Origin of the sequence: Streptomyces sp. NBC_00873, from assembly GCF_045207415.1 — a bacterium.
GTDB lineage: Bacteria > Actinomycetota > Actinomycetes > Streptomycetales > Streptomycetaceae > Streptomyces.
The window spans coordinates 6,358,026-6,472,413 of the sequence record NZ_CP108803.1 but is presented as its reverse complement, the minus strand read 5'-3'; the positions used below and the strand labels follow the sequence as shown (position 1 = coordinate 6,472,413).

General features: G+C 70.5%; 103 protein-coding genes, 1 tRNA gene, 4 pseudogenes and 1 riboswitch (1 of these 109 running past the window's edge). Of the genes and pseudogenes, 64 read left to right on the top strand and 44 right to left on the bottom strand.

All coding sequences use genetic code 11. The features are described from left to right. The 4 genes in view from OH809_RS29860 to OH809_RS29845 are tightly spaced (each overlapping or abutting the next) and all read left to right on the top strand, a layout consistent with a single transcriptional unit that may run on beyond the window. A protein-coding gene (locus OH809_RS29860; RefSeq protein WP_406515885.1) for an ABC transporter ATP-binding protein crosses the window boundary here: on the top strand, positions 1–222 show its end. It extends 531 nt beyond the left edge of the window; the window shows 222 of its 753 coding nt (coding positions 532–753); its start codon lies off the left edge, out of view; its stop codon occupies positions 220–222. After that, positions 222–1,109 carry a branched-chain amino acid ABC transporter permease gene (locus OH809_RS29855; RefSeq protein WP_406515884.1) on the top strand — a complete coding sequence of 296 codons (888 nt, stop codon included), beginning with the start codon at positions 222–224 and terminating at the stop codon, positions 1,107–1,109. Before OH809_RS29860 ends, OH809_RS29855 begins: the two co-directional genes overlap by 1 nt. Next, positions 1,106–2,251: a branched-chain amino acid ABC transporter permease gene (locus OH809_RS29850; RefSeq protein WP_406419022.1), complete on the top strand. Its 1,146-nt coding sequence runs from the start codon at positions 1,106–1,108 to the stop codon at positions 2,249–2,251. Before OH809_RS29855 ends, OH809_RS29850 begins: the two co-directional genes overlap by 4 nt. Beyond that, positions 2,248–3,153 carry an alpha/beta hydrolase gene (locus OH809_RS29845; protein ID WP_406515883.1) on the top strand — a complete coding sequence of 302 codons (906 nt, stop codon included), beginning with the start codon at positions 2,248–2,250 and terminating at the stop codon, positions 3,151–3,153. The genes OH809_RS29850 and OH809_RS29845 overlap by 4 nt, the downstream gene beginning before the upstream one ends. Before the next feature lie 30 nt (positions 3,154–3,183). Here the strand turns inward: OH809_RS29845 and OH809_RS29840 are convergent, their stop codons facing one another. The 5 genes from OH809_RS29840 to OH809_RS29820 form a co-directional block, all read right to left on the bottom strand. Then, positions 3,184–5,169 (bottom strand): helix-turn-helix domain-containing protein, encoded by a 1,986-nt coding sequence (locus OH809_RS29840; protein WP_406515882.1) that lies wholly within the window; start codon positions 5,167–5,169, stop codon positions 3,184–3,186. A gap of 42 nt (positions 5,170–5,211) precedes the next feature. Then, positions 5,212–6,018, bottom strand: a complete 807-nt coding sequence (locus OH809_RS29835; protein WP_406515881.1) for a 3-hydroxybutyrate dehydrogenase — start codon at positions 6,016–6,018, stop codon at positions 5,212–5,214. 231 nt (positions 6,019–6,249) lie between these two features. After that, complete coding sequence (locus OH809_RS29830; protein ID WP_406419029.1) at positions 6,250–7,005, bottom strand: copper homeostasis protein CutC; 756 nt, start codon at positions 7,003–7,005, stop codon at positions 6,250–6,252. Further along, positions 7,002–8,525 (bottom strand): M81 family metallopeptidase, encoded by a 1,524-nt coding sequence (locus OH809_RS29825; protein ID WP_406515880.1) that lies wholly within the window; start codon positions 8,523–8,525, stop codon positions 7,002–7,004. Before OH809_RS29825 ends, OH809_RS29830 begins: the two co-directional genes overlap by 4 nt. Before the next feature lie 22 nt (positions 8,526–8,547). After that, positions 8,548–9,768: an ROK family protein gene (locus tag OH809_RS29820; protein ID WP_406419033.1), complete on the bottom strand. Its 1,221-nt coding sequence runs from the start codon at positions 9,766–9,768 to the stop codon at positions 8,548–8,550. A 282-nt stretch (positions 9,769–10,050) separates the two neighbouring features. On the opposite strand from OH809_RS29820, the gene OH809_RS29815 reads away from it, so the two are divergent. From OH809_RS29815 to OH809_RS29790, 6 genes and pseudogenes are all read left to right on the top strand, one after another. Beyond that, entirely contained in the window at positions 10,051–11,871 is a 1,821-nt protein-coding gene (locus OH809_RS29815) for a peptide ABC transporter substrate-binding protein (protein WP_406419034.1), read from the top strand. Between the two features lie 50 nt (positions 11,872–11,921). Next, positions 11,922–12,881, top strand: coding sequence for an ABC transporter permease (locus tag OH809_RS29810; RefSeq protein ID WP_406419036.1), 960 nt, complete (start codon positions 11,922–11,924; stop codon positions 12,879–12,881). After that, complete coding sequence (locus OH809_RS29805; protein WP_406419038.1) at positions 12,878–13,777, top strand: ABC transporter permease; 900 nt, start codon at positions 12,878–12,880, stop codon at positions 13,775–13,777. Before OH809_RS29810 ends, OH809_RS29805 begins: the two co-directional genes overlap by 4 nt. Then, positions 13,774–15,483 (top strand): dipeptide ABC transporter ATP-binding protein, encoded by a 1,710-nt coding sequence (locus OH809_RS29800; protein ID WP_406419040.1) that lies wholly within the window; start codon positions 13,774–13,776, stop codon positions 15,481–15,483. Before OH809_RS29805 ends, OH809_RS29800 begins: the two co-directional genes overlap by 4 nt. After that, on the top strand, positions 15,480–16,415 hold the full coding sequence (locus tag OH809_RS29795) for an ROK family protein (protein ID WP_406419041.1): 936 nt from the start codon (positions 15,480–15,482) through the stop codon (positions 16,413–16,415). Before OH809_RS29800 ends, OH809_RS29795 begins: the two co-directional genes overlap by 4 nt. Before the next feature lie 71 nt (positions 16,416–16,486). Next, positions 16,487–16,705 (top strand): annotated as a pseudogene (locus OH809_RS29790) (PHB depolymerase family esterase); the annotation flags it as partial. A 20-nt stretch (positions 16,706–16,725) separates the two neighbouring features. Here the strand turns inward: OH809_RS29790 and OH809_RS29785 are convergent. Both OH809_RS29785 and OH809_RS29780 read right to left on the bottom strand, forming a co-directional pair. After that, positions 16,726–16,959 carry a ferredoxin gene (locus tag OH809_RS29785; protein ID WP_406419043.1) on the bottom strand — a complete coding sequence of 78 codons (234 nt, stop codon included), beginning with the start codon at positions 16,957–16,959 and terminating at the stop codon, positions 16,726–16,728. Then, positions 16,959–18,440, bottom strand: coding sequence for an aldehyde dehydrogenase (locus tag OH809_RS29780; RefSeq protein ID WP_406419045.1), 1,482 nt, complete (start codon positions 18,438–18,440; stop codon positions 16,959–16,961). The genes OH809_RS29785 and OH809_RS29780 overlap by 1 nt, the downstream gene beginning before the upstream one ends. 346 nt (positions 18,441–18,786) lie before the next feature. On the opposite strand from OH809_RS29780, the gene OH809_RS29775 reads away from it, so the two are divergent. The 6 genes from OH809_RS29775 (at position 18,787) to OH809_RS29750 (ending at position 25,793) form a co-directional block, all read left to right on the top strand. Further along, on the top strand, positions 18,787–19,824 hold the full coding sequence (locus OH809_RS29775; protein ID WP_406419046.1) for an MBL fold metallo-hydrolase: 1,038 nt from the start codon (positions 18,787–18,789) through the stop codon (positions 19,822–19,824). Between the two features lie 31 nt (positions 19,825–19,855). Next, positions 19,856–19,990, top strand: a riboswitch (cobalamin riboswitch). A gap of 107 nt (positions 19,991–20,097) precedes the next feature. Continuing rightward, complete coding sequence (locus OH809_RS29770; protein ID WP_406515879.1) at positions 20,098–21,366, top strand: prenyltransferase/squalene oxidase repeat-containing protein; 1,269 nt, start codon at positions 20,098–20,100, stop codon at positions 21,364–21,366. Positions 21,367–21,407: 41 nt separating this feature from the next. Continuing rightward, a complete protein-coding gene (locus OH809_RS29765) occupies positions 21,408–22,049 on the top strand; it encodes an SCO2322 family protein (RefSeq protein WP_406515878.1) in 642 nt (213 codons plus the stop codon). Then, positions 22,046–23,215: an energy-coupling factor transporter transmembrane component T gene (locus tag OH809_RS29760; RefSeq protein ID WP_406515877.1), complete on the top strand. Its 1,170-nt coding sequence runs from the start codon at positions 22,046–22,048 to the stop codon at positions 23,213–23,215. The genes OH809_RS29765 and OH809_RS29760 overlap by 4 nt, the downstream gene beginning before the upstream one ends. Further along, complete coding sequence (locus OH809_RS29755; protein ID WP_406515876.1) at positions 23,215–24,924, top strand: ABC transporter ATP-binding protein; 1,710 nt, start codon at positions 23,215–23,217, stop codon at positions 24,922–24,924. The genes OH809_RS29760 and OH809_RS29755 overlap by 1 nt, the downstream gene beginning before the upstream one ends. Beyond that, entirely contained in the window at positions 24,921–25,793 is an 873-nt protein-coding gene (locus OH809_RS29750; RefSeq protein WP_406419056.1) for an ECF transporter S component, read from the top strand. Before OH809_RS29755 ends, OH809_RS29750 begins: the two co-directional genes overlap by 4 nt. A 353-nt stretch (positions 25,794–26,146) precedes the next feature. On the opposite strand, the gene OH809_RS29745 is transcribed toward OH809_RS29750, so the two are convergent. Continuing rightward, positions 26,147–27,325 (bottom strand): steroid 3-ketoacyl-CoA thiolase, encoded by a 1,179-nt coding sequence (locus OH809_RS29745; protein WP_406419058.1) that lies wholly within the window; start codon positions 27,323–27,325, stop codon positions 26,147–26,149. Between the two features lie 293 nt (positions 27,326–27,618). Here OH809_RS29745 and OH809_RS29740 point away from each other — a divergent pair, with 293 nt between their 5' ends. Further along, complete coding sequence (locus OH809_RS29740; RefSeq protein ID WP_406419060.1) at positions 27,619–28,869, top strand: cytochrome P450; 1,251 nt, start codon at positions 27,619–27,621, stop codon at positions 28,867–28,869. Between the two features lie 125 nt (positions 28,870–28,994). Continuing rightward, complete coding sequence (locus tag OH809_RS29735) at positions 28,995–29,963, top strand: AEC family transporter (RefSeq protein WP_406419062.1); 969 nt, start codon at positions 28,995–28,997, stop codon at positions 29,961–29,963. A 130-nt stretch (positions 29,964–30,093) separates the two neighbouring features. On the opposite strand, the gene OH809_RS29730 is transcribed toward OH809_RS29735, so the two are convergent. Continuing rightward, positions 30,094–32,697 (bottom strand): alpha-N-acetylglucosaminidase TIM-barrel domain-containing protein, encoded by a 2,604-nt coding sequence (locus OH809_RS29730; protein ID WP_406515875.1) that lies wholly within the window; start codon positions 32,695–32,697, stop codon positions 30,094–30,096. A gap of 331 nt (positions 32,698–33,028) precedes the next feature. Here OH809_RS29730 and OH809_RS29725 point away from each other — a divergent pair, with 331 nt between their 5' ends. Then, a complete protein-coding gene (locus OH809_RS29725) occupies positions 33,029–34,276 on the top strand; it encodes an ROK family transcriptional regulator (protein WP_406419066.1) in 1,248 nt (415 codons plus the stop codon). A gap of 68 nt (positions 34,277–34,344) precedes the next feature. Here the strand turns inward: OH809_RS29725 and OH809_RS29720 are convergent, their stop codons facing one another. Then, positions 34,345–36,315 (bottom strand): bifunctional glycosyltransferase 87/phosphatase PAP2 family protein, encoded by a 1,971-nt coding sequence (locus OH809_RS29720; protein WP_406516295.1) that lies wholly within the window; start codon positions 36,313–36,315, stop codon positions 34,345–34,347. A 447-nt stretch (positions 36,316–36,762) separates the two neighbouring features. Between OH809_RS29720 and OH809_RS29715 the strand changes: the two genes are divergently transcribed. Next, positions 36,763–37,239 carry a GNAT family N-acetyltransferase gene (locus OH809_RS29715; RefSeq protein WP_406515874.1) on the top strand — a complete coding sequence of 159 codons (477 nt, stop codon included), beginning with the start codon at positions 36,763–36,765 and terminating at the stop codon, positions 37,237–37,239. A 67-nt stretch (positions 37,240–37,306) separates the two neighbouring features. Here OH809_RS29715 and OH809_RS29710 read toward each other — a convergent pair whose 3' ends face one another. After that, positions 37,307–39,349 (bottom strand): MFS transporter, encoded by a 2,043-nt coding sequence (locus OH809_RS29710; RefSeq protein ID WP_406515873.1) that lies wholly within the window; start codon positions 39,347–39,349, stop codon positions 37,307–37,309. Positions 39,350–39,466: 117 nt separating this feature from the next. Between OH809_RS29710 and OH809_RS29705 the strand changes: the two genes are divergently transcribed. Both OH809_RS29705 and OH809_RS29700 read left to right on the top strand, forming a co-directional pair. Then, on the top strand, positions 39,467–40,495 hold the full coding sequence (locus tag OH809_RS29705) for a peptidoglycan-binding protein (RefSeq protein WP_406515872.1): 1,029 nt from the start codon (positions 39,467–39,469) through the stop codon (positions 40,493–40,495). A gap of 186 nt (positions 40,496–40,681) precedes the next feature. Continuing rightward, positions 40,682–41,344, top strand: a complete 663-nt coding sequence (locus tag OH809_RS29700; protein WP_406419074.1) for an HAD-IA family hydrolase — start codon at positions 40,682–40,684, stop codon at positions 41,342–41,344. Between the two features lie 221 nt (positions 41,345–41,565). On the opposite strand, the gene OH809_RS29695 is transcribed toward OH809_RS29700, so the two are convergent. After that, a complete protein-coding gene (locus OH809_RS29695; RefSeq protein ID WP_406419076.1) occupies positions 41,566–42,300 on the bottom strand; it encodes an ABC transporter permease in 735 nt (244 codons plus the stop codon). 302 nt (positions 42,301–42,602) lie between these two features. Here OH809_RS29695 and OH809_RS29690 point away from each other — a divergent pair, with 302 nt between their 5' ends. The 3 genes from OH809_RS29690 to OH809_RS29680 all read left to right on the top strand — a co-directional run bounded on the left by OH809_RS29690 (position 42,603) and on the right by OH809_RS29680 (position 45,896). After that, entirely contained in the window at positions 42,603–43,247 is a 645-nt protein-coding gene (locus OH809_RS29690; RefSeq protein ID WP_406419077.1) for an HNH endonuclease family protein, read from the top strand. Positions 43,248–43,355: 108 nt separating this feature from the next. Further along, on the top strand, positions 43,356–45,044 hold the full coding sequence (locus OH809_RS29685) for an alkaline phosphatase D family protein (protein WP_406419078.1): 1,689 nt from the start codon (positions 43,356–43,358) through the stop codon (positions 45,042–45,044). Positions 45,045–45,218: 174 nt separating this feature from the next. Continuing rightward, positions 45,219–45,896: a DedA family protein gene (locus OH809_RS29680; protein WP_406515871.1), complete on the top strand. Its 678-nt coding sequence runs from the start codon at positions 45,219–45,221 to the stop codon at positions 45,894–45,896. On the opposite strand, the gene OH809_RS29675 is transcribed toward OH809_RS29680, so the two are convergent. From OH809_RS29675 to OH809_RS29660, 4 genes are all read right to left on the bottom strand, one after another. After that, complete coding sequence (locus tag OH809_RS29675) at positions 45,883–46,110, bottom strand: DUF2277 domain-containing protein (RefSeq protein ID WP_266986097.1); 228 nt, start codon at positions 46,108–46,110, stop codon at positions 45,883–45,885. The two genes, OH809_RS29680 and OH809_RS29675, sit on opposite strands and share 14 nt — an antisense overlap. 47 nt (positions 46,111–46,157) lie before the next feature. Further along, positions 46,158–47,510: a DUF1254 domain-containing protein gene (locus tag OH809_RS29670; protein WP_406515870.1), complete on the bottom strand. Its 1,353-nt coding sequence runs from the start codon at positions 47,508–47,510 to the stop codon at positions 46,158–46,160. A gap of 439 nt (positions 47,511–47,949) precedes the next feature. Further along, positions 47,950–48,351 (bottom strand): PIN domain-containing protein, encoded by a 402-nt coding sequence (locus OH809_RS29665; RefSeq protein ID WP_406515869.1) that lies wholly within the window; start codon positions 48,349–48,351, stop codon positions 47,950–47,952. A 294-nt stretch (positions 48,352–48,645) separates the two neighbouring features. Then, entirely contained in the window at positions 48,646–48,786 is a 141-nt protein-coding gene (locus OH809_RS29660; RefSeq protein ID WP_406419085.1) for a hypothetical protein, read from the bottom strand. Positions 48,787–48,810: 24 nt separating this feature from the next. Here OH809_RS29660 and OH809_RS29655 point away from each other — a divergent pair, with 24 nt between their 5' ends. The 3 genes and pseudogenes from OH809_RS29655 (at position 48,811) to OH809_RS29645 (ending at position 50,229) form a co-directional block, all read left to right on the top strand. Then, positions 48,811–49,356 (top strand): MOSC domain-containing protein, encoded by a 546-nt coding sequence (locus tag OH809_RS29655; RefSeq protein ID WP_406515868.1) that lies wholly within the window; start codon positions 48,811–48,813, stop codon positions 49,354–49,356. Positions 49,357–49,590: 234 nt separating this feature from the next. Further along, positions 49,591–49,734, top strand: a pseudogene (locus tag OH809_RS29650) (IS701 family transposase); the annotation flags it as partial. A 201-nt stretch (positions 49,735–49,935) separates the two neighbouring features. Further along, positions 49,936–50,229, top strand: coding sequence for a GYD domain-containing protein (locus tag OH809_RS29645; RefSeq protein WP_366134162.1), 294 nt, complete (start codon positions 49,936–49,938; stop codon positions 50,227–50,229). A 168-nt stretch (positions 50,230–50,397) separates the two neighbouring features. Here OH809_RS29645 and OH809_RS29640 read toward each other — a convergent pair whose 3' ends face one another. The 3 genes from OH809_RS29640 to OH809_RS29630 all read right to left on the bottom strand — a co-directional run bounded on the left by OH809_RS29640 (position 50,398) and on the right by OH809_RS29630 (position 52,537). Next, on the bottom strand, positions 50,398–50,868 hold the full coding sequence (locus tag OH809_RS29640) for a hypothetical protein (protein ID WP_406419089.1): 471 nt from the start codon (positions 50,866–50,868) through the stop codon (positions 50,398–50,400). A 482-nt stretch (positions 50,869–51,350) separates the two neighbouring features. Further along, positions 51,351–52,115, bottom strand: coding sequence for a GNAT family N-acetyltransferase (locus OH809_RS29635; RefSeq protein WP_406419090.1), 765 nt, complete (start codon positions 52,113–52,115; stop codon positions 51,351–51,353). Positions 52,116–52,153: 38 nt separating this feature from the next. Continuing rightward, positions 52,154–52,537, bottom strand: coding sequence for an NUDIX domain-containing protein (locus tag OH809_RS29630; RefSeq protein ID WP_406419092.1), 384 nt, complete (start codon positions 52,535–52,537; stop codon positions 52,154–52,156). 53 nt (positions 52,538–52,590) lie between these two features. Between OH809_RS29630 and OH809_RS29625 the strand changes: the two genes are divergently transcribed. Continuing rightward, on the top strand, positions 52,591–52,800 hold the full coding sequence (locus tag OH809_RS29625; RefSeq protein ID WP_406419094.1) for a hypothetical protein: 210 nt from the start codon (positions 52,591–52,593) through the stop codon (positions 52,798–52,800). 411 nt (positions 52,801–53,211) lie between these two features. Here OH809_RS29625 and OH809_RS29620 read toward each other — a convergent pair whose 3' ends face one another. Continuing rightward, the gene (locus OH809_RS29620) at positions 53,212–53,661 is read right to left on the bottom strand and encodes a DUF3592 domain-containing protein (protein ID WP_406419096.1); all 450 of its coding nucleotides are present in this window, start codon (positions 53,659–53,661) and stop codon (positions 53,212–53,214) included. 460 nt (positions 53,662–54,121) lie between these two features. On the opposite strand from OH809_RS29620, the gene OH809_RS29615 reads away from it, so the two are divergent. The 5 genes and pseudogenes from OH809_RS29615 (at position 54,122) to OH809_RS29595 (ending at position 57,857) form a co-directional block, all read left to right on the top strand. Then, the gene (locus OH809_RS29615) at positions 54,122–54,472 is read left to right on the top strand and encodes an ankyrin repeat domain-containing protein (protein ID WP_406419098.1); all 351 of its coding nucleotides are present in this window, start codon (positions 54,122–54,124) and stop codon (positions 54,470–54,472) included. A 695-nt stretch (positions 54,473–55,167) separates the two neighbouring features. Next, positions 55,168–55,290: pseudogene (locus OH809_RS29610) on the top strand (polyphosphate kinase 2); the annotation flags it as partial. Positions 55,291–55,795: 505 nt separating this feature from the next. Then, on the top strand, positions 55,796–56,560 hold the full coding sequence (gene snpA, locus OH809_RS29605; protein WP_406419100.1) for a snapalysin: 765 nt from the start codon (positions 55,796–55,798) through the stop codon (positions 56,558–56,560). A 294-nt stretch (positions 56,561–56,854) separates the two neighbouring features. Then, positions 56,855–57,355: a tyrosine-type recombinase/integrase gene (locus OH809_RS29600; RefSeq protein WP_406419102.1), complete on the top strand. Its 501-nt coding sequence runs from the start codon at positions 56,855–56,857 to the stop codon at positions 57,353–57,355. Next, positions 57,345–57,857, top strand: coding sequence for a tyrosine-type recombinase/integrase (locus OH809_RS29595; RefSeq protein WP_406419104.1), 513 nt, complete (start codon positions 57,345–57,347; stop codon positions 57,855–57,857). The genes OH809_RS29600 and OH809_RS29595 overlap by 11 nt, the downstream gene beginning before the upstream one ends. Before the next feature lie 100 nt (positions 57,858–57,957). Here the strand turns inward: OH809_RS29595 and OH809_RS29590 are convergent. Then, a tRNA-Val gene (locus OH809_RS29590) sits at positions 57,958–58,032 on the bottom strand. Positions 58,033–58,216: 184 nt separating this feature from the next. On the opposite strand from OH809_RS29590, the gene OH809_RS29585 reads away from it, so the two are divergent. The 4 genes from OH809_RS29585 to OH809_RS29570 all read left to right on the top strand — a co-directional run bounded on the left by OH809_RS29585 (position 58,217) and on the right by OH809_RS29570 (position 61,437). Then, positions 58,217–59,017, top strand: a complete 801-nt coding sequence (locus OH809_RS29585) for a hypothetical protein (protein ID WP_406424910.1) — start codon at positions 58,217–58,219, stop codon at positions 59,015–59,017. Positions 59,018–59,088: 71 nt separating this feature from the next. After that, entirely contained in the window at positions 59,089–60,456 is a 1,368-nt protein-coding gene (locus OH809_RS29580) for a hypothetical protein (protein WP_406419106.1), read from the top strand. Positions 60,457–60,518: 62 nt separating this feature from the next. Then, a complete protein-coding gene (locus OH809_RS29575) occupies positions 60,519–61,115 on the top strand; it encodes a DUF4383 domain-containing protein (RefSeq protein WP_406419108.1) in 597 nt (198 codons plus the stop codon). 97 nt (positions 61,116–61,212) lie between these two features. Next, a complete protein-coding gene (locus tag OH809_RS29570; RefSeq protein WP_327246529.1) occupies positions 61,213–61,437 on the top strand; it encodes a zinc ribbon domain-containing protein in 225 nt (74 codons plus the stop codon). 33 nt (positions 61,438–61,470) lie between these two features. On the opposite strand, the gene OH809_RS29565 is transcribed toward OH809_RS29570, so the two are convergent. From OH809_RS29565 to OH809_RS29550, 4 genes are all read right to left on the bottom strand, one after another. Next, positions 61,471–62,130, bottom strand: coding sequence for an O-methyltransferase (locus OH809_RS29565; RefSeq protein WP_406419111.1), 660 nt, complete (start codon positions 62,128–62,130; stop codon positions 61,471–61,473). 170 nt (positions 62,131–62,300) lie between these two features. After that, positions 62,301–63,155 carry an HAD family hydrolase gene (locus OH809_RS29560; RefSeq protein ID WP_406419113.1) on the bottom strand — a complete coding sequence of 285 codons (855 nt, stop codon included), beginning with the start codon at positions 63,153–63,155 and terminating at the stop codon, positions 62,301–62,303. Then, entirely contained in the window at positions 63,152–65,647 is a 2,496-nt protein-coding gene (locus OH809_RS29555; RefSeq protein ID WP_406515867.1) for a phosphoribosyltransferase, read from the bottom strand. Before OH809_RS29555 ends, OH809_RS29560 begins: the two co-directional genes overlap by 4 nt. A 10-nt stretch (positions 65,648–65,657) precedes the next feature. After that, positions 65,658–66,821, bottom strand: coding sequence for an HpcH/HpaI aldolase/citrate lyase family protein (locus OH809_RS29550; RefSeq protein ID WP_406419117.1), 1,164 nt, complete (start codon positions 66,819–66,821; stop codon positions 65,658–65,660). 219 nt (positions 66,822–67,040) lie between these two features. Here OH809_RS29550 and OH809_RS29545 point away from each other — a divergent pair, with 219 nt between their 5' ends. Then, on the top strand, positions 67,041–67,967 hold the full coding sequence (locus OH809_RS29545; protein WP_406515866.1) for a TerD family protein: 927 nt from the start codon (positions 67,041–67,043) through the stop codon (positions 67,965–67,967). Positions 67,968–67,990: 23 nt separating this feature from the next. Here the strand turns inward: OH809_RS29545 and OH809_RS29540 are convergent, their stop codons facing one another. From OH809_RS29540 to OH809_RS29515, 6 genes are all read right to left on the bottom strand, one after another. Then, positions 67,991–68,725: a Tellurium resistance gene (locus OH809_RS29540; protein WP_406515865.1), complete on the bottom strand. Its 735-nt coding sequence runs from the start codon at positions 68,723–68,725 to the stop codon at positions 67,991–67,993. Between the two features lie 141 nt (positions 68,726–68,866). Beyond that, positions 68,867–70,009, bottom strand: coding sequence for a DUF475 domain-containing protein (locus OH809_RS29535; RefSeq protein ID WP_406515864.1), 1,143 nt, complete (start codon positions 70,007–70,009; stop codon positions 68,867–68,869). A gap of 71 nt (positions 70,010–70,080) precedes the next feature. Then, entirely contained in the window at positions 70,081–70,656 is a 576-nt protein-coding gene (locus OH809_RS29530) for a TerD family protein (RefSeq protein WP_406419123.1), read from the bottom strand. Positions 70,657–70,833: 177 nt separating this feature from the next. After that, complete coding sequence (locus tag OH809_RS29525; RefSeq protein WP_359109185.1) at positions 70,834–71,409, bottom strand: TerD family protein; 576 nt, start codon at positions 71,407–71,409, stop codon at positions 70,834–70,836. Positions 71,410–71,580: 171 nt separating this feature from the next. Continuing rightward, positions 71,581–72,039 carry a peroxiredoxin gene (locus OH809_RS29520; RefSeq protein WP_366693641.1) on the bottom strand — a complete coding sequence of 153 codons (459 nt, stop codon included), beginning with the start codon at positions 72,037–72,039 and terminating at the stop codon, positions 71,581–71,583. A 175-nt stretch (positions 72,040–72,214) separates the two neighbouring features. After that, complete coding sequence (locus OH809_RS29515; RefSeq protein ID WP_037696857.1) at positions 72,215–72,652, bottom strand: DUF3052 domain-containing protein; 438 nt, start codon at positions 72,650–72,652, stop codon at positions 72,215–72,217. A gap of 481 nt (positions 72,653–73,133) precedes the next feature. Between OH809_RS29515 and aceE the strand changes: the two genes are divergently transcribed. Beyond that, positions 73,134–75,875 carry a pyruvate dehydrogenase (acetyl-transferring), homodimeric type gene (gene aceE, locus OH809_RS29510; protein ID WP_406515863.1) on the top strand — a complete coding sequence of 914 codons (2,742 nt, stop codon included), beginning with the start codon at positions 73,134–73,136 and terminating at the stop codon, positions 75,873–75,875. Positions 75,876–75,931: 56 nt separating this feature from the next. Here the strand turns inward: aceE and OH809_RS29505 are convergent, their stop codons facing one another. Next, entirely contained in the window at positions 75,932–76,354 is a 423-nt protein-coding gene (locus OH809_RS29505; protein WP_406419128.1) for a peptidase inhibitor family I36 protein, read from the bottom strand. A 196-nt stretch (positions 76,355–76,550) separates the two neighbouring features. Then, positions 76,551–78,161 (bottom strand): MFS transporter, encoded by a 1,611-nt coding sequence (locus OH809_RS29500; protein ID WP_406515862.1) that lies wholly within the window; start codon positions 78,159–78,161, stop codon positions 76,551–76,553. Positions 78,162–78,277: 116 nt separating this feature from the next. Between OH809_RS29500 and OH809_RS29495 the strand changes: the two genes are divergently transcribed. From OH809_RS29495 to OH809_RS29465, 7 genes are all read left to right on the top strand, one after another. Further along, entirely contained in the window at positions 78,278–78,973 is a 696-nt protein-coding gene (locus tag OH809_RS29495) for a TetR/AcrR family transcriptional regulator (protein ID WP_406419132.1), read from the top strand. Between the two features lie 224 nt (positions 78,974–79,197). Continuing rightward, positions 79,198–80,409: an alpha/beta hydrolase gene (locus OH809_RS29490; protein WP_406515861.1), complete on the top strand. Its 1,212-nt coding sequence runs from the start codon at positions 79,198–79,200 to the stop codon at positions 80,407–80,409. Positions 80,410–80,495: 86 nt separating this feature from the next. After that, complete coding sequence (locus OH809_RS29485; RefSeq protein WP_406419136.1) at positions 80,496–81,455, top strand: DUF4429 domain-containing protein; 960 nt, start codon at positions 80,496–80,498, stop codon at positions 81,453–81,455. Positions 81,456–81,585: 130 nt separating this feature from the next. Next, positions 81,586–82,917 (top strand): sensor histidine kinase, encoded by a 1,332-nt coding sequence (locus OH809_RS29480; protein WP_406515860.1) that lies wholly within the window; start codon positions 81,586–81,588, stop codon positions 82,915–82,917. Next, on the top strand, positions 82,914–83,597 hold the full coding sequence (locus tag OH809_RS29475) for a response regulator (protein ID WP_406419140.1): 684 nt from the start codon (positions 82,914–82,916) through the stop codon (positions 83,595–83,597). Before OH809_RS29480 ends, OH809_RS29475 begins: the two co-directional genes overlap by 4 nt. Positions 83,598–83,769: 172 nt before the next feature. Further along, the gene (locus tag OH809_RS29470) at positions 83,770–84,816 is read left to right on the top strand and encodes an alpha/beta hydrolase (RefSeq protein WP_406515859.1); all 1,047 of its coding nucleotides are present in this window, start codon (positions 83,770–83,772) and stop codon (positions 84,814–84,816) included. Next, positions 84,813–86,021: an acyltransferase gene (locus OH809_RS29465; protein ID WP_406419144.1), complete on the top strand. Its 1,209-nt coding sequence runs from the start codon at positions 84,813–84,815 to the stop codon at positions 86,019–86,021. The genes OH809_RS29470 and OH809_RS29465 overlap by 4 nt, the downstream gene beginning before the upstream one ends. 130 nt (positions 86,022–86,151) lie before the next feature. Here OH809_RS29465 and OH809_RS29460 read toward each other — a convergent pair whose 3' ends face one another. After that, positions 86,152–87,168 carry an aldo/keto reductase gene (locus tag OH809_RS29460; RefSeq protein ID WP_406515858.1) on the bottom strand — a complete coding sequence of 339 codons (1,017 nt, stop codon included), beginning with the start codon at positions 87,166–87,168 and terminating at the stop codon, positions 86,152–86,154. After that, the gene (locus tag OH809_RS29455; protein ID WP_406419148.1) at positions 87,168–87,629 is read right to left on the bottom strand and encodes a MerR family transcriptional regulator; all 462 of its coding nucleotides are present in this window, start codon (positions 87,627–87,629) and stop codon (positions 87,168–87,170) included. Before OH809_RS29455 ends, OH809_RS29460 begins: the two co-directional genes overlap by 1 nt. Positions 87,630–87,746: 117 nt before the next feature. Between OH809_RS29455 and OH809_RS29450 the strand changes: the two genes are divergently transcribed. Beyond that, positions 87,747–88,568, top strand: coding sequence for a serine hydrolase domain-containing protein (locus tag OH809_RS29450; RefSeq protein ID WP_406419150.1), 822 nt, complete (start codon positions 87,747–87,749; stop codon positions 88,566–88,568). A gap of 72 nt (positions 88,569–88,640) precedes the next feature. On the opposite strand, the gene OH809_RS29445 is transcribed toward OH809_RS29450, so the two are convergent. Continuing rightward, positions 88,641–89,825, bottom strand: coding sequence for an MFS transporter (locus OH809_RS29445; RefSeq protein ID WP_406419152.1), 1,185 nt, complete (start codon positions 89,823–89,825; stop codon positions 88,641–88,643). A 100-nt stretch (positions 89,826–89,925) separates the two neighbouring features. Here OH809_RS29445 and OH809_RS29440 point away from each other — a divergent pair, with 100 nt between their 5' ends. Genes OH809_RS29440 through OH809_RS29430 form a run of 3 tightly spaced genes read left to right on the top strand, consistent with a single transcriptional unit; the run spans position 89,926 to position 91,869 of the window. After that, the gene (locus OH809_RS29440) at positions 89,926–91,011 is read left to right on the top strand and encodes a DUF5937 family protein (RefSeq protein ID WP_406515857.1); all 1,086 of its coding nucleotides are present in this window, start codon (positions 89,926–89,928) and stop codon (positions 91,009–91,011) included. A gap of 4 nt (positions 91,012–91,015) precedes the next feature. Then, positions 91,016–91,255, top strand: coding sequence for a DUF397 domain-containing protein (locus OH809_RS29435; RefSeq protein WP_406419156.1), 240 nt, complete (start codon positions 91,016–91,018; stop codon positions 91,253–91,255). A 23-nt stretch (positions 91,256–91,278) separates the two neighbouring features. After that, positions 91,279–91,869 carry a GNAT family N-acetyltransferase gene (locus OH809_RS29430; protein ID WP_406419157.1) on the top strand — a complete coding sequence of 197 codons (591 nt, stop codon included), beginning with the start codon at positions 91,279–91,281 and terminating at the stop codon, positions 91,867–91,869. A gap of 51 nt (positions 91,870–91,920) precedes the next feature. Here OH809_RS29430 and OH809_RS29425 read toward each other — a convergent pair whose 3' ends face one another. Beyond that, positions 91,921–92,577, bottom strand: coding sequence for a pirin family protein (locus OH809_RS29425; RefSeq protein WP_406419159.1), 657 nt, complete (start codon positions 92,575–92,577; stop codon positions 91,921–91,923). Positions 92,578–92,705: 128 nt separating this feature from the next. Here OH809_RS29425 and OH809_RS29420 point away from each other — a divergent pair, with 128 nt between their 5' ends. The 5 genes from OH809_RS29420 to fabF all read left to right on the top strand — a co-directional run bounded on the left by OH809_RS29420 (position 92,706) and on the right by fabF (position 97,576). After that, complete coding sequence (locus tag OH809_RS29420) at positions 92,706–93,905, top strand: PucR family transcriptional regulator (protein ID WP_406419160.1); 1,200 nt, start codon at positions 92,706–92,708, stop codon at positions 93,903–93,905. An 89-nt stretch (positions 93,906–93,994) separates the two neighbouring features. Beyond that, a complete protein-coding gene (locus tag OH809_RS29415) occupies positions 93,995–94,909 on the top strand; it encodes an ACP S-malonyltransferase (RefSeq protein ID WP_406515856.1) in 915 nt (304 codons plus the stop codon). Between the two features lie 13 nt (positions 94,910–94,922). Beyond that, positions 94,923–95,924 (top strand): ketoacyl-ACP synthase III, encoded by a 1,002-nt coding sequence (locus tag OH809_RS29410; RefSeq protein ID WP_406419164.1) that lies wholly within the window; start codon positions 94,923–94,925, stop codon positions 95,922–95,924. A gap of 63 nt (positions 95,925–95,987) precedes the next feature. Beyond that, complete coding sequence (locus OH809_RS29405; protein ID WP_406419165.1) at positions 95,988–96,236, top strand: acyl carrier protein; 249 nt, start codon at positions 95,988–95,990, stop codon at positions 96,234–96,236. Positions 96,237–96,313: 77 nt separating this feature from the next. Next, on the top strand, positions 96,314–97,576 hold the full coding sequence (fabF, locus tag OH809_RS29400) for a beta-ketoacyl-ACP synthase II (protein ID WP_406419167.1): 1,263 nt from the start codon (positions 96,314–96,316) through the stop codon (positions 97,574–97,576). A gap of 213 nt (positions 97,577–97,789) precedes the next feature. Here the strand turns inward: fabF and OH809_RS29395 are convergent, their stop codons facing one another. Continuing rightward, positions 97,790–98,284: a DUF3145 domain-containing protein gene (locus OH809_RS29395; protein WP_406515855.1), complete on the bottom strand. Its 495-nt coding sequence runs from the start codon at positions 98,282–98,284 to the stop codon at positions 97,790–97,792. 350 nt (positions 98,285–98,634) lie between these two features. Here OH809_RS29395 and OH809_RS29390 point away from each other — a divergent pair, with 350 nt between their 5' ends. Both OH809_RS29390 and OH809_RS29385 read left to right on the top strand, forming a co-directional pair. Next, a complete protein-coding gene (locus OH809_RS29390; RefSeq protein ID WP_406419169.1) occupies positions 98,635–99,552 on the top strand; it encodes an SGNH/GDSL hydrolase family protein in 918 nt (305 codons plus the stop codon). 30 nt (positions 99,553–99,582) lie between these two features. Next, positions 99,583–100,584, top strand: coding sequence for an aldose epimerase family protein (locus tag OH809_RS29385; protein ID WP_406419171.1), 1,002 nt, complete (start codon positions 99,583–99,585; stop codon positions 100,582–100,584). A 67-nt stretch (positions 100,585–100,651) separates the two neighbouring features. On the opposite strand, the gene OH809_RS29380 is transcribed toward OH809_RS29385, so the two are convergent. Further along, complete coding sequence (locus tag OH809_RS29380; protein WP_406515854.1) at positions 100,652–100,966, bottom strand: fibronectin type III-like domain-contianing protein; 315 nt, start codon at positions 100,964–100,966, stop codon at positions 100,652–100,654. Positions 100,967–101,038: 72 nt separating this feature from the next. Between OH809_RS29380 and OH809_RS29375 the strand changes: the two genes are divergently transcribed. After that, positions 101,039–102,955 (top strand): flavin monoamine oxidase family protein, encoded by a 1,917-nt coding sequence (locus OH809_RS29375; RefSeq protein ID WP_406515853.1) that lies wholly within the window; start codon positions 101,039–101,041, stop codon positions 102,953–102,955. 14 nt (positions 102,956–102,969) lie between these two features. Here the strand turns inward: OH809_RS29375 and OH809_RS29370 are convergent, their stop codons facing one another. The 4 genes from OH809_RS29370 to OH809_RS29355 all read right to left on the bottom strand — a co-directional run bounded on the left by OH809_RS29370 (position 102,970) and on the right by OH809_RS29355 (position 106,012). Beyond that, the gene (locus OH809_RS29370; RefSeq protein WP_406419177.1) at positions 102,970–103,578 is read right to left on the bottom strand and encodes a LysE family translocator; all 609 of its coding nucleotides are present in this window, start codon (positions 103,576–103,578) and stop codon (positions 102,970–102,972) included. Between the two features lie 14 nt (positions 103,579–103,592). Then, positions 103,593–104,393, bottom strand: coding sequence for an EI24 domain-containing protein (locus OH809_RS29365; protein ID WP_406516294.1), 801 nt, complete (start codon positions 104,391–104,393; stop codon positions 103,593–103,595). 82 nt (positions 104,394–104,475) lie between these two features. Continuing rightward, complete coding sequence (locus OH809_RS29360; protein ID WP_406515852.1) at positions 104,476–104,904, bottom strand: organic hydroperoxide resistance protein; 429 nt, start codon at positions 104,902–104,904, stop codon at positions 104,476–104,478. Between the two features lie 88 nt (positions 104,905–104,992). Then, positions 104,993–106,012 (bottom strand): NADP-dependent oxidoreductase, encoded by a 1,020-nt coding sequence (locus tag OH809_RS29355; RefSeq protein ID WP_406515851.1) that lies wholly within the window; start codon positions 106,010–106,012, stop codon positions 104,993–104,995. A 129-nt stretch (positions 106,013–106,141) separates the two neighbouring features. Between OH809_RS29355 and OH809_RS29350 the strand changes: the two are divergent. The 4 genes and pseudogenes from OH809_RS29350 to OH809_RS29335 form a co-directional block, all read left to right on the top strand. Beyond that, positions 106,142–106,281: pseudogene (locus OH809_RS29350) on the top strand (MarR family transcriptional regulator); the annotation flags it as partial. 98 nt (positions 106,282–106,379) lie between these two features. Then, positions 106,380–110,549, top strand: a complete 4,170-nt coding sequence (locus OH809_RS29345) for an NPCBM/NEW2 domain-containing protein (RefSeq protein ID WP_406515850.1) — start codon at positions 106,380–106,382, stop codon at positions 110,547–110,549. A 286-nt stretch (positions 110,550–110,835) separates the two neighbouring features. Next, a complete protein-coding gene (locus OH809_RS29340) occupies positions 110,836–112,167 on the top strand; it encodes a hypothetical protein (RefSeq protein ID WP_406515849.1) in 1,332 nt (443 codons plus the stop codon). A gap of 232 nt (positions 112,168–112,399) precedes the next feature. Continuing rightward, entirely contained in the window at positions 112,400–112,837 is a 438-nt protein-coding gene (locus tag OH809_RS29335) for a MarR family winged helix-turn-helix transcriptional regulator (RefSeq protein WP_266985973.1), read from the top strand. 13 nt (positions 112,838–112,850) lie between these two features. On the opposite strand, the gene OH809_RS29330 is transcribed toward OH809_RS29335, so the two are convergent. Beyond that, entirely contained in the window at positions 112,851–113,735 is an 885-nt protein-coding gene (locus OH809_RS29330; protein WP_406515848.1) for a hypothetical protein, read from the bottom strand. Positions 113,736–113,813: 78 nt separating this feature from the next. Between OH809_RS29330 and OH809_RS29325 the strand changes: the two genes are divergently transcribed. Continuing rightward, on the top strand, positions 113,814–114,377 hold the full coding sequence (locus OH809_RS29325; RefSeq protein WP_406515847.1) for a hypothetical protein: 564 nt from the start codon (positions 113,814–113,816) through the stop codon (positions 114,375–114,377). Positions 114,378–114,388: the final 11 nt, after the last annotated feature.

The following is a 114,388-nucleotide window of genomic DNA, read 5'->3' as shown; positions in this document are numbered from 1 at the left end:
GAGCGGGCCGCCGAGGCGGTGCCGGTGCTGCTCGTGGAGCAGAACCTCGCCGTCGTACGGCGCCTCGCCGCGCACTGCACGGTGCTCGCCGACGGCCGGACCGCCCATCAGGGACCGGCCGGTGAGCTGCTGGGCGATGCGGAGGCGGCGCGCCGGCTGCTGGGCGTGGGGCACGGTCCGGCCGCCCACGTGCCTTCCCGGAACGCGGAGGAAGATTCCTGATGTCCACCCTTGTGCTGCTCACCATGACCGGACTCGGTCTGGGGGCGCTCTACTTCCTGATCGCGTCGGGGCTTTCGCTGATCTTCGGTCTGATGGACGTGCTCAACTTCGCGCACGGGGCGCTGCTCTCCATCGGCGCGTACGGCACCTGGTGGGCGGCGTCCGGCAATCTGCCGGGCGCGGGCCCCGGCGGTGCGGGCTTCGTCCTCGCGGTCCTGTTCGGTACGGCGGTGGGCACCGCCGCCGCGGTGCTGCTGGAGCTCACCGTCGTCCGCCCGCTCTACACCCGGCCGCGCGAGCAGGTGCTCGCCACGGTCGGGGTGGGGCTCGCCGTCCCGGCGCTGCTGTCGGGCATCTGGGGTTCGGACGCCCGGACCTTCCCCGGGCCCGAGGCACTGTCCGGCACGTTCTCCCTGGTGGGCGCGGACGTCCCGGTCAACCGGCTGGTGCTGATCGCGGCGGCGGTCGTGGTGCTGATCGCGCTGCGGCTCTTCCTCGGACGGACCCGGCACGGACTGGTCGTACGGGCGGGGGTCGAGGACCGGGCGATGGTGACCGCGCTCGGCATCGACGTCCGCAAGGCGTTCACCCTTGTCTTCGCGATCGGCGGCTCGGCCGCCGCGCTCGGCGGGGCGCTCGGCGGGCTGTACTTCGGCTCGGTCGACCCCCGGCAGGGCACCTCGCTGCTGATTTTCGCGTTCGTCGTGGTCGTCACCGGGGGCATGGGCTCGGTGACCGGCGCCGCCGTGGCGTCCGTCGTGATCGGCCTGGTCCAGCAGTTCGCCAACTACTACACCGCAGCGGGCCTCGGCGACCTGGCCGTCGTCGTCCTGCTCGCCGCGCTGCTGCTCGTACGGCCGCGCGGACTGACCGGGAGGCTCGCGTGAGCACCGTGACCGGGACACCCGACCGCACGAGCGGAACACCGGCGGCACCGTCCGACGCACCGGTGCGCGCGAACACGGCGCGGCTGCTGCGCTGGTGGCCGGCCGTGGTGCTGGTGCTGCTGATCGTCGCGCCGTACAGCGCCCTGCCGTTGCCGGGGCTGCTCGACGGCCCGCTGGGCAGTCCGGGCAGCCTGCAACTCCTCGCCACCTGCCTGTTGTTCGGCGCCCTGGCCACCGGCTACGACCTGCTGCTCGGCCGGACGGGGCTGCTCTCCTTCGGACATGCCCTGTACTTCGCGGCGGGCAGCTACGTCACCAACACCATCATGCTGGAGGCCGGACTGCCGTTCGCCGTCTCCGCGCCGGTCGGCGTCTGCTTCGGGATCGCGCTCGCAGTGGTGCTGGGATCGGTGAGCCTGCGCGTCACCGGCATCGGCTTCTCCATGGTGACGCTGGCCTTCGCCCAGGCGGGCTCGATCCTTGTCTCCCGCAACCCCGGCGGCTTCACCGGCGGCGAGGAGGGCCGGGCCGCGCCCGCCGAACTGCTGCCGTCCGGACTCGTGGGCATCGAGCACACGGCGAACCTGTACTGGGTCGCGCTCGGCTATCTCGTCCTCACCCTGGCCGTCGTCCACTGGGCGGTCCGCTCCCCGACGGGGCGGGTCTGGGAGGGCATCAAGGAGAACGAGCGCCGGGTGGAGGTGCTGGGGCTGAAGCCGTACGGGTTCAAGCTGACGGCGTTCGTCCTGGCCGGTGCGCTGGCCGCGCTCGGCGGGCTCGTCCATCTGCTGCTCACCGGTGGCTCCACCCCGCAGACGACGACGTCGGACTTCACGCTGTCGCTGCTCGTGATGGTGGTGCTCGGTGGCTCGGGCACCCGCTGGGGACCGATGGTCGGCGGCATCCTCTACACATGGGCCGACCACCGGCTCGGCGATCTCGCCGGATCGGGTGCGGTCGCCGACCTTCCCGCGGTACTGCGGGTACCGCTCTCGCAGCCGCTGTTCCTGCTCGGTGCGGTGTTCGTGGCCGTGGTCCATCTCCTGCCGGGCGGGCTGGCACGGCTGCCGTCCCGGATGCGTTCCGTACTCCGTGCGACCAGTGAGGGCGCACCCGCCCGGAAGGAGGACCGGCGCTCATGACCGTGTACGAGGAGATACGTGTCCCGGTGGCCGGGGGCGAGCTGGCCGCGCTGCGCTGGCCGGCCCGGGAGCCCGGTGCGCCGGTGGTCGTGGCCCTGCACGGCATCACGGCCAACGCGCTCTCCTGGGGCACGGTGGCGCGGCTGCTGGCCGGGCAGGTCACGCTGATCGCCCCGGACCTGCGCGGCCGGGCCGGAAGCTCCGGGCTGCCCGGACCGTACGGCATCGCGGCGCACGCCGATGACATCGCGGCCCTGACCGGGGCGCTCGGCCTGGACCGGGTGGTGCTGGCCGGTCACTCGATGGGCGCGTTCGTGGCGGCGCTGGCCGCCGTACGGCATCCGGACCGGTTCGGTCCGCTGCTGCTCGTCGACGGTGGGATCGGCTTCCCCGCCCCTACCCATCTCTCCCCGGACGAACTGATGACGGCGGTGATCGGCCCTGCCATGGACCGGCTGTCGATGATGTTCCCCGACCGGGCCGCCTATCGGGAGTTCTGGCAGGCGCATCCCGCGTTCGCCGGGGACGTCTGGTCGGCCGAGGTGGACGCGTACATCCAGCGCGATCTGACGGGAGACGAACCGGCGATGCACTCGACGTGCCGGATCGAGGCGGTGCGCACCGACGGGATCGGTCTCTTCGACGACGACGTGCTGTCGGCGGTACGGAAGCTGCCGGTGCCGGCGACGCTGCTGTGGGCGGCGCGCGGTCTGATGGACGAGCCGCAGGGACTGTACGACGAGCAGCGGCTGGCGGCCGCCGACCTCTCCGGCACCCTGCTGGAGCCGGTGGCGGTGCCGGACGTCAACCACTACACCGTGCTCACCGGGGACGCCGGTGGACGGGAGATCGCCACACGACTGGTGGCACTCTCGAACATACCGAGCCCGTGCGATGGTTGAGGACGGAGCGGTAGCCGGCCGACCGGCCGGCTACCGCTCCTGGCCGCCCGACAACAGGTTCAGCCGCAGCGCCAGCTGAAGCTCCAGCGCCCGGTCGGGCTCGTTCCAGTCGTGGCCGAGCAGCACCTGGATCCGGTCCAGCCGCTGCACCACCGTGTTGACGTGGACGTGGAGTTCGTCCTTGGCGCGGATGAGGCTGCCGCCGGAGCCGAAGTAGGCGCTCAGTGTGCGTACGAGGTGGGTGCCGCGCTGGGCGTCGTACCGCAGCAGGGGTCCCAGCGTCGCGGTGACGAAGCCGTCGACATCCTGCGCATTGCCCAGCACCACGCCGAGGAAGCCGAGTTCGTCGACACAGGCGCCTTCTCCGGTACGGCCGAGGACGCGCATGGCCCGCAGGCAGCGGGCCGCTTCGGCGTACGCGGCGGCGAGCTGCCGCGGCCCCCGGGCCGGACCGGTGGCGGCCACCGTGACGGGGGCCTGGACCAGCTGGCCGAGCTGGGCGGCCGCCGCCCGCGCCGCGTCCCCCGCATCGGGTCCGGGGTCCGTGTCTCCCCCGCAGCCGATCAACAGCACCACGGTTCCGGCGTGTTCGGCGCTCACGCCGCGGATGTCCCCGCCGAACAGATAGCGCAGGGCAGCGGCGCAGAGCTTCTCCCGGGCGCCCGCCTCCGCCACGAGCAGCAGATGCGGGCGGTCCAGGTCGATGCCGAGGCGGCGGCCGCGTTCGGCCAGTCCGGCGGGGTCGCGGTCCGCGTCGGTCAGCAGATCGCTGATCAGCTCGCCGCGTATCCGGTTCTCGGTCTCGGCGACCGTGCGTCGCAGCAGCAGCAGCAGGCCGGTGACCACGGCGGCGCGTTCGAAGAGCCGCCGGTCCGAGTCGTCGAGCCGGCCGCGCTGGTGCAGGACCAGACTCGCCAGGAGTTCCTGCCCGGCGAGCACGGCGCAGATCCACCGGCCGTCGCGGTGCACGGCGCGCGCTCCGGTACGGGACTCCTCGGCGGTCTCGACCAGCCATCCGGCATCCATGGAGTCGGCGGCGAGCCCCGCGCCGTCGGGCCGGACGGCCGCCAGCGGGCGCCCGCCCGGGTCGTGGATGGTCAGCGGGGAGTCCAGCAGCCCGGCGACGGCCGCCGCGACGTCCTTGACGTCACCTCCGCGCAGCACCAGGTCGGTCAGCCGGTCGTGCGCCTCCTCGGCCCGCTGCATGGCGGCCGAGTGCTCGCGTACCGCCGCATTCGCCTCCGCCAGCTCGGCGTTCGCCCCGGCGAGTTCGGCGAGGGCGGACCGGGTGTCGGCGAGGGCGCGGGCGGTGTCGATCGCGATCGCGGCGTGCGCGGCGAGCGAGCAGAGCAGGGCGACCTCGTCGGGGCTGAAGACGCGGGGTGCGCGGTCGGCGGCGAAGAGGACGCCGATGACCTTCCCCGTACCGCCGCGGCTGGAGCCGAGGAGCAGGGGCACGCCCAGGATGGCGACGAGCCCCTCGTCGAGGACCCCGGCGTTGATGTTGCGGGTGTGGCGGAAGCGGTCGTCGGTGCGGTAGTCGGGGGTGGCGTACGGGCTCGCGGTCTGCGCGACCAGGCCGCCGAGCCCTTCGCCGAGTTCCAGCCGCAGCCGCTGGAAGAGGAGCGACACCGACCCGTCGGTCACCCGCATGTAGGTGTCCCCTGCCTCCTCGTCGGGGAGCGTGAGATACGCCGTGTCCGTGCCGAGCAGCATCCTGGCCCGCCGGACGATCGCCTTCAGTACGTCGTCCAGATCCCGGGAGGCGGCCAGATCGCCCGCGGTGTCGAAGAGCGCGGTGAGCTGGAGCTCGCGGCGCCGGTGCTGGCGCAGGGCGCCCCTGATCCGCAGGGCGGTGGCAGTGGCCGCCTCCACCTCGGCGAGTTCGCCCGCGGGCACACCGGCCGCCCGCGCCTGGGAGGAGACGGCTCCCAGCGCCTCGGCGGGGGCGTCCTCGGCCAGCAGGTCGAGGAGGAGGCGCAGGTGGGGCGCGGCAGAGGGGGTGGGTGCAGACATGGGCGGCCATCGTTCGTCGGGAGGGGCGGGGAGCCGGGAGGGTCAGTTGGCGGTCCAGCCGCCGTCCATGGAAAGGGAGGTGCCGGTGATGTGTGAGGTACCCGGTCCGCACAGCCAGAGCACCGCCCCGGCGACGTCCTCGGGTTCGATGAGGCGCTTGATGGCACTGCGTTCCAGCATCACCTTGCCCACCACCTCCTCCTCCGTGATGCCGTGGGTACGGGCCTGTGCCGCGATCTGGTTCTCGACCAGGGGCGTGCGTACGTAGCCGGGGTTGACGCAGTTGCTGGTCACTCCGTGCGGTGCTGCTTCCAGGGCGACCACCTTGCTGAGTCCCTCCAGTGCGTGCTTGGCCGATACGTATGCCGATTTGTACGGGCTGGCGCGCAGCCCGTGGACGGACGAGATGTTGACGACGCGCCCCCAGCCGCGTTCGTACATGCCGGGCAGGGTGCGGCGCAAGATGCGGAACGGTGCTTCCACCATGACGCGGTGGATCAGGGCGAAGCGGTCCGGCGGGAATTCGTGCACGGGGGCGACGTGCTGGAGCCCTGCGTTGTTGACCACCAGGTCCGCGTCGTCCGGCAGGGAGTCCACCGCCTCGGGCACGGACAGATCGACGACCCAGGCCGTTCCGCCGATCCGCTCCGCCAGTTCTTCCGCCGCGTCGGCTGCCTTGTCCACGACGTACACATGGGCGCCCGCGGCGGCGAGAGCCTGCGCGCAGGCCTGTCCGATGCCACTCGCCGCACCGGTCACCAGGGCGGTGCGCCCGACGAGGGACCGGTCTGCGGGCGGGGGGACGGTGAGCGGGGCGGGCCCGGGTTCCGGGCGCTGGGGAGTCTCCATGGTCGTCACCGTAAGGAGGCGGAAGCCGACGTCACACGGGGTCGGTGCACACACCGCCGCGGGTCTGCATGGTGCCGGCGTACATGGTGCGGGGCGAGGGGCGGAGGCCGTCAGCGCCTGTCGTCGGGTCCGGTCCGGGCCCGGGCCCGACGACGGGCACTCAGACCGACCGGCAATTGGGGGTGGGTGAAGAGTCCGTCGCGTACCGCCGGCTCGTGCCCCGGTCCGAGGTCAGCCCGCCGCCTCCACCGCCCGTCGTGCCTCGGCCACCACTTCGGGGTCGGTAACGAAGTGGGTGTCCTGATCGGCCGACGCGCCCCCGGCGCCGAGTGGTATCCACTTGCCGCCGCGCCGGGGCAGCGCCCTGGCCTTGGCGGAGAGGTGGACAGCGGCGACGCCGGCTGACGTCAGGGCCGGGATGTCGGCGGGGCGCACGCCGCCGCCGGCCATCACCTGCACCCCGGGTGCGGCGGCGGTCATCGCGGCGATCGCCGCCAGCCCGTCGGCCGCGGCGGGAGCGCCGCCGGAGGTGAGGACCCGGGTGAGTCCGAGTGAAGGCAGCAGTGCGGCGGTGGCCACCGGGTCGGCGGACTGGTCGATGGCGCGGTGCAGGGTGATGTCCACCGGGCGGCCCGGGGCGCGGGCCGCTTCGGCGAGCCGGGCGACCGCCACGGTGTCCAGGGCGCCGTCGACGGTCAGCGCGCCGATCACCACGCCGGAGGCACCGGAGGCGATGACGGACCGCACCTCGGCGGCCATGAGCGCGATCTCCTCCGCGTCATGGACGAAGTCGCCGGGCCGGCACCTGACCAGTACCTGTACCGGCAGCCCTTCCGCGGCGACCGCCTCCACCAGGGCTGCCGACGGGGTCAGGCCGCCCAGCTCCAGGGCGGCGCAGAGTTCGACCCGGTCGGCGCCGTGCTCCCGGGCAGTCCGGGCGCCGGCCGGTGAGGTGACGGCGATCTCCAGGGCGGGGCGCGCGGTCACTCGTCGTCCCCGGTCAGCGGCTGGTCGGAGGCGGAGATGATGCGGGCCGACAGATCCGGGTCGGCCATCTCGCGGTCGAAGGGAAACATCGGGCGGCGGATGCGGTGGTGGCCCAGGCGTACCAGGTTCTGGTCCACACCGCCGGGGGTGAGTGCCATCTTCCACCCGACCGACATGTCGAAGAGTTCGGGCTCCAGGTAGCCGATCTTCACGATCACGATGTCGGCGCCTCGCGGGTCGAGGTCCAGGTCGGTGAAGTCGTGCTCGTGGTGGTAGGGCTTGCGAAGCTCGGTGAGGATCGCGTACACGCTGCCGACCCGGATCACGACCTCGGTCCGGGCGTCGCGGTCGCCGTGCCGGATGGCGTGCACCGTGCCGGTCAGGGTGACCGGGCCCGCGTGCCGGTCGTCCACCTCGGCGCCGGCGGTGACCGTGACGGTGGCGCCGACACCCGCGGCGACGGCGGTCTCGACGGCGGCCGGTCCCGGCACCGAGGCGTAGATGACGGTCGGACCGTCGTCCTTCCGGAACTCCGGGCGGGCCAGCAGCCGGGTCAGGCCCCAGGTCACATCGCCGGCGCCCCCGGCGGTCGGGTTGTCCCCGGTGTCGCTGATGAAGTACGGGCGCTGGTCGGAGTCCAGGGCCTCGTCCAGGATGCCGTCGAAGGTGCCGGTCGGGGCGACGAAGTCGAAGTCGCCGCGGGCCTTCCAGAAGCCCTGGGCCAGGCGCTCGGCACCGGCCGAGACGGCGCCCCGGTCGGTGCCGGTGACCACCACCACGGCGCGGTTGCGCGGTTCGTCGGCCCAGGCGTAGCCGACCCATATCGCGGCGTCGATCACGCCGTCCATGGCCTCGACCTCGTCCACGGCCGCGTACACGCTCCTGGCCGGCTCGATCCGGGTGGAGGTCTGCTCGCCGGCCAGCAGCACCGGCACCGGCACCCAGGCCTTGACCGGGCGGGGCGCGCCGGAGGCCAGCAGGTCCACCAGGTTGCGGACGGCCCGCTCCTTGGTCTCCATGTGGTCCTCGTGCGGGGCCATCCGGTAGCAGGTGATCAGGTCGCTGCCGTGGGCGAGTTCGCGGGAGACGTTGCCGTGCAGGTCCATCGAAGTGGAGATGATCACGTCGGGGCCGACGGTGGCGCGGATGCGCTCCAGCAGCACCGCCTCGGCGTCGTCGATGCCCTCCACGGTCATCGCGCCGTGGATGTCGTACCAGAGGCCGTCCGGCCGGGGCAGCGCGGCGAGCCGTTCGATCAGCTCGTCGGTCAGCTCGGCCCAGGCGGCGGCGGTGACGGTGCCACCCGGCAGCGACTTACCGACCAGGGCGCCGTGCCAGTCGGCCGCCTCGCGCAGTTCCTCACCGGGGGCCAGGAAGGGGTAGCGGTCCAGCACCTCGGCGCCGCGCGAGGGGTGGAAGGCGGCGGCCTGGGTGCGAGCGGGGGAGAAGGTGGACGACTCGATGCCGAGTCCGGCGATGGCTATGACCGGGCGGGCTGCGGCGGTGCGGGATTGCGACATGGCTCCTCGTAGGGGTGGGGCGTCAGACGTGACGGGGTGCTGGGGCGCGGAACCGGTCGGCGGCGCCGGCCTCGCTCAGGGCACGGGCCAGGGCGCGCTGCAGGGCGAACTGCCCGGCGCCGACCAGTCCGGCGTCGGCGCCGAGGCTGGCCCGCTCGATGGTGAGGTGTTCGGTGACGAGCGGGTGGCAGCTCTCGTAGAGCTGGCTGCGCACGGCGGCGACGAACGGTTCCAGGGTGGAGACGATGCCGCCGAGGTAGACGGCGTCCGGATTGAAGAAGTTGACGTTGGCGGCGAGCACTTGGCCGAGGTAGTCGCCGGCCTTGCGGACCGCGCGGGTGGCCAACGGGTCTGCGTCGATGGCGAGTCGGGCCACGTCCTCGGGGCTGCTGACGTCGGCCCCGCGCTCGCGCAGGATGCGGACCAGGGCGGCGCCGGACGCCACGGTTTCCAGGCAGCCGGTGTTGCCGCAGGAGCAGGGGATGTCGGCGCCGGCGTCGATCCGGATGTGGGTGATGTCACCGGCCGCGCCGGTGGCGCCCCGGTAGAGGCGTCCGTCGGCGATGACGCCGGCGCCGATCGCGGAGCCGATCTTCACCATGATCGTCTGCCGGTGCTCGGCGGGCCGTACGGTGTGCTCGCCGACCGCCATGCAATTGGCGTCGTTGTCCACGGCGGCCGGGACGCCGAAGCGTTCCTCCAGCCAGGCGGTGACCGGGAAACGGTTCCAGCCCGGCATCCGCGACGGCCGGACGACCGACCCCGACGCGATGTCCACCGGCCCGGGCAGCGAGAGCCCGACCCCGCGCAGTCGGCCACGTCCGCGCTGCTCGGCCAGCGCCTCCAGGGTCTCGGCGAGCCGGGGCAGAGCCGCCTCGGGGCCGTCGGCGATCTCGAAGGGGACGGTCGAGACATCGGTCAGACCGCCGCCGGGCAGCACCACACCGATCCGGGCGTGCCGGCCGCCGAGGTCGGCGGCGACCGCGAACTCGTCGTTGCTTCCCAGTCTCAGCACTTTGCGGGGGCGCCCGCCGGTGGAGGACTGAGTGCCCTCCTCGGCGATCAGCCCGCGCTCCACCAGATGGGCCACGGTGAGAGAGATGGTGGAGGCCGCAGCCCCCAGCAGTCCGGCGAGTTCGGCGCGTGACGAGGCCTGGCCCGATGCGACGAGTTCCAGGACCCGCGCGGCGAGGGCTGGAGTGCCTTTCGCGGCCCTGCGGTCCCATGCACTTATTTCAGTCATGTACGAAGTAACTTCCGCAACGGTGTGTGTGGCGAAGACGATACGCCCGCGCTCGGCGCGGGGGAACAGCCTCGCGAAGGAAGTAGGCCCTACCTGAAACCTATTTAATCCACCCAAATACCCCCAACGGGGAGGGGTGATCGAGGCGAGTGGACTTTTGTCGGAGGTGCAGTAACTTACTTGTTACTAATTCTTGTTTGTTTCTTCGGTGTGTCCGGCGTTAGCTGTCGTGAACGCAGTGCCGGTCCCGGACATACGGGTCCTTTCACTCTGAGGAGAGTCATGTTCCTTGCTCACACGGCGAACAGCCGCCGCTGGGCCCTTGTCGCGGGCGCCGCTGTCACCGCGGGTGCTCTGCTGACCGGTTGTTCCGGGGGCGGCACCTCGTCGTCGTCCGCCTCCGGCTCGCCGGACACCATCAACTACGCGCTGCCGGCCAACTTCACGCCGAACTGGATCCTCCCGGTCGGCACCGCCGCGCACCTGAACACCAACAACTCCTCCATATCCCAGTCCCTCTGGGAGCCGCTGATCGCGTACGACGGCTCCACCGGCAAGGTCGGCTGGAACAAGGACAACTCGCTCGCCACCGCCGCCGTCTTCGCCAAGGACAGCAAGAGCGTCACGATCACGCTCGGCGACCGGCACTGGAGCGACGGCAAGCAGATCACCTCCCGCGACGTGGAGTTCTGGTTCAACCTGGTCAAGGCCAACAAGGCCGACTGGGCCAGCTACAGCCCGGGCAAGGCGCCGGACAACTGGACCTCGCTGAAGATCGTCGACAACACGCACTTCACCATCACCTTCGACCAGGCGTACAACCAGCAGTGGATGCTCGCCAACGAGTTGAGCATGATCCGCCCGATGCCGCAGCACGTCTGGGACAAGACCAGCGACTCGGGCACGGTGTCGGACCTCGACCGCACCGCCGCGGACGCCAAGAAGGTCTGGGCGTACCTGAACAACACCGCCAAGAAGATCTCCGGTTACGCCACCGACCCGCTCTGGAAGACGGTCAGCGGCCCGTACACCATCAAGTCGTTCTCCACGGCCGGCAAGGTCCAGCTGGTGGCCAACGCCAAGTACGACGGCGGAGGCAAGGCCAACATCAAGACCGTGAACCTGCTGCCGTTCACCACCACGGACGCCGAGGAGAACGCGCTCCGGGCAGGCACGGTCGACTACGGCTACATCAACGCCACCAACCTCAGCCAGGAGTCGTCCTTCGCCGCCAAGGGCTACACGGTGAAGCCGTGGTCCGGCTGGGCCATCACGTACATGCCCTACAACTTCAACAACCCCGCCATGGGCGCGGTGTTCAAGCAGCTCTACGCCCGCCAGGCGATCCAGATGTCGGTGGATCAGACCACCCTCTCCAAGGTCGTCTTCAACGGCACCGCGGTCTCCACCTACGGCCCGATCCCGCAGGGCCAGAGCTCGTCCTTCATCTCGTCGGAGCAGAAGAACAACCCGTACCCGTTCTCCACCGCCAAGGCGAAGCAGCTGCTGACCGGCCACGGCTGGACCGAGCAGAACGGCACCATGGTGTGCACCGCGCCGGGCACCGGCGACAACCAGTGCGGCGCCGGCGTGGACAAGGGCACCAAGTTCCAAATGCAGGTGCTCTCGCAGTCCGGTTCGACCGTGACCGACAACATGATGAGCGCCCTGCAGTCGTCGTTCGCCAAGACCGGCATCGACTTCACCATCAAGACCGCCCCGGTCAACTCGGTCCTCTCGCAGGCCGGCCAGTGCAAGGCCGACCAGGCCGGCTGCAAGTGGCAGCTGTCGTTCTTCGGCACCGCGGGCAGCTGGTACTTCCCGGCCTACCCGAGCGGTGACTCGCTCTTCGCCACCGGCGGCGGCTCCAACTTCGGCAGCTACTCCAACCCCGCCGTGGACAAGCTGGTCACCCAGACGACCACCTCCTCCTCCGACGAGGCGGTGCAGAAGTACAGCGCGGCCCTGGCCAAGGACCTCCCGGTCGTCTGGCTGCCGGAGCCGGACTACCAGGTCTCCGTGATCAAGAAGGGCCTGGGCGGCTTCGCCCAGGACTCGCTCGCCAACTTCCACCCCGCCATGTGGAAGTGGACGACCAAGTGAGCCCGGCCGGTGACCACGCGTACCACTGAGCCGAAGCGACCGGAAAACACATGAGCACTTCCTCGTACCTGATCAGGCGGGTCCTCCAAGCCGTCGTGGTGATCGTCATCGTGACGATCGTGGTCTTCGGTCTGCTGCACGCCCTGCCCGGGGGTCCCGCTCGCGGGATCCTCGGCCCGCAGGCCACAGCGCAGCAGATCGCGTCCTTCAACCACGAGCAGGGCCTCGACAAGCCACTTCCCGTGCAGTACTTCTACTACCTGAACCAGCTGCTGCACGGCGACCTCGGAACCTCGTACACCCTCAATGAGCCGGTCTCCCAGCTCATCACCGAGCGGCTGGCCAAGACCCTGCTCCTCACCGCCCTGTCGGCGATCGTCGGCCTCGTGCTGGCCATCCCGCTGGGCATGTGGCAGGCCGTCCGGCGCAACAAGCCGGTCGACTACGTCATCACCACGCTGAGCTTCATCGCCTACTCCACGCCCGTGTACTTCCTCGGGCTGATCCTGGTGCTGGTGTTCAGCCAGGCGCTGCCGTGGTTCCCGTCCCAGGCCCCGCAGGGGGACACGCTCGCCCAGGTGTTCTCCGAACCGCAGGCGCTGGTGCTGCCGGTCATCGCCGGTGCCGCCTCGATGATCGCGGTGTTCAGCCGCTACATGCGGGCGGCCACCCTGGAGAACCTCTCCGAGGACTACGTCAGGACGGCGCGGGCCGGCGGTTCCCGCTCCCGCGCCATCCTGTGGCGGCATGTGTTCCGCAACTCGCTGACGCCGGTGGTCGCCATGCTCGGCTACTACGTGCCGGTGCTGTTCGGCGGCGCCCTGGTGGTCGAGCAGCTCTTCAACTACCCCGGTATGGGGCTGCTCTTCTGGACCGCCGCGCAGTCCTCCGACTACCCGGTGCTGCTGGGCTGCGTGCTGGTCATCGCGGCCGCCACGGTGGTCGGCACGCTGCTCGCCGACATCGTCCAGCGGATCATCGACCCCCGAGTGAAGGCAGGCCGGGCATGAGCGCCGTCATCCAGCCGGGCCAGGTGCCCGGCACGGCCACCGCCGCCGCCACGGCGTCCGGCTCCCGGCTCGCCGTCCGGCGCTTCCTGCGCAACCGGCTCGCCGTGGTCGGGCTCGGCGTCGTGGTCTTCTTCTTCCTGCTCTGCTTCGTCGGTCCGCTGGTGTACTCCACCGACCAGACCCACACGATGCTCCAGCAGGTCAACCTCGCCCCCAGCGGCTCGCACTGGCTCGGCACCGACGCGGTCGGCCACGACGAGCTGGGCCGGCTGATGTACGGCGGCAAGGTGTCGCTGATCGTCGGCCTCGCCGCAGGCATCCTGGCCACCGTGATCGGCACCCTGTGGGGCGCCGTCGCCGGCTACGCGGGCGGCTGGGTCGACGCGGTCATGATGCGGATCGTGGACGCGGGGATCGCCATCCCGGCGCTCTTCATCCTGCTGGTGGTCTCCGCCATCACCACCCCGGGCCTGACCGGACTGATCGTCATCCTGGGCTTCGTCTCCTGGCTGGTGCCGTCCCGGCTGATCAGGGCCGAGACGCTCACCCTGAAGAACCGCGACTACGTCCTGACCCTGCGGGCCATCGGCGGGACGCACGCCCGGGCGATCACCCGGCACATCCTGCCGAACTCGGTCTCGACCATCATCGTCGCGGCCACCTTCCAGATCGCCGACGCCATCCTGCTGGTCGCCTACGTCTCCTACCTGGGCCTGGGCGTCCAGCCGCCGGCCACCGACTGGGGCGGCATGCTCTCGGCCGGTCTCACCGCCGCCTACTCCGGCTACTGGTGGCTCATCCTGCCGCCGGGCCTGGCCATCATCCTGGTGGTGTGGGCGTTCAACGCGATCGGGGACGGACTCCGCGACGCATTCGACGTGAGGGGACGCGGATGACCGCCACCCAGGGCTCCGCCGCCCCGCAGGCCGGGCCGATTCTCGAACTCGACGACCTCGGTGTCGTCTTCACGACCGAGACCGGCGAGGTGCCGGCCGTCCGGGGTGTCTCCCTGCACGTCCGCCCCGGCGAGACGCTCGCCCTGGTCGGCGAGTCGGGTTCCGGCAAGTCCACCATCGCGCTGGCCGCGATGGGCCTGCTGGCCGGCAACGCCCGTGCCACCGGCAGCGCCACCATCGCCGGCAACCAGGTGGTCGGTGCCCGTGAGGCCGACCTGGCGGCGCTGCGCGGCCGGACCGTCTCCATGGTGTTCCAGGAGCCGGCCACCGCGCTCGACCCGCTCACCCGGATCGGCAGGCAGATCGCCGAGGTGATCCGCAACCACCGCAAGGTGTCCGCCAAGGAAGCCGCCGCCGAAGCCGTCGAACTCCTCCGCAAGGTCGGCATCCCGGAGCCGGAGAGGCGGGCCACCGCCTACCCCTTCCAGCTCTCCGGCGGACAGCGCCAGCGGGTGGTCATCGCCATGGCCATCGCCAACGAACCGGCCCTGCTGATCGCCGACGAGCCGACCACCGCGCTGGACGTCACAGTGCAGGCCGAGATCCTCGACCTGCTGCGCCGGCTCGCCGTCGAGACCGGCACCGGCGTCCTGCTGGTCACCCACAACATGGGCGTGGTCGCGGACTTCGCCGACCGGGTCGCCGTGATGTACCACGGCGAGATCGTGGAGACCGGACCGGTCGAGGACGTACTGCTCCGCCCGTCCCACGAGTACACCGAGCGGCTGCTGGCCGCGGTGCCCCGGCTGTCGGTCGCCGAGGCGGGCCGACCGGCCGCGCCGGCTGCCGCCGTCCGCCCGGACACTGAGCCGGTGGTCGAACTCCGCGACATCTCCGTGGTGTTCGGCCATGGCAAGGGCGCCGTGCGCGCCCTGGACGGGGTCTCGCTCGCCGTCCACGCCGGGGAGACCCTGGGCCTGGTGGGCGAGTCGGGCTCCGGAAAGTCCACCGCGTCCCGGGTCGCGCTCGGTCTGATCCCGCCGAGTTCCGGCACCGTCTCGCTGTTCGGCAACGACCTGGGCCGCACCCGGTCCCGGGCCCGCCGGGCGCTGCGGGCCGGTATCGGCGTGGTCCTCCAGGACCCGGTGGCCTCGCTGGACGCCCGGATGACGGTCGGCGAATGCGTCGCCGAGCCGCTCAGGGTGCACCGCCGCGAGCTCTCCGCCAAGGACCTCCAGAGCAAGGTCGCCGCCGTCCTCGACCGGGTCCGGCTGCCGCGTGAACTCGCCCGGCGCGCCCCCCGGGAGCTGTCCGGCGGTCAGCGCCAGCGGGTCAGCCTGGCCCGCGCCCTGGTCCTGGAGCCCCGGCTGCTGGTCGCCGACGAGCCCACCAGCGCGCTCGACGTGAGCGTGCAGGAGGCGGTGCTCGAAGTGATCTCCGAGCTCCAGCACGAGCTGGGCTTCGCCTGTCTCTTCGTCTCCCACGACCTGGCCGTCGTACAGCACTTCGCGCAGCGCGTCGTGGTGATGCGGGCCGGCCGGATCGAGGAGCAGGGCCCCACCGGGGCAACCCTGCTGCACCCGGAGACCGACTACACCCGCCGGCTGCTGGCCGCCGTGCCGGTGCCCGACCCGGTGATCCAGCGCGGCCGCAGAGCCGAACGTCTGGCCACCCTCGCGGCCGGCCGGACGGAGGCCCAGGTATGAGCTTCCGTGACCGTACGCTCTTCGCCGGAGTGGACATCGGCGGCACCACGACCCAGGTGGTGGTCTGCGCCGAGGACCTGACCGTACTGGACCGCGCGGAGGTGGCGACCCCGGCGGCCGACGGCGGCCGGGCCATGATCGGCGCGGCCCTGGGCGCGCTGGCCCCGCTGCTGGAGCGCACCCCCGGCCGGCTCGCCGGTTGCGGGGTCGGCGCGGCCGGCGTGGTGGACTCCGCCACCGGCCGCATCCTGGTGGCCAGCGACTCCTTCGTCGGCTGGGCCGGCTTCGCGGTGACGGACGCCGTCGAGGAGGCGCTGGGCGTCCCGGCGTTCCTGGACAACGACGTCAACGCCTTCCTCTACGGGGAGGTGTCCGGCGGCGCCGTGCGCGGCGAGTCGGACGTCCTCGGGATGACGCTGGGCACCGGGGTCGGCGGCGCGCTGTGGACCGGCGGCGCGCTGTTCGCCGGGCCGCACGGCGCGGCCGGCGAGATCGGGCACATCCCCGGCTTCGGTGATCTGCTCTGCTCGTGCGGCGGCCGGGGCCATCTGGAGACCCTGGCCTCCGGCCGTTCCATCGGCGCCCGTTACGCGGACCGCACCGGCCGCCGGCTGACCGCCCGCGAGGTCGCACAGGCCGCCGACCACGGTGACCAGGACGCCCTCGCGGTGTACCGGGCCGCCGGTGCCGGGATCGCCCAGGCGATCGTGATGACAGCGGGCGTCGTGGACATCACCACAGTGGTGGTCGGCGGCGGGGTCAGCCACGCTTGGCCCCTGCTGAACCCCCTCATCCTGGCGTCGCTGGCCGCCGACCCGCCGGTCAGCGGCCACCCTGTCCGGCTGGTCAGGGCTGCCCTGGGGGCCGACGCCGTACCGGTCGGCGCCGCGGCACGGGCGCGACAGGAACTCGCGACGAGGATCGAAGTCTGAGGAGACCGGTCGCGGGTCCCGCACCTACGCTCCGATGCTGCCGATCCTGAATACGCTGCGGCATCGGAGCGGAGCACGCGAAGCAGCAGTACGGCTCCGACGGGCGGCGGTTGTACGTCACCGGCCTGTCGGCGGGCGGCGGGATGACCGCAGACCTGCTGGCCGCCTACCCGGACGTGTTCGCGGGCGGTTCCGTGGCCTCCGGCCTGCCCGCCCAGTGCGCCACCAGCCAGGCCGCCGCCTCCGGCGGCCCGACGGTCCCGCATCGGGCCGCACCTCGCGCTCGTGTTCCCGCCGCAGGGCAGAGGCCTCAGTCCTCCGGCGGGAAGACCACCTCGCCCGAATCGGCCAGCGTCAGCGTGATCGCTTCGACGGGACATCCTTCCGCCGCCGCGAGCACCCGCTCATTGGCGTCGGTCTCCGGATCGCCCGGGTGGGACTGACGGGCGGAGTCCAGCCGGAATCCGCCCGGAGCGTGGTTCACGCACATCCCGGAGCCGATGCAGACGCTCCGGTCGACCTCCACATGCCAGCGGTCCCCCATCACGCCTCCTGCGGGCCGGGCTGCGCGGGCCGGTACCCGGCGGGCAGATGGATCATCTTGTGCTCGAAGTACTCGCCGTACCCCTCGGGTCCGAACTCCCGCCCCAGGCCTGAGTTCTTGTAGCCGCCGAACGGCCCGAGCATGTCGAGACTGAAGGTGTTCACGCTGTACGTGCCCGTCCTCACCCGGCGGGCGATGTCGATGCCGCGCTCGGTGTCGGCGGTCCAGACGCTGCCGCTGAGCCCGTACTCGGAGTCGTTGGCGATCTTCACCGCCTCCGCCTCGTCGCCGTAAGGCAGCAGGCAGATGACCGGTCCGAAGATCTCCTCGCGGGCGATGCGCATGGAATTGTCGACGGATCCGAAGAGGGTCGGCTCGACGTACCAGCCGCGTTCCCGGGACGCCGGACGGCCGCCGCCCGTAAGGATCTTGGCGCCTTCCTCCTGGCCGATCCGGATGTAGTCGAGGGAGCGCTGCTGCTGGCGCTGCGCGACCAGGGGGCCGAGTTCGGTGGCGGGGTCGAGCGGGTCACCGACCTTCAGCGCACCCGCTGCGGCGGCGAACGCCTCGGCGGTCTCGTCGTAGCGGGAGCGCGGGACGAGGATGCGGGTCTGGGCGACGCACGCCTGGCCATTGATCATCCAGGCGAACGGGACGATGCCCGCGACGGCCGTGTCCAGATCGGCGTCGGGAAGGATGACAGCGGCGGACTTGCCGCCGAGCTCCAGGGTGACACGGGTGAGGTTCCGGGAGGCGACCTCCATGACCCGGCGGCCCGCCGCGACCGAGCCGGTGAACGACACCTTGTCGACGCCCGGATGGCCGACCAGGTACTCGCTCACCTCACGGTCCGCCGGAAGGATCGACAGCACCCCTTCGGGGAGCCCGGCCCCGGCGGCGATCTCGGCCAGGATGTAGGCGTCCAGGGGCGATTCGGGCGAGACCTTGAGTACGGCGGAGCAGCCTGCCAGGAGCGCGGGCGCGAGCTTGGCGGCGGCGGTGAACTGCGGGACGTTCCACGGCACGACGGCCGCGACCACCCCGACCGGCTCCCGGCGCACCAGCAGCGGCCCGAGGACGCCGTCGCGGCGCTCCTCGTACGGGAAGGTGCGGGCGACGGCGATCGCCGCGTCCCAGACCATCATCGCGGCGAGCGCCTGCACCATCACACTGGAGCTGTACGGGGTTCCGTTCTCGGAGCTGATGACGCGGGCGATCTCCTCGTACCGCACGGCGAACGCGTCCTTGATCCGCGTGATCACCTCGATCCGCTCGTCCAGGGACGCTCGCGGCCAGGGCCCTTCGTCGAAGGCCCGGCGGGCGGCGGCGACGGCCCGGTCCACATCCGCTTCGCAGGCGTGTGGCACCCGGCCGATGACCTGCTCGGTGTGGGGCGATATCACCTCGATGACGTCCCGGCCGAGCGGATCGACCAACTCCCCGCCGATGAACAGTTTTCCGTGTTCCACAAGCTCGGTCATGGCTGCTGCCTCCCGCGACCCGGCACGTACCGACTCCGCACCTGACTCCATAACTGACTCCGCGTCAGAACTGATACCAGTTCCAGTTCCAGGAGTCCACGCATCGGACGTCCCCACGAGACCGGCAGATCCGAGAGGCACCGGCGCCCCGCCCTGGCGATCGCTCCGCGGCGGGGCTCGCGCCACGCCTTTCCCTTCGATCCGCAGCGACCGGGGGAACTGTGGTCCTTCGCTGACCCGTTGATCCGAAGCCGATAGTCGTCCTGGCCTACTACTGGAACGAGTTCTCGTTACAGTGGGCGTGGCGCAGTGCAGCCGCCGGCCGGGACGGGAGAGGGGAAGCCCCATGACACAGGTGACCGAGCACGGCGGCGGCGTGTGGTCCATCAAGGTCCCGATCCCGGACAACCCGCTCGGCCACACCCTGGTGCATGTTCTCGACACCGACCGCGGGCCGGTCCTCGTCGACACCGGCTGGGACGACCCCGACGCCTGGGACACCCTGGTCGCCGGAGTCGCCGCCGTCGGTGTGGACATCGCCGGCATCCACGGCGTGGTCATCACCCACCACCATCCCGACCACCACGGACTCTCCGGACAGGTCCGCGAGGCATCGGGGGCGTGGATCGCGATGCACGCCGCGGACACCGCGATCGTGCGCCGCACCCGCGACTCCGAACCGGCCACCTGGTTGAGCTACCTCGCGGCGAAGCTCGCCGCGGTCGGCGCACCGGAGGAGCACCTCGCCCCACTGCGCGCCGCCCGCACGGGCGGCCGGATGCGCACACTCCCCGGACTGCGCGCCGCCCTCCCGGACCGCGAGATCGTCCCCGGCGAGCTGCTCGACCTCGCCGGCCGGCGGCTCCGGGCGATCTGGACGCCGGGCCACACCCCCGGCCATGTCTGCCTGCACCTGGAGGAGGACCACCCGGCCGATCTGCCCGGCCGCGGCCGTCTCTTCTCCGGCGACCATCTGCTGCCCGGGATCAGCCCCCACATCGGGCTGTACGAGGACCCGGACGACGCGACGGTCACCGACCCCCTGGGCGACTACCTGGACTCGCTGGAGCGCATCGGCCGGCTCGGGGTCGCCGAGGTGCTGCCCGCCCACCAGTACGCGTTCACGGACGCGGCGGGGCGCGTACGGGAACTTCTCGACCATCACGAGGAGCGGCTGACCGGACTGCTCGCCCTGCTCGCCGCCCCGTTGACGCCGTGGCAACTGGCCGAGCGGATGGAGTGGAACCGGCCCTGGGAACAGATCCCGTACGGCTCGCGGAACATCGCCGTCTCCGAGGCGGAGGCGCATGTGCGCCGGCTGGTGAAGCTGGGGCGCGCGGAGGCGGTGCCGGGCAGCGGGCCGGTGACGTACGTCGCTGTGTGAGACAGCCCTCCGCCCGGGGCGAGCGGGCTACGTCCCGGTAGAGTGTGCGAGTCGTCATCATGCCCGTTCAGGGGGAAGCCGGTGCGAATCCGGCACTGACCACGCAACCGTGAGCCGCTGACACAGCGGTGAGTCGGAATGCCCTGTCCGCGGTCGTGACCGGCTCGCGTCACCGGAACCCCGGTGACCGGCACCGTCGAGGAATACGGGGCCGGAGCCTGGTGCCTGAGTGTGCCTGTGCCCGGTTCCGCACCAGGAGAGGCTCAGCCCGCCATGACCGTACGCCGCAGCGCAGCAGCGCTCGCCGCCACCGCCACCGTGCTCTGTGCGGCCGCTGCCCCGGCCGCGGTCGCGGCGCCGTCCCCCTCCCCCACCCCGTCCGTTGCGCTGCCCTCCGGGCTGTACGGCACCAAGGACCCGACGTACGACGGGGTCTGGCGGCAGTCGCTGGCCTTCCTCGCCCAGCGCGTCGAGGGGGTCGTACCCGCGACGAAGTCGGTGGACTGGCTGATCGCCCAGCAGTGCGCGAGCGGCGCCTACGCCTCGTACCGCGCCGATGTCTCCAAGCCGTGCGACGCCAAGACCATGCTGGACACCAATGCGACCGCCGCCGCGGTGCAGGCGCTGGCGGAGGTCGGCGGGCACGGCGACATCGTCAACAACGGCGTCCGCTGGCTGAAGTCCGTCCAGAACGAGGACGGCGGCTGGGGCTACAACGCGGGCTCCCCCAGCGACGCCAACTCCACCTCGATCGTGATCGGCGCGCTGGCCCGGCAGGGCCAGCGGATCGGCGACATGACGAATCCGGGCGGCAAAACCCCGTACGACGCGCTGCTCGCGCTCGCGATCCCGTGCGGCGGCTCGGACGGCGGCGCGTTCGCGTACCAGCCCGACAAGGCCGGGAAGCTCGCCGCGAACGCGGACGCCACCGCCGCCGCCGTGCTCGGCTCGATGGGCAAGGGGCTGGCCGCCGGGGACAACGCCGCGGTCGAGGGCCAGCCGCCGGCCTGCGGGAAGGGCGACGTCGTCAAGCCGGAACAGGCCGCCCGGAACGGCGCCTTCTACCTCGCGGGCGCCCTCGCGAAGAACGGCGACCATCTGAACCTGCCGCCGATGCCGGGCGCCGACGACACCACCCCGCAGCCCGACTTCGGCAACACCGCGGACGCGGTCGTCGCCCTGGCCTCCGCGGGCCACAAGAACAAGGCGGCCGGTGCGGTCGGCTGGCTGCAGAAGAACTCCAGGAGCTGGGCCGAGGAGAGCGGCCCCGCCGCCTATGCCCAGCTGGTCCTGGCCGCGCACGCGACCGGCGCCGACGCCCGCGATTTCGGTGGCGTCGACCTGGTCCGGGAGCTGAACGCGAGCGGTCCCGCGCCCGCCGCCGTCATCACGCCCAGTGCGACCCCGGACGACTTCTCGGCCGAGGACGGCACCAGCGACGACGCCGGTCTCGGGGTGTGGTGGCTGGTCGGTATCGGTCTCGCCGCCGGTGCGGGCATCGGTTTCCTGATCAGCAGCCGCCGGAAGCCCCAGCAGCCGTGAACCGGGCGGGGAATCGTGCGGGGAGCGCGTTCGGCGGAAGGGTGGCCGTCGCGCTGCTGCTGGTGCTCGGCGCCGCTCTGACCGCGCTCGGAGCGGGCACCGCTCATGCGGCCGGCTACCGCTACTGGTCGTTCTGGGAGGGCAAGGGGTCCGGCTGGGCCTACGCCACCCAGGGCCCCTCGCTCGTCCGGCCCGACGACGGGGCGGTGCAGGGCTTCCGGTTCTCCGTGAGCGAGGACTCCCAGGACTCTGCGAAGCCGCGCCGTGCCCCCGACTTCGCGACGGTCTGCGCGGACACTCCCGCCAAGGACGGCACCAAGCGGGTCGCGCTCGTCATCGACCCCGGCACGCCTGCGGACGCCCCGGCCGGGGAGACGCCGCCCGCGCTGCGCACCGCCTGTGCGCAGGTCGCCACCGGGGCGAGCACCGCCGAGGCGCTCGCCTCGGTGGCCAAGCCGCTGCGCTACAGCAGTAACGCCCTGCTCTGCGCGATCTCCGGTTACCCCGCATCGGGCTGCGGCGAGCAGGTCTCCGGCAGCGGGCACACAGCGTCCGCCTCCCCCTCGTCCTCCCACCCCGGGAACGGGCGCAGCGGTCCGTCCACCGGGGTGCTCGTCGGGCTCGGTGCCGTCCTGTTGCTCGGCATCGCCGCCGTCCTGCAGGCCCGCCGCCGGCGCGGATGACCGTCTCCCCCGGCGCGGTCCGGCTCAGCCATGCACTGCGGGCGCCCGCGGCGACCCGCAGCAACGCCCTGCCCGCCGGGGCCTGGTGGCTGTGGGCGCTCGGGCTGGCCACCGCAGCGTCCCGGACCAGCAATCCGCTGCTGCTCGGGCTGCTGGTGGGCGTGGCCGGATATGTCGTGGCGGCGCGCCGGACGGACGCGCCGTGGGCGCGTTCGTACGGGGCGTTCATCAAGATCGGGCTGTTCGTCGTCGCCGTGCGGCTGCTGTTCTCCGTCTTCCTCGGCTCGCCGATCCCCGGTACGCACCTGGTGCTCACCCTTCCCGAAGTCCCGCTGCCGGACTGGGCGCAGGGCGTCAGGATCGGCGGCCGGGTCACCGCCGAGCAGCTGCTCTTCGCGCTGTACGACGGGGCGAAGCTGGCCACGCTGCTGATCTGCATCGGCGCGGCGAACTCGCTCGCCAACCCGGCCCGGCTGCTGAAGTCGCTGCCGGGTGCGCTGTACGAGGCGGGGGTCGCCGTCGTCGTCGCGATGACGTTCGCGCCGAACATGGTCGCCGATGTGGTGCGCCTGCGCACCGCACGCCGGCTGCGGGGCCGACCGACCGGGGGCATCAGGGCCGTTCTGCAGATCGGACTACCGGTGCTGGAGGGTGCGCTGGAGCGGTCGGTGGCGGTGGCGGCGTCGATGGACGCGCGCGGGTACGGGCGTACAGCGCAGGTCCCGCCCGCCGTCCGGCACACCACGAACGTCCTCACCCTCGGCGGTCTGCTGGGGGTCTGCGCCGGTACGTACGGACTGCTGGCCTCGCAGGGTGCGGTCTACGGGCTGCCGCTGCTGCTCGCCGGGCTCGTCGCCGCTGCGGCCGGGCTGCGGCTCGGCGGCGCCCGCTCGGTCCGTACCCGCTACCGGCCCGACCGGTGGGGTGTGCGGGCCTGGTTGGTGGCGGGGTCGGGTGCGGTGGTCGCGGCGGCGATGATCCTGGCGGGCAGCGTCGACCCGGAGGCGCTGCACCCCGGGGTCGTACCCCTGGTCGCGCCGGTGTTCCCGCTGTGGCCCGCCGCCGCGGTGCTGATCGGGCTGCTGCCCGCAGTGGTGGCGCCCGCGCCGCCCCCGGTGGGTGGTCCGGCCGACGCTCCCGTCGCGCACTCCGAGAAGGAGCAGTGATGATCCGGTTCGAGCAGGTCTCGGTGCAGTTCGAGGGCACGGCGCACCCCACCCTGTCCGGCGTCGATCTGACGGTCCCGGAGGGCGAGTTGGTACTGCTCGTCGGCCCGTCGGGGGTCGGCAAGTCGACGCTGCTGGGGGCCGTTTCCGGTCTCGTGCCGCACTTCACGGGCGGCACGCTGCGCGGCCGGGTCACGGTCGACGGCCGCGACACCCGCACCCACAAACCGCGCGAACTCGCCGATCTGGTCGGCACGGTGGGTCAGGACCCGCTCTCCCATTTCGTCACCGACACCGTCGAGGACGAGCTGGCCTACGGCATGGAGTCACTGGGGATCGCCCCCGATGTCATGCGGCGGCGGGTCGAGGAGACCCTCGACCTGCTGGGCCTCGCGGGACTGCGCGACCGGCCGATCGCCACGCTCTCCGGCGGCCAGCAGCAGCGGGTCGCGATCGGCTCGGTGCTGACCCCGCACCCCAAGGTGCTGGTCCTGGACGAGCCGACGTCCGCCCTGGACCCGGCGGCGGCCGAGGAGGTCCTCGCGGTGCTCCAGCGGCTGGTGCACGACCTGGGCACGACGGTCCTGATGGCGGAGCACCGGCTGGAACGCGTGGTCCAGTACGCGGACCAGGTCGTCCTGCTGCCGTCGCCGGGCGCGGCGCCGGTGATGGGTGCGCCCGCCGACGTCATGGCCGTGTCCCCGGTCCACCCGCCGGTGGTCGCGCTGGGACGGCTGGCGGACTGGGAACCGCTGCCGCTCTCCGTGCGCGATGCGCGACGCCGGGCGACCGGGCTGCGGGAACGGCTGGCGTCGGCCGAGCCGCCGTCGGCCGTCCCGTCGGCGACGCCTGCCGCCCCGGCACCGCTGCCCGCCGCCCCGGTACGGCGTGGGCTGTTCGGACGCCGTCGCGCACCCGAGCCGGAGCCCGCTCCGGGTCCCGTGGGGGAAGCGACCGTCCGGGCCGAGGGTCTGGGGGTGCGGCGCGGTCGCGTCGAGGCGCTGCGCCGGGTGACGCTCTCCGTCACGCCCGGCGAGACCGTCGCCCTGATGGGCCGCAACGGCGCCGGCAAGTCCACGCTGCTCGCCACCCTCGTCGGCACGGTCGAGCCCACGGCCGGCACCGTCCACGTGGGCGGCCGGGCCCCGCACCGTACGCCGCCGCGCGACCTGGTGCGCCGGGTCGGGCTCGTACCGCAGGAACCGCGCGATCTGCTCTGCGCGGACACGGTCGCCGCCGAGTGCGCGGCGGCCGACACGGACGCGGGAGCCACGGCGGGCAGCTGCCGGGCCCTGGTCTCCGAGCTACTGCCGGACGTACCGGACGACACCCATCCGCGCGACCTCTCCGAGGGGCAGCGCCTCGCCCTGGCACTGGCGATCGTGCTGACCGCGCGCCCCCCGCTGCTGCTGCTCGACGAGCCGACGCGTGGCCTGGACTACGCGGCGAAGGCCCGCCTGATACGCGTGCTGCGCGGTCTGGCGGCCGAGGGCCATGCGATCGTCCTGGCCACCCACGATGTGGAACTCGCCGCCGAGCTGGCCCACCGGGTGGTGATCCTCGCCGACGGGGAGATCGTCGCGGACGGGCCGACCCGGCAGGTCGTGGTCTCGTCCCCGGCGTTCGCACCACAGACCGCGAAGATCCTCGCCCCGCAGGAGTGGCTGACCGTGCCGCAGGTACGCGCGGCGCTGGAGGCGGGCGCATGACGCCCCGGGAACGGGCCGTACGAGCGGCCGAAACACCGAGGGACCGGCGCACGGCCGACCGGCAGGCGCGGGCGGTGCGGCTCGGGCCCCGTGCGATCGCCGCGCTCCTCCTGATCAGCGCGATCGGTGTCGTCGCCATCGGCTGGCCGCTGCTGGCCGGCGCGGACTCCGGCCTCGCGCACTCCCAGGACGCGCCCTGGCTGTTCGCCGCGCTGCTTCCGCTGCTGGTCGGGGTGGTCGTCGCGACGATCGCGGACTCCGGCCTGGACGCGAAGGCGGTGGCGATGCTGGGTGTGCTCGCCGCGGTCGGCGCCGCGCTGCGACCGCTCGGCGCGGGGACGGCGGGCCTGGAGCCGATGTTCTTCCTGATGGTGCTCAGCGGCCGGGTGCTCGGCCCGGGCTTCGGGTTCGTACTCGGCTCGGTGACGATGTTCGCGTCCGCGCTGCTCACCGGCGGGGTGGGCCCGTGGATGCCGTTCCAGATGCTGTCGATGGGCTGGTTCACCATGGGCGCCGGGCTGCTGCCGGGCCCGGACCGGCTGCGCGGGCGGGCCGAGCTGCTGATGCTCGCGGCCTACGGGGGTGTGGCGGCGTTCGCGTACGGCACGGTGATGAACCTGTACGGCTGGACGATCGTGCCGGGCCTCGGCTCGGGCATCTCCTTCCATCCCGGTGACCCGCTGCCCGAGAACCTGGTCCGCTTCCTCGCGTACTGCCTGGCCACTTCGCTGGGCTGGGACCTGGGACGGGCCGTGCTGACCGTGGCGCTGACCCTCGTCGTCGGCGGGACGTTGCTGAAGGCGCTGCGCCGGGCCACGCGGCGTGCGGCCTTCGAGGCCCAGGTCACGTTCGAAGTTCCCAAGACGTGACATGAAGTCGCGCTACGGCAGCGCGTGCGGCGCCTGGGCGTTCCGGCAGAACTACGGCTGGTACCGAGTACCGAGCCGTCCACCGGCCGCAGTGCGGGAAGACCCCGACCGGGTTCCGGTCGGGGTCTTCCTCGTGCCCGGGGCCGGTACGAGGGCTCGGTTCACGGTGTCCGGCCGCGGCCGGCCCTCCGTCACCTCCAGGGGTCCGGCCCGGCCCGATCAGCGGTGACGCCGTCCCGCTGCGCGCCCGAGACCGTCCATGGCCGTGACGCTACGCAACCGCGAGCGGCGCCGACAGCGGCGGCCCCCCGGCCGGGGTGCACCTACCACCACTCCCCGGCCGGGGGAAATCCTCACAGCCGCTGGATGATCGTGCCGGTGGCCAGCGCCCCGCCCGCACACATGGTGATGAGCGCGAACTCCTTGTCGCGGCGTTCCAGTTCATGCAGTGCCGTGGTGATGAGCCGGGCCCCGGTGGCGCCCACCGGGTGGCCGAGGGCGATGGCGCCGCCGTTGACGTTGACCTTCGCGAGCCCGTCGAGGTCCCGCTCGAAGACCTGGGCCCAGCTCAGCACCACCGACGCGAACGCCTCGTTGATCTCGACGAGGTCGATGTCCCCCAGAGACATCCCGGACTTGCCCAGCACCGCGCGGGTCGCGTCGATCGGCCCGTCGAGATGGAAGTGCGGGTCGGAACCGACCAGCGCCTGGGCGACGATCCGAGCGCGCGGCTTGAGCCCCAGCGCCCGCGCCATCCGCTTGGACGCCCACATGATCGCGCAGGCGCCGTCGGAGATCTGCGAGGCGTTGCCCGCGGTGTGGATCGCGGTGGGCATGACCGGCTTGAGCCGGGCGAGCCCCTCCATGGTGGTGTCCCGCAGCCCTTCGTCGCGGTCGACGAGGCGCCACATGCCCTGACCCGCCGCCTGTTCCTCCTCGGTGGTCGGCACCTGGACCGCGTACGTCTCCCGTTTGAACCGCTCTTCGGCCCAGGCCACGGCCGCCCGCTCCTGCGAGATCAGCCCGAGCGAGTCCACGTTCTCCCGCGTGAGGCCCCGCTTGCGGGCGATGCGCTCGGCGGCCTCGAACTGGTTGGGCAGGTCGACGTTCCACTCGTCCGGCCAGGGCTTCCCCGGGCCGTGCTTGGAGCCGCTGCCCAGCGGCACGCGCGACATCGCCTCGACACCGCAGCTGATGCCGATGTCGATGACTCCGGCCGCGACCATGTTGGCGACCATGTGGGAGGCCTGCTGCGAGGAGCCGCACTGGCAGTCCACGGTGGTGGCGGCGGTCTCGTACGGAAGTCCCACGGTGAGCCAGGCGTTGCGCGCCGGGTTCATGGACTGTTCGCCGGCGTGGGTGACCGTACCGCCGACGATCTGTTCCACGCAGTCGGCATGAATGCCGGTGCGTCCGAGAAGTTCACGGTAGGTCTCGCCCAGCAGATAGGCGGGATGCAGATTGGCGAGCGCGCCTCCGCGCTTGCCGATGGGGGTGCGTACGGCTTCGACGATGACAGGTTCCGCGGCCATGAGCTCGTCCTCTCCTCGCGCTTCCGCAGGGGGCGTCCCGGCGCCCACGGAAGGAACTAGTACGCGTTCTAGTTCTGCAAGCAGTCTTATGAGGCTTACCCCCGGTACGCAAGAGCCGTGCACGCACCTTGCACGCACAATGGGCGCACCTCGAAGCCCGCACGCGCCCCCCTCACGCAACAGATCAGGCCACAGCTCTTGCCAGTTGTAGAACTCGTTACTACCTTGCGGGCACCTTCTGATGGGTCGTCAGGCAATGTTCGGGCGCCCCTCGGACCGACCTGGAGTTGCCGATGCCCTGCCCCCATCTGCCCCAAGGGTTCGACTTCACCGATCCCGACCTGCTCCAAGCCCGCATCCCGCACCCGGAGTTCGCCCGGATGAGAGAGACCGCCCCGGTCTGGTGGTGCACCCAGCCGGCCGGTGTCTCCGGTTTCGACGACGAGGGCTACTGGGTGGTTACCCGGCATGCGGACGTCAAGTACGTCTCCACACACCCTGAACTGTTCTCTTCCCACACCAACACCGCGGTCATCCGCTTCAACGAGACGATCAGCCGCGATCAGATCGACGTCCAGAAGCTGATCATGCTGAACATGGACCCGCCCGAGCACACCCGGGTCCGCCAGATCGTCCAGCGCGGCTTCACCCCCCGCGCCATCCGTTCCCTGGAACAGGCGTTGCGCAGCCGCGCCCGGTCGATCGTCCAGACGGCCCTCGCCTCCGCCGACGACGACGGCTCGTTCGACTTCGTCACCCATATCGCCGTCGAACTGCCGCTCCAGGCCATCGCCGAGCTCATCGGCGTACCGCAGGAGGACCGGTCCAAGATCTTCGACTGGTCCAACAAGATGGCGGCGTACGACGATCCCGAGTACGCGATCACCGAAGAGGTCGGCACCGAGGCGGCCATGGAGATCGTCTCGTACGCCATGAACCTGGCAGCGGCACGCAAGGAGTGCCCCGCCAAGGACATCGTCTCCCAGCTGGTCGCCGCGGAGGGCGAAGGCAACCTCTCCTCGGACGAGTTCGGTTTCTTCGTGATCCTCCTCGCCGTCGCCGGCAACGAGACCACCCGAAACGCCATCAGCCACGGCATGCACGCTTTCCTCACCCACCCCGAGGAGTGGGAGCTCTACAAGCGTGAGCGCCCGGAGACCGCCGCCGAGGAGATCGTGCGCTGGGCCACCCCCGTGGTCTCCTTCCAGCGGACCGCCACCCAGGACCTCGAACTGGGCGGGCAGCAGATCAAGAAGGGCGAACGGGTCGGGCTTTTCTACTCCTCCGCCAACAACGACCCCGAGGTCTTCGAGAGCCCGGAACTCTTCGACATCTCCCGGGACCCCAACCCCCATCTCGGATTCGGCGGCGGCGGACCGCACTTCTGTCTCGGCAAGTCCCTCGCCGTCATGGAGATCGACCTGATCTTCAACGCGATCGCGGACGTGCTGCCCGATCTGCGGCTGGTCGAGGACCCGCGGCGGCTGCGCTCCGCCTGGCTGAACGGAATCAAGCAGCTCCAGGTCCGTACCGCCGCCGGCTGACCGGCTCGCGGATTCCCGGACGGCGGGGCCGTCCCTCCCACGCCCGGCCCCTGCCGCCCGTCCGCGCCCCGTCCCCTCCTGCCCTCCGCACCCCGGGACAGGCGGTGGACAGCTGTCCGAGGATCATGGCGTCCATGCATGCCCTGCTCTCCGCCTTCGCTCCGATCTGGATACTCACCGCGATCGGCTACGCGGTCGGCCGCAGCGGTCTGCTCGGCGAGCAGGCGGAAGCCGTGCTCGGCCGGTTCGTCTTCCATGTGGCCATGCCCGCGGCGCTGTTCACGATGGTCTCCGGTGCGCGACTGGACGCCTTCGCCAACTCCTCGATGGTGGCGTTCGGGACGGGCACGGCGCTCGTGTCCGCCCTCGGCTTCGTGCTCGCCCGGCGCTTCTTCGGCCGCAAGACGGCCGACCAGGCGATCAGCAGCATGGCGTCCGGCTACGTCAACTCCGCCAATCTTGGTATCCCGGTGGCGGTCCAGGTGCTCGGTGACGCGTCGTTCGTCGCCCAGATCATCCTCTTCCAGGTGCTGCTGGTCTCCCCCGTGATCCTGACGCTGCTGGACACGGGTACGGGGGCGGGCTCCGGAAAGGGCGTCGCACTGCGGCGGATGGTGACCATGCCCGTACGTAATCCGATCATCATGGCCTCGATGCTCGGCGTCGTCGTCTCCGCGCTCGGGCTGCGGCTGCCGCACGCCCTCGAACACTCCTGTGATCTGCTCGGCGCGGCCGCCGTGCCCACCGCCCTGATCACCCTCGGCCTGTCCCTGCACAGCCGCCCGGATCCGGCAACGACAGCGACGACGGTGCCCGCAGGGCGGCGGGAATGGGGCCTGGCGGTCGTGCTGAAGACGCTGGTCCAGCCCCTGATCGCCTTCCTGGTCGGCGGCCCGCTGCTGCACCTGCCGGACCACCAGCTGCTCGCCGTGGTCCTCTGCTCCGCGCTCCCGACGGCCCAGAACGCCTTCATCTACGCCCGCCAGTACGGCCTGGACACCAGCCTCGCCCGCAACTCCGTGGTGGCATCCACGGTCGTGTCCATGGCCACGCTGTCGCTGGCCGCCTGGGCGCTGGCACCGTCCCACCCCTGAGCCGTTCGAGTGGCGGGCCGCCCCGGACAGGGGGATGCTGGAAGACGCGGCGATCCACGCCGAAGGGGTGCCGGGACGATGCGGTTCGTCCCGGCACCCCTTCGGCCCTCAGAGGCTGTCCGGGCTCCGGCTACCCGGGGAGCTTCCACTGCTGTTCGGCGGCTGTTCCACAGGTCCGGATCAGCAGATGCGCGCCGTCCGTGGCGCCGCCCTCGGCGTGCAGGCACAGCGCCGACTTGACGCTGCGCAGGGTGCCGTCGGACAGCGGGGTCCAGGACTGGGCCGGGGTGCCGTTGCACTGGTAGAGCTGGACGGCGGTGCCGTCGGCCGTCGAGCCGTTGCGGACGTCCATGCACTTGCCGTACGCGACCAGCGTGCCGTCGCCCGGCACGGTCCAGGTCTGGCCGGGGCTGCCGTCGCAGGCGGAGAGCTGCAGGGCGGTTCCGTCGGCCGAGGAACCGCCTTCGGGAGCGACGCACCTGCCGCCGATGCCGGTGATCGGGCCCGGCACGACGGGTGCCGGAAGGGCTGTGCGTACGATGTCGGCCAGCTGCACAGGGTCGCCCTCGGGCCGCACCGGGTAGCTCGTGCGCTCCAGGTTCCAGGCGTTGTCCCGCGCGAACCAGTCGATCGCGGCCGGCGGCTGCCCTGAGACCAGGGCCGCGTCCAGGGAGTCGAGGTACACCGCCCAGCGCTCGGCGTAGAAGTCGGAGACCAGTCCCGACCATTCGCGGTTCGCGTAGTCGCGCAGCCCGCCGGATTCGCTGCCGGACCGGTCGCCCCAGGTGGTGAGGATGGAGCGGGCGTCGAATTCCGCGGCGGCCCGCTCCGCGTCCGTACGCCCCCAGGACCTGGCGTCCTGCAGCCAGGGCCCCAGCATGAACCGGCTGTCGGAGGCCAGCAGCCGGTCCAACAGAGCAAGGTCCTGCTTCCACTCGGTGGCCCGCTGCCGGTACAGCGTGAGGTTCTTCCCCTCGTACGCCGCCCTGATCTGCGGCAGCAGCGTACGGCTGCGGTTGGCCAGGGCCTGCCGGCCCACATCCACCACATCGAAGCGGTACGCATCGGACTTCCGCAGCTCCGGGGCGACCTGCAGGAGCTCCGTGAGCGCCCGCTGCACCGTCGACGCGTCATACCGCATGGACGAAGGGCTCCAGCTGGCCGCGGTACCGGCGGTCAGTGAGGGGCGTGCAGTGAAGAGACTGTCCTGGGACTCGCTCCAGCTGCCGGACGGAGTGCTGTAGGGGCCGGTACGCAGCAGTTCCCAGGCCTTGGCGGCGTGCGGGTCGGCGCCGCCGTAGCGACGCTCCGCGTAGTCGGCGAACCAGGCCGTCCGGTCCACCGGGCCCGCGTGCCAGGCGAGTTCGGTGAACAGTTCATAGGCAACAGGGTTGCCGCCGGTCCCTTCCGGGAGGTAGGCGATCCCCCGGAGCGCGCTGTTCGGCTTGGTGCGCCACTCGTGGAACCGCGCGGTCCAGACGGCGGTGTTGGCGCCCATGGTGGTGTGCCCGCCGAAATTGGGGATGGTGCCGAAGGCGTAGGGGGTTCCGTGCCAGGCGGCTTCGCGGTCGAGGCCGTTGTAGCGGTCTGCCAGGCCGTCCACGATGAACAGCTTGCTCCGGTCGACCGCGTCGATGAGCTGAGTGGAGGGGTTGCTCTGCCAGCCGAGCAGGACCCAGGTGGCGCCCGGGTGCGCGGTCTGCAGGGCGTTCATGACGGCTCTGGCGGCGTCCCCGATGGGCACGTTGCCGGGCTTGCCACCCTCGTGCAGCAGATCCATCTTGTACAGGGTGGAGTCGCCGAACAGCGTGCGCTGGTGACGGTAGAACGCTTCGGCGACCTTGGGGTACATCTCGCTGCGCGGGTCCAGCCAGTCCGGCCGTTCGAAGCCGACCCAGCCGCCCTGCGGGACCACGGGGCCGGTGGGGTTCCGGTCCGTGAACCCGGGCGGGACCGTGCCGTAGTAGCCGGGCAGGACGGGGGTCATCCCGAGCCTGCGCAGCCGGTCGGCGATCTCGCGGCCGAGCTGTGCGCGCTGCGCCAGCAGCCGGTCCGTCACCGGCCCGCCGAAGCCGGACATGTTCTGCATCAGCCACCACGGCTGGTGCGCCGGGCCCGGTATCCAGGACTTCAGCTGCTCCTTCGTGTACCCGAACTCCTGGAAGGTGTCGTAGTACACGGCGTCCGCGCCCATCTGCACGAAGACCTCGTTGACGCCGTGCAGGGCCAGGACGTCGATCTGCTTCTCGTAAGAGGCCCAGTCGCGGTACGCGCCGGAGTAGCCGTCGTCCGTGTCGTTCAGGGCGAACCGGTGCGGCACCGAGGCGTCCTGGCGGATGGTCCCGGTGGGCGCGGGAAGCTTCTTCGGCAGCTTCGACGTGCTGTCACCGGGCCAGCCGATGTCCACCTTGGCCGTGTATTTCAGGTACCAGTTGACGCCGCTGAGCAGCACGGCGGGGCTGGTGCCCTGGATGCGCACCTTGCCGGTGGCGCCGGAGACGGTGAAGTAGTCGCCGGAGGCGGGACGGTTCACCGGCACGAGGTCGAACTGCGAGACATGGAGCGGCAGCAGGCGGGCCAGCGCCTCCTCGGCCGGTTCGGGGGCGAAGGCCGGCGTGCCACGAGAGGCCGACGCCGGCCCGGATTCCGCGGTGGCGACGGGGGCGGTCAGGACCGTGGCGACGACAGCGAGGGCGGCCGTGCAGGCGACGGCCCAGGATCTGAGGCTTCTCAAGGGTGACCTCGTCCGGTGAAGGGATACGGGAGTTGCCGGTCGGTCTTAGAGGGACCGGCAATTGGGGGGCGGCGTCGCGGGGCTGGGCACGCACATCTGCGGCGTTGTCGTCAATCACCATGGCTCCGCCATGCCTCAATCCTCCGCCTTGCAGCTGCACGTACCCAGCCCCGCTCCTTCTCCCACCCCCCAATTGCCGGTCCCTCTTAGTAACGGAGCATTCGTTAATATGAGTTGGGCGCCATGCGGCCGTCAAGAGGACGGACGGTCCGGGTTCCCGGCGTGCTGGATACAGTGCCGACAGCGCGGTCGGGCAAGGGAGTTGACGCATATGCCAGTCGGGAGAGCCGCGGCCACCGGTCCGCATGTCCTTCGCCGGATGAACGTCGCCGCGGTCCTGGCCGCACTGCGGGAGGGCGACGCGCCGACCGCCCGCGTCACCGACCTCGCCTCGCTCACCGGCCTTTCGCGGCCCGCGGTGACGAGGGCGCTGACCGAGCTGAAGAACCGCGGCCTGGTGGAGTTCACCGCGGCCACCGGGTCCCCGCAGCTCGGCCGGCCGGCCCAGTACGCCAGGTTCCGCGCCGAGTCGGGGTACGTCGCCGGAGTCGACATCGGCCCCCACAAGGTGCTGGTGATGATCGCGGACCTGGCGGGCCAGGTGCTGGCCTCCCATCGCGCGACCGTGGACCGGGGTGCGGCCGGGCCCCAGCTCTTCGCCACGGTGCGGACCGCGCTGACCGCGGCAGCGGCCGAGGCCGGGGTACCGCTGTCGGACCTGTGGGCCGTGAGTGCGGGCACCCCTGGCATCGTCGACCGCGAACGCGGCGAGGTGCTGCTGGCCCCCAGCATCCCCGACTGGGCCGGGCTGCCGGCCGTGTCGCTGCTGCGCGACCGGCTGCACTGCCCGGTGACCATCGACAACGACGTGAATCTCGCCGTGCTCGCGGAACGCCGGCGCGGCGCGGCGGCCGATGCGGGCGCCGACGCAGGTGCGCGTGCGGGCACCGACTGCCTGGTCTTCGTCCAGTGGGGCCGCCGGATCGGCACCGGCATCGTCATCAACGGCAGGCCCTACCGGGGCAATTCGGCCGCCGCCGGCGAGCTGGGCTTCATCGACCTGGTGCGCGAACCGGACGCCCCTGCGGGTCCGCGTCCGGCCGACGGCATGGGACCGTTCGAGCAGCTCGTCGGCGCCGAGGCGATTCACCGGCTGGCCCTGGAGGCGGGTGTGCCGGTCGGTGCCGCCCACGACATCGCACCGCTCTTCACGGCGGCCCGGGCGGGCGACCCGGCGGCCGTCGACGTGGTGGACCGGGTGGCCGCCCGCTTCGCCCGAGGACTGGCCGCACTGGTGCTGGTGCTCGATCCCGGCCGGATCGTCATCGGCGGCGGGGTGTCACGGGCCGGGGACGTCCTCCTTGACCCCGTGCGCAGGCATCTGCGGTCGCACACCCTGGTACCGGTCGTCGTGGACGCCTCGGTGTCGGGCGAGCGGGCGGTCGCCCTGGGCGCGGTGCGCCGTGCCCTCGACGTCGCCGAGGAACGCGTGACGGCGGCGTACCAGGGCCTCGGCTGACCAAGGCCTCGGCCGGCAACCGCCCACCGGGCCGACCCCCTGGTGAAGCAGGGCCGGGTGCGGCCCGGTCAGCGCTTGCTGCCCACCGCCTCGCCGGTCTCCTCCCGCACGTGTTCCGCGGACGTCGTGCCGTCCGCCCCGTCCGGCGGCCCCGCCACGGGCTGCAGTCTCCGCGGCCCCGCCAGGACGTACGTCAGCAGGAATCCGGTCCCGATGACCAGCGCCCCGCCCACCGCGTCGAGTACCCAGTGGTTGGCCGTGGCGACGATCGCGGAGACCGTGAACAGCGGGTGCAGCAGCCCGAGCGCCTTCATCCACGCCTTCGGGGCCAGCATCACGATCATGATGCCGCACCAGAGCGACCAGCCGAAGTGCAGCGAGGGCATCGCCGCGTACTGGTTGGTCATCGCGGTCAGCGTCCCGTAGTCGGGCTTCGCGAAGTCCTGGACGCCGTGGACCGTGTCGATGAAGCCGAGCCCCGGCATCAGCCGCGGCGGGGCCAGCGGGTAGAGCCAGAAGCCGAGCAGTGCGACCAGGGTGGCGAAGCCGAGGGTGGAGCGGGCCCAGCGGTAGTCCGCGGGGCGGCGTACGTACAGCACACCCAGGATCGTCAGCGGCACGATGAAGTGGAACGTCGAATAGTAGTAGTCGAAGAAGTCCTGCAGCCAGCCGATGTGGACGACCGTGTGGTTGGCCCAGTGCTCGATGTCGATGTGCAGCCACTGTTCGAGCGAGTGGATCTGCCGTCCGTGCTCCTCGGCGGTGGCGCGGCCGGCCGTGGCCGCGAGCCTGACCTGCGCGTATGCGGAGTAGACCACCCGGATCAGCAGAAGTTCGAGCAGCAGATTGGGGCGGCTGAGCACCCTCCGCCAGAACGGCAGCAACGGTACGCGGCTCCAGCGGGCCGGGACCGGGGCGGCGTAGTCCGTGGGGACCGGGTGCTGCCAGTACGGTGAGGTGCGCGGCAGGAACGGTGCGGCGCAGGCCGCGGCGAGCGCCGCCAGGAGCAGCACGTTGTCCCGTACCGGGTGGGCGACCGGGATGTTCGGCAGCAGTGTCTTCCCGGGCAGGGTGAGCACGAGCACCACAATGGCCGGCCACACCAGCCGTTCGGAGGCGCGGGTACCGGCCCGGCCGACGACGGCGAGGAGCACCCACAGCAGCTGATGCTGCCAGGCGGTCGGCGAGACCGCGACGGCGACGCAGCCGGTCACGGAGACGGCGAGGAGCAGTTGGCCGTCCCGCGCGTAGCGTATGGCGCGGCGCAGCCCGACGTAGCAGACGGCGGCGGCCAGCAGCAGGAACAGCACGATCTCGAGCGGGCCCGCAAGGCCGAAGCGAAGCAGCGCGCCGTGCAGGGACTGGTTGGCGAGGCTGTCCGCACCGTCTCCGAGCCCGGCGCCCGCGACATGGTGCACCCAGTACGTGAAGGAGTCGTGCGGCATCGCGGCCCAGGCCAGGGCGGTGCACGCGGCGAACGCGCCGCCGCCCGTCACGGCGGCCCGACGGCGTCCGGTGAGCCAGAGCAGGGCGGCGAAGAGCAGCATGGTCGGCTGGAGCGCGGCGGCGATCCCGATCAGTACGCCGGATGCCCGTTCCCCGCGGGCCACGAAGCAGCCCAGAAGCACCAGCAGGACCGGCAGAATGCTGGTCTGGCCGAGGTGGAAAGCGTTACGGACCGGCAGGGACAGCATGAGCAGGCTGATCGCGACGGGGGCGGCCAGCAGCGAGGTGCGGCGGGAGACGGGTCCCGGCAGGGCTCGGGCCGCGACGATGCCGAGGACGGCGACCAGCAGCAGCGAACCGAAGGTCCAGGCGACGCCGAGGCTCTGTTCGGCCGTGCGGGTCAGTGGCTTCAGCACCAGTCCGGCGAAGGGGGTGCCGGTGAACCGGTCGCTGTCGTACAGCGACCCCGCCACATGCAGTACGCCGTTCTCGCCGATCCAGGTCTCCAGGTCGGTGAGCCGTTCACCGGGTGGCTGCCGCAGCACCACCGCCATCTGCCGTCCCGCCAGCACTGCGACAACCAGCCAGAGCACAGCCCGGGCAGCCCCGGTCCTCGCCCCCGTCACCGCGTTTCCGCGCACACTGTGCTCCGCATTCGCCACGCTGCGCCGACCCTCCCACTGTTCATCCGCCGTCCCTCGACCCGGGACGCGCTGTGAAACCTTCGCATTGCGCTATGAGGTAGACACAATCAACCCCCTCTTCGCCTGACTGTCATCCCGCTTTTGTTCGAGAGAACGCAAGAGAGCGTGGTCGGGCCCGGACACACAGTGGCCGGAACCGGGCCGCTCGCTCCGACGTCTGTCCCCCTGATCGGCTGATCGGTTGATCGGGCGGTCGCGGCGGGGCACGACGGACACCCCCGGGTCGCCGCCCGGAGCACATCGGTCCGCACCAGTTCGCGCGCGAGGTCGGTCACGGCGTAGCCCTCCCCCGAAACCGTTCGGCTCTCCGGTCATGCGCAGGTCACAATGGCGCACATGACGTGGATCGTGACCCCCGAACGCTTCGACTCTCCCGACGCGAGCGCCCTGCGCCGTGACTACTACGACGAGGTCGCCAGCCGCTACTGGCAGCGGCCCGCGACCGCGGAGGAGATCGACGAGGGACTTTCCGGCGACGGCGCCGACCTGCTCACGGGGCCGACCGGCGCGTTCGTCGTCGGCAGATTCGACGGGAAACCCGCGTCCTGTGCCGGGCTGCTGGTGGTGGACGCGGACACCGCGGAACTCACCCGCGTCTTCGTGCGCCCCGAGTTCCGCGGCACGGGCGGCGGCGGGTTGCTGCTGGCGGCCGTCGAGAGTGCGGCGCGCGCCTTCGGCGTAGGGCAGATCCGGCTGGACACCCGCAACGACCTGGTGGAGGCACGCGGGCTGTACGCCAAGCACGGCTACCGGGAGGTGCCCGCGTTCCATCGGCGGCAGTACGCGGAGCACTGGTTCGCCAAGGAGCTGTGACCCGGGCACTGTGACCGGGAGCTGTCGCCGGGCGGCCGGGGTCCGGCCGGGGATCCCCGGGCCCGGGTCAGAGTGCGTGGTCCCGCCTCGGCTCCGGACAGCGCGGCTGTTCCCTGCTCGATCCGGTCGTCTCGGCGGTCAGCTCCGCGACAAGTCCGACCAGGTCGGTCGGCCGCTCCGGCCCCCACCAGTCGCCCAACAGCTCGGCCAGCAACTCCTCGCGCGCTTCCGCCAGCTTCACCACGGCCTCCGAACCGCGGTCGGTGAGCACCAACTGCACCCCTTCGCGCCGGGCCAGACCGCGCTCCTCCAGCTGTCGCACCGCATCGTTGATCACGCGCACCGGTACAGGGGTGGCGTCGGCGAGCAGCGCGGGTTCGACGGCGCCGTGCCGCTTGATGCGCAGCAGCATCCAGCTGGCCGCGGGCAGCAGGTCGTACCCCGCACGCTCGGTGATCCTCACATAGACGTCGCGGCGCCCCTCGCGGGTGGCGAGCACCGACAGGGCGCGTGCGCATTCGTCGTACGAGGAACGCTCGACCGGGTTCGAGGCCAGGGTCTCCGTGCTGTCGGGAGCCGTCACCGAGCCGCGCAGCCTGTCCTCCTTGAGGAACCAGGCGAAGACGAAGGCGACCAGGACGACGGGCGCTGCGTACAGGAAGACGTCGGTGATCGAGGTCGAGTACGCGTGGATCACCGGGGCCCGCAGCGCGGGCGGCAGTTGGGGGATGGCGCGCGGGTCGGCGGCCAGTCGCCCGGCATCGATGCCCGGTGGCAGCGTGACGCCCGAGAGGGCCGTGCCGAGTTTGCCGGTGAGCCGGTTGGTGAAGATCGTGCCGAAGACGGCGACACCGAACGAGGCACCGATGGAGCGGAAGAACGTGGCCCCGGAGGTCGCGACGCCGAGGTCCTCGTACGTGACGGCGTTCTGCGCGACCAGCACGAGGACCTGCATCACCAGACCGAGCCCGGCACCGAAGACGAAGAAGTAGGCGCTCATCTGCCAGGTGCTGCTGTACTCCGTGAGCCGGTGCAGGAGCTGCAGGCCGATCGCGGTGATGCCGGTACCGAGGATCGGGAAGACCTTCCACCGGCCCGTACGGCTGACGATCTGACCGGATATGGTCGAGGTGAGGAGAAGGCCGAGCACCATCGGCAGCATGTGCACACCGGACAGGGTCGGCGAGATGTTGTGCACGACTTGGAGGAACGTCGGCAGATACGTCATCGCTCCGAACATCGCGAATCCGATGACGAAGCTGATCACGGCGACGAGGCTGAAGGTCCGGATCCGGAACAGCTTCAGCGGCAGTACGGGTTCGGCGGCGCGCCGCTCGACGTACACGAAGGCGATCAGCAGCACCACGCTGACGACGGCGAGTCCGATGATCTGCACCGAGCCCCAGGCCCAGGTCGATCCGCCCAGCGAGGCGACGAGAACCAGGCAGGTGGCGACGGAGGCGATGAGGAAGGTGCCCAGGTAGTCGATGGTGTGCTTGGCCTGACGGACCGGGATGTGCAGCACTGCGGCGATGACGAGCAGGGCCACGACGCCGATCGGCAGGTTGATGTAGAACACCCAGCGCCAGCTGAGGTGTTCGGTGAAGAGGCCGCCGAGCAGCGGTCCGAGAATGCTCGTCATACCGAAGACCGCGCCGAACAGCCCCTGGTACTTACCGCGTTCGCGCGGGGCGACGATGTCACCGACGATCGCCATCGAGAGCACCATCAGGCCGCCGCCGCCGAGGCCCTGGAGACCACGGAAGGCGATCAGTTGCGGCATGTTCTGGGCCATGCCGCAGAGCGCGGAGCCGATGAGAAAGATGACGATGGCGATCTGGAAGAGCTTCTTGCGGCCGTACTGGTCGCCGAGCTTGCCCCAGAGCGGGGTCGCGGCGGTCGACGCGAGCAGATAGGCGGTGACCACCCAGGACAGATGCTCCAGGCCGCCGAGTTCGCTGACGATGGTCGGCAGGGCGGTGGAGACGATGGTCTGGTCGAGTGCGGCAAGCAGCATGCCGAGGAGCAGGGCACCGATGGCGACCAGGACCGTCCGCTGGGAACGGCCTTCGCCAGGGGCCAGGGCCGGGGGGTTCAGCTGGTGGGCCATGAACATCTCCTCGGTTCCGCTACATCCCATCCTGGCCGTTGTGGACGGTTATGGCCTGTTGGGGCATCACCGCGGCGGACTGCATAATCGCAGGCAGTTCAAGGGGAGGGGCCCACAATGACCGGACATGTCTGCCCGGAATGCGGCACGGACGACAGAGCGACGGATGCATGGGACGGGGGACCGCACGGCAGACCTGGCGCGGGGCCCCGGTGCGGGTGCGCGGAGCGTGCGGCACGGCGCGCGGCCGAGCGGGCGGAGACCGCGGCGGCGGAGGACTTCGATCCCCTGCGGATCCGGCCGTACGTGACGCTGGGGGGCGACGAGGCGCCCGCGGACGCCGCCCCGGCGGACGCCGCCATGACGGACGCCGCCATGACGATGCCGCTCTTCCTCGACCGGGCGGCGCCCGAGGATCCGCCGCCTCTGTCGCCTCCGCCGCCTCTGTCGCAGGAGAGTGCCGGGGCGGATGATCCCCGTACGGACGCCATGGCCGTGGACCTGGGCCTGGTGGACCCGGTGCGGCCACGCCGCCAACGGCCGTTCGCGGTGCTCGCGGTCGGCGCGGCCGCGGTCGGCGTGGTGGGCATCGCGGCGTTCGCCGGCGGCCTGTTCGGCGGGGACGGGAACGGGGACTCCGAGCACGACCGGACGCTCCCGAGTGCCCACGTGTCGAGCATCCCCGATGCGCCCCTTTCACCGGACGCATCGCCGTCGGCGTCCGCGTCCGCCTCCGTGTCCTCCTCCCCGTCGGCCTCGGCATTGCCGTCCGCATCCGCCTCCGCGTCGGCGAGCACCTCGCTCTCCCCCTCCGCATCCGCTGCCTCTTCGCGCCCACCCGCCCCGTCGGCATCGGCGACGGTCTCGCAGCCCACCGGGACCTCGACGGACCCGTCGCTCGGGAAGCCGCAGGGCCGCACGCTGCAGCGCGGCGACCACGGCACCGAGGTGGCCGAGCTGCAACGGCGGCTGCAGGAGGTGTCGCTCTACCAGGGACCCGACAACGGCAACTACACGGACCGGGTCGAGAACGCCGTACGCGCCTACCAGTCGTACAAGTCCGTCGAGGGCGACCCGCCGGGCGTCTACGGCCCGAGCACCCGGAGCGCACTGGAGGCGGAGACGACGGGCCGCGGCCAGTCCTGAGGAGGCGGCCGGCCCCGGGAGCCGGCCCTCTCCTCCCGTATTCGGAAAGGGATTCGCTTTCCCGGGCAGGTTTTTGTACCGTGGTGGAACAAAGCGGTCCTCGCCCGCACCCCCTGACCGGCGGGCGGGACCGCTTGTTCTCTTCGCCCCACGCTGCCCTCCTCCCCCGCGCCCTGGAGCCCGCCGATGCCGGCCACCGTCCTCACCGCACGTGCCCTCCTGCTCGACATGGACGGCACACTCGTGAACTCCGACGCGGTGGTGGAGCGCTGCTGGCGGCGCTGGGCGCTGCGGGAGGGGCTGGACCCCGAGGCCGCACTCAAGGTGGTCCACGGGCGGCAGGGGTACGCCACCATGGCGGTACTCCTGCCCGACCGGCCGATGGAGCAGAACTACGCCGACAACCGGGTCATGCTCGCCGAGGAGACCGCCGACACCGACGGCGTGGTCCCGATCGGCGGCGCCCCGGCGTTCATGAACGCGATCGCCACGCTCCCGCACGCCCTGGTGACCTCGGCCGACGAGGCGCTCGCTCAGGCCCGGATGACGGCGGCCGGACTGCGGATGCCGAGCACCCGCGTCACGGCGGAATGCGTCGGCGCCAGCAAGCCCGATCCCGAGGGCTTCCTCAAGGGGGCGGCCGAACTGGGCTTCGCCCCGGCCGACTGCATCGTCTTCGAGGACTCGGAGGCAGGTATCGCGGCAGGCCGGGCGGCCGGGATGCGCGTCGTGGGCGTGGGCCCGCGCGCCGCGGCACTGGCGCCGGATGCACACGTCGGGGATCTGACGCAGATCCGGGTGGAGGCGTCGGCCGACGGCTCGATCCGTCTGCACATCCGCGCCCTCTGACCCGGGAAAGCCTCCCGGGGTTCAGACCGACCTGCAATTGGGGGGCGGCATCACGGGGCTGGGGCACGCACCTCGCGGCGTTGTCGTCCATCACCATGTTCCCCGAGCTCTCGGCTTCGCTCGAGCAGGGGAGGCCCCATTCGCCATGGCTCAATCCTCCGCCTTGCGATGCACGCACCCCAGCCCCGCTCCTTCACCCACCCCCCCATTGCCGGCCGGTCTCAGTCGCGGCGCAGCCGCCCCCGCGCCACCAGTTCCAGCACCGTGGCAACAGCCACCGCCTGTACGGCCATCAGCGCCACCAGTACGAACAGTTGCACGGCCCCCGCCTGAACCGGTGAGGCGCCGCCCAGCAGCATGCCCACGAACGCCCCTGGCAGCGTGACGAGCCCCACCGTCCGCGTCTGGTCCAGCCCCGGCAGCAGCGCGTCCGACGCTGCGGGCCGGGCGATCTCAAGCCGGGCATCGCGGTCGAGCAGCCCGAGCGCCATTCCCGCCTCCACCTCCCCGCGCCGCGTGGTCAGTTCGTCCAGCGCCCGTCGTCCGCCGAGTACGGTCGCAGTGAGCGCACCCCCGATGAGAATGCCCGTCACCGGGATCAGCGCGATGCCCCGGACCGGCAGGAGCCCGGTGAGCAGCAGCAGGGCGACCACCGGCGCGACCCCCGCGGCGATCGGCACAGCCGCCCACCACCAGGTGCGGTTCCTGGTGATCCGACGTCCGGCGGTCCGCACCGCCACGGCGTACATCAGCGCCACGAAGCAGAGCAGCGGCGGCAGCGAGCGGACCACCCAGCCGATGAGCACGGAGACGGCGGCGAGCTGGACCGCGGCGCGCAGCCCTGCGAGGACGATCTCGCGCGACCGGCCGAGCGAGGCCCAGGCGGCGACGGCGGCGGCCGCAGCGAGCAGCACGGCGAGGACGATGCCGAGCGTGAGGTTGACCGGAAGCAGCACGCGGCAACCATAAGTCCGGCCCGCCCCGGCATTCGCAACCTGTCGACGTCAGCCCCCGGTCCCTCTTATATGCCTCGCGTACGGGCCCGGGCGCCCCCATGGGCCGCGAACATCCGCGCACGCCCGCACATTTCCTTCCGTACGGCCTCGCACCGCAGACCGGTCCGCCCCAGCCCTTGATGTGACATGCCCATGTCGCCACCCTGTTACCTGGCGCCCACCTCACAGAAACCTGGCGCCGCCACGATGGCCGGGCTCCACCGGTCGCCCGTCCAAGGTCCCCCCGCATCAAGGGAGTTCGCATGTCAGGTATCTACGCGCGTCGCATAGGTGTGGTCGTCGCATCCGCCGCACTTGCCGCAACCACGGGGCTGCTCACCGCACCCACCGCCCAGGCAGCCATGCCCACCCCGGTCAGTGCCTCCACCGCCCGCACCTACCTGAGCCAGCTGACGGTGTCGGCGGAAGGCTCGTCGACCGGCTACAGCCGGGACAAGTTCCCGCACTGGATCACCCAGTCGGGCACCTGCAACACCCGCGAGGTCGTCCTGAAGCGCGACGGCACGAACGTGGTCCAGGACTCCGCCTGCGCTGCCGTCAGCGGCAGTTGGTACTCGGAGTACGACGGGGTCACCTGGAAGGCGGCCTCCGACCTGGACATCGACCACATGGTCCCGCTTGCCGAGGCCTGGCGCTCCGGCGCGAGCAGCTGGACCACCGCCCAACGCCAGGCGTTCGCCAACGATCTGACGCGCCCGCAGCTCATCGCGGTCACGGACAACGTCAACCAGTCCAAGAGCGACCAGGACCCGGCGACGTGGCTGCCGTCGCGTACCGCGTACCAGTGCACGTACGTGCGCGCCTGGGTGCATGTGAAGCACTACTACAACCTGACCGTCGACTCCGCGGAGAAGAGCGCGCTCCAGTCGGTCCTCAACGGCTGCTGACGCCGGAACCGCCCGACCCCTCTCCGTCGTTCCGTACGGTACGGAGCCGCCCGTACCGTACGGGGCCGTGGGCTCCGTCCGTGCGGGACGACGCGAGGAGGGCATCTCATGGCCGGGCTGCGCCTGGGACCACTGCTGCGATACGTCGACTGGGAGACGGGCTCCACCGCGACCGTCTGGGTGGAGGCCGACCGGCCCACCACGGCCGAAGTCCGTTGCGCGAACGGCGCGTCCGGCTCGTCCCGGACGTTCGCGATCGCCGGTCACCACTACGCGCTGGTGGTGGTGACCGGTCTGATCCCGGACTCGACCACCGCGTACGAGGTGCTGCTCGACGGCCGCCGGGTCTGGCCGCTCGAGGACTCCGGCTTCCCCGGGAGCACGATCACCACGCCGCCGGCATCGGCCGATGACACCGGGGATCGGCCCGTCCGGATCTCCTTCGGGTCCTGCCGCTGGGCGGCTCCCCCCTCCGGCGAGCCCGACACCGCCGGCCCCGACGCCCTGGACGCCCTCGCCGCCCGGCTCGCCGCCGACCCCGGTGCCGTACGCCCCGACGTACTGCTCCTGCTCGGCGACCAGGTGTACGCCGACGAGACGTCGAAGGCGACCCGCCGCCGCCTCGCCGCACGCCGGGACCTGAACGAACCACCGGGCGCCGAGGTCGCGGACTACGAGGAGTACACCTGCCTCTACGACGAGTCCTGGCGCGACCCCGAGGTGCGCTGGCTGCTCTCGACCGTCCCCAGCTGCATGATCTTCGACGACCACGACGTCGTGGACGACTGGAACACCAGCGCCGCCTGGCTCGCCGATGTCCGGGCAACCCCCTGGTGGCACGAGCGGATCGTCAGCGGGCTGGCCTCGTACTGGGTCTACCAGCACCTCGGCAATCTCTCCCCCACCGCCCTGGCCGCAGACCCGCTCTACGCCGAGGTGCGTGCCGTCCCGGACGGCACGGAGCCACTGCGCCGTTTCGCCGCCGAGGCGGACGCCGAACCCGCCGGTACACGGTGGAGCTACTGTCGTGTTTTCGGCCGCGTACGGCTGCTGATGGTGGACACCCGCGCGGCTCGCGTTCTCGACGAGGAGCGGCGGTCGATGCTCGACGCCGAGGAGGCGCGCTGGGTGCGCGAGGAGGCACTCGCCGACCCCGGCTCGTACGACCACCTCCTGATCGGTACGTCGTTGCCGTGGCTGCTTCCGCCGCTCGTCCATGACGCGGAGGAGTGGGACGCCGCGCTGTGCCGCGGTGAGCGGGGTGGGCCCGGCGGGCGCTGGGCGCGGTTCGGCGAGAATCTGCGCCGCCGCTCCGACCTGGAACATTGGGCGGCGTTCCCCGCCTCGTTCCGCCGGCTGACCGAGCTGATCCGGGAGGCGGGGAGCGGCCCGGACGCTCCGGCGACGGTGTGCGTACTGTCGGGCGATGTGCACCACGCGTACATCGCGGAGCCCTCATGGCCGGCCGACGCGCCGGGAGGTGCGCCCGGGGCGCGCATCCTGCAGCTGACCTGCTCTCCCGTGCACAACTCGATACCCGGTGCGCTCAAGGCGGGATTCCGTTTCGGCTGGAGCCGGGCGGGACGGCGGCTGGGGCGAGCACTGGCGCGGCACGGACGGACGGGTCCGTCACCGATCCAGTGGCGGAAGACCGGCGGACCGTGGTTCGGCAATCAGTTGATGACCCTCACCCTGCGTGGCCGGAAAGCTGCCCTGACATTGGTTCAGGCCAATGAGAACAGTGCAGGTGCGCAGCTGGAGACGGTGCTGGACCAGAACCTGACCACCGACGCGTAGGCATGGGCCGGGCGCCACTCCCCCACGGTGCAGATGTGACGCGTGAGGTACACAACATCCTCCGGACTTCGATGATGTTCAGGTAAACGGCAGGCGTACGCTGTACAGCCTGCCCTGCCGCTCCTGCCGCTCCCCTGCGACGTCGCGGCGTTGAAACGAATCGGGGAGTAGAAGGTGCTTGAGAGTGTGGGTGCGCTGACCGGCAGCCCATGGATCTATGCCGTGGTCGCCCTCTCGGTGCTCCTGGACGTCTTCCTGCCCGTTCTCCCCAGCGGGGTCCTGGTGATCACCGCTGCGACAGCCGCCGCCGCTGGCTCGACCACGGTCGTGGGCACGGCAGGCAGCCCCGGAGATGTCCCCCAGGTGCCGTCGCTCCTCGCCCTGATCCTGAGCGCGGCCACCGCCTCGGTGCTCGGCGACCTCGTCGCGTACCGGCTGGCCTGGCGCGGCGGCGACCGCCTGGACCGCGCGATTGCCCGCTCCCGTCGCCTCACCACCGCGCAGGAACGCCTCGGCGCGGCTCTGGGCCGCGGCGGCGGCATCCTCGTCGTCATCGCCCGCTTCGCCCCGGCCGGCCGCTCGGTCGTCTCCCTGGGCGCGGGCGCCGCGCACCGCAGGGTGAAGGAATTCCTGCCCTGGTCGGCGCTGGCCGGTGTGGCCTGGGCGGGCTACAGCGTGGGCCTCGGCTACTTCGGCGGCCAGTGGCTGGGCACGACATGGCTGGGTACGGCGGTCTCGGTCCTGGCCCTGTTCGTGGCAGGCGCCCTTGCCGCGTACCTCATGCGCCGCCCCGGAGCGGTCGCCGCGACGGCTTCCGCTCCAGCACCCGCTTCGGCTTCTACGGCGTCCTGACGGCCGCCCCCCGCACCTCAAGACCGTCCATCAGTCTGGCGGTCGCTGCGGCGATCTCGTCCACGGCCCGGTCGAACACCTCCTGGTTGTGCGCGGCCGGAGCCCGGAAGCCGGACACCTTGCGCACGAACTGCAGGGCGGCCGCCCGGATGTCCTCCTCGGTGGCCTCCTCGGGGATGGCGGGCGGGCGAAGGGTCTTGATGCTGCGGCACATGACTCCAGTGTGGACCGCCCCACTGACAACGGGCCGGAACACCCGGGTCAGCTCAGTTCGATGGCGGGGAGCTCATAACTGCCGTCGATGATCGCGCGCCCCGGCATGCGGAACTTGAGCACGGGCCGGAACTCCCCGTCGGGCGCGGGCAGCCAGTTCGCCGCTGCGGCAGGGTCCGTGGGCGGCTCCTTGCTGATGTGGACCGTCAGCGACCCGTCGGCCCCGCGCACCAGCCCGGGGCTGCGGTCCCCGAGCGAGTGCCGGCCCGCCGGGTGTGCGACGGGGTGGTGGTCCGGCGCGTCGTACATGGTCACGGACCAGAACGCTTCCACCGGCGGCGGCTGCTCGAAGCGCATCACATAGGAGTGCGCACCACTCAGCGGATTGCCGTCGGCGTCGTGGGAGGTGTGGGCGCACACCGCTTCGTACCCGTGGCTCCCCCACAGAGCCACGTGCGCCGCCACCGCTCTGACCAGGTAGGACGCCTCCCGGTCGGCGATCTTCCACTCCGGGGAGTCGATCGTCCCCACCCCGAAGTGGTCGAGGTTGTAGTCGAAGAGATGCGGATCCATCTCCCATCCCCCGCCCGTCACCGTGCTCGGCCGGGCGACGGCCGCCTCGACCCGCTCCCTGCCCTGCGTCATCCCCTCGGTGAGTGCGCGTACGAGGGCGGAATCGGCGCAGACGTACGGCGAGGGCCCCTCCTCCAGCAGCCCCAGCGGCTGGAACCGGTCCTGGTACGCACAGTCGTCGGCGGCCGGTGGAAAGTCGGCCATCCACACCCTGAGCTGCTCGAAGAACCGCAGCTCCGCCGGTACGTCGGGGTCGGGCGCCGGCAGCCCCGTCCGGTGCGTACCGGGTTCGAGATACGTGATCGTGTACTGCTCCTGGAGCGCCCGCACCCGCGTCATGTCGTCCGGACCGTCGAGGACGTTGCGCCCGACGACAGAGACGACGGAGGTCGGCGCATCGATCACCCCGCGCAGCCCGCTGGGCTCCCTGCCCGACCAGCCCGGCGGCACAATGAGCCAGTCACCCGCGCCCGTGCCGGTGGCCCGACGCCCGACGTACGCGAAGTTGTTGGTCCAGGCGTCCACGAACTGCAGCACGTAGTAAGCCCCGTCGGTGTCCGGGACACGCAGCTGGATCGGCCCTCCGGACAGGTCCAGCTGGGCGATCGAATGAGCGGTGTCGTTGTCGACGGAGACGGCATGCGCATCGGGGCCGGCCCATGGCCCCGCGTGCGCGAAGTGGTTGAACGGGGTCGGCGCCAGCGGGCCGAAGCCCTCCTGCATCGATCTCTCGACCGTCAACAGGTCGACGACCAGCGGATACCCGTACACGTACGCCTCGGCGGCAAGAGCGACCAGGTCTTCCCCCTGCCCGTTCGGTTCGCCCATCACCTGCACGCCTTCCCTGCCACGGCCGCTCACGGTGAGCACCGCAGCAGCGAACAGCCCCGGATTGGCCGGAGCGGAACAACTGAACGAATCCGACCCTGCGCGGCGACCGCCCGCGCGACCACCCGGACGCACCCGTACGAGTGACGGCGTCGACGTGGCATCAGTCATGAAAACGGCCCTCCGATCGGTCACGACCGGGAGGCCGGAACAGCCCCTCACCTGACTCAGCAAAACTGTCGCGGCTCCGCCGGCACAACGGGGCGACCCGCGTCCTCACCCGCCCGACGGGTACCGCGTCACCTTTGTCACCTTGCACCTCGTACCCACGGGAGACTTGCCGAGCCCCTGCGCCTTCCGAGGATGCCTGGGCGTGAGGGGAAACAGTACGACCCGCCCGGAATACGCGACCCCGGCCTGCGAAGAGAATGCCAACGTGTCAGAGGCCGATGATGCGGACGTGGTCGCCGCAGAGTCTGATCATGTCGTCGGTGTCGGACGTCAGCAGCGCGACCGGCCTTGGCTGGCGCAGTGCCACTTCGGCCACGGTGGCGTCGATGGCGTACTTGTGGCCGTGCAGTCCGGCCTCCTCGAGGAGCTCTGCAGCGGCCTTCGCCGCTTGCTCCGTGACCGGTTCCACCTTGACTCGCGACAATGCCCAGTTGAGGCGAGGAAGGTCCGTACGCGCGTGGCTGACCTCCACGATGGTGTTTGCCCCGACGACAAGATCAGCCCCGGCGTCGTGGAACACCTTCAACATCGCGAGAAACGTGCGGTCCTGCATGATCCAGGCTGAGAGCCCTTCCGAGTCCAGGACGACGCTCTCGATGCGCTCACTCATACTGCGTCCGTGCGCTGAGTGGTACCGGCGGTGCCAAAGATCTTCGCTCGGGCTTCTGCCAGTTCCTCCTCGGTGAATCCGCCGTGCTCCTCTTCATGGCGTCGCAGGTCGTCGCCCAGCCTTTGCCGCCGCCGGCCGCAACGTCTGGGCCGAGATCAGCACCGCCGACCCCGCCCCGTGGACTCTGCGCCTGGCAACCGCCGCCGCTGCCTGGCACGACCACCGCACGGCCGCCTGAACCAGATCCGCCGCTCCGGCCACCTGAACGAGCTGATCCAGGCCGTTTCTTATGGATCATCTGGCTGACCATGCGAAGATGGCGGCGAGGTGGAGTCCGGCTAGGTAGATGGTCGCGGTCTCGTCCCAGCAGATGGCCAGGCCGCGCCACTCCTTGAGCTCGTTGATGCAACGCTTCCTCAGGATTTCCCGAAGCATGCAGACCAACAGATGGGGTGGGCGATGGCAGGTCGGGTCACAGCGGTGAGCAGCAACGGGGCGTACTCGTTCAGCAAGCCCAATCGCGAGTCCGTCACGCTGCTTGCCGGCCTTGGCGTCGAAGGGGACGTCCACGCGGGGGAGACGATCCGCCATCAGTTCCGCATGACCTACGAGCCGGACCTGCCCAACCTGCGTCAGGTACACCTGATGCACGAGGAACTCTTCGACGAGCTCGCCCTCAAGGACTTTGCCGTCTCTGCGGGCCAGCTCGGCGAAAACATCACCACCCGAGGTGTTGACCTGCTCGGCCTTCCTACCGGCGCCCTGCTACACCTTGGCGAGCAGGCGGTGGTGGAGGTGACGGGGCTACGCAACCCGTGCGCGAAGATCAACGACTTCCGGCAGGGCCTGCTCGGAGAGGTCTTCGTCCTCGATCCCGTCTCGGGGGACTTCACTTTCAAGTCCGGCATCATGGCCGTGGTCCGCCACGGCGGCCCCGTCCGCCCGTACGACCACATCGAGGTCGAACTCCCGCCGGCCCCGCACCGCCCCCTGGAGCGTGTTTAAGGGGGACCCTCTGCACTCGGTGGGGGCGGACGTGGCTGAGTTCGGGAACTATGCGTCAGCAGGGACCTGGACGAAGCTCGGGTTGAGGCGGAAAAGTCGCTTTCGGTCGACAACCCATCCAACGGGAGCTTCAGCTGCCGCCGCATGCACCCCACCCCGAACTCATCCTTTCATCGGCCGAGTTGGGCCAGCAGCGTAGACGCTGCCCACTGGCAGGAAGCGTTCAAGGGCCTGATGGACCGCATCGCGGGCAGGTTCGCCCGGGTCGAACCCCGTCGCCGAATACGGCACCTGGTGCTGGGACTGCTCGCGGAACTGCCGCGGAAGAACTGCTGGACCATCGCCGAATGGGCCGGGGAGACGACTCCCGACGCCATGTGAGGCGGCCTCGGAGCTGCCGAGTGTCTCTTTGCAGGTCAGCGCGGCTGTAATGCAAAGCGCCTCGCGCAAGTTCCGACCACCGTGATCAACCGCCTGTGATCGCTCGTACAGCTCGTTCGGGTGCGCACCTCGTGCAGGCTTCAGTCATGGTGTCCAGGATTATCCCCACGATGTGTTTCCTCGTGGAGGTGGAAGAAGATGGCGACGTATGTCACGTTGCTGAACTGGACCGATCAAGGGGTCCGAAACTACAAGGACACTGCGAAACGCGCCGAGGCCTTCGCCGCAGCGGCACAGAAGCTCGGGGCGAAGCTTTTGAGTATCTACTGGACCGTCGGTCCATACGACCTCGTGGCCGTCGTCGAGGCGCCCGACGACGAAACCGCCACCGCGACACTCCTACAGCTCGGCGGAGTGGGCAACGTCCGTACCACGACTCTGCGGGCTTTCGGTCAAGAGGAGATGGATCGCATCATCGCCAAGGCTGGCTGAAGACCCCCACACGCTGGGTGGTGTTGTTTCCCCGGGTCAACGCAGCCCGTGTACGGCACTCGGCGTGGGAGGCGCGCATAGAGGCTCTGCGCAAGGCTGACGTAGAGCTCGTCCACAGTCCCGACGTCTGGCCATTGCATCCAGGCTGACGTGTCCCTGCAGCACTCGTCAGCCGTGCATCGCGGTGCTGTAGACGTACAGGGCGATCACACCGGCGACGCAGGCGAGGATCACCCATGAACCGAAACTGGTGTGCTTCCCACTGCCTATGGGTCGCGCGGCCTTCCCGGACTGATTGGACCGCTTGGACCGCCCGGGCGCTGCCCGTCCCGGCGCGACCGGCGCCACATCAGCCGCCGCCTCGGCAAGCAGGCGACGGCAGGTCGCGGCGAGCACTCCTGTACCGGCGGAGAGGGGCACCACGGCCTCCGAACGCGCCGGAGCGGTGGTGCCGCCGTCCAGGATGCGCCCCGCGCGTACGAGGACCTCGTCCCGGCCGCCCGCCGGAGCGAGGCTGATCCACCGCCGTACATGCTCACCCCGGATGACCACACCGCCGGACCGCTCCCGGTACACAGTGTGTTCCCGCCACAATATCTCCGCCAACTCCCCGGCGGTGTCTCTCAGTTGTGCGCTCACAACGCCTCCCCCTCCACCCCGCGGCGAATCGAACAAGCATCGCACTCTAGCGACAGGCGCAGAGCGGGGGTCCAGCAGCCCCCCAACGGCAGTGCCCGCCCCCGGGCATGAATCCAGTAATACGGGGACACATCAGCCTGGCCACACGGGAATGGCAGCGTATGCGTCCTGAAAGAACCGCGCCTACCTGCGCCGACGCGGCATCCGCTGCACTATCCCGGACAAGGCCGACCAGACCCGCAACCGCAAGAAGCTCGGCTCGCGTGGTGGCTGGCCGCCCAAGTTCGACGCCGAGGACTACAAGGCTCGGCACGCGGTCGAGTGCGGCATTAATCGCCTCAAAAGGCACCGCGCTGTGGCCACGAGATACGACAAGCTCGCGGTCCGCTACGAGGCCACTGTCCTCGTAGCGGCCATCAACGAGTGGCTGTGACCAGCACCGTCAGGAAAGGCGGGCGGAGGGCCAGTGGAGTTTAGGTGGTTCAGGGGTTGATGGTGTGTTCGGTGAACTGGCCACAGGAGCGGAACCCCAGGCGGCGGTAGACGGGCTCGCCGTCGGCTGACGCCTGCAAGACCGCGATGCGGTGATCTCGGTCGCGGGCCGTGCGGAGTGCCGCGAGCGTGATAGCACCGCCGTAGCCACGTCGGCGGTGGGCGGCCAGGGTGGAGATGTTGTAGATACCGGCGACCCCCGCGTGATGAAACACTTCAGCCGAACAGACCGGACGGCTCTCCATGTAGCCGACCAGGTACCGGGCCGGGCAGTGCGCGGCCAGTGCCTGCGGGGCGGCCTGGGCGAAGAAGCGGCGGACGGTGTCAGCAGGCGGGTCCCAGTTCGCGGCGAGAACCGTGGCGTAGTCGGCAAGCTGTTCGGGCGTGGCCACCGTCTGCATGTCCAGTCCTTGGACGGCGGGCAGTGGCAGGGTGTCGTCCAGCTCGGCCCACATGGCCGTCTCGCGTTCGGACGCCGACAGACCGGCCGCCGTCAGGCGGGCGGTGAGGTCCAGTGGTGTCGAGGCAGGCCCCACCCACCAGGAGAAACGGCGGCCAGTGCGGGCCAGCGTCCGAGCGGTCTCGGTGATACGTGCCGGGGCGGTGGCAGCGGTGAAGCGGGCCGCGGCAACGATGTTGAAAGTGTCGTCGTCCAGGCCGCTGTCGGCGACCAGGAGGTCACCAGCCTCTGTGACGGCCGCACCAGTCATGCTCCGATGCAGGTGACAGGCATGTTCCGCCAGGTTCCGTTCCATCCTGTCCATCAAGTCGGCTTCATTGAGGAAATGATCATTCATAGCGATTGATCCCAGCATGACTGGGCGAAGATCGCATGCGATTTTGGGTCGTCCGCCGACGCTGTCGCGCTGGCGACCAGCACATTCGATACACGGCCTAGTACTAGCCAGTTCGACCGCCTGCCGCGAGTGTGGTGGCGGGCCGCGGTGGACTCTTCGGAAAGCTGCTCCTGACCGCCCTCTGCGTGGCAGCGGAAGACCAGAGCGACGATGCCCCGGGCCGTGTTCTTGTAAACCCCGGTCAACCGGTCCACCTGGACCTTGATGCCGGTCTCTTCGTAGACCTCGCGGCGCACGCCGTCTTCGGGAGCCTCAGACAGTTCGAGCACGCCGCCCGGTAGCTCCCACGTTCCGTTGTCGGCTCGCCTGATCGTCAGCACCCGACCGTCTTCGCGAACGACCACACCGGCTACAGACGCGGAGTTGAGTGGCGTTGAGCAACACCCTCGCTGCGACCGGTGGCGCAACGACGCGCGAGCTGATGCAGCGCATGGGGCACTCGTCGGTTCGGGCCGCGCTGATCTATCAGCACCTGGTGAACGGGCGGGACCATGCGATCGCCGCTCATGTTGATGAGCAGATCAAAAAGGTCCGCCCGGCCGAGCCCTCCGGTGAGGGTCTGGAGGAGGCATCTGGCACGTGAGTGGCACGACGCCGCTCCCCCGCCGGAACGGTGGAGGAACGATCAAGGCCCAGGCTCCCGGTTTGATGCCGGTGACCTGGGCCTTTGTCGTACTTCCTGCTGGTGGGCGCGGACGGTTTCGAACCGCCGACATCTGCTTTGTAAGTTCGATCGAGCTACCGGCTCGCCGTGGGACCGCCATGTCATGAGCGGTGCGCCCACTCCGTGGGGCACCGCCGCGATCCGTATTCGTCCGTCCTCGTTGATGTCAGGCGTAGATGTCAGCGGCCCCGGTCAGACGATGGCACTCAGCTCCGGAGGCCGAGTCTGCCTTGCGTGGCAGTGCAGACTTGGCCTTGCGAAGTGTGGGTTGGCGGCAATCTGTCCACAGATAGCCCAGGTCCGCCGGGTGAGGTACGACGCGGTGCCGCCCTAGTCACCGCCGTGCCGCTGCCCATCCTGAAGTGTCCGGCCAGGCATGGAGTTCGAGCGCCGCTGCCGCGCCACGAAGATCGCCGCCACGACTGATATTGCCAGGAAGAGCAGGGCGCCCCCGCCTGAAATCACCGCCAGCAGGGCTGCCCCGCCGCCCCCGACATCCTCTTCACGGGCGACTACCTGTGGATCGTCCGCCTGGTATCGGACGGTTAGTCGAGTGCCGACAGAGTTCTTGCCTCCTCCGCTGCCTACCGGCAGATCCGCCACCACGGTTCGCCCAGCCACCTCGAACTTAACCTGGCAATGACCCACCATGCACGCGCCGCTCGTATGCAACGTCGCATGAGCCCGCTCGCCGTCTTGAAGGGAGCGTAGATGCTGGGCCGCCGGAAACATCACCAGCACCGACAGCGCGCCCAGTAGCAGCGCGAGCACCAGCGACATGAGTAGGGACGTACGAGGCCTCAAGCCACCTACGGCCGTGTTCTGCTGGTGCGCACTGGAGGCGCCTGCGTTTGATATGCCGTCCAAGTCCCTTACCATTCATTTCAGTTGCGTCGAAGTGGTGTGCTCGTCTCGCACATGGACTGCGCCTCGTATCCGTGTTGCTGAGCAGGGTAAACAGCGCGACAAGTTGCCATCATGTGTTGATGTCGGCACCCTGGACACGGCCCGGCTGCCCGCTGTCGGCAACGAAGGTGGGTGGAGTCTCAATGACCCGGTCAAGCGCCACAGCGCGGCCTGGAGCACCAGTTTGGAAGACCCCGTACGCGGGTGCGGGCTGACCTGGGAGAACGGTGACCTGCACCTTCGGTGTGAGGCATCCGTGGTTACCTCTCGTTCCCCGTTGCTTCCCCCTGGGTCGGGCACGGAGTGGGCACGGTGGACTGGTTGAATCAGTGGCGTGACGATTCCCACAGGCGAGCGCTACGAGATGTCCGCTGTGCACCTGGCGGTGGAGTCAGATGACTTGGCGGAGCTGACGCGCCTCCTGGACGCGGGTGCCGACCCGAATGAGTTCGACAGCTACAGCGGCTGGACCCCCTTGCTTCGGGCCGTCGATGGCGAAGCAGACGGCGCCGTGCAGACCGGAGCGCCGCTGCATGCTGCCGCGACTGCGGTCCTTCTTGCCTATGGGGCTGACCCTGAACGCCCCTCACGCGAAGGGCTTACCCCGATGCACCTCGCCTTCCAGTCACGTCACGAGATGGCCGTGCGGCTCATCGAGGCCCACACGGGTCGGCAACGTGGGTGAGTGCCCCGCCTTCGCCGGTTGCCCAAGCCCACCACTTACCCCGGCTCCCATCCCGTCCGCCGCATCAACATAAGGTTGTCTTGTCTCGGTTGATGCTTGACGTTGCGGCTTCACCTGATGCTTGACACCGCTTGCCTCGGCTTGGCTGTGTGCGTCTGACAGGCGTGTGCAGGGAGGGCCGGGGCCGTGCTGGTGGAGTTGAGCGTGGTCGAGCAGCGGTATCACGCGGTCATGGAGGTCGCCGCGGGGGTTCCGGTCACTCAAGTCGGGGCCCGGGATTCGTACTTGCGCACCCAGGAGTGCACCGACTGCCTCGACACCCCAAACCGCCGCCCACCGCCTCGTGGTCGACCGGGACGCCGGTCGATGCCCATCGGTCGGCGGCGGGCGCCGATCGCGTGCAGCGTCGCTACATCTCCCGCAACAATCTCCACCACCGCCAGCCCAAGCTCCGACACGAGCACAGCATTGATGTCTCCCATGCCGTACGAGACGGGCCTCGCCAGGCTGGAGTTACGCCGCAGGCCACAGTTCACCCAGCCGTGTTGCTGGGTCCGTGCGGGCCAGCTGCATCAAGGTAGTGGGACGCATACGCAGCAACCCGGCGGTCAGCGGCTTTCGGACGTCAGCCCGACTACTGCCTACGACCGGGCACGCACCTCGTTTGCGTGGCTGACGACAGCCCGGCCCGCATAGCTCCGAAGCCACTGGGTGCGGCGGACACGCTGCTGGAGGCGGGCGAGGAACCGACCGACCTCTCCCCCACGCCGCTCGCCGGGCTGCACGGCGGGCCCGGCTTCCATCCTGATCAGGACTGAGCGGCGGCGGCTCAGCGGTGAGGGATGCCGCCCAGCGCCGAGGGTGACTCCCTGGGGGCGGACCGGGGCCGGCGGAGCGCGAAAGAAACGGAAGCCCGTATTTTATGACGTCGGTCAGAGCGCTCCGGCAACCAACCGACGTACTTAGTAGACGCAGCGTGGAAGATATCTGAGGATTTGTCCGTTTTGGACTAGATTCGGATTCCGCCGCGCGCCCCGGAGTTCCGCCCGGCCGGCCCGCACGCCCGCTGCCCCGTGGTGTAAGGCTTCTGACGTCGCGACAGCTTTCCCTCCCGCCGCCATGTGCGGACTGGAGACCCGCGCCCTGCCCTGGCGAGGTCCTGGGACCTACGAGGCGACGTAGTGACGGGACCCTTTGCGCTCCCTGTCGAGCCGTTCTAAGAATGACGACCCACAGGACGTCGCTGCAGTTCAAAACCGGTGTTCACGCAGAGTCGACCGCGCACCGGGCGCTCGGCGTCACCGAGTGAGTAGGAGCCCCCACATGAAGTCGTCCCGAACGTCCGCGAGACTCCTCGCCCTCGCTCTCGGCCTGGGTCTGGCCTCCAGCGCGCTGGGCACGGCGGTGCCGGCGAGCGCCCAGACGGCCGCCACCCCGTCCGCTTCCGCCGGTACCTCCGTGGCGCGGTACGACAGGTCGGTTGAGGAGGCCGCGAACAACAAGGCGTTCTTCGACGCTGTGCTCAAGTCGGTCGCCGAGAAGCGGGCCGCCCAGCCCAACGCGCAGGCGGTGACCGTCTACTACAACGCCTCCCAGGCACCGAGCTTCCGTTCGCAGATATCGAGCGCGGCCTCGATCTGGAACAGCTCCGAGTCCAACGTCAAGCTTCAGGAGGCTTCGAGCGGTGCCGACTTCTCCTACCACGAGGGCAACTACCCGCGCGGGTCCTACGCCTCCAGCAACGGCCACGGACGCGGCTACATCTTCCTTGACTACGCCCAGAACCAGCAGAACGACTCGGTCCGCGTCGTCACCCACGAGACCGGGCACGTGCTGGGCCTGCCGGACGACTACAGCGGGCCGTGCAGTGAGCTGATGTCGGGCGGCGGCCCTGGCCCGTCCTGCACCAACCGCTACCCGAACGCCACCGAGCGCTCGCGTGTCGACCAGCTGTGGGCCACCGGACTCGCGCAGGCCCCGGGCACGGTGAACCAGCCCGCTGACCACCTGAGCGCTGCACCGCCGGTACGGACCGTGGCGCCGGGCCACGGTCCGGGGCGTCCGCTCCACAACACGTCCTGGAATTGATTGCGTTCCCAAGTGGGAAGCGGCTCGCTGTCGAGCATGGCTTCAGCCACATGCTCAAGACGGTCGTCTGAGCACTCTTGCAGGCTGGCCGACAGACGCTGGTGCTTTATATGGCTGTCCTGGGAGGGCGGAGCCGGGAGGCGAAGCCAACCGCCCACTGATTGGTGACCTTGAACGTGGCCGCTGCGCAAGCTGCCGTCCGGCCGCTTTCAAGCTCGGTATCCCGGTCCGGATGGTCTGCTGCGTTCGGCCCCGGAGACCTTCCCCACCCAGACTGACGCCGATCGCTGGCTGGTGCGCAAGGAAGCCGAGATCATCGAGGGGCGCTGGCGGAATCCGGACGAGGAGATCGTGTTCGGTGTGTACGCCGGTGTCTGGTTCAAGGAGCGGGACTACGCGGCCACGACGTGGGAACGCAACGGCAGTGCACTGCGTCTGCACGTCCTGCCTACCTTCGAGCGCACCGTGCTGAGTGAGATCACGACGCCGCAGATCCGGCGTTGGCGGGCGGATCTCCTGGACGCGGGTGTAGGTGAGCCGACGGTGGCCAAGGCGTATCAGGTCCTTCGGGCCATCATGAACACGGCGGTGGACGACGGCGTCATTCAGCGCAGTCCGTGCCGCATCAAGGGTGCTGGTGCCGCGAAAACTGCCGAACGGCCATTCCTCGAAGTCGCGGAAGTCTTCCAGCTCGCCGAGGCCGTGCCCGTGAGGTTCCGCGTGTTCATCCTCCTGGCTGCCTTCACCGGTCTTCGCTTCGGAGAGCTGGCCGCTCTGCAGCGCCGTGACGTGTGACCTTGAGCGGCGCACCGTCTCCGTACGTCGCGCGCTCGCCGAGACGCGGTCAGACGGGCTGCTGATCAAAGCCCCCAAGAGCGCGGCCGGCGTCCGTACCGTCGCGTTCCCGGCATCGCTGAAAGCCGAGCTCGCCACGCATCTCGACAAGCACGCCGAGTCGAGCCGTACGGGTCTGGTATTCACCGGAGCACGAGGCGGCCAGCTTCGTCGGAACAACTTCCGCCGCATCTGGCTGCGGGCGGTCGAGGAGGCCGGACTCGGGGACGTGCACTTTCACGACCTCCGACACACGGGCAACACCCTCGCTGCGACCGGTGGCGCAACGACGCGCGAGCTGATGCAGCGCATGGGGCACTCGTCGGCGCGGGCCGCGCTGATCTATCAGCACCTGGTGAACGGGCGGGACCATGCGATCGCCGCTCATGTTGATGAGCAGATCAAAAAGGTCCGCCCGGCCGAGCCCTCCGGTGAGGGTCTGGAGGAGGCATCTGGCACGTGAGTGGCACGACGCCGCTCCCCCGCCGGAACGGTGGAGGAACGATCAAGGCCCAGGCTCCCGGTTTGATGCCGGTGACCTGGGCCTTTGTCGTACTGACTACTGGTGGGCGCGGACGGTTTCGAACCGCCGACATCTGCTTTGTAAGAGCAGCGCTCTACCCCTGAGCTACGCACCCGTGGATGAAGCAACAGCGTACATGGCACAGGGCCCATGCTCACAAACGGTTGTCCGGACCGGCGGGGAGACGGGGGATATCCCCACCCCGCTTACGGTAGCCGCCCGGATTCTCCCCGGGCCGGCTCGCTCTCTACGGTGGATCCACACCGGCGGGACAGCCCGCTGGACCGGATGGGGGATCGATCACCGTGGCACTCCGCACCCACACCCGCACCCGCGCTCGCACCCGGCCCCGCGCGCTCGTCGCGTCCGGCGGGGCTGTCCTCGCCGCCCTGGCCCTCACCGGTTGCGGCAGCGCGGATGTGGACGACGCGCCGGCCGAGCACAGGTCGTTCGCGCTGAGCGGGAAGACGCTGACCATCGAATCCGGCGGTACGACCGTTGAGCTCGTGCCGGCCGATGTGCGCAAGGTCGAGGTGACCCGGCGCGTCGACGGGTGGGTGGTGCTCGGGAACGGGCCCGATGCCCGGTGGTCGATGCGGGACGGCACGCTCACGCTGCGGGTGAAGTGCGACGCTTTGATCAGTAACTGCGGGTCGCGCCACCAGGTGAAGGTGCCGCGTGGCGTCGCGGTGACGGTCAACGGGGACAACGGGCGGATCCTCGCGTCCGGGTTCGACACTCCTCTCACGCTCCACTCCGACAACGGAAAGGTGACCGTGCGTGACTCCAGCGGTCCGCTGAAGCTGGCGAGCGACAACGGGGGCCTCGTCACGGAGCGGATCTCCAGCAGGTCCGTCTCCGCGCGCTCGGACAACGGGGGGATCCGGCTCGGGTTCAGCGCGGTGCCGGATCTGGTGGACACCGTCAGCGACAACGGCCGGGTGACCATCGATCTGCCGAGCGGTTCGCAGGCGTACGCGGTGACTGCCACCGCGAGGAACGGGCGCATCTCGGTGAAGGTGCCGCGCAGCGACGGCAGTCCTCATGTGGTGAAGGCGCACAGCGACAACGGTCAGATCACGGTGCGAACGGCGAACTAACCGGCCCGTGTGTTCGTCCTTACCTGGTGGGAGAATGTACCGGGCAGGGCGAAACGGCACGGGAGAGGGATGTGACGGCGACAGACGCGCGGCCGCAGGCAGGAGCGGGTGCCATTTCCGCCGTCAGGGACGTCCTCGGGTTGATGCTGCTGCCGGTGCCGTTGCTCGCCGCCGCGCTGTCGGCCGCTTTCGCCGGTGGAGGTACGCGGCGCTGGTTCGGCGGCCGCGGGGAGAGCCAGCGGGTCGAGGCGCAGGCGGCGAAGGATGCGGCCGCGGAGGCGTTCTACGAGCTGGACACCGCTCAGCGCGATCTGCAGATCTCGATCGAGACGATCACCGCGGTGGACAGTTCGCCCGCCGCGCGCAAGGTCGTGGACGACTTCGCTGCTCTGGGGCGGCGGATCGACGAGGCGAGCCATGCGTACATCACGGCGGTGGACGCGCACGACCTGGACCGGGACGATCTCGAACCGGCGATCGCGGCGCGTGCCAGGACGGAACTGACGGGCGCCAAGGACGAGCTCGTACGGGTCAAGGGCGAGCTCGACCGGTTCGCCCAGGGACTCGGTCCGCTCCTGGGAAACGCGGAGACAGAGCTCGCCCGGCTCGCGCCCGCTGTGGAGCGGGCCCGGCAGGCGCTGCTCGGTGCGAGCAATGCTCTCGACGCCGTGCGCGCGTCCGGGCTGCGGGCGGACGATCTCGCCGCGCGCCTGGCGGCCCTCGCCCCCGAACTGACCAAGCTCAACCAGGGCGCCGGCCGGCACGGCGTGCAGGAGACGCTGCTCCGCGCCGATCAGGTGCTGCGCGGTGCGGAAGCCGTACGGGCGGAGGCGGCGCAGCTTCCCGAGCGTGCCGCCGAGATCGACCACCGGCTGGTGTCGCTGCGGACCCGTGCCCAGGCGCTGACCACCCGCGCGGGCTCGGTGGAGCCGGTGCTGAGTGAGCTGAGGCGGCGTTTCTCGGCCGCGTGCTGGCAGGACCTCCAGCCGGTTCCGGAGCAGGCGGCGGTCAATGTGCGGCAGGCCGAGGAGAAGCTCAAGGAGGCGGCCAAGGCGCGGGACGAGCAGCGCTGGGCGGATGCGACCTCGCGGCTCTCCACCGTACGGGCCCTGCTGAACGCGACGGACGAGGCGGTGTCCGCGGCCGGTGACCGGCTGCACCGGCTCGACGCCGTGGCCAAGGATCCGCAGCAGGAGATCCAGCGGACCCGGTTCGCGATCCGGGACGCACAGCGTCTGGCCATGGCGGGCCGCAACACGCCCGACCCGCGCCATGCCCGTCCGCTGGACGACGGGGTGGCCCGGCTGGAGCGCGCCGTCGCCGGACTGGAGGGCCGCCACCCCGACTACTGGCACTTTCTGACCGAGACGGAAGCGGTGCGGCAGACGGCTGCGAGGGTGGTCTCCGAGATCCGTGAGGAGCGTGGCGCCGGGGGCTGAGCCGAGTTGTCGGGGCCCGGGGCGGGGCGGATCATGGTGGTAGTTCGAAGGAGGCCACCACCATGGCCCACACTCATGCTCCGCGTCTCCCGCATCACCCGCAGCGAGCGGCGCGAGGTCCGGCAGGACCCGGCAGAATGGCCCGGCTCGACGAGCATCTCCCGGTCGATCACCGGCTCAGCAGCGTCTACCGCGTCGGGGCAGGGCTGATGGGACTGGTGCTGCTTGCCTTCGGCATCCTGGGGGTCATCGACAAGATCGGCTTCTTCGACACGGGTGGTGCCACCGTCGCGGGCCTGAACACCAACGGCGCACTCAGCGTCCTGTCCATCTGCGTCGGCCTGCTCCTGTTCATCGGAATGGTGATCGGCGGCAACTTCGCCTCGACGCTCAACATGGTCCTCGGTATCGCGTTCATCCTCAGTGGCTTCATCAATCTCGCGCTGCTCGACACGGACTACAACTTCCTGGCCTTCCACCTGCAGAACGTGCTGTTCAGCTTTGTCGTCGGGCTGATGCTGATGATGTTCGGGATGTACGGCAGGGTCAGTGGCGGGCTCCCGCACGACAACCCGTACTGGCAGGCCCGCCATCCCGAGCAGGCAGCCCAGGAGCTGCGCCTCAGGCGACGGCAGTCCATGCCGATTACCCGGTCGTAGGAGCGGCGCCGTCGCGGCGGTGCGCCGTCCCCGTACCGTCCCTGGGTCCTGTTGCCGGATACCGCTGCCGGGCAGCGCCGCCGGTTAGCCTGGGGTCATGCCTCGTTACGAGTACCGCTGCCGCTCCTGCGGAGACACGTTCGAACTCAGCCGTCCGATGGCCGAGTCCTCGGCCCCTGCCTCCTGCCCCGCCGGGCACGAGGACACCGTGAAGCTCCTCTCCACCGTGGCTGTGGGCGGGGGTTCGGCCAAGTCCGCGCCCGCCGCCCCGTCGGGTGGCGGTGGCGGCGGGGGCTGCTGCGGTGGGGGTTGCTGCGGCTGACCCGGCCGCGGCGCTCGACCCAGCGGGCGGGCGCTACCTCCTGCGGGAGAGTGTCAGCCCGTCCGCCACGGTGAGCATCACGCTGTCCATCCGCGGGTCGGCGGCCACATGCTCGTTGAACTCCTTGATCGCCGCCGCCCCGCCGGTCGCCTGCGGGTCGGTCACGCCGCCGTGGAACAGCACGTTGTCGGTGACGACGAGGCCGCCTTGCCGCATGCGGGGCACCAGCTCCTCCCAGTACGGGATGTAGTTGCCCTTGTCCGCGTCCAGATAGGCGAGATCGATGTGCGGTCGGGACGGCATCGCCCTCAGCGTGTCGAGCGCGGGAGCGATGCGCAGCTCGATCCGGTCGGCGACGCCTGCCTTCTCCCACGCCTCCCGGCCGTAGGCGGTCCACTCCTCCGAGATGTCGCAGGCGATCAGCCGCCCGTCGGCAGGCAGCGCCTGCGCCATGGCCAGGGCGGAGAACCCGGTGAATGTCCCGACCTCGACGATGTGCCGGGCCCCGGTCAGCCGTACGAGGAAGGCGAGCAGTGGCCCCTGCTCCTCGGCGGACTGCATGCCTGCCTGATCGGGAAGGCGCGCGTATGTGGTCTCGACGAGCTCACGCTGCACCGCGTCGAGCGGCGGATTGTGCGCCAGCATGTACGCGTACAACTCGTCCGTGATCTTGGTTTCGTTTCCCTTGCTCATCGCAGACTCTCTTCGTGCCTGCCGGGCAGGCTGGTCAGGTCCCCGAGTACCGGAGTACGGCGGGAACGCGGCGGCTGCCAGCCACTGTTCCCTGTCGGTCCGAGCTTGTCGAAGATCGTGTCGACGTGTTTCTCCGCGCACCGGTGGAGCAGTTCGGCGACGGCCGCAATTCAGAGACCGTGCCGGGGGACGGAAGCCCGAATGAATCGGCGGAGGATCTCCTCGCCCGCCGCCACACCACGTTCCGTCAGGACGTCGACGTGCGGGGCACTCCAGTCGGTGTCGGCGAGTTCGCCATGGCCCGGACGCCAGGCGAGGTCGGCGGCGAGGAGCAGATCGGCGTCGAGGAGCGAGTCGCCGGCGGCGAGGGTGAGCGTGGCGCCGGCGCGGCGGGCGACCTCGTGCATCGCGGCGCTCTTGGTGAGCGGCTTGGGCACGGCGTAGATCTTGCGGCCCTGGAGGGACATGGTCCAGCCGCGGGGCCCCGCCCACTCGGCCAGCTCCTGCAGCCAGTCCGTGGGCAGCAGCGAGCGTTCCACGACGAGATAGGCGAAGAGGTCCTCGGCGACCCGTTCCTTCAGCAGCCAGGCGGGGTCTGCGGCGGCCACGAGGTGGGCGCGGACCTCGGCGAGCGAGGCGCACTCGTCGGCCAGCCGGCGGGCCACCCGGTCCTGCCAGTCGGAATCCGAGACGCCGTCGACCAGGAGATGTCCCCCGTTGGCGCAGATGGCGAACTTCGGTGCGGGGCCGGGGAACTGGATGCGGTGGTACTGCTCGCGGGTACGGGTGGTCGTGGGTACGAAGACCGTGGTGCGGGCCAGTTCGTCGACGAGTGCGGCGGCCGTCTCCGTCATGTAGGAGAGCGGCTTGTTCCCGTACACCTCGACGCAGAGCAGCCGGGGGGCGTCCGCGTCCGGCATGGCGAGCTGGAGTGCCGCCGTCGAATAGATGAGGGTGCGGTCGAGGTCGCTGGCGACCAGCGTCACAGGGGTGGTCGGGGTGGTCGTAGTGGCCGGGTGGGTCACTGTGACGCCACCGCCTTGCCGTCCGCGCCCGTCGCTCCGCGGGTGTACTTCGGATGGATCAGTCCGACGCACGTGTACGGGAGACCGTCGACCTCCTCGACCGGCACGCCGCGCTGCTCGGCCAGCAGCCGGATGTGTTCGAGGTCGGCACCGACGCCGCGCTTGGCGAGGATCTTCCAGGGGACACGTCGCAGCAGTACGCGGGTGGTCTCGCCGACGCCCGGCTTGACCAGGTTCACATCGTGGATGCCGTACTCCTCGCTGATGCGCTCGACGGCCGCCCAGCCCTCCCAGGTGGGGGCGCGGTCGGCCGTGAGCAGCTCCTTGACCTCGGCGTCCACGGCGTCGACGACCTCGTCGAAGTGGGCGGCGACGGTGTCGAGGAAGTGACCGGACACATCGGCTTCCGCGAGCTCCCGGTAGAACTTCGCGCCGTGGAAGTCATGGGGGCCGACCAGGTCGGACCGGAGGACGGTACGGGAGATCAGCCCGGAGACAGTGGAGTTGAGGCAGGCGGACGGGATGAGGAAGTCCTCGCGGGTGCCGTAGGTGCGGACGCAGCCGCCCGGGTCGGCGAGGACCGCGATCTCGGGGTCGAAGCCGTCGAACTCTTCGAGTGCGGCGGCCAGTTCGCGGGTGATGGCGCCCTTGCCGGTCCAGCCGTCGACGAAGACGACGTCTGCGGGGTCGTGGTGGGTGGCCAGCCAGCGCAGGGCGTTCGCGTCGATGCCCCGGCCGCGCACGATGGAGACGGCGTAGTGCGGCAGATCGAGCCCGTGACGGTGCTGGGCCCAGCGGCGCATCAGCACGCCGACCGGGGTTCCGGCCCGTGCGAGGGAGACCAGGACGGGGCGGGGGGTCCGCTCGGCGAGGACCGTCTCGGTGACGGTTCCGACGGCCCGCGCGATGCGGGCCGCCGACAGGTCCAGGGCCGCCTTGAACAGGTCCTGGTACTCGGCCGACGGCTGGTACTCGACGGGCAGCGACTCGGCGTAGTGCGCGCCGCCGCTCTGTATCGCCTCCTCGCGCTCCTCGGTGGGCGCCTCCAGCTCGGTGTCCGAGAGGTCCTGGAGCAGCCAGCCGACTTCTTCCGGCGCGTAGGAGGAGAAGGCCGGGCCACGGAGGGGCTCGGACAGCATGGGAGGTTCCTGCCGTTCGGGGGCGGTGAAGGGGGCGGACGACGGGACGTACGAGGGGACGACGGCCAGCAGGACGTGGGTGGTGTGCGCGGCGAGTTCCGCCAGCAGGCCGTCCGGGGCGTGCAGTTCCGGGGTGTCGGCGGCGGAGTCGACGACGACGACCACGGCGTCGAAACCGGCGTCCGCGACGTTGTACGCGTAGCGGACGCCGGGGCCGTCGGCCGGGTTGTCGTGGGCCGGGAAGACCAGCCGGCTCCGTATCGCGTAGCCGGGGTCGTTCACGGCGAGGACGGGGGACCGTGTGGTGGTCGAGTAGCGCACCTCGGCGTCGGTGTGCTCCTCCAGGGCGGTGCTCAGCCGGAGCGGTGCGTACATCAGCTCCTCGAAGCCGAGGACGAGTATGCGGCGGGCTTCACCGCCCAGGGCGCCGGCGATGCGGGCAGCCATGGCGGGAAGGGCCGATTCGAGCGTCTCGCGGTGGGCGGGGGTGAAGCCGTGCCGTCCGCCGTCGGGCACGCCGGCGGGCCACTCCAGCTCCACCCGGGTGCACGGGCTGCCGGCCCCTGCCGCGCCGGCCCGGGCGGGTTCCCGTTCCCGCTCGTGGGCGGCGACCAGGGCCTGGCCCTTCTCCAGAACGCCGTCCGGGAGCCGGACCGTACCCGTACCCCTGGCCACCAGGTCGACGCGGGCGCCGATCTCGGCGGCGAACCCGGTCAGCCGTTCGCGGTCGGCCGCCGACCGCATGTCCACCAGAGCCACGATGACGTAGCGGTCGCGCGGGTACAGCTCGTGCAGTACGCGGATCGTGTTGAGCACGGTGTTGCCCGTGGAGAATTCGTCGTCCACCAGCACGAGCGGCGCCCCGCTCCCGCGCGCCAGCAAGGCGGGGTCCTCCGGCAGCAGCAGATGCGATGTCGCGTGCGAGTGCGACTCCTCGAAGCCGCCCGCCCGGGCCACGCCCTCGACCGGACGCCGCGTCGAGTGGAGGTACGGGACCACGCCCAGCCCGTCGGCGACCGCGTGGCCGAGGCCGGTGGCCGTCTCCGCGTACCCGAGCACCACCGCCCGGCGGGCCTCCGCCTCCCCGAGGAGCGCGCGCACGCTCAGGCCGAGCTCGAACCCCGCGCCGTACACCACGGACGGCCGCTGCGGCACATGCTTGCCCAGCACATTGGAGACGAGCAGATGGGCCCGCTTGGGGTTGCGGCGCAGGGCGAGGCCCAGCAGCTCCCGCAGCTCGCCGTCACCTTCGGGCTTCCCGTTGCCGACGAGCTCGACGCCCAGTCGCTCCGCCACCCAGCTACCCGACCACACCACGTTCGCCGTCTCTTTCCTTGCTGCGCGCTCGCTCATCGAGACGCGCTCATTCCGCGAGCCCCGCGGCCAGCAGATCCACGAAGCCGACATCTTCCTTCGCCACGCCGAAGACCTCGGCCCGTTGCAGGGTGCGCTCGGCCCAGGCGCGGTGCGGCTTCACTTCATTCATTTTGTTCGTGTATGCGGAGCGCATCACTCCGCCACCGCCGCGCTCCGGCCGCAGGATGTCCTGTGCGTCGCTGAACTCCTCATGGCTGACCACGGACAGTGCGTGCACCGGCGCGACGTGCGACGGGTGGATGCAGGTCTTGCCGAGCAGCCCGTTGGCCCGGTCGAGCTCGATCTCCCGCAGCAGCCCGTCCAGGTCGTGCTCGATCAGTGTCGTGCGCAGCCCCTCGGCCCGGCCCTCCAGGAAGGGGCTGCGGCGCAGCTGCGGCTTGAACATGCGCTCCTGGAGACGGAAGTACTCCCACACCGGTCCGGTGATCGTGAAGCCCGTCCCGTCCGCCCGGCCCAGCACATTGACCACATCGGCTATGACCGCGGCGACGAGCTGGACGTCGTACGCCGTCATGTCGGGCGCCCTGCGCAGTCCGTACGCCGAACAGAAGTCGGTGACCCCGAGCCGCAGGGCGAGCACCCGGTCCCGGTACGTGTGGACGGTGCGGACGATTCCCTGGAGCGCCGCCGCGCGGGTCTCCAGGTGCAGCAGCTCGGGCGATTCGAGAACGGGCATCGCGAACAGGCGTTGTCCCCCGGCCGTCTCGGCCTTGGTGAGCGCCTCCATGAACGGAAGACCGCGCTCTTCCGTGAACTTCGGAAGTACGAAACCGGACAACAATCGGACGGAGCTTCCGAGCCGCTGCACCAGGTCCGTTATCTGCTCCGGTTCGCGGACCCGGATGAAGAGCAGCGGCACCTCGGCGCCGCGCGCGGCGAGGTCGTCGAACTGCCTGACCAGGTTCTCCTCGCCGTCCGACACCTCGGAGTCGTCGATGGAGTCCTCCAGGCACAGCACCATCGAGACGACACCGCGCCCGGCCTGCTTGAGGACGTCATCGGCGAGCCGCGGCCGGGTGGCCGGGGAGTAGAGGGTGGCGCCGAGGGCGGCCGACAGCATCCGGGCGGGCGAGTCCGCACCGAATTCGCACGGCTGCTGAAAGAACAGGCCTTCCCGCGCAGCGGGCGAGATGTGCCCGAAATGACGCATGTGATTCCCCCGTACTGCCGGATCGACCGGACAACGTGTGGCCGGTAATAGTACGTATGGGCGGGTGTCGACAGTTCCCCACGTGCATGAATTCCGGGTAACTCGTCCATTTCCCAACGGTTCCGCAGGGCCCGGAGGACGTGGTTCCGACGCACTGCCGAGACATGGGTCGGGCCCCCACGTTGTCTGCGCAGGCAGCCAGCAGGCAGGATGACCGCCATGACGCACGCGATGCTGAAGGGCTCGAACGTCCCCCTCGATGCCATGGCCGTACGGGCCGTGCTGCGCTGGACTCCGGGCGCCGGGGTGCCCGACGTGGACGCCTCGGCCCTGCTTCTCGGCGCCGGTGGCCGTGTGCGCTCGGACGAGGACTTCGTGTTCTACAACCAGCCCCGGCACCCCTCCGGCCTGGTACGACGGCTGCCGAAGCGCAGTGTCGCCGAGGGGCTCACCGACACCATCGAGGCCGACCTGGGCGCGCTCGACCCGTCGGTCGAACAGGTGGTCATCGCCGCTTCCTCCGACGGGGCCGCCTTCCAGCAGGTCCGCGATCTCCGCATACTTCTCCACGACGCGGCATCGGCGAGCGGCGACCCGCTCGCCGTGTTCGATGTACGGCCGGAGACCGGCGAGGAGACCGCGATCATCTGCGGTGAGCTCTACCGGCGCGGCGATGGCTGGAAATTCCGGGCGGTCGGTCAGGGCTACCCGACCGGACTGGTGGGGCTCGCGACCGCATTCGGCATCTCGGTCGACGAGGCGGAGGCCGCGGCCGAGCCCGGTCCGGCCCCGGCAGTGCCGACGGTCGCCCCGGTGTCTCCCCCGGCACCGGCACCCGGACCCGACGCGCAGGCCACGGTCCAGCACCAGCAGCCCGCGTACGGCTACCCGCAGCCCGCAGCCGCCCCGGCTGCCCCGTCGGCGTACGGCTACCCGCAGCCCGCAGCCGCCCCGGCTGCCCCGTCGGCGTACGGCTATCCGCAGCCCACAGCGGCCGCCCCCGCCCCTCAGCCCGCCTACGGCTACCCGCAGCCGGCCGCGCCGCAGCCCGCATACGGCTATCCGCAGCCCGCGGCGGCCGCCGCGCCCGCCCCGGACCCTAATTTCGTGCTGCCGCCGCAGGGCCCCCAGTTCGTCCGCTCCTGAGCGCCGCGGCGGCAGGCGCCCGCTCAGGCCCGGGACTTGTAGCCGCGCCCCCACTGCATTCCCCAGCCGTACAGCCGGTCCAGCTCCGACTGGAAGCCGTAGACGAACTTCACCTCGCGCCGCACGATCAGCTCGCCCTTGACGTTCTCCACGGTGAACACGGCGCACGAGCGCGCCTGCGGGGCCCGCTCGTCGAGCTCGATCTCGATCCGCGGGCCGTTGCCCGGGTAGAGCGTCACCTTGGCGTGCGTACGGTCGAAGGCCGGCGTCTGGTCGTAGATGTAGACGAAGAACAGCAGCCGCTTGATCTGGTCCCGCTGGTCGAGGTTGACGTACACGGTCTCCCCCGACGGCGCCCCGAAGCGGTCGTCCCCGCTGAGCCTGATGTACGGCGGCGCGTTCAGGTCGCCGATCAGGTTGCCGAGCGGCTGCACCACGCCCTTGGTGCCGTCCTTCAGCTCGTACATGCAGCCCAGGTCCAGGTCGACGTTGACCACACCCCGGGTGTGTGCCTGGACCACATCGGGCTGGAAGAGCTTGAACGGCCGCAGCAGCCGGCCGCTCTGCCGCGACCTGCCCTCGATGTCGGACGTGCGCATCCGCCAGGAGAGGTTGACCCGGAGGTTGCCGGTCAGCGCGCCCTGTTTGGTGAGGGAGACGGTGGCGTGCCGCTTGGACAGCACGATGGAGTTGGTCGCCGCGTTGCCCGACTCGAACTGTGCTTCCCGCCCCGGCCACAGGCTGTCCCAGAACGCCATCCCCAACCCCCACATGTCTCGGTAGTGCCCAGGCCCCGCACGCATCACTGCGGGGCGGCCCCCGGGCCGGGTCCGGGTGTTCCCCGAGAACCGTCGCCGTGCGGACCGCCCCGCTGAGAGCGTTCCTCAATCCCTACCGGGTCACACCCCGGACGGGACCTCCGCCCTGGAATCCGGGTCGCCGCCGCCCCCGGCCTCCAGCGCCTTGTTGCGCCGGACGGAGGACCAGAAGGACCAGCCGATCAGCACGACGCCGACGAGACCGGTGATGATCTCGTGGATCTGGTACTGGATGGTGATGAGAAGGATGACGGACAGCGCGCCGATGGCGTAGTGCGCGCCGTGCTCCAGGTAGACGTAGTCGTCCAGGGTGCCCTGGCGGACCAGGTAGACGGTGAGCGACCGGACGTACATGGCGCCGATGCCGAGGCCGAGGGCCATCAGCACGATCTGGTTGGTGATGGCGAAGGCGCCGATGACACCGTCGAACGAGAAGGACGCGTCGAGGACTTCGAGGTAGAGGAACATGAAGAACGCGGCCTTGCCGGAGAGCGCCACCGCGGACAGCTTCTTGCCGGTCTTCCTGGCCTCTTCCTCGGCCTCGTGGTCGCGCTCCTCCTCTTCCTCGAGCTTGTTCTCGAAGTAGCCGGAGAGACCGCCGACGATGAGGTACGTGATCAGACCCGCGACACCCGCGAGCAGGACGGTCTCCGCCTTGTCCGCGTGCGCGCCGCCGTGCTGGTGCGCCTGGGTCGCGAAGGTCATGGCCGAGACCAGCAGCACGACGAGCGCGATGCAGACCGACAGCATGTCGACCTTGCCGAGCTTGGCGAGCGGGCGCTCGATCCAGCGCAGCCACTGGACGTCACGGTCCTCGAAAATGAAGTCGAGGAAGATCATCAGAAGGAACATGCCACCGAAGGCGGCGATCGCCGGGTGGGCGTCCGTGACCAGTTGCTGGTAGCGGTCGGGCTGGCTGAACGAGAGATCGACCGCCTCGATGGGCCCGATCTTGGCGGTGATGGCCACGATCACGACGGGGAAGACCAGCCGCATACCGAAGACCGCGATGAGCACACCGACCGTGAGGAAGATCTTCTGCCAGAAGGCATTCATCTTCTTCAGGATTCCGGCGTTGACCACCGCATTGTCGAAGGACAGCGAGATCTCGAGGACGGAAAGAATCGCGACCACACCGAACGCTTCCCACCCCCCGTAGAGCACCGCTGCGACCAGGCCGAGCGCGGTAATCGCGAACGACCAGCCGAAGGTTTTCAGAAGCACTGGTTACCCCATCATGTATGTATCGGGTCTCCCCCGGATGTGTACGGGGCTCCCCCGCGTCGTGCGCGGCTTTACGAAACGTTGACCCCGAAGTCTAGAGCGATGCCCCGCAGCCCCGACGCGTACCCCTGTCCCACTGCACGGAACTTCCACTCGCCGTTGTACCGGTAAAGCTCCCCGAAGATCATCGCGGTCTCGGTGGAGGCGTCCTCGCTCAGGTCGTAGCGCGCGAGCTCCTGGCCGTCCGCCTGGTTCACCACGCGAATGAACGCATTGCTGACCTGGCCGAATGTCTGGCCGCGGTTATCGGCCTCATGGATCGAGACCGGAAAAACGATCTTGTCGCAGTGGGCGGGGACCTGGTTGAGGTTCACGATGATCGACTCGTCGTCGCCCTCGCCCTCACCCGTGAGGTTGTCGCCCGTGTGTTCCACGGAGCCGTCCGGACTCGTGAGGTTGTTGTAGAAGACGAACCATTCGTCGCCGAGCACCCGGCCCGACTGGCACAGCAGCGCGCTGGCGTCGAGGTCGAAGTCGGCGCCCGTGGTGGATCGTGCGTCCCAGCCGAGGCCGACGAGCACCTGGGTGAGGTTGGGTGCGGCCTTGGAGAGGGAGACATTGCCTCCCTTGGCGAGCGTGACGCCCATGATGTGAGTCCTCCCCGAGTCGATGAACCGTCTGTTGAGCGCGTCCGGCGCCGCACTGGGTGCGGCGCCGGACGGGGACGTCAAGGAGGTGTACGGCGGATCCGCCGGACACCTCCTGGGCGCGGCCCGGGCTGTGCCTTCTCAGGTACGGCCCGGTCGCGCTCTCCGGGCCGTACCTCAGACGTTGACGCCGAAGTCCTGCGCGATGCCGCGCAGACCCGAGGCGTAGCCCTGGCCGATGGCACGGAACTTCCACTCGGCGCCGTTGCGGTACAGCTCGCCGAAGACCATGGCGGTCTCCGTCGAGGCGTCCTCGCTCAGGTCGTACCGCGCGAGCTCGGTGTTGTCCGCCTGGTTGACCACGCGGATGTACGCGTTGCGCACCTGGCCGAAGCTCTGCTGGCGGGTCTCGGCCTCGTAGATCGAGACCGGGAAGACGATCTTGTCGACGTCGGCCGGGACTCCGGCCAGGTTCACCTTGATGACCTCGTCGTCGCCCTCGCCCTCACCGGTGAGGTTGTCACCGGTGTGCTCGACGGAGCCGTCGGGGCTCTTGAGGTTGTTGAAGAAGACAAAATTACCGTCGCTGCCGACCTTGCCCTCGGCGTTGGTCAGCAGTGCGCTGGCGTCGAGGTCGAAGTCTCCACCGGTGGTGGTACGGGCATCCCAGCCCAGACCGACGACGACGGCGGTCAGGTTGGGCGCGGCCTTGGTCAGCGAGACGTTGCCGCCCTTGCTGAGGCTGACTCCCACGAGTCCTCCCATTGGTTTCTTGGGGGCCGACGACTGCCGGCGCCTCCACGTTGCGTTGGCATCGGATCAACGAGTGGATCCTAGTGACCGGTTCCCGGCCAAAGCAGGCTTTTGGCCGGGGGGCGCCGGGAGATCGTCCGGAACACCGACGCCGGATCGTCCGGAACCGGATCAGATCGCGTCGAGGGCCTTGATGTAGTCGTTCAGGTCGCGCGCGTCCGGCAGGCCGTTGACGACGGTCCAGCGCACCACGCCCTCCTTGTCGATGATGAAGGTGCCGCGCACCGCGCAGCCCTTCTCCTCGTCGAAGACGCCGTAGGCCCGGGAGGTCGCGCCGTGCGGCCAGAAGTCCGAGACCAGCGGGTACTCGAGGCCCTCCTGCTCGGCGAAGACACGCAGGGTGTGGATGGAGTCGTTGGAGACGGCCAGCAGCTGTGTGTCGTCGTTCTCGAACTGCGGCAGCTCGTCACGGAGGGCACAGAGCTCACCCGTGCAGACGCCGGTGAAGGCGAACGGGTAGAACAGCAGCACCACGTTCTTCTCGCCGCGGAAGTCGGAGAGCTTCACGGTCCGGCCGTGGTTGTCCTTCAGCTCGAAATCCGGGGCCTGGGTACCGACCTCGATCGCCATGGAAACGCGTCCCTTCGCTGCTTCACCGGGCTGGGCTGTCCGGGTGGACTCCCACCCTACGCAGAGGCCTCGGCGGGCCTGCGGACAGGGATGCGCGCGGGCGGGGGACATGTGTACGGGCATACGAAGGCCCCCGCCGGTGCACGACCGGCGGGGGCCTCGTGGTGAGTGCGGTTCAGCGCCTGGCTTTGGCCGACTTCGGGGTGACCAGCCGGCTGCCCGTCCAGTCCTTGCCCGCATTGATGCTCTTGGTCTGGGAAAGACCGGCTGTCTGGCCGGCCTCGTTGATATCGCTCGGTTCGACGTAGCCTTCGCGGCCGGTCTTCGGCGTCATCAGCCAGATCACACCGCCTTCGTCGATCAGACCAATGGCATCCACCAGCGCGTCCGTAAGGTCGCCGTCCTCGTCGCGGAACCACAGCAGGACGACGTCAGCGACGTCGTCGTAGTCCTCATCGACGAGTTCCTGGCCGGTAGTGGCCTCAATGCCCTCACGGAGCTCCTGCTCGACGTCGTCGTCGTAGCCGATCTCCTGGACCACCTGTCCGGGCTCGAACCCCAGCCGTGCAGCCGAGTTGGTCCGTTCCTCCGCGTGGTCCGCGGTCGCGCTCACGGGTTGCCTCCTGATCATGTTTCGGAAAATGCTTCAGCCACGCGCGTGCGCGGGGCGTTGGCCGTAGTCCACACGGGCGCGGCGGATCGCGCAAGTACCCAGCGTGCGAGACCGCCTGAACGGTGACGTTCCCTGCCACGTCGCCGCACGATCGGCAGGTCCCTGGCTGGGCTCCACACGGCCGTCCACACCCTTTACGTCCTTGCACAGCTTATGCCGTTTCGGTCCGCCAATCGGAGTCGAACAGCCTTTGGGAACGCTTGGACGGGTTGGGCGTATGGTTGCGGTTTGATCCAACCCGTCTGCCGGGCCGCCCCGGCGCACCGGACATGATGTCTGACCACCTGGCGGTTACCCATCGGTAGAGATGACGTATGCGCCGTCGCGGTACACGATGGTGCTGGCGTACATGCATACATCCCGGGGGCATGCCTCCCGTAACCAGGCCCCGTAGAGCAGCACCGAACAGCGAAGGAACAGCGTGGCTTCCGGATCCGATCGCAACCCGATCATCATTGGCGGCCTTCCGAGCCAGGTCCCGGACTTCGATCCCGAAGAGACCCAGGAATGGCTCGACTCCCTCGACGCCGCCGTCGACGAGCGCGGCCGTGAGCGGGCCCGCTACCTGATGCTCCGGCTCATCGAGCGCGCGCGCGAGAAGCGCGTCGCCGTGCCGGAGATGCGCAGTACGGACTACGTGAACACGATCGCCACGAAGGACGAGCCGTTCTTCCCCGGCGACGAGGAGATCGAGCGCAAGGTCCTCAACGCGACCCGCTGGAACGCGGCCGTGATGGTGTCGCGCGCCCAGCGCCCGGGTATCGGCGTCGGCGGTCACATCGCCACGTTCGCCTCCTCCGCCTCGCTGTACGACGTGGGCTTCAACCACTTCTTCCGGGGCAAGGACGACGGTCTGGGCGGCGACCAGATCTTCTTCCAGGGGCACGCGTCCCCCGGTATCTACGCCCGCGCATTCCTGCTCGACCGGCTGAACGAGGCGCAGCTCGACGCCTTCCGCCAGGAGAAGTCGAAGGCGCCCAACGGCCTGTCCAGCTACCCGCACCCGCGGCTGATGCCGGACTTCTGGGAGTTCCCGACCGTCTCGATGGGCCTCGGTCCGCTCGGTGCGATCTACCAGGCCCGGATGAACCGCTACATGGAGGCGCGCGGCATCGCCGACACCTCCCGGTCGCACGTCTGGGCCTACCTGGGCGACGGCGAGATGGACGAGCCCGAGTCGTTGGGCCAGCTCTCCATCGCCGCCCGTGAGGGCCTGGACAACCTGACCTTCGTGGTCAACTGCAACCTGCAGCGCCTCGACGGTCCGGTGCGCGGAAACGGCAAGATCATCCAGGAGCTGGAGTCGCAGTTCCGCGGCGCCGGCTGGAACGTCATCAAGCTGGTCTGGGACCGCTCCTGGGACCCGCTGCTGGCGCAGGACCGCACGGGCATCCTGGTCAACAAGCTGAACACCACGCCGGACGGCCAGTTCCAGACGTACGCCACCGAGTCGGGTGCCTACATCCGTCAGCACTTCTTCGGGGACGACCCGCGGCTGCGCGACATGGTCAAGGACATGACCGACGACCAGATCCTGCACCTGGGCCGCGGCGGTCACGACCACAGGAAGGTCTACGCGGCGTACGCGGCGGCCCAGGCCCACAAGGGCCAGCCGACGGTGATCCTCGCGCAGACGGTCAAGGGCTGGACCCTGGGCCCGAACTTCGAGGGCCGCAACGCGACCCACCAGATGAAGAAGCTCACGGTCGAGGACCTCAAGCGGTTCCGCGACCGGCTGCACATCCCGATCACGGACAAGCAGCTGGACGAGGGCTACCCCCCGTACTACCACCCGGGCCGCAACTCGGAAGAGATCCAGTACATGCACGACCGCCGCAAGAGTCTGGGCGGCTATGTCCCGACCCGTGTGGTGCGCGCGAAGCCGCTGGCCCTCCCCGAGGACAAGACGTACGCGACCGCGAAGAAGGGTTCGGGTCAGCAGTCGATCGCCACGACCATGGCGTTCGTCCGCATCCTGAAGGACCTCATGCGGGACAAGGAGATCGGCAAGCGTTTCGTGCTGATCGCGCCCGACGAGTACCGCACCTTCGGCATGGACGCGTTCTTCCCGAGCGCGAAGATCTACAACCCCCTGGGTCAGCAGTACGAGGCAGTGGACCGTGACCTGCTGCTCGCGTACAAGGAGTCGCCGACCGGCCAGATGCTGCACGACGGCATCTCCGAGGCGGGCTGCACGGCGTCGCTGATCGCCGCGGGTTCGGCCTACGCCACGCACGGCGAGCCGCTGATCCCCGTCTACGTCTTCTACTCGATGTTCGGTTTCCAGCGCACCGGTGACCAGTTCTGGCAGATGGCCGACCAGCTCGCGCGCGGCTTCGTGCTGGGTGCGACCGCCGGCCGTACGACGCTGACCGGTGAGGGTCTGCAGCACGCGGACGGCCACTCGCAGCTGCTCGCCTCGACGAACCCCGGCTGTGTGGCGTACGACCCGGCGTTCGGGTATGAGATCGCGCACATCGTCAAGGACGGTCTGCGCAGGATGTACGGCGGGACCCCCGAGGAGAATGAGGACGTCTTCTACTACCTCACCGTCTACAACGAGCCGATCCAGCACCCGGCCGAGCCGGAGAACGTGGACGTCGAGGGCATCCTCAAGGGCGTCTACCGCTTCAGGAGCGGCGAGAAGGGCGTGATCCCGGCCCAGATCATGGCGTCCGGTGTGGCGGTCCCGTGGGCGGTCGAGGCGCAGCGGATCCTCGCCGACGAGTGGAACGTGAAGGCGGACGTCTGGTCGGCGACCTCCTGGAACGAGCTGCGCCGCGAGGCCGTCGAGGTGGAGCGGTACAACCTGCTGCACCCGGAGGAGGAGCAGCGCGTCCCGTACGTGACCCGGAAGCTCTCCGGCTCCGAGGGCCCGTTCGTGGCGGTCTCGGACTGGATGCGTTCGGTGCCGGACCAGATCGCGCGTTGGATTCCCGGTGCGTACCAGTCGCTGGGTGCGGACGGCTTCGGCTTCGCCGACACGCGTGGCGCGGCCCGCCGGTACTTCCACATCGACGCGCAGTCGATCGTCCTCGCGGTGCTCACCGAGCTCGCGAAGGAGGGACGGGTCGACCGTTCGCTGCTGAAGCAGGCGATCGACCGGTACGAGCTCCTGGACGTGACCGCGGCCGAGCCGGGCGCGGCCGGCGGCGACGCGTAGGCACGACCGCACAGACCCGAAGGGCGGCGGACCTCTTGGTCCGCCGCCCTTCGGCGTCAGTTCTCCCAGACCTTGAAGGCCCTGACCTGGTATGGGGACTGCGGCACCCAGGTGCCACCGCCCGGATAGGTCTCGAACTCGCCGGTCTCGGCGCACTCCGCCGACTGATAGGTGGTGACGGGGCGGCCGGTGCGGTTGGCGAGCGCCTGGGCCCGGCCGGCCGGTGGCAGCGGGACACAGCTCTCGATATCGATGGTGGACAGTTCGTGGACCTGCCGGGCGCCGGTGAAGTCCGGCTTCTCCCAGAGGCAGAGCTGACCCGTCCCGCACGCCCCGAGCCGGACCGGCGCGGCCCGCGGAGCCGATGCGACCTGCTTGGTGCGGGTGGCCTGTGTGGCCGGCGCGGCCTCCGAGGCCTGTACGGCCTGCGGGATGAGCGCGGTGACGGCCAGTGCCGCGGCAAGCGCAGTCGTACGCATATCAATCAACCCCCGGGTGGTGTGGATCACTTGCACGCACCCTGACCTGCGGGGCAGCGCCACGGGAAGGGGCGCAGGGCCGGACCACCCGGATAGGCGACAGCCCCGCCGGAGGGGTCCGGCGGGGCTGTCGTGGGCGCTGTGTTGACGCTCGGGCCTCCTCGGCGCGAGGAGTCGGCGAGGGCCGGCGGTGGGCTCAGATGTGGCCCGCGCCCGCACCGGCCTCGGCGTTCGCACCGCGCTTGGTGAGCGTGGCGACCATCGCGGCGACCACCGCGACGATGCCGGCGACCATGAACGCCGTGCTCATGCCCGACACGAACGTGTCATGGGCGACGCCCGCGATCTGCGCCGCGACCTCCGGCGGAGTGTTCCCGTCCACCGGCGGTACGCCGACCTCGACGGCCGAGGACGCAGCGTCCAGCTGCTCCGGCGTGAGGGGCGGAAGCTTCGCGGCCGTCCAGTTGTCGGCCAGCTTCGAGTCGACCTGGGAGGCCATGACCGCGCCCAGCACCGCCGTGCCGAGGCTGCCGCCGACCTGCATGGCGGCCTGCTGGAGGCCGCCCGCGACACCGGAGAGTTCCATCGGCGCGTTGCCGACGATGACCTCGGTGGCGCCGACCATCACCGGGGCGAGGCCGAGGCCGAGCAGACCGAACCAGATCGACATGGTCAGTGTGCCGGTGCCGATCTCCAGCTGGGACATGCCGAACATGGCGACCGCCGTGCACACCATGCCGCCGACCAGCGGAACCCGCGGGCCGAACTTGGTGATCATGGCGCCTGCGAGCGGCGAAGCGACGATCATCATTCCGGTCAGCGGCAGCAGGTGCAGACCGCTGTCGACGGGGCTCAGACCGTGCACGTTCTGGAGGTAGAAGGTGACGAAGAACAGCCCGCCCATGAAGGCGAAGGCCATCAGCACCATCAAAACCGCGCCCGCGGACAGCGGCACGGACCGGAACATCGCCAGCGGGATCAGCGGCTCCCTGACGTTCTTCTGGGAGAGGGCGAAGACCACGAACAGGGCCACTGCGGCGCCCAGGAAGCCGAGCGTCTTGTAGTCGCCCCAGCCCCACTCCGCACCCTTGATGAGCGCCCAGATCAGGCAGAACATCGCCTGCGACAGCAGCACGATGCCGCCGATGTCGAAGGAGCGCGGCGCGTTCTCGGCGCGGTGGTCCTTGAGGATCACCGCGCCGAGCAGGAGCGCGATCACTCCGACCGGCACATTGATGAAGAAGACGGACTGCCAGCTGACGTGCTCGACGAGGACGCCGCCGAGGATCGGACCGCCCGCCGTCGAGGCGCCGATGACCATGCCCCAGATACCGATCGCCATGTTCAGCTTCTCGGCCGGGAAGGTGGCGCGCAGCAGGCCGAGCGCGGCCGGCATCAGGAGGGCGCCGAAGAGACCCTGCAGCACCCGGAAGGCGATGACCAGGGCCACGCTGCTGGAGAAACCGATGGCTCCCGATGCCGCGGCGAAGCCCACGACACCGATCAGGAAGGTCTGGCGGTGGCCGAACCGGTCACCGAGCTTGCCCGCGGTGATCAGGGAGACCGCGAGTGCGAGCATGTAGCCGTTGGTGATCCACTGGACGTCGGCGAGCGAGGCGTTCAGGTCCTGCTGGATGGCGGGGTTGGCGATCGCGACGATCGTTCCGTCGAGCGCGACCATCATCACGCCGATGGCCACGGAGAAGAGCGTCAGCCAGGGGTGGCCGCGCAGCCCCTTGGCCGGGGCGGGAGCAGGGGCACCCTGCGGCTCCCGCAACGGCTTTTCTGCGGTGGTCTGACTAGTCATGCCGGCGACATTAGTGTCAGTCACTGACAGTTGACAAACCATTTCACAAGCTGGTAGCTGTCACGTAGCTCACAGGTACCCTGAGCTGGACAAAGAGACAGGAAGAGGACCGCTCAGTGACCGATGTCCGGCGCGCCGCAGAGCAACCGACCGGGCTGCGCGAACGCAAGAAGCGACGCACCCGGGACGCCCTGCTGCACGCCGCCCTCGACCTCTTCACCACCCAGGGGTACGACGAGACCACCGTCGACGAGATCGTCGACGCCGTCGAGGTCTCCCAGCGCACCTTCTTCCGCCATTTCGCCGGCAAGGAGGAGACCGCCTTCGCCGTCCAGGAGATAGTGGAGTCGCGCTTCCTCTCCGAGCTGCGTCAACGGCCCGCCACGGAAGCCCCTTTCGAGGCCATGCGCAGTGCGGTCCTGTGCGCCTGGAACAGTATCGGTGAGGCGATCGAGGAGATCGTCACGGTCGAACTCCACATGCGTACGTACCGGATGATCGAGTCGACCCCTTCCCTGCTCGCGGCCCACCTGCGGCGCAGCATCGCCCTGGAGACCGAGATAGCCGAGGTGATCGCCGGGCGCGAGGGCCTCGACATCCGGACGGATCCGCGGCCGCGGGTCGCCGTCGCCGCGTTCTCCGGGGTGATGCGGGTGACCGGGCAGCTATGGGGGCAGGGTCGGGGCACGAGCGTGGAGTCGCTGCGCGTGCTGACCGAGAACTATCTGGACCAACTGGGCCCGGCGCTCGCGGGGAACTGGAATACGCCGGTCGAACCCACGACCGCTGCGCCTACGCCTTCCGCCGGATAACTCCGCCCCCGCCGTGTGCCGAACGCCTCAAATCGGAACATGACAGACTTCACAACTGCCGTACCACAACCGGCCCGTGCAGGACGGGAGCGGCGCGAAATCCGTCGGAGCGTACCGGACGCGCGCACGGAGCGTGAGGGAAACCCGCCTCAATTCCCTGCAGGCGAGTGATGTGTGTCACCCGCTTCACGGTGGTCGTCGCGCGTCTCCTAATGTGGGCCGGAGTGACTTCCTTCGACTCCTCCCCCACGCTCACCGCATGGCGCGCGCTGCTCGCCGTCGCGGTCGTGTTCGTGATGCTGGCGACCACCGGTTGGACAGCCGTACGTCACCAACCCTCCCACGAGCCACGCGACATCGCACTCGCCTCCTGGGCGCGGGGGCGGATAGCGGGTCACCCGCTGCCGGACGCCGATGCACCGCCGTACCGGCTGGCGCAGTTCTTCGCCATGCTCACCGCCACGCAGCGGACCGCGCTCGCCGACAGGTACCCGTTGGTCGTCGGCAATTTGAACGGCGCCCCGATCACCCTGCGCTACCACGCCAACCGGCGGGCCCTGGTTCAGGCGCGGGCGGTCGAGCGGCGGCGCATGCACGACGTCAGGCTCTCCCCGGACGGCCGCGCCGACGCGCTGCGCCGGATGGAGCGCTTCCGGTCGATGCTGGCCCACGGCCGGCATTTCCTGGCCTTCGACCCGTCCGGGAAGGGCCATGCCGCCGAGGTGTTCGGTGACCTGGACAAGGCGGAGCGGATCTCGATGGTCGTGCCCGGTGTCGACACCAGCCTGCTGACGCTGGAGCGGACCGGGCCGAAGGTCAACGCCGCCCCCGTCGGCATGGCGAAGTCGCTGTACGCGGCGGAGCGCGCCGCCCGCCCCGGCACCCGGACCGCCGTCATCGCCTGGGCCGACTACACCGCGCCCGCCGGCATCGGTATGGACGCGGCCTTGGGAAACCTCGCCGCGCGCGGCGCGGTCCGGCTCAATGCGCTCGTCGGCGCGCTGCCCGGCACGTCAAAGGTCTCGCTGTTCTGTCACAGCTACGGGTCCGTTCTGTGCGGTGTCGCTGCGGAAGAACTGCCGTCCCGGGTCACCGACATCGCGGTCGCGGGCAGCCCCGGCATGCGGGTGGAACGCGCGGCGCAGCTGCACACCTCGGCCGCCGTCTGGGCGATGCGGGACCGCAACGACTGGATCCAGGACGTACCGAACATGGAGGTCGGCGGGCTCGGCCACGGGGCCGACCCGGTGGACCGGGGCTTCGGTGCGCGTGTCGTCTCGGCGGGCGACGCCAACGGGCACAGCGGCTATTTCGTGCCGGGCACCGGGAGCCTCCGCAACTTCGCCGCCATCGGCGTGGGTGCCTACGGCTCGGTGACCTGTGCGGGCGCCGACAGCGCCTGTCACAAGGGAATTTCCGGCGCCGAAGGCATGTGACGCGCGTAAAGAGCCGCGACGGAGCATGAATTGCGGCATCCGCCGAGGGCGGGACGTGCGGGCATGTGCCGCATACGATGAGGCACATGGGTGATGTGCTGGCCGGAATTCATTCCACCTGGGAGTTCGACACCGACTCCGTGCTCATCCGCTTCGAACGGGGTATTCGCACACCGAAGCTCTTCCAGAGCCTGCGTGAACGCCGCATTCCGCACGCGGCGTTGTCGTCGGTGACGCTGACCCCGGGCAAGCGGGGCACGGTGGTGCTGCATGCGGTGCCGAGACGCGGTGCCGATCCCCTGCTGGAGGCTGCGGCAGGACAGCTGAAGGACGGCTGCGATCCGTACCGACTGGTGCTGCCCGCCGAACGCGAGACGCTCGCCGAGTACTACGCGGACGAGCTGCGCGCACTGCTCGGAGCGGACGTGGGTGAGCCCGCCGAACGTTTCATGGTCGCGGCCCCCGAGGCGCCGATGCAGTTCAAGGCGTACGACGGCCGGGCCAGCTTCGACGGGGACCGGATCTCCTTCCGCTGGTTCTGGACAGGTGCCTCCACGGCGAAGTGGAAGGCGGGCGACCAGACGTTTCCGGTCACCGAGCTGTGCGGGGTCGAGTGGCGGTCGCCCGAGGCGTTCGACGGCTACCTGCGGCTGGTCCCGCGAGGCGCCGGGAGTGCGGGTTCCCTGGCGGGCGTGGAAGCGGGTGCGGCCACGGAGGGCGGGGCGCCCCGTACGGACGCCGCAGCCGGTCCGCAGGCAATGACCCCGCGGCCCACCCAGGCCGATCAGGACCCGGCCGCGGTGATCTTCGGGCTCGGCTACGGCCCGGTGCACGAGTCGCTGCCGTTCGCCGCCGCCGTCCTGGAATCCGTACGCAGGAACCAGTCCGCACCCGTGGCGGCAACCGCCGTCCTGGCGGGCGCGGGGCGCCGCGATCCGGCGGACATCGCCGAGCGGATCCGGCACCTCGGGGAACTCCACCGGGCGGGACTCGTGACGGACGACGAGTTCAGCGCGAAGAAGGCCCAGCTGCTCGCGGAGCTGTAGGTGTGCGGTGTCGGATGTCCGGCGTCCGGTGTCCGGCTCGCCGGTAGTACTCCTGTACGAGAAGTGCGGCAGTGGACCGGAACCCCGGTATGACGCCCTCGGGCCGGTCCATGCCTACGCTGATCAAGCCATGCCCACTTCCCCGCCGCACGGGCCGCCCCCGCCGCCCGTCACCGACGGCCTGGTGAGCGCCGCCCGACGCAATCTGCGCGAGCTCGCTCACGGGCTCGCCCACCCGTCCCATCCCGCGACGCCACTCCTGGCGGACGCGCCGAAGCGATGGCAACGACTGCTGCCCTACGTGGTCGTCCTCGCCCTCGTCGCTGTCTTCATCCCGGTCACGATCAATGTCCTGACTCACCAGTACGGCGTGAACGGAGGACTGGCGGGAGTCCTGGCCGTCGCGCAGGCGGCGCCGCTCCTGATGCTGGCCCACCGGCCGTTGCAGGCCTGGTGGATCATCTTCCCGGCGGACATCCTCGGCGCGGCCGCGCTGCTCGGGTATCCGGTCGGCGCGTACGCCATCTGGCCGTGGCCGCCGCCCACCCTGATCGGCTATCTCTTCGTGCTGCTCGCACTGGCCCTGCGCGAGACCCGGCGGACCCTGATCTCGGTCTGGGTGGCGACGGGTGCGGCGAGCCTGGTCCTGCACCTGATCTCGCCGGAGCGCAGCAACGGCAGCGCGCTGCTGCTCGTGATCCTCGGCGCGGTGGTCCTGGTGATCGGCGCGGCACTGCGGGAACGGGGCGACGCGCAGCGTCGGCTCGCCGAGCAGGAGACCATCAGCGAGGCCGAGCGGGCGCAGCGGACACTCCTGGAGGAGCGCACCAGGATCGCCCGTGAGCTGCACGACGTGGTCGCGCACCACATGTCCGTAATCACGGTCCAGGCCGATTCCGCGCCCTACCGGATCAGCGGGCTGCCCGAGGAGGCGCGCGAGGAGTTCGGTGCGATCGCGGCGAGCGCGCGGGAGTCCCTCGCGGAGATGCGGCGGCTGCTGACGGTGCTGCGCAGCGAGGGCACGGAGGGCGAGCGGGCGCCGCAGCCTGGGCTCGACCGGGTGCAGCAGCTGGTGGAGGCGACGGTACGGGCGGGGCTGCCGGCCGAGCTGTCGCTGTCCGCCGATCTGCCGGACGTACCGCAGGCGGTGGATCTGTCGGCGTACCGGATCGTGCAGGAGGCCCTGGCGAACGTGGTCCGGCATGCGCCCGGAGCGCGGACCCGGGTGTCGATCACGTCCGACGGCGAGCACCTGACCGTGCTGGTGGTCAACGACCGGGCGGAGCAGCCCGGTTCGCCGCTGGAGTCGACCGGGACCGGGCACGGCCTGGTCGGCATGCGGGAACGCGTACGGTTGACGGGCGGCACGCTGGACACCGGACCGCTGCCCGATGGCGGCTTCCGGGTGGCGGCGCGGCTGCCTCTTGCTCCCGTTCCGCCCGCGACCTCGGAGGACTCTTGACCATCCGCGTGATCATCGTCGACGACCAGGCCATGGTGCGGGCGGGGTTCGCGGCACTGCTCGCAGCACAGAGCGACATCGACGTGGTCGGTGAGGCGCCGGACGGGCGCCAGGGCATCGACGTCAGCCGGAGGGTCCACCCGGACGTGGTCCTGATGGATGTCCGGATGCCCGAGATGGACGGCCTGGCGGCGGCCCGCGAGCTGCTGAACCCGCCGCCGGGGGTGGTGCACCTGCCCAAGGTGCTGATGCTCACCACGTTCGACGTGGACGACTATGTGTACGAGGCGCTGCGCGCCGGGGCGTCCGGCTTCCTGCTGAAGGACGCGCCGCCGGCGGATCTGATCTCGGCGGTACGGGTGGTCGCGGCGGGCGAGGCGCTGCTGGCGCCGTCGGTGACCCGGCGGCTGATCGCGGACTTCGCCCGGCAGGGGCCGTCCGGGGCCGCCCGGAGCGGGCAGTCATTGCGGCTGAACGGGCTGACTCCGCGTGAGACGGAGGTGCTGGAGCTGATTGCGCGGGGGCTGTCCAACCAGGAGATCGCGGGGCGGCTGGTGCTGGCCGAGCAGACGGTGAAGACACACATCGGGCGGGTGCTGGCGAAGCTGGATCTGCGGGATCGCGCGCAGGCGGTGATCTTCGCGTACGAGGCGGGGGTGGTGGTACCGGGAGAGCAGTAACGGTGGTCTCCCCCGCCCACCCCACCGGCAGGCCCCCCGTACACCCCCTACCCGGGTATCACCCCGCACTTGGCCCCCCAGTGCGACGCCCCCGAACCCACCCTCTTCCTACCTTCCTCTCCGTCGCGCCGAACGGCGTGCAGGAGCCGGATCAGCCGGAGAGGGAGGCGGGATGCGCCGTTACGCAAGGACTCTGGTCGCGGTCGCGCTGGCGACCACCGTGGTGGCGGGAACGGCCGGCTGGGCGTCCGGCAACGCACAGCAGGCTCTGACCGGGCCACCTCCCGGCACCGCGGCCTGGCGCGCGGATCACGTGCTGGGGCGGCAGCTGCCCGCCCCGGAGCGGGCCGCACCCGCCGAAGTGAGCCGGTTCTTCCGGGGGTTGACCGCAGGGCAGCAACAGGCCCTGGTCATACGGCATCCACTCGTCGTCGGCAATCTGGACGGCGTACCGGTCGAACTGCGCTACCGGGCCAACGCCCGCTCCCTGCGGGCCAGTCACGACCCCAGGTACACCCATCTCGCCGAACCGGGACACCGGCAGATCCTCGCCTTCGATCCGCGCGGACGCGGTCAGGTCGCCGAGGTCTTCGGGGACTTGAGCACCGCACGCCATGTGGCGGTCGTGGTGCCGGGTTCGGACATCGACGCCGGGACCTTCGACCGTACGAGCGATGTGTACGGCACTCCGGCCGGCATGGCGAAGTCCCTGTATGCGGAGACCGGACACGGCAGCGCCGTCGTCGCCTGGGCCGGGTACACCACTCCCGTGGGCGTCGGCATCGATGCCGCGACCGGCTCGCTCGCCGAGGCCGGGGCCGGCCGGCTGACCCGGTTCGCGGACGGGCTGGCCGCCGACGGTGTGCCCGCGCCCGCCGTGTTCTGCCACAGCTACGGCTCCGTCGTGTGCGGCCTCGCCGCATCCCGGCTGCGCGCCACGGACCTGGTCGTTCTCGGCTCGCCGGGGATGCGCGCCGACGACGTCGCGGATCTGCACACCACCGCCCGGGTCTGGGCCGCCAAGGACGCCACGGACTGGATCGACGACGTACCGAACGTCGAGGTGGCGGGCCTCGGCCACGGCCCCGATCCGACCGGCCCTGACTTCGGCGCACGCCGGGTGCCGGCCCACGACGCCCACGGGCACACCGGCTACTTCGCCCCCGGTACGGACTCGCTCCGCGCCTTCGCCTCGATCACGGAGGGGGAAGCCCGATGAGCCTCACCGCCCTCGCCGAGCGCATCGACGCGCGTACGCCCGCCCATCGCGACCGGGCCATCGACGGGCTGCGCGCCCTCGCCCTGCTCGCCGTCCCCACCGGCCACTGGCTGCTCGGCGGCTTCCGCCTCGACAGCGACGGCGCGCTGCACAACGCCAGCCCGCTGTCCACGTTCGGCGGCCTCGCCCCGGTGAGCTGGGTGCTTCAGATGCTGGGCATCTTCTTCCTGGTCGGCGGGTACGCATCCGTCCTCTCGTACCGCCGTAGGAAATCCACCACCGGCGCCTGGCTGCGCGGACGTGTCGCCCGCCTGGGCAGGCCGGTGCTCGGGGTGACCGCTGTCTGGGCGGCGATGATCCCGGTACTGAGCGCGCTCGGCGTGCCCGGCGACACCCTGCGGACCGGGTCGACGCTGGTGATCCAGCCGCTGTGGTTCGTCGGGGTGTACACGGTGGTCACGGCGCTCACCCCGTACTGCGTCAAGGCCGCGCGGAAGCTGGGCGGCTGGGCCGCCGTGCCGCTGCTCGGTTCGGTCGCCGTCGTCGACCTCCTGCGTTACGGGCCGTTCGCCGACACCATGCCGTCCTGGCTGAGCGTGCTGAACATCCTTCCGGGCTGGCTCTTCGCGTACCAGCTCGGTGTCTCGTGGGGCGAGGGCCGCATCGGCAGGCGCGGCGCCCGGCTGTTGCTGATCGGTGGGACGGTGCTGTTCGCCGCGCTGCTGCTCGTCCTCCACTACCCGGCGTCGATGGTCGGCGTACCGGGCGAGGCACGGACGAACTCGCATCCCCCGTCGCTGCTGGTCCTGGCGCTGGCCGCCGCGCAGAGCGGTGCGGCGATCCTGCTGCGGGACCGGATCGGCCGGCTCCTGCGCAGGCCGCTGGTGTGGGCGCCGGTCGTCGTCATCAACCTGTCCGCGATGACGATCCTGTGCTGGCACCAGACGGCAATGCTGGCCGCGGCGGTCCCGGCATCGTTCGCCGGTGCGGTGCCGGGGTTGATGACCGGGCCCGACACGGTCGGCTGGATCCTGGCGCGGGTGGCGTGGATGCCGGTGTTCGCGGGGCTGCTGGTGCTGATCGCGCGGTACGCGCGGCGGTTCGAGGCCCCGTGGAAGACCGGCACACGTGCGGCGAACGCCCGCCGGGCGGTGGCGGGCCTGCTGGCGACGGGGTTCGCGGTGTACGCGCTGGGGCTGGCGTAGGGCGGCAAAACCCGGCCCGCCTGGCAAAACCCAGCCCGCCCGGCGATTGAGGGCATCTTTCAAGCCCGTCCTGCGCTTGAGGACACAACGATCGCCGGGCGCCCCGGCCCTGTACCCGGGCCGGAAACGACTACTCGCGCGCGGCGGACGTCGAGCTCATGTCAGGGTACCGGTCCCCCGCCACCTGCCCGGCGATCGGCTCCAACAGCGCCAGCTCCTCGGCGGTCAGCGTGAGCCGGGTGGCGGCCACGTTCTCCAGCAGCCGGCTGCTCTTGCGGGTGCCCGGGATCGGCACCACGGTCAGACCGTGCACCTGGGCCCGTTGCTGCACCCAGGCGAGCGCCACCTGCGCGGCCGAAGCCCCGTGCGCCGCCGCGATCTTGTGGACGGGCTCCAGCAGGCTGGCGTTCGCCTTCGCGTTGTCGCCGGTGAAGCGCGGCTGGTACTGGCGGAAGTCGCCCTTCGACAGGTCCTTGGCCGCGTCCGTGAACGCCCCGGTCAGAAAGCCCCGGCCGAGTGGCGAGTACGGCACGACGGTCACCCCGAGCTCGACGGCGGCGGGCGCGGCGCTGCGCTCGACGTCCCGGCTGAAGAGCGACCACTCCGACTGGAGGGCTGCGATCGGGTGCACGGCGTACGCCTCGCGCAGCTCCGCGCCGGTCACCTCGCTCAGCCCGAGCTGCTTGACCTTGCCCTGCTGCACCAGCTCGGCCATCGCGCCGACGGACTCGGCCAACGGGACGGCGGGGTCGCGGCGGTGCATGTAGTACAGGTCAATGACGTCGGTGTTCAGCCGGCGCAGGCTGTCCTCGACGGCCTGCCGAATGTACGCGGGGTCGTTGCGTACCCCCCGGTACTGCGGGTCGTCGTCCCTGCGCTCGATGGCGAACTTCGTGGCGAGGGTGATCTCGTCGCGGTGCGCTCCGACGAACGGGGCGAGAAACCTCTCGTTGGCGCCGCTCCCGTAGACATCGGCGGTGTCGAAGAGGGTGACGCCCGCCGCCAGCGCCGTCTCCAGTGTCTCGCGCGCCGCTCCCTCGTCGGTGTCCCCGTAGAACTCGCTCATGCCCATGCAGCCGAGTCCCTGCACGCCGACCTGCGGGCCGCCGTTGCCGAGCTCCACGGTGGTGATCTTGTCGTCAGTCATCAGGCACTGGGCCTCTCCGGCGCCCGCCGGGCGCCCGCATAGAAGTCGATCTTGTGGTCGAGCACGGCGAGGGTGTCCTGGAGCTCCGCGATCCGCGTCTTGACATCGCGGCGGGTCGCCTCCAGCAGCTCCTGCCGTTCCTCGAAGGTGTGCTCGCCCTCGCGCAGCAACTCCGCGTACCGCACCATGTCGGCGACCGGCATCCCGGTCAGCCGCAGCTTGCCGACGAAGGCCAGCCAGTCCAGGTCGCGGTTGGTGAAGCGGCGCTGGCCGGTGTGCGACCGGTCGACGTGCGGCATCAGCCCGATCCGCTCGTACCAGCGCAGGGTGTGCGCGGTGAGCCCGGTGAAGGCGGCGACCTCACTGATGGTGTAGCGGTCCTGGCCCTCGGGGCGCGGATGCGCCCTGGGCGCCGCCGCGCATACGTCCGTCCTTGCGGAAGTGCTCTCCATCACCGTCATGACCTCCACGCTAGAACCTTGGAGTGCACTCGAAGCAAGCGCAAACGGTGACGGGTTTCGACGGCGGCCTGGCCACCCCCTCCGAGCCGTGCAGGACGGCCCTTTAGGCTCGTACGCATGCAGAGCCTGGCGATGATCGACAACTGGCCCGTCCCCACCGCGGCTGCGGCCGTCGTACGAGCAGACGGCACCGTCGTCGGTACGCACGGCCCGACCGTGCACCTCTTCCCGCTCGCATCCGTCACCAAGCCGCTCGCGGCCTACGCGGCGCTGGTCGCGTACGAGGAGGGCGCGGTCGAGCTCGACGAGCCGGCCGGGCCCGAGGGTTCCACGGTCCGGCATCTGCTCGCGCACACCAGCGGGCTCGCCTTCGACGAGCACCGGGTGACGGCCGCACCCGGCACCCGGCGGCTCTACTCCAACGCGGGCTTCGAGGCCCTCGGCGACCACATCGCCAAGGCCACCGACATCCCGTTCCCGGAGTACGTGCGCCAGGCGGTGCTGGAGCCACTGGGCATGACGGCGACGGCGGTGGACGGCTCGCCCGCCAAGGACGGTGTCTCGACCGTCGACGACCTGGTGCGGTTCGCGGCGGAGGTGCAGGCGCCGCGGCTACTCGACCCGCGTACGGTGCTGGCCGCGCAGACCGTCGTACACCCCGGCCTGAAGGGTGTGCTGCCGGGCTACGGCCACCAGAACCCCAACGACTGGGGGCTCGGCTTCGAGATCCGGGACCACAAGTCGCCGCACTGGACGGGCAGTTCCTCGTCACCCGCGACCTTCGGACACTTCGGGCAGTCCGGAACCTTCCTGTGGATCGACCCGGTGGCGGGGGCGGCCTGCGTCGCGCTCACCGACCGGGCCTTCGGACCGTGGGCGGTCGAGGTGTGGCCGGCGTTCACCGATGCGGTACTGAAGGAGCTCACTCCCGGCCGATGAGGGGCGCCGGCATCGAGCCGACCGACCGCGCCGCCCGGCATGCCTTGAGCCACCCGGGGAACAACGTGCGGCTCAGTGGGCGACGGCAGCGGCTGACAGAAGCGTCGCGGCGGCGAGACTGCCCCAGAGGGCGGCGGGGCCGTGGGGGGCGAGTGCGGTGATGACCGCTGGAGAAACGGCGAGACCGAAGCCTGTGGAGAGCTGGAAGCGAGCAAGGGCGCGCCCCAGGAGGCGGGCCGGGGCCATGGCGGTGACCAGCGCCGTCGCGCTGCCGGCGTAGATGATCTCGCCGAGGGTGCAGAGCACGGACACTGCGGCGACGGCAGGAGCGGCCCAGCCGTGGCCCAGCGGGACGGCGGCGAGGAAGCCGAGATACGACAGGGTGAGCACCACGCCGGCGAGGGCGAGCACGGTCCGCCGGGAGAAGCGGGACATAAGGACGGTGACCGGCACCTGAAGGGTGACCACCAGCACCGTGTTGGCCACAAAGATGCCCGCCGACCACATCGGGGACGCGTGCAGCTGTGTCACCAGGACCAGCGGGAGCGCGATTTCGGGGACGTTGAGGCAGAAGACGTAGATCACGTTGGCGGCCAGCAGTGTCCCCATCCGGGGCGCGGGCTCGTCGTCCCGGTGCCCGGCCGGCTCCGCGGCCGGGTGCGCGTGCACATGGACCGACCAGGCCAGGGCCGCCGCGGCGAGATAGCTGAGGCCGGTGACGGCCGCCAGTGTCTGAAGCGCCGAGGTGCCGCCCGCAAGGCAGGCGGTGGCGAGGAGCGCGCCGACGCCCAGGCCGGCATTGCGCAGCGATCGGCTCGCCGCCAGCGCCGCATCCCGTTCCCGGCCGTCGGCGACCGTGGCCACGAGGGCGGCGTGGGCCGCCGGCCAGGCCTGGTTGCCGATGCCGAGAAAGAGCGCCGCGGTCGCGAACAGCCAGACCTGCCCCGCCGACGCGGCCAGCAGGAGCGCCGTGCCCACCACACGCACCAGCATCGACGCCGCCACGGCCGTGCTCCGTGCGCCCCTGTCCAGCCATCGGCCCAAAGCTGGCATGCACACCAAGCCCGTAACCACGCCCGCCGTCATGGCGGCGCCGGTGACCGGTGCGGACAGCCCCAGCACCGTCACTCCGTACAGCAGCAGGAAGGGCCGCAACAGGCCGGTGCCGAGCGCGTCCACGGCCAGGGCGACGGCGTAGCGGGGGCCTCCGGAGGCACGGACGAGTGCCCGCGGCCGGATCTTGGTAGTCGTTTGCATGACGCCCACCGTGCGTTCCGCGCCCGAACAGGGTCATGTCGGTTGACGGGGCCCGTCAACCGACATGACCACCGGACGCGCAACCGGCGACGATGAAGGGATGACCCTGCGCATCGACATCACCGGCCTGACGCCCGACCGGCTGCGCTTCGCCCCCTCCCCGCTGGCCGAACTGACCGCGATGCTGCACGTGCTGGCCGCCCCCGGGCATCATCCGCAGCTCACGGCCTGGGCCGCGGACGTCCGGGCCGGGCTGCGGCCGGAGCTGGCGGAGCGACTACAGGAGGCGGAGTTCCTCTGGCGGTCCTCTCGCGCGGACTTCCTGGTCCCCGCACGCCCCCGGCAGACCCTCTCCGAAGAGCTGGACGATGTGGACCGGATCGACGACGAGACCTACGTGACCTCCGCGCTCATCACCACGTGCGGCAGCAACCGGGCCCACTTCGCCCAGCCGTCCCCGCTCACCGACGCGGTCGTGCGCGAGTACGTCCTGAACCTGGCCCAGGCCCGCGGCGCACTCCAGGAGGCGTTCACGGAACGGCTGCTCGCGGACCCGGCTTCCGTACGGGCGCGGGTGCGTCAGACCCTGGAACAGTGCGCCGAGGCCTTCTTCGACGCCGCCTGGACCGGCGTCGAAGCGCGGCTCGCCGCCGACCTGCGCCTGAAGACGGACCTCTTGAAGCGCCAGGGCATCGGCATGGCACTCGCGTCGGTCTCCGGCGCCATCGCGCTGGCGCCGGACGGCCGCAGCATCGTCGTGGACAAGCTGCAGGACAACGCGACCGCCGCACAGGACGCCGGAGTCACCTTCATCCCCAGCGTCTTCGGCCACCCGCACCTGGTGGTGGTCTACGCGCCCGGGTGGCAGCCGGTGGTGCAGTACCCCGTGGCCGAGCCGAGCCAGCCGGAACCGGTCTCGCTGGAGACGTGCAGCCTACGGCTGGAGGCACTCGCGCATCCGGTACGACTGCGGCTGCTGCGTACCCTGGCCCGCGGCCCGCACACCACCGGCGAGCTGGCCCACGCCTGGCAGTTGACGCCTCCAGAGGTCTCCCGCCACCTCGCCGTCCTGCGCCGCGCCGGGCTGCTCACGGGCCGGCGGCGCGGTCGCTACGTCCACTACACCCTCGACCTGTCCGCGATGACGACACTGGGCACGGACCTGCTGTCGGCCGTGCTGCGCTGAGCGGATGCGGGATACGGATTCGGGACGCGGACCTCAAAGCGGCGGCGACTGCGTCGAGTGCACCGTCACCGGCGGCGCGGCATGGCGCAAGTCCAGCTACAGCGGAAACACCGGCGGCGACTGCGTCGAGGTGGCCGACGGCCTCCCCTGTGCCGTACCCGTCCGCGACAGCAAGAACCCGGACGGCCCCGTCCTGGTCGTCGGGGCCGACGCCTGGCGGGCGTTCGTGGACACGCTTCGTTAGCGCGTGGGCTACGCTCCCCGGCCATGGCCGACATAGTCCGCGCCGCCGCCTCCGACGTCCCGGCGCTCGCTTCCGTACTCGCCAGCGCCTACGCCGAGGACCCCGTCTGGTCCTGGCTGATGCCGCGCGACCGGGACCGGAGGCTGCGGCTGCTGTTCACCGCCCATCTGGCGCAGCAGGTTCCGGCGGGCCGGGTGTGGACCGATCCGGACCGCACGGTGGCAGCGGTGTGGGCGGAGCCCGGGAAGTGGAAGCTGCCGGTGAGCTACCTGCTGCGCAATGCGGGCACGCTGCTGCGGGCGGGGCGGGCCCAACTCCCGCAGACCGGAATGCGGTTGCTGGCCCTTGAGCACCGCCACCCGGCCGCCCCCGCGCACTGGTACGTCGAGTACATCGGCACCCACGCGGACGCCCGCGGCACGGGGCGCGGGTCGCAGGTGCTCGGCGGGCTGCTGGAGCAGGCGGACGCGGACGGGCGGCCGGTGTTCCTGGAGTCGAGCAACCGCCGCAATCTGACCTTCTACCAGCGGCACGGCTTCGCGGTGCAGGAGGAGATGACCTTCCGGGCCGGGCCGCCGATGTGGTCGATGTGGCGCCGGGACGCAAACCGGTAGCTCAGGCCGACAACGCAGACCGACGCCCCAGGCCGAGGGCAGGGCAGCAGCTCAGGCCGACAGCTCCCAGATCAGCACCTCGGCCGTCCCGGCCGCCACCAGCTCCAGCCCCTCTTCCCCGGTGATCCGCACCGAGTCGCCCGGCTCCAGCTCCTCGCCCCCGAGGCGTACGCCCCCGGCCGCCACATGGACGTACACCCGCGCCGCGTCCGGCACCGCCGTGCGCTCCCCCTCGCCCAGCCTGCGCACGTGCAGCATCGCACCGGCTTCCGGGAGGGCGTACGGGGTGGAATCGGCGATGCCGGGAACGATCGTGTACGAGGGTTCGCCGCCCGGTTCGAGCGGTGCCAGCCACATCTGAAGGAACGTCAGCGGAATTTCTCCGTCATTGCGTTCGACGTGGCGTACCCCGGCCGCGGCACTGAGGTGCTGGAGGTCCCCGGCCCGTACGACCGTCGCATGGCCGGCCGAATCGCGGTGGGTCAGCTCTCCCTCGACCACCCAGGTGACGATCTCCGTGTGGCTGTGCGGATGTTCGTCGAAGCCCGCACCGAGTGCCAGCCGTTCCTCGTTGCAGGCCAGGATCGCGCCGAAGCGCAGGTTGTCCGGGTCGTAGAAGGAGCCGAAGGAGAAGGCGTGCCGGGACAGAATGCCGGCGGCCTCGTCCCCGCCCGTATACCGGTCGTCCGCGCGCTGTACGGAAATCACAGGTCCACGGTAGCCCGGCCCGGCACCCCTGCGTCCCGGCCGGCGACCGGCCGTCCGCTACCCGGCAGTACGACCCGCGGTGGCCCCGGCCCACCGTGCCGGCGGCCCGATAAGGCAATCTTGTGTCCGTGCCCCGATCCGATCCTGAGCAGCCTGCTGCGAATGACGCCCACCTGCATGCCGCGACCCTGAAGCGGCTGGAGCAGTCCTCCGGCCGGCTGGCCGCGAACGCGATCGCCCGCATGGACGAGTCGCTGCCCTGGTACCGGGCGATGCCACCGGAGAACCGGTCGTGGATCGGCCTGGTGGCCCAGGCCGGAATCGCCGCCTTCACCGAGTGGTTCCGGCACCCGGAGACGCCGCAGGCCATCTCCACCGATGTGTTCGGTACGGCTCCGCGCGAGCTGACCCGGGCGATCACACTGCGCCAGACCGTCGAGATGGTGCGCACGACGATCGAGGTCATGGAGGCCGCGATCGAGGAGGTCGCCGCGCCCGGCGACGAGTCGGTGCTGCGCGAGGCGCTGCTCGTCTACGCACGGGAGATCGCCTTCGCGACCGCCCAGGTGTACGCGCAGGCGGCCGAGGCGCGCGGCGCCTGGGACGCCCGGCTGGAATCGCTCGTCGTGAACGCGGTGCTGTCCGGGGAGGCCGACGAGGGCGCCGTCTCCCGGGCCGCCGCGCTCGGCTGGAACTCCCCCGAGCATGTGTGTGTGATCCTCGGTACGGCCCCCGACGGCGACAGCGAACTGACCGTCGAGGCGATCCGGCGCGCCGCCCGCCACGCCAAACTCCAGGTCCTCACCGGAGTGCTCGGCAGCCGTCTGGTCGTCATCGCGGGCGGCAGCGACAATCCGCTGCACGTCGCGAAGGCGCTGATCGGCCCGTACGCGGCCGGCCCGGTCGTCGCCGGGCCCGTGGTGCCCGACCTGCTGGCGGCCACCCGGTCCGCCCAGGCCGCCGCCGCCGGGCTCAAGGCGTGCGGTGCCTGGCAGGACGCACCGCGGCCGGTTCTGGCGGACGACCTGCTGCCGGAGCGCGCCATTGCCGGCGACCCCGCCGCGCGCGACCAGTTGGTGGAGGAGATCTACAGACCGCTGGAGGAAGCGGGCTCGGCGCTGCTGGAGACTCTGAGCGTGTACCTGGAGCAGGCGAGCAGTCTGGAGGGCGCTGCCCGGATGCTGTTCGTGCACCCCAACACCGTGCGCTACCGGCTTCGACGTGTGACAGACGTCACCGGGTGGTCACCCTCCGATGTCCGCTCGGCGTTCACGTTGCGAATCGCCCTGATTCTGGGGCGTCTGGCCGACAGGTACACCCGGTCCTAGACTTTTGTCGGACATCAACAATTCCCCCTACGGTTCTTCGTCCCTGTCCCCACGGGTGTTCAGGACCGTTCGCAAGAGAGAGTGTGAGGGTGCTCGTACTCGTCGCTCCCGGCCAAGGCGCTCAGACGCCCGGCTTCCTGACTCCCTGGCTCGACCTCCCCGGTGCCACCGACCGCGTCGCGGCCTGGTCCGACGCCATCGGGCTCGACCTCGTCCACTACGGCACGAAGGCCGACGCGGACGAGATCCGCGACACCGCGGTGGCTCAGCCGCTACTGGTCGCCGCGGGCCTGCTGTCCGCCGCCGCACTGGCCGCGTCGCCCGATGTCGTCGCAGGTCACAGCGTTGGCGAGATCACCGCGGCGGCGCTCGCCGGTGTCCTCGACGAGGAGGCCGCGCTCCGTCTCGTACGCACCCGCGGGCTCGCCATGGCGGACGCCGCAGCGGTCACCGAAACCGGCATGGCCGCGCTGCTCGGCGGCGACCCCGACGTGACGGTCCCGCACCTGGAGATGCTCGGGCTGACCCCGGCGAACGTCAACGGGGGCGGCCAGATCGTCGCCGCCGGCACCGCCGCGCAGATCGCCGCGCTGACCAAGGACATGCCCGAGGGCGTGCGCCGCGTGGTGCCCCTCAAGGTCGCCGGTGCCTTCCACACGCACCACATGGCTCCCGCGGTCGACCGGCTCCGCGAGGCCGCCGCGGCGCTGACGGTCTCCGAGCCGACTGTGACGTACGTCTCGAACGCTGACGGAAAGCCGGTCGCCACCGGCGCCGAGGTCGTCTCGCGGCTGGTCGGCCAGGTCGCCAGCCCGGTCCGCTGGGACCTGTGCATGGAGACGTTCAAGGAGCTGGGCGTCACGACGCTCATCGAGGCCTGCCCGGGTGGGACCCTGACCGGTCTCGCCAAGCGGGCACTGCCCGGGGTGCAGACCCTCGCGCTCAAGACCCCCGACGACCTCGACGCGGCCCGCGCGCTCCTCGCTGAGCACGCAGACGCCTAAGGAGCCCGAGAGCATGTCGAAGATCAAGCCCAGCCAGGGCGCCACGTACGCACGGATCATGGGTGTCGGCGGCTACCGCCCGACCCGTATCGTGCCCAACGAGGTGATCCTCGAAACGATCGACTCGTCGGACGAGTGGATCCGCTCCCGCTCCGGCATCGCCACCCGCCACTGGGCCTCCGAGGAGGAGACCGTGGCCGCGATGTCCGTGGCAGCGTCGGGCAAGGCCATCGCCGATGCCGGGATCACGCCGGAGCAGATCGGCGCCGTCATCGTCTCCACCGTCTCGCACTTCAAGCAGACCCCGGCCATCGCCACCGAGATCGCCCACAAGATCGGTGCGGGCAAGCCGGCCGCCTTCGACATCTCCGCCGGCTGCGCCGGGTTCGGCTACGGTCTGACCCTCGCCAAGGGCCTTATCGTCGAGGGTTCGGCAGAGTACGTACTTGTCATCGGCGTGGAACGGCTCAGCGACCTCACCGACCTGCACGACCGCGCGACGGCGTTCCTGTTCGGCGACGGTGCCGGCGCGGTCGTCGTCGGTCCCTCCAAGGTGCCTGCCATAGGCCCGACGGTCTGGGGCTCCGAGGGCGACAAGTCCGAGACGATCAAGCAGACCGTGGCGTGGGACGAGTTCCACGCCGACCGTCCGGAGAAGTTCCCGGCCATCACGCAGGAGGGTCAGGCGGTCTTCCGCTGGGCCGTCTTCGAGATGGCGAAGGTCGCCCAGCAGGCTCTGGACGCGGCCGGGATCACCCCGGAAGACCTGGACGTCTTCATCCCGCACCAGGCCAACATGCGGATCATCGACTCGATGGTGAAGACCCTGAAGCTGCCGGAGCACGTCACGGTCGCCCGTGACGTGGAGACCACCGGCAACACCTCCGCCGCCTCGATTCCGCTCGCTATGGAGCGGCTTCTGGCGACCGGTCAGGCGAAGAGCGGCGACACCGCGCTCGTCATCGGCTTCGGGGCGGGTCTCGTCTACGCCGCGACGGTCGTTACTCTCCCCTAGGCACACCGGACCTTCCGGTCCGGACGTCCGTACCCTGCAGAAACACATCGAAGGAGCGCCAACATGGCCGCCATCCAGGAAGAGATCGTCAGCGGTCTCGCCGAGATCGTCAACGAGATCGCCGGTATCCCGGTCGAGGACGTCCAGCTGGACAAGTCCTTCACCGACGACCTGGACGTCGACTCGCTGTCCATGGTCGAGGTCGTCGTCGCCGCCGAAGAGCGCTTCGACGTCAAGATCCCGGACGAGGACGTCAAGAACCTCAAGACGGTCGGCGACGCTGCCGACTACATCCTGAAGCACCAGGCCTGATCCAGCCGGCTCGTGTGTCGCCACCCGGCGGTGGCGCCGCTGATTCACGAACCTCTACACGTGGAGAAGATTTTCCAGTGAACTCGACCAATCGCACCGTGGTCGTCACCGGTATCGGCGCAACCACTCCGCTGGGTGGCGACTCCGCGTCGACCTGGGAAGGTCTGATGGCCGGTCGTTCCGGCGTCAAGCCTCTCGAGGACGAGCGTTTCGCCGAACTGCCCGTCCGGATCGCTGCCCTCGCGGCCGTCGACCCGGGCGACGTACTGCCCCGCCCGCTCGCCCGCAGACTGGACCGCTCGGCGCAGTTCGCGCTGATCGCGGCCCGCGAGGCGTGGGCGGACGCCGGCTTCACCGGCAAGGCCGGTGAGGACGAGAAGATCCAGCCCGACCGGCTCGGCACGGTCATCGCCTCCGGTATCGGTGGTGTGATCACGCTCCTCGACCAGTACGACGTGCTGAAGGAGAAGGGCGTACGCCGCGTCTCCCCGCACACCGTGCCCATGCTCATGCCGAACGGCCCGGCGGCCAACGTCGGCCTCGAGGTCAACGCACAGGCCGGTGTCCACACCCCGGTCTCCGCCTGTGCGTCGGGCGCCGAGGCCATCGGGTACGCCGTCGAGATGATCCGCACCGGCCGCGCCGATGTCGTGCTCGCCGGTGGCACCGAGGCGGCCATCCACCCGCTGCCGATCGCGGCGTTCGCCAACATGATGGCGATGTCCAAGAACAACGACGAGCCCGAGAAGGCGTCTCGTCCGTACGACACGGGCCGTGACGGCTTCGTGCTCGGCGAGGGCGCGGGCGTCGTGGTCCTGGAGTCCGCGGAGCACGCTGCCGCGCGGGGCGCCAAGGTCTACTGCGAGGTGCTGGGACAGGGGCTGTCCGCGGACGCCCACCACATCGCCCAGCCCGAGCCGACCGGGCGCGGGATCGCTGCCGCGATGCGGAACCTGCTCGACCAGACGGACCTCAAGCCGTCGGAGGTCGTGCACCTCAACGCGCACGCCACGTCGACGCCGCAGGGCGACGTCGCGGAGCTGAAGGCTCTGCGCAAGGTCCTGGGCGACGACCTCGACCATGTCGCGATCTCCGCGACGAAGTCGATGACCGGTCACCTGCTCGGTGGCGCGGGCGGCATCGAGACCGTTGCGACGGTCCTGGCGCTGCACCACCGGATGGCTCCGCCGACGATCAACGTGGAGAACCTCGACGAGGCGGTGGAGGCGGACATCGTGCGCGATGAGCCCCGTCCGTTGCCCGAGGGGCCGATCGCCGCGATCAACAACTCGTTCGGGTTCGGAGGGCACAACGTGGTGCTGGCGTTCCGCAGCGTCTGACCCACGGCCCGCGGCCCGGTACACCGAGGCCTGCCTCCCCCGAGTGGGGAGGCAGGCCTCGTCCGCTGCGCGGGACGTTTCGGGGGCTCTGCCCCCGGACTGATTTTTGTCGCGCCGCATTCCGGCCTGGCCGGCGTTTGAGGCGCGGGGCCGGGGCGGAGCCCCGGTTTCGGGAGGGGGCGGGTAGGGGAACAGGCCCGCCGCAGGCGCCCCTCACACCACCTGGTGGAGCCACCGCACCGGGGCCCCCTCCCCCGCATGCCGGAACGACTCCAACTCGTCGTCCCACGGCTTGCCGAGAAGTTTGGCGATCTCCGCCTCCAGCTCCGTCTCCCCCCGTACCGACCGCGCCAGCGCGGCCCGCAGCCGGTCCTCCGGCACCAGGATGTCGCCGTGCATGCCGGTGACCGCGTGGAAGATGCCCAGCTCCGGCGTGGAGCTGTACCGCTCGCCCTCCGCCGTCGCACACGGCTCCGCCGTCACCTCGAAGCGCAGCAGATCCCACCCCCGCAGTGCGGAGGCCAGCTTCGACGCGGTGCCCGCGGCGCCCTTCCAGGAGAACTCGGACCGCCAGGTGCCGGGCGAGGCCGACTGTCTGATCCAGTCGAGCTGAACCCGCACACCGAGGACACCCGCCACCGCCCATTCGACATGTGGGCAGAGCGCGCGCGGTGCGGAGTGAACGTACAGGACTCCACGTGTCGTCACCGGGACCTCCAGTGTGGGACGAGGTTCGCCTTCCCCAGCGGCCTCGCGCCCGTACCGCCATTTCTCGGCCGGTCCCCGAGGTTGTCGTCAGTAAACAGCATCGGGAATGAATCTCCGGAAAAGGACAGTATGTGACGTGATGTGATGATACGAAGCCACCCAAGTGGAGTCGGGTGGCGGAACGCGGCACTGGTTCGACGGGGAAAAGCTACCGTGCGGCGGCGTCCGAGGTGTGACGTACCGTCGGTCCTGGGCCCATGATTCGCAGAGCTTTCACCCGGCAGGGCGCGCGGGCGTGTCGCCTGGGGCCACGAGGGGTTGCCGGGGGCATAAACGGGAGGGCATGAGGGATGCAGAATCGTTCCGCGAGCCATCGCTCGCGCACCGCTGCCACCGTTCTGACGGCGCTTCCGGTGATCGCCGTGGCCGCGCTGGCCGGCTGTGACACCGGGCCGGGCGGGACGACCAAGGGGTCCGCCGCCGGGCGGCACCACCCGTCTGCCGCGCCCTCCCCCGCCTGGAACCCCAGTCCGGGGTCGGTGGCCGCGGTCGGGGACTCCATCACCCGTGGTTTCGACGCCTGTTCCGTGCTGGCCGACTGCCCCGAGGCCTCCTGGGCGACCGGCACGGACAGCGAGGTACGGAGCCTCGCCGTGCGGCTGCTCGGCTCCTCGGGCGCGGCCTCGCACAGCTGGAACCACGCCGAGACCGGGGCCCGGATCGCCCAATTGCCGGAGCAGATGGCTCTCGCGGCGGAGCGGAAGCCGGACCTGGTGACCGTGATGATCGGCGCCAACGACGCCTGCCGGGACTCGGCGGGACTGATGACGCCGGTGGCGGACTTCCGGGCCTCGTTCGAGGCGTCGATGCGTCAGCTCCGCAGCAAGGCGCCGAAGGCGCAGGTGTACGTGTCGAGCGTGCCGGATCTCAAACGCCTCTGGTCCACGGGGCGCGACAACCCCCTGGGCAAGCAGATCTGGAAGCTGGGCATCTGCAAGTCGATGCTGGGCCATGCGGATGACATGAGCGCCGGGGCCGAGGCGCGCCGCGCCTCGGTGCAGGAGCGGGTCGTGGCGTACAACGAGGTGCTGCGGAACGTGTGCGCGAAGGATCTGCGCTGCCGGTACGACGGCGGTGCGGTCTTCGACTACCGGTTCACCGGCCGGCAGCTCAGCCAGTGGGACTGGTTCCATCCGGGGCTGAGCGGCCAGGCCCGGCTCGCCGAGATCGCGTACCGCAATATCACGGCTCGGAAGCCCCCGGCGTAGCCACCGGCACGTGGTCTAGGGTCCGTGATCATGGACACGGGTTTGAGCAGCACGGCGATACGTACGGAGCTCTTCGGCACCCTCGCGGACGGCACCGCCGTCCACCGCTGGACGCTGGAACGGGCCGGTACGCGGGTACGCGTCCTGACGTACGGCGGCGTCGTGCAGTCGGTGGAGGTACCCGGACGGGACGGCGTGCGGGCCGAGGTGACGCTCGGGCTGCCGGATCTCGCGGCGTACGAGACGTGCTCGGGCCCCTACTTCGGGGTGCTGGTCGGACGGTACGCGAACCGGATCGCGGGCGCTTCCTTCGTGCTCGACGGGCAGACCCACCACGTGACCCGGAACGAGGGGCGCAACCATGTGCACGGCGGGGCCCGCGGCTTCGACAAGCGCGTGTGGGAGGCACGGGAGGTTTTGGGCGGTGTGGAGCTGTCGCTGGTCGCGGAGGACGGCGAGGAGGGCTTCCCGGGGCGGCTGGCGGTCTCGGCGGCGTACACCCTGGACGAGGACGGGGCGCTGCGCATCGCGTACCGGGCGACGACGGACGCACCGACCGTGGTGAACCTGACCAATCACACGTACTGGAATCTGGCCGGCGCCGACAGCGGCAGTGCGGCCGGGCACACCCTGCGGATCGCGGCCGGGCGGATCACCCCGGTGGACGGCGAGTCGATTCCCACGGGCGAGCTGCTGCCGGTGGAGGGCACCCGGTGCGACTTCCGTGAGACGCGGACGGTCGGCACGGGGTACGACCACAACTTCGTGCTGGACGAGGCGGTGGACGGTCCGGTGGCCGAGCTGTGCGACCCCGGCTCGGGGCGCGTCCTGACCATCACCACGACCGAGCCCGGGATGCAGCTGTACACCGCCGACCACCTCGACGGGCGGCCGTACCGGCCCTGCGACGGGATCGCGCTGGAGACGCAGCACTTCCCGGACTCGCCGAACCGGCCCGAGTTCCCGAGCACGGTGCTGCGGCCGCGCGAGGAGTACGTGTCGACGACCGTGTACGGGTTCTCGGTGCGCTGACCGGATGAGGAGAGCCCCGGAGCGGGGTCAGGTGCCGCTCCGGGCTCTCCGGTACGAGGGGCTGCCGCTACTCCTTGACCTCCGTGGCCGCCGTCAGGCGTACGTCGCCGAGCGAGCGCGCCGCCTGCACCTCGTACGTGCCGGGCACGAGGGTCCAGTCGTACGCCGTCTCGTCCCAGATCTCGTGCGCGCGCCGGTCCCGTTCGATCACGGCCTCGGCGCTCTCGCCCGGGGCCGCTTCGACGCGGGCGAAGCCGGCCAGCCGGCGGGCCGGGCGTTCGGCGGTGTCGGCCGTCGGCGCCAGGCAGATCTGGACCGTCTCGGCTCCGGGGCGGGTGCCCGTGCGACACAACACCGATACGACAAGATCGATACGCGGCACCTGCGAGTGATTCCGAGCGGTCTACGCGCGTCCGGGCAACGCGCTCCGTTCCGCGCCCCCCAGGGTGTCCGCATGACTACCGAGCCAGCCGAAGCGACCTCCGCCCTGCCCTCGCGGCGCACCATGATCGCGGGCGCCGCCGCCGGCGCCGCCCTCGCCACGACCGCCGTGACCTCGGCGAACGCGGCCACGCCCGACTCCCCCGAGGCGGCCCCCGGCTCCGACTGGAATGCCTGCCTGGCCATCGCCCGCGCCATCCTCGTACGCGACGAGCAGGACGAGCCGCTGGTGCCGCACTACCGCGACGTCCTGCTCTCCAAGGGCCTGCCGCGCAGCCGCAAGCCCCCCAAGAAGGTGCTGATCATCGGTGCGGGTCCGGCCGGACTGACCGCCGCCCATCTGCTCAGCAGCGCCGGGCACACCGTCACCGTGATCGAGGCCAACGGCAACCGGGTCGGTGGCCGGATCAAGACCTTCCGCAAGGGCGGCCACGAGAAGGCGAAGGCGCCGTTCGCCGACTCGAAGCAGTACGCCGAGGCCGGGGCGATGCGGATTCCCGACAGCCACCCGCTCGTCACCGGGCTCATGGACAGCTTCGGCCTGAAGCGCCGCCGCTTCTACCTCGTCGATGTCGACGGCGCGGGAGAGCCCGTCAACCACACCTGGATCCACGTCAACGGCATCCGGGTCCGCAAGGCGGACTACGCGAAGAAGCCGCAGGCGCTCAACCGCTCCTTCGGGGTCCCCGCGGAGTTCGAGAACAAGACCGCCGCGACCATCGTGCGGGAGGCCTTCGCGCCCGTACGCAAGGAGTTCGAGGGCAAGGAGGGCCGGGAGCTCGTCGAGGGCTGGGCACGGGTCATCCAGCGGTACGGACACTGGTCGATGTTCCGCTTCCTGACCGAGGCGGCCAAGCTCGACGAGCGCACCATCGACCTCATCGGCACGGTCGAGAACCTCACCTCGCGACTCCATCTCGCCTTTGTGCACAGCTTCATCGGAGCCTCCCTGATCAGCCCGGACACCGCGTTCTACGAGCTGCCCGACGGCACGGCGACCCTGGCCGACGCCATGTACGCACGGGTCAAGGACCTGGTGCGGCTGGACCGCCGGGCCGCCAGGATCAGCTACGAAGCCGACAGCGTCCGGGTCGAGACGGTGTCCGAGGGCCGTAACGGCAAGGTCGTGCGGGAGACGTTCACCGGCGACCGGGCGATCGTCACCGTGCCGTTCTCCGGGCTGCGCCACATCCCGGTCACGCCCGCGCTCTCGTACGGCAAGCGGCGCGCGATCAGCGAGATCCACTACGACGCGGCCACCAAGGTGCTGCTCGAATTCAGCCTCCGCTGGTGGGAGTTCGAGGAGAAGGACTGGAAGGCCGAGCTGGAGCGGATCCGGCCCGGTCTGTACGACGCGTACCGGCTCGGCAAGGCGCCGGCCGACGGTTCGCTGCTCGGCGCGCACCCCTCCGTACCGCCCGGACATCTTCCGCCCAACCAGCGCGTGCACTATGCGGCGTACCGCGCGACCGCCCGCGACCAGCCCGAGGCGGCGCATGTCATCGGCGGCGGATCCGTCACCGACAACGCCAACCGCTTCATGTTCCAGCCCTCCCACCCGGTCGTCGGAAGCAAGGGAGGTGTTCTCCTCGCCTCGTACAGCTGGGCCGACGACGCCCTGAAGTGGGACTCCCTGGACGACGACGAGCGCTACCCGCACGCCCTGGGCGGCGTGCAGGACGTGTACGGGCAGCGCATCGAGGTCTTCTACACGGGGGTCGGCGCCACCCAGTCGTGGATGCGCGACCCGTACGCGTACGGCGAGGCGTCGGTGCTGCTGCCCGGCCAGCACACCGAACTGTTCGCCGATGTGCGCTCGGTCGAGGGGCCGCTGCACTTCGCGGGCTGCCACACCTCGGTCAAGCCGGCCTGGATCGAAGGGGCGTTGGAGTCGGCGGTCCGCACGGCGCTGGACGTGCACACGAGCTGACGTCCGTCACGGACTCAGCGGGCGAGGCCCAGCGTGACGCCCAGTCCGACGAGCACCGATCCGATGCCCCGGTTGAGGACCTTCTGCCACCGCAGCATCGCGGTGCGCAGGTGGGCGTGTGAGAAGAACAGTGCGACCAGTCCGAACCAGCCGAGATGGGCGAGGGACATGAAGAGCCCGTAGCCGGCCTGCCGCCACAGGCCGGTGTCGGGTCCGACGACCTGGGTGAACGTCGACACGACGAAGAGGGTGGTCTTGGGGTTCAGCGCATTGGTGAGGAAGCCGGTGCGCAGGGCCCCGAGACGGCTCAGTCCCGGCTTCGACTCCAGGTCGACGGCGAGGTCGTTGCGGGCGAAGAAGGTCCGTACCCCGATGTAGACGAGATACGCCGCACCCGCCAGCTTGATCGCGGTGAACAGGACGGTCGAGGACGCGATCAGCAGCCCGACGCCGAGCATGGTGTACGTGACATGGACCAGGACACCCGCGGCGACACCGGCGGCGGCGAGGAGCCCGGTCGTCCGGCCGTAGAGACAGCTGTTGCGCACGACCATCGCGAAGTCGGCGCCCGGGCTGATGACGGCGAGGACGGTGATGACGGCGACGGCGATGATCTCGGTCATGGGCTCGGGCCTCCTCAGTCCGTGTTGACGCTGTACGGGGACGGGGACTGGTCCTCGTCCCCGTCCCCGTCGTCGGCGGGCGGCGCCACCAGGTCCCGGGCGAGCAGGGTGGCCCCGGCGACGGCGCCCGGCATCAGGAACACGGCGACGAACGGGACCAGGAAGGCGAGCCCCAGCGGTACGCCGAAGCCGAGGATCAGCATGCGGCGGCCGCGCAGCAGGACGAGCCGGTCGGCAAGGACCATGCCGCGGCGCTGGAGCGCGACGGCGGTGAGTTCCTCGGCGAGGAAGTAGCCGGTGACGCAGAAGCCGATGACGGGGACCACGGTCTGGCCGACGACCGGGATGAACCCGAGGGCGAAGAGCAGGACGGCGTAGAGCGTGACGCGTACCAGGATGCGGATGCTGTCACGGGCGGAGATCCACAGCTCGCGCCAGAGCGGCAGCCCTGACTCGGGGACTTCGCCGCCCTCCGTGCGGTCGACCTCCTCGGAGAGCGACTCGTAGAACGGCTGGCCGACCAGCAGGGTCACGGCGGTAAAGGTGATCACGGCGAGGAAGAGGCCGAGGGCGAAGACCAGCACGGTGAGCGTCGTGCGGAGAAGACCGAGCCAGGGGCTGGACCAGTCGTCGGCGAACGGGGTCGCCCAGGCGACGAGGTCGTCGGCGCCGTAGCCGAGACCGATGAGCGCTCCCGCGTACACGACTAGTGTGATGAGGCCGGGGATCAGGCCGAAGCCGAACCATCGTCCGTGCCGGGCCACCCAGCGCTGACCCTTGATCAAATAGCTGAAACCCGCCCCTAGATCACGCATGGCGTCAGCGTACTGGCGGCGGCGGACGGGCCACACCCTGGCGGGGGTGCGGCCCTCGGTCATGTACAAGCCATACGGGCGATCAGACGACCGACAGCTCGACCTTGATGTTGCCGCGCGTGGCGTTCGAGTACGGGCACACCTGGTGAGCCTTCTCGATGAGCGACTGCGCGGTGGCGGTATCGACGTTCGGGATGGTCGCGGAGATCGCGACCTCCAGGCCGAAGCCGCCGTCGGCGGTCTTGCCGATGGAGACGGCGGCGGTCACGGTGGAGCCGGAGATGTCAGCCTTCTCCTGTCGCGCCACGACGCCGAGAGCACCCTGGAAGCAGGCGCTGTAGCCGGCCGCGAAGAGCTGCTCCGGGTTGGTGCCCGCGCCGCTGCCGCCCAGCGCCTTCGGCGGGTTGACGACGACGTCGAGCCGGCCGTCGTCGGAGAAGACGCGGCCGTCACGGCCGTTCTCCGCGGTCGCGACAGCGGTGTACGCGACGGTTATGTCCTGAATGGTCATGCTGAGGGTTCCTCTGCTGTAGCGCCGCGACTCGCGCCCACGATCGCGACGGCCTGTGATGAGACTAACGGGTGCCTGTGAGCGGCTTTCAGGCGAGGGAGACGATCATCTTTCCGGTGTTCTCGCCGCGCATCAGACCGAGGAAGGCGTCGAAGCCGTTCTCGATGCCCTCGACGAAGGTCTCGCTGTACTTCAGCTCGCCCGAGGCCAGCCAGCCGGCGACCTCCCGGACGAACTGCGGCTGGAGCGCGGTGTGATCGCCGACGAGCACGCCCTGCAGGCGCAGCCGCTTGCCGATGACCAGGGCGAGGTTGCGCGGGCCGGGGACCGGCTCGGTGTCGTTGTACTGGGCGATCATTCCGCAGATGGTGGCGCGGCCGTGCACGTTGAGCGAGGAGAGCGCCGCTTCGAGGTGCTCGCCGCCGACATTGTCGAAGTAGACGTCGATGCCGTCGGGGGCGGCCTCGCGCAGCTGCTCGGCGACCGGGCCCTTCTTGTAGTTGAACGCCGCGTCGAAGCCGTACTCCTCGAGGAGGAGCTTGACCTTGTCGTCGGATCCGGCCGAGCCGATGACCCGCGAGGCACCCTTGAGCTTGGCCATCTGGCCGACCTGGCTGCCGACCGCGCCGGCGGCGCCGGAGACGAAGACGGCGTCACCCTCGTTGAAGGAGGCGACCTCGAAGAGGCCGGCGTAGGCGGTGAGCCCGGTCATGCCGAGCACGCCGAGGTAGGCGGAGAGCGGGGCCAGGTCCGGGTCGACCTTCACGGCATGCCTGGCGGGGACGTCGGCGTACTCGCGCCAGCCCAGACCGTGCAGGACGTGGTCGCCGACCGCGATCCCCTCGGCGTTGGAGGCGATGACCTCGCCGACCGCGCCACCCTCCATGGGGTGGTCCAGCTCGAAGGGCGGGACATACGACTTCACGGCGTTCATCCGGCCCCTCATGTACGGGTCGACGGAGAAGTACAGGTTGCGGACGAGGATGCGACCCTCGCCGGGAGCGGTGACCGGGGCCTCACGCAGCGCGAAATCCTCGGCCTTCGGCCAGCCGTGGGGGCGGGCGACAAGGTGCCATTCACGGCTGGACGTGGGAAGTGCTGCAGACATGGGCTCGGGGTCCCCTCGATGTCTTACGGGTGGGGGAAGCGTTCCCGCGATGGAGAAAAGCTTCACGACATGAAACAACCATGCTCCTGAATATTTCATATTGTCAAGTAACTGGGTATCCTGAGTGTCATGGCCACCACGCGAACAGACCCTCTGACCCTCGAAGTCGTCGAGCTCATCGGCACTGTCGTGGCGCGCTACTACGAGGAGTACGACCAGGCAGCGCCGCGCACTCACTGACCGGCGCGCAGGCCAGGGTCCTTGGACTGAGACCTCACGCGTCCTCCGGTTAATTCTGGCTAACCGCTCGATGAAGGTTGCCGCTTCCTGATCGGTAAGTTGTCTAGTCGCGCTAGCGTCCTTACCCGTGAAATTCCTTCGCAGAGCAGCAGGTCTAGGCCTTGCGCAGCTCTTCCTCATCCTAGGCTTCTGTGCACAGCCCGCCGCGGCGCATGTGTCACCGGAGCACGCCGAACTAGTCATTACGACCAAGGAAAACGTCACCAGTGGGCGGCTGATCGTCCACCATGACGTGGTGTCACCACAGAAGGCGGGTGCCTGGGCGTCGCACCTGCTGAGCGCAGCGTGCCCTGCCACCGGCTCCGGCGTCGCCGGGGACGGCGGTGGCGTCCCCGGCGGTGTGGTGGTCGAGCTCGCGTGGAGCTGCCACGTCGACAAGCTCGACCTGAGCGCAATGCTGCAGCAGGGCGGGCTGACCCAGGTCGTCGCCGAGTTCGACGGCACCACGGTCAACGCCAACGCGCAGACCCCAGTTGTGGACGCCTCGGGTGCCCACGCGCTTCCCACCTTCCCCTGGGCAGAGGTGGCACTCGGCATCGCGCTGGCCGCCGCCCTGCTGCTCGCGGTGTGGCAGATCCGCACCGGGCGGCTCCAGGTCGCCCAGCTGGCCGCCAGGGTGCGCGCCGGCCGCGGGCGGATGAAGCTGGCTGCTGTCGGCGCGGTGACGCTGTCCTTCCTGGCTCCCCAGATGGCAGCGGCGGCGCCGCTCGCCGACGGGGCAGCGGCGGCCGCGGACACGGTCACTGTCACAGGCACGGTCTTCAAGGACGCCAACGGCAACGGCAAGCGCGACGCGGACGAGGCTCCGATGGCCGGGGTCGACGTCACGGACGGCGCCGGCTGGACGACGACCGGCCCCGACGGCTCGTACAGCCTGCAGATGGACCCGACCCGCCGGGAGACCGACCTCATCAGCATCGTCTCCCCGAACGGCTACACCCCGCACCTGCGGGAGGACTACGTCCCGGAGTACTTCCACAAGGTGCCCGAGGGTGAAGGCCCGCACTCCGGGATCGACTTCGCCCTCGTCAAGGACAAGAACGCCGCCAACCCCACCGAGAAGTGGTTGATGGTCTCCGACACCGAGACGGCCGACGACCCGGAGTGGACCGGCCACGTCAATGCGATGTCCGAGGTGGACGGCGCGTCGTTGGTGATGACGACGGGTGACCTGACGGTCACCGACTCCGCTCCGGAGTCGCGTCGGCAGGCCAACTACGACGGCATGCGCAAGGGCCTGACCGACGGCAAACTCGGCATGCCGTACTACCCGGTGATGGGCAACCATGACTTCGGTGGCACCGCCACCTCCCGCGGCTATGGCGGCAGCATGGAGTACTGGCGCCGGAACATGGGCCCGGAGTGGTACAGCTTCGACCGCGACGGCCGTCACATCGTCGTGCTTGAGGACAACTACGACTCCAGCGGCCTGAAGCCGCAGCTGGAGTGGCTGCGTGAGGACCTCAAGCGCCACGCCGTGGGTAAGCAGGTGTTCGTCTTCGCGCACCGGTCCCTGTTCACCCAGTGGGGACCCGGCGCCGGCATGCAGCCGACCGTCGACGAGCTGGCGAAGTACGACGTGCGGCTGTTCGCCGCGGGCCACAACCAGCAGGCCGAGTTCCGCCGTGGCGCCTTCAAACGCTCGGTCGAGATCAACAACCAGGGCAAGTACGGCATCGACGGCTCCCAGCCGGACTACAAGATCCTTGACTTCAAGGAGATCACCGACGACCCGCGCACCGAGCGCAACGAAGACACCGGCCTCGTCACGGGTACGCACCGGCAGTTCGACGTCGATGACGATGCCGCGCTGGTCAGCCCCGCACAGGGCAGCGTTCACTCTGCCGGCGCCAAGATCCCGGTCGAGCTGTACGCGGAGGACGACGGCCGTACCCCGGACAACGCGACCCTCACCATCCGCGACAGCAGCCATGCGGTGCGACAGCACAGCCGCCTGAAGTTCGGCGCGGGCAACGACCGTACGGGCATCGAGAACTGTTACACGGCGCCCGGCGGCACGCCGGAGCCCTGCCCGGACGCCCGGATCTCCTGGACCCGGGTCAGTGACAGCATCGAGGGTCTGGCCCCGGGAACGTATACGGCGAAGATGACCGCCGTCGACACCAAGGGCAAGGCCTGGCCCACCATCGAGAACACTTTCCAGGTGGTGCCCGACAGCAAGTTGCCCAAGCCCAAGAGCGGCCAGGACTGGACCCGTCAGGGCCGCGACGAGGCAGGGCGCTCCGCGAGCACGGACAACCCGGGCAGCGAGCTCAGCCTGCGCTGGGCCGCCAACACCGGTGAGCAGTTCAACCTCAACGGATCGGTGATCGCCGACGGCAAGGTGATCGTCTCCTCCCGGGCGTTCGACTCGCCGTACAGCATGATGCTCGCCTACGACCTCGCCTCCGGCCGTGAGATCTGGCGCACCTATCTGGACGGCGACGCCGAGTCGGCGCCGACCCTGCACGACGGCAAGGTCTACCTGACCACCGGCGTCGGCCGGATCTACGCTCTCGACGCGGGGGACGGTCACGTCGTGTGGCAGTCGATCGACCGTGAGGAGCAGCACGGTGACACCGTGCGCCGCTACGGTCGCGCGGGCGGACCGGTCAGCGTCTTCGCGCTTGCGGGCGATGACCACCGTTCGGTCGCCGTCTACCAGGACGCGTACAACATCCGCTGCCGTGACGGCGGGACCGGCAAGATGCTGCCCGGCGGCTTCGGCGGCGGGTTCGGCTGGGGCCAGTTCCACAGCACGGCGATCCGCCAGCCCGGCTCCAACACCGCCTACCTGCACACGGGTGCCAGCGGCACGCTGGTCGCCATGGACCTGGCGACCTGCACGCGGCTGTGGGAACAGGGCAGCGGAGGCGACATCTGGAGCCACTCCTCTCCGGTCCTCACCGACCCGGCCGGCGGGGACCCGCAACTGGTGACGGCGACCTGGGACGGTGTGCGCGGGTACGACCGCACGACCGGTAAGGTCTTGTGGAAGGCCGCTTCGGGCGACGTCTGGGCCTGCGAGGCCGGCCCGGCACCGGTGACGGGCCCCGCTGCCTGGGGCGACATCGCCTACGTCGCGAGTGGCGACGGTGTCATCCGCGCCTACGACACCAAGGCGGCCGACCCGGCCAAGCCGCTGTGGGAAACCAAGACCGGCTACCTGCCCGGGGAGGCCCCCCGGGCCGACACGTGGGGGCGCTGCGACAGCAACGGCAGGCCCGGATCCCCTGCGGACAACGCCCTGGTGACCAAGGACTACGTCTACGCGGGCACCCGGGACGGGCGTCTGCTCGTCCTGGACCGCGCCACCGGCGCGCGGCTGACCGAGTACAACCTCGGCGGCGCGGTGGCCTCGGCACTGTCCGTCAGCGGTGACTGGGTGATCGCCCTCACCGACGACGGGTCGATCCACGCTCTGGCTGCGAACGGCCGCCAGCGGCCGAAGACGTCCCTCACGGTGACCCCGACCGAGAAGGATGCGCAACCGGGCCACGCCATCGACGTGAGCGGCACGTTCAATCTGTCGGCGAACGGGCCGGTCAGCAACGTGGAGCTCAGCGCGACGCCGCCCTCCGGGTGGAAGATCGACGGCGCAACGGTGTCGAAGGCGTCCATGCAGGACGGCTCGTCCATCGAGGGCCGGTGGGCCGTCACGCCGCCGGCGCAGACTGCCTCCGGGTATTACAACGTGCCGGTCATAGCCACCTACCATTTCCATTTCCCCGATGATCCGCTGGACCACCCGCAGCGTGTGGAGAAGACAGTCCGGGTGTTCGTGCCGCCCCCCAGCCCGAGCGGAACCGCGTATGTCAGCGACCTGCCGTTCCTGAGCGAGTCCAACGGGTGGGGCCCGGTCGAGCGCGACAAGTCCAACAATGACAAAAGCGCCGGCGACGGAAAGACCCTGACCATCGGCGGGAAGACGTACGCCAAGGGCCTTGGGGCGCACGCGAACAGCGAGATCACCTTCTGGCTCGGCAGCAGCTGTCGCACCTTCCACGCTGAGGTCGGTGTCGATGACGAGACCGGGGGGGGATCGGTGGCGTATCAGGTGCTCGGCGATGGCAAGCAAATCGCCGACACCCCTGTCGTCCGCGGCCCCGACAGTGCCCGCACCATCGATGCCGATGTGACAGGGGTCAGGATCCTGACACTGAAGGTCAACGACGGCGGTGACGGCAACGGCTCCGACCACGCCGACTGGGCCGACGCCCGGGTGGTCTGCGACTGAGCCACCTGCCGCGGGTCCGCCGGTCTGTTCTCACTAGGGCGGTGGGCCACATGCCGCCGCGGTGAGCCGGATCCGCGTTCCCACCAGTGATCCCTGCACATCATCCTCGGCCCACGTAGACCTCAGGTCGGGCTCGTGGCAGACCGAAGGACTGTCAAGCCGAGGGTGATGTGCACTGGCCGCCCGCCGTCTGCGCGGCAACGGCCACTGACCCACCGTCCGCGCGTTGCCTCCCCTAGCCGGGGGAGGCAACGCGCGGCGTTCCACTCCCGACGGGACCACCGCTGTGCACACCCTCCACACCCTCCGCAGCCACGCCGTCCGTCTCGTGCTGATCGGCCTGGCCGCCGCACTGACACTGCTCGGCACTACAGGCACGGCCGAGGCGCACCCCTTCGGCACACCACCGGTCGCCCAGGTCAAGGCCGAAGGCCGCACCGTCGACATCACCTGGTCGGCCCAGCAGAACGACCTGGACGTCCTGCACCAGGCGGCCAAGGGGGACGACGCGACCTACCTCGGCTCGCACATCACCGTGCAGCAGGACGGGCGCGAGTGCCGGCTCGGGGCGGTGGACACTGCACGGCTCGCGAGCAAGGGCGCCCTGATCCACTACACCTGCCCCGAACCCGTGGACAGGGTCGCCCTGACCATCACCGCACTGACCGACGTCAACCCGGCCTATCGCACGATCTCCGTGACACAGAAGGGCGGCGGCGGCCTGCACACAGCAAGCGACCCCACCCTCACCCTCGCCCTCGGCACAGCCGGCTCCGCCGCCACCGCATCCACGGCGCCGACAACCGTGTGGACCACAGACCTTGCCGCACTGCTGGACCACGGCGTCGTACTGCCACTGGCCCTTCTCGTCTCGGCAGCCGTGGGCGCCTTCCACGCCTGCGCCCCCGGCCACGGGAAGTCGCTCGCGGCCGGGTACCTCGTAGGCGGCCAGGGCAAGGCGCGGGACGCGGTGTGGCTCGGCGCCATCGTGGCCGTCATGCACACCGCATCGGTCACCGTACTCGCCGTGGGCTGGTGGCTCGCCGCCCAGCAAGCACCGGACGTCGCAGCGGTCACGAACTGGCTGCAGCTGATCGCGGCCCTGGTCGTGGTCGCCGTGGGCATCGGCCTGCTCCGACGCCACCTGACCAACCGCAAGCACGGCCACAGCCATGAACACCACCATGGCCACGATCACGGGCATGACCACGATCACCAGCACGGCCACGATCACCAGCATGGCCACGACCACGGCCACAGCCACCACATCCCGACGTCCAAGTCCCTGCTCACCTGGCGCGGCATCCTGCTGCTCGGCACATCCGGCGGCCTGCTCCCCTCCCCATCCGCATTCCTCGTCCTCCTCAGCGGGCTGCTGACCGGCCAGGTCGGCGCGGCGATCGCCATGGTGGCGGCATTCGGTGCCGGCATGGCGCTGACCCTGACCGGCGTCGGCCTCGTGGTCTTGCGCGGTCGCGACGCGTTCCTCGCCCGAGCCACGACCTCGCCCGCGCTGCACACCTGGAGCACCCGCATCCCGGTCATCGCCGCCTGGGCCGTCGTCACCGGCGGCACCGTCGCATCAGCCATAGCCGCCGGCCGCGTCCTGGCACCGTGATCCGAGGCAACAGATCAAGCGCCGCCGCGCCGACCGCAAGACCGGCCGGACCACGATCAAGACCGTCTACGCGGTCACCAGCCTCACCGCCGAGCAGGCCCACCCCGGCCCGGCTCGCCCGGCTCGTCCGCGACCACTGGCGCGTTCCCGCGATGGAGAAAAGTTTCATGACATGAAACAACCATGCTCCTAAATATTTCACATTGTCAAGTAACTGGGTATCCTGAGTGTCATGGCCACCACGCGAACAGACCCTCTGACCCTCGAAGTCGTCGAGCTCATCGGCACTGTCGTGGCGCGCTACTACGAGGAGTACGACCAGGCAGCGGCCGCGCACTCACTGACCGGCGCACAGGCCAGGGTCCTGGGACTGCTCTCCCTGGAGCCGATGCCGATGCGCAGGATCGCCCAGAAGCTGAAGTGCGAGCCGTCGAACGTGACGGGGATCGTCGACCGGCTGGAGACCCGCGGCCTGGTCGAGCGCCGGCCCGACCCGGCCGACCGGCGGGTGAAACTGGCCGCCCCGACGGAGAAGGGCATCGACACCGCGCGGCAGCTGCGCGAGTCGCTCAGCTTCGCCCGGGAGCCCCTGGCAAAGCTGTCGGACACGGACCGCGCGGTGCTGCGGGATCTACTGCGGCGGATGCTGGGCGTGGACGCGGAGTCCTAGCCCCGGGCCGCGCCTAGGAGCAGAAGAACAGGAACCAGCACGTCTCCGTCGCGGTCGGGCTGGGCGCGGGTGCGGGTGGCGCCGGATTCTGGGGCGGTACGGCGGTGCTGGTGGGCTGCCCCGACTCCGCCGGGTCGCGAGGCGTCCCGGAAGGACTCGGTCCGGACGACGGCTCCGTGGACGGGCCGGCGGCGTCGGAGGGCGTGGTGGTGGCCGCGGGCGGGGCCGAGCCCTCGCCTCCTGGGGCCCCGGTGCCGGTCGAGGCGGCCGGACGGCCGGTGCCGGAGGTGTGCGCATCGGTGTCCGCGGCCACGGAGGGACCGTCCGCCGGTCCGGGACTGTCGATGTCGTGGCTCGACGAGGGGTCCGGTGCCGGTTCGATCGTGACGTCGGTGGCCTCGCGTACGTAGTCGGAGGCGTGGTCGTCGCCGTTCGGCTCGATGGCCAGTCGGGCGAGGCTCAGGGCACCGGCGGCGAGCACGACTCCGAGGACGGCGAGCAGAGCCGTACGGCCGCGGTGGCGGTGCGAGCGACGGCCGCGGCCTTCCTTGGCGCCTCGCCCTTCCCGGCCGCGTCGATTGCCCCGACCACCCCGCTCTTCCCGGCCGCCCGGTCCGCCGCTGCCGCCGCTCTCCGCCCGGACACCGCGCCGCGAGCCGCCCGGGGCGCGCGCGCCCCGGGATCCGCGCGCGTGCCCGCCCGGCGCAGGTTCGGCGGCGCCGCGGGACCGGCGGCGACCGGCCGGCATGGGCGGTGCGGCCTTCGCGCGCTCCGCGTCCGGTTCGTGGCCGGAGAGGGCGGGCGTGGCGTAGTGGCTCAGCGCCTCGACAGGGGTTCCGCACCCGGCACAGGCGAGGGCTCCGTTGAGATGCCGCTGACACGGGTGACAGTAATCCATGGCGCCCGCAGATTAAGTGCCGATAGGACAACAGAGAAAGCCGCTCAGGTGAGGATCCTGTGTGGAAGCGTTGATTCCATGACCACCGCCCCCTTCGGTCCGCTCGAATTCCAGCTCGTCCTGCTCCGCCGGATGGCCGACCACCAACCGGGTCTCGTCGAGGACGCCCGGCACGAACTGAGCGCCTCGCTCTCCGAGATGCGGGAGGCGAACCGCCGCTGGCAGGCGATGGTGCGCGCGCCCCGCGGCCGCGGGGCGCTGCGCCGCTACCGCTCGGTGCTGGGCGAACCCGAGTCCTCCGTACGCCGCCGGATCGGCGACCTGGAGTGCGATGCCCTGCTCTGGCCGGTACCGCTCTGGCCGGATCTGCGGTTCGAGGTGATGGTCGCGCCCGGCGCGGCCGTATGGAACGAATGGTTGGTCAGAGCCCCGGGGGCGGCCGGCCCTGAACTGCGCACCGTCGAGGATCTGCGCCCCTGGTCGTGCACCGTCGACGAGGTGGCGCGTGCCTTCGCCCCGGCCCGCCCGATGGAGGGCAGCGCGCCGACCCGCTGGGCGCTGGCGATCACCGACCCCGCGACGGGTGCGCTGTACGTGGCCGAATTCACCTGGGGGCTGTTCCAGCGACTGCTGCCCGGCTGACTCCGGCGCGT

Bases quoted from the DNA above. Each gene is read 5' to 3' on its own strand.
- OH809_RS29855 (WP_406515884.1), top strand. From the start codon at position 222: ATGTCCACCCTTGTGCTGCTCACCATGACCGGACTCGGTCTGGGGGCG.
- OH809_RS29845 (WP_406515883.1), top strand. From the start codon at position 2,248: ATGACCGTGTACGAGGAGATACGTGTCCCGGTGGCCGGGGGCGAGCTG.
- OH809_RS29840 (WP_406515882.1), bottom strand. From the start codon at position 5,169: ATGTCTGCACCCACCCCCTCTGCCGCGCCCCACCTGCGCCTCCTCCTC.
- OH809_RS29835 (WP_406515881.1), bottom strand. From the start codon at position 6,018: ATGGAGACTCCCCAGCGCCCGGAACCCGGGCCCGCCCCGCTCACCGTC.
- OH809_RS29825 (WP_406515880.1), bottom strand. From the start codon at position 8,525: ATGTCGCAATCCCGCACCGCCGCAGCCCGCCCGGTCATAGCCATCGCC.
- OH809_RS29820 (WP_406419033.1), bottom strand. From the start codon at position 9,768: ATGACTGAAATAAGTGCATGGGACCGCAGGGCCGCGAAAGGCACTCCA.
- OH809_RS29815 (WP_406419034.1), top strand. From the start codon at position 10,051: ATGTTCCTTGCTCACACGGCGAACAGCCGCCGCTGGGCCCTTGTCGCG.
- OH809_RS29810 (WP_406419036.1), top strand. From the start codon at position 11,922: ATGAGCACTTCCTCGTACCTGATCAGGCGGGTCCTCCAAGCCGTCGTG.
- OH809_RS29805 (WP_406419038.1), top strand. From the start codon at position 12,878: ATGAGCGCCGTCATCCAGCCGGGCCAGGTGCCCGGCACGGCCACCGCC.
- OH809_RS29800 (WP_406419040.1), top strand. From the start codon at position 13,774: ATGACCGCCACCCAGGGCTCCGCCGCCCCGCAGGCCGGGCCGATTCTC.
- OH809_RS29795 (WP_406419041.1), top strand. From the start codon at position 15,480: ATGAGCTTCCGTGACCGTACGCTCTTCGCCGGAGTGGACATCGGCGGC.
- OH809_RS29785 (WP_406419043.1), bottom strand. From the start codon at position 16,959: ATGGGGGACCGCTGGCATGTGGAGGTCGACCGGAGCGTCTGCATCGGC.
- OH809_RS29780 (WP_406419045.1), bottom strand. From the start codon at position 18,440: ATGACCGAGCTTGTGGAACACGGAAAACTGTTCATCGGCGGGGAGTTG.
- OH809_RS29775 (WP_406419046.1), top strand. From the start codon at position 18,787: ATGACACAGGTGACCGAGCACGGCGGCGGCGTGTGGTCCATCAAGGTC.
- OH809_RS29770 (WP_406515879.1), top strand. From the start codon at position 20,098: ATGACCGTACGCCGCAGCGCAGCAGCGCTCGCCGCCACCGCCACCGTG.
- OH809_RS29760 (WP_406515877.1), top strand. From the start codon at position 22,046: ATGACCGTCTCCCCCGGCGCGGTCCGGCTCAGCCATGCACTGCGGGCG.
- OH809_RS29755 (WP_406515876.1), top strand. From the start codon at position 23,215: ATGATCCGGTTCGAGCAGGTCTCGGTGCAGTTCGAGGGCACGGCGCAC.
- OH809_RS29750 (WP_406419056.1), top strand. From the start codon at position 24,921: ATGACGCCCCGGGAACGGGCCGTACGAGCGGCCGAAACACCGAGGGAC.
- OH809_RS29745 (WP_406419058.1), bottom strand. From the start codon at position 27,325: ATGGCCGCGGAACCTGTCATCGTCGAAGCCGTACGCACCCCCATCGGC.
- OH809_RS29740 (WP_406419060.1), top strand. From the start codon at position 27,619: ATGCCCTGCCCCCATCTGCCCCAAGGGTTCGACTTCACCGATCCCGAC.
- OH809_RS29735 (WP_406419062.1), top strand. From the start codon at position 28,995: ATGGCGTCCATGCATGCCCTGCTCTCCGCCTTCGCTCCGATCTGGATA.
- OH809_RS29725 (WP_406419066.1), top strand. From the start codon at position 33,029: ATGCCAGTCGGGAGAGCCGCGGCCACCGGTCCGCATGTCCTTCGCCGG.
- OH809_RS29715 (WP_406515874.1), top strand. From the start codon at position 36,763: ATGACGTGGATCGTGACCCCCGAACGCTTCGACTCTCCCGACGCGAGC.
- OH809_RS29710 (WP_406515873.1), bottom strand. From the start codon at position 39,349: ATGGCCCACCAGCTGAACCCCCCGGCCCTGGCCCCTGGCGAAGGCCGT.
- OH809_RS29705 (WP_406515872.1), top strand. From the start codon at position 39,467: ATGACCGGACATGTCTGCCCGGAATGCGGCACGGACGACAGAGCGACG.
- OH809_RS29700 (WP_406419074.1), top strand. From the start codon at position 40,682: ATGCCGGCCACCGTCCTCACCGCACGTGCCCTCCTGCTCGACATGGAC.
- OH809_RS29690 (WP_406419077.1), top strand. From the start codon at position 42,603: ATGTCAGGTATCTACGCGCGTCGCATAGGTGTGGTCGTCGCATCCGCC.
- OH809_RS29685 (WP_406419078.1), top strand. From the start codon at position 43,356: ATGGCCGGGCTGCGCCTGGGACCACTGCTGCGATACGTCGACTGGGAG.
- OH809_RS29675 (WP_266986097.1), bottom strand. From the start codon at position 46,110: ATGTGCCGCAGCATCAAGACCCTTCGCCCGCCCGCCATCCCCGAGGAG.
- OH809_RS29670 (WP_406515870.1), bottom strand. From the start codon at position 47,510: ATGGGCGAACCGAACGGGCAGGGGGAAGACCTGGTCGCTCTTGCCGCC.
- OH809_RS29665 (WP_406515869.1), bottom strand. From the start codon at position 48,351: ATGAGTGAGCGCATCGAGAGCGTCGTCCTGGACTCGGAAGGGCTCTCA.
- OH809_RS29660 (WP_406419085.1), bottom strand. From the start codon at position 48,786: ATGCTTCGGGAAATCCTGAGGAAGCGTTGCATCAACGAGCTCAAGGAG.
- OH809_RS29655 (WP_406515868.1), top strand. From the start codon at position 48,811: ATGGCAGGTCGGGTCACAGCGGTGAGCAGCAACGGGGCGTACTCGTTC.
- OH809_RS29645 (WP_366134162.1), top strand. From the start codon at position 49,936: ATGGCGACGTATGTCACGTTGCTGAACTGGACCGATCAAGGGGTCCGA.
- OH809_RS29635 (WP_406419090.1), bottom strand. From the start codon at position 52,115: ATGGAACGGAACCTGGCGGAACATGCCTGTCACCTGCATCGGAGCATG.
- OH809_RS29620 (WP_406419096.1), bottom strand. From the start codon at position 53,661: ATGTCGCTGGTGCTCGCGCTGCTACTGGGCGCGCTGTCGGTGCTGGTG.
- snpA (WP_406419100.1), top strand. From the start codon at position 55,796: ATGAAGTCGTCCCGAACGTCCGCGAGACTCCTCGCCCTCGCTCTCGGC.
- OH809_RS29575 (WP_406419108.1), top strand. From the start codon at position 60,519: ATGGCCCACACTCATGCTCCGCGTCTCCCGCATCACCCGCAGCGAGCG.
- OH809_RS29570 (WP_327246529.1), top strand. From the start codon at position 61,213: ATGCCTCGTTACGAGTACCGCTGCCGCTCCTGCGGAGACACGTTCGAA.
- OH809_RS29565 (WP_406419111.1), bottom strand. From the start codon at position 62,130: ATGAGCAAGGGAAACGAAACCAAGATCACGGACGAGTTGTACGCGTAC.
- OH809_RS29555 (WP_406515867.1), bottom strand. From the start codon at position 65,647: ATGAGCGAGCGCGCAGCAAGGAAAGAGACGGCGAACGTGGTGTGGTCG.
- OH809_RS29550 (WP_406419117.1), bottom strand. From the start codon at position 66,821: ATGCGTCATTTCGGGCACATCTCGCCCGCTGCGCGGGAAGGCCTGTTC.
- OH809_RS29545 (WP_406515866.1), top strand. From the start codon at position 67,041: ATGACGCACGCGATGCTGAAGGGCTCGAACGTCCCCCTCGATGCCATG.
- OH809_RS29540 (WP_406515865.1), bottom strand. From the start codon at position 68,725: ATGGCGTTCTGGGACAGCCTGTGGCCGGGGCGGGAAGCACAGTTCGAG.
- OH809_RS29530 (WP_406419123.1), bottom strand. From the start codon at position 70,656: ATGGGCGTCACGCTCGCCAAGGGAGGCAATGTCTCCCTCTCCAAGGCC.
- OH809_RS29520 (WP_366693641.1), bottom strand. From the start codon at position 72,039: ATGGCGATCGAGGTCGGTACCCAGGCCCCGGATTTCGAGCTGAAGGAC.
- OH809_RS29505 (WP_406419128.1), bottom strand. From the start codon at position 76,354: ATGCGTACGACTGCGCTTGCCGCGGCACTGGCCGTCACCGCGCTCATC.
- OH809_RS29500 (WP_406515862.1), bottom strand. From the start codon at position 78,161: ATGACTAGTCAGACCACCGCAGAAAAGCCGTTGCGGGAGCCGCAGGGT.
- OH809_RS29485 (WP_406419136.1), top strand. From the start codon at position 80,496: ATGGGTGATGTGCTGGCCGGAATTCATTCCACCTGGGAGTTCGACACC.
- OH809_RS29480 (WP_406515860.1), top strand. From the start codon at position 81,586: ATGCCCACTTCCCCGCCGCACGGGCCGCCCCCGCCGCCCGTCACCGAC.
- OH809_RS29470 (WP_406515859.1), top strand. From the start codon at position 83,770: ATGCGCCGTTACGCAAGGACTCTGGTCGCGGTCGCGCTGGCGACCACC.
- OH809_RS29465 (WP_406419144.1), top strand. From the start codon at position 84,813: ATGAGCCTCACCGCCCTCGCCGAGCGCATCGACGCGCGTACGCCCGCC.
- OH809_RS29460 (WP_406515858.1), bottom strand. From the start codon at position 87,168: ATGACTGACGACAAGATCACCACCGTGGAGCTCGGCAACGGCGGCCCG.
- OH809_RS29455 (WP_406419148.1), bottom strand. From the start codon at position 87,629: ATGACGGTGATGGAGAGCACTTCCGCAAGGACGGACGTATGCGCGGCG.
- OH809_RS29450 (WP_406419150.1), top strand. From the start codon at position 87,747: ATGCAGAGCCTGGCGATGATCGACAACTGGCCCGTCCCCACCGCGGCT.
- OH809_RS29445 (WP_406419152.1), bottom strand. From the start codon at position 89,825: ATGCAAACGACTACCAAGATCCGGCCGCGGGCACTCGTCCGTGCCTCC.
- OH809_RS29440 (WP_406515857.1), top strand. From the start codon at position 89,926: ATGACCCTGCGCATCGACATCACCGGCCTGACGCCCGACCGGCTGCGC.
- OH809_RS29435 (WP_406419156.1), top strand. From the start codon at position 91,016: ATGCGGGATACGGATTCGGGACGCGGACCTCAAAGCGGCGGCGACTGC.
- OH809_RS29430 (WP_406419157.1), top strand. From the start codon at position 91,279: ATGGCCGACATAGTCCGCGCCGCCGCCTCCGACGTCCCGGCGCTCGCT.
- OH809_RS29410 (WP_406419164.1), top strand. From the start codon at position 94,923: ATGTCGAAGATCAAGCCCAGCCAGGGCGCCACGTACGCACGGATCATG.
- OH809_RS29405 (WP_406419165.1), top strand. From the start codon at position 95,988: ATGGCCGCCATCCAGGAAGAGATCGTCAGCGGTCTCGCCGAGATCGTC.
- OH809_RS29390 (WP_406419169.1), top strand. From the start codon at position 98,635: ATGCAGAATCGTTCCGCGAGCCATCGCTCGCGCACCGCTGCCACCGTT.
- OH809_RS29385 (WP_406419171.1), top strand. From the start codon at position 99,583: ATGGACACGGGTTTGAGCAGCACGGCGATACGTACGGAGCTCTTCGGC.
- OH809_RS29375 (WP_406515853.1), top strand. From the start codon at position 101,039: ATGACTACCGAGCCAGCCGAAGCGACCTCCGCCCTGCCCTCGCGGCGC.
- OH809_RS29370 (WP_406419177.1), bottom strand. From the start codon at position 103,578: ATGACCGAGATCATCGCCGTCGCCGTCATCACCGTCCTCGCCGTCATC.
- OH809_RS29365 (WP_406516294.1), bottom strand. From the start codon at position 104,393: ATGCGTGATCTAGGGGCGGGTTTCAGCTATTTGATCAAGGGTCAGCGC.
- OH809_RS29360 (WP_406515852.1), bottom strand. From the start codon at position 104,904: ATGACCATTCAGGACATAACCGTCGCGTACACCGCTGTCGCGACCGCG.
- OH809_RS29355 (WP_406515851.1), bottom strand. From the start codon at position 106,012: ATGTCTGCAGCACTTCCCACGTCCAGCCGTGAATGGCACCTTGTCGCC.
- OH809_RS29335 (WP_266985973.1), top strand. From the start codon at position 112,400: ATGGCCACCACGCGAACAGACCCTCTGACCCTCGAAGTCGTCGAGCTC.
- OH809_RS29330 (WP_406515848.1), bottom strand. From the start codon at position 113,735: ATGGATTACTGTCACCCGTGTCAGCGGCATCTCAACGGAGCCCTCGCC.
- OH809_RS29325 (WP_406515847.1), top strand. From the start codon at position 113,814: ATGACCACCGCCCCCTTCGGTCCGCTCGAATTCCAGCTCGTCCTGCTC.